The following is a 115343-nucleotide window of genomic DNA, read 5'->3' as shown; positions in this document are numbered from 1 at the left end:
CGATAGATCCACAAACGTTTCATCTATCATTGGTTAGCTCCTTGTAAACGGTGCGGTAGACACGACAAATTTAAATTATCAAAGTTTCAGTATTTATTGAAACTTCGTAAATAGTAACCTTGTATTCATTTTAGTCAATAGTTAAATAAGAAAATAAGGTGAAATCACTGCTCACCATTTCTACAGGTTAGAGATAAAGCTCTAAAGTTTCAAATGATTAATTACTTTAAAGAATAAGATATTCAGTTATTACTTAATGGGTAGCGATTACTTCATTTGAGGTATCAGCCTTTAGTATGCTGAACTTTGAAGTGATGTAGAGTGACCTAAATGATTAACCTTTGAGCGTTATTTCAATTTCTAGTATTTATTCAGCGCGTGACATTTATCCTGTTGCTAAAACACGGTAAACTAATTTTTATATGTGCCTTTGAGTTGCGAATTATCAACGAATGAAAGAACAAAAAACGCCGTTACGTATTGCCTTGGTGGCAGGGGAGTTATCGGGTGATATTTTAGGTGAAGGGCTGGTAAAAGCACTTAAAGTCCGTTTTCCAGATGCCATATTTGAAGGCATTGCAGGCCCACGTATGCAAGCGGCTGGCTGCAAAACACTATTTGATATGGATGAATTATCGGTTATGGGGCTCGTCGAAGTTTTAGGCCGCTTACCGCGTTTACTTAAAATTCGTAAACAGCTTGTACAGCATTTTATCGAGAACCCGCCTGATGTATTTATTGGTATTGATGCACCAGACTTTAACTTGCGTGTTGAAAAACCTTTAAAAGAGGCAGGTATTAAAACGGTTCAATATGTTAGTCCGTCGGTGTGGGCATGGCGTGAAAAACGTATTCACAAAATTAGTGCTGCAACTAACTTAGTGTTAGCACTGTTACCGTTCGAAAAAGCATTTTATGATAAGCATAATGTCCCTTGTACATTTGTTGGGCATACGCTTGCAGATGATATTGCGCTTGAACATGACCAAAATGATGCACGCCATCAGTTAGGTTTAGCTCAAATGGATAAGGTGCTTGCGTTATTACCAGGCAGTCGTGGCTCAGAGGTTGGCCTGTTAAGCGAAACTTATATTCAAACTGCTGCAAAGCTACAAGCTGCGAACCCTGAGCTGAAAATTGTGGTGCCGTTAGTTAATGAAAAACGAAAAGCTCAATTTTGCGATGTGTTGGAAAAAACAGCACCCACGTTAAAGTTAAAGTTACTAGACGGTAAATCAAACCTCGCTATGCAAGCGGCGGATGCTATTTTACTGGCATCAGGTACGGCAACACTTGAAGGCATGCTTTACAAAAAGCCCATGGTTGTTGGATATAAAATAAAGCCAATGAGTTATTGGATTTTCAAAACATTATTCACTTTCAATATTAAATATTTTTCATTGCCAAATTTATTGGCAGATGAAGAACTGGTACCTGAATATTTGCAAACAGAGTGTAATGTTGAGAACTTAGTTGCTGCATTAACCCCCATGTTAAATTCCGATAATGCAAAACTCAAAGCACGCTTTTTAGCTATTCACAAAGAAATTAGATTAAATGCCAATGAACAAGCTGCGGCTGCAGTTGCGGAGTTACTAAATGCAGATTGAACGACCCAATGTTAACTTTATTGCGGGTGTCGACGAAGTTGGCCGTGGTCCATTAGTCGGTGATGTAGTCACAGCCGCGGTTATTTTAGACCCTGCAAAACCTATTGCAGGCTTAACCGACTCAAAAAAGCTTTCCGATAAAAAGCGTCAATTGCTTGCAACCGAAATAAAAGAAAAAGCACTTTGCTATGCTGTTGGCCGTTGTAGCCCAAGTGAAATTGACGAATTAAATATTTTACATGCCACTATGCTGGCAATGAGTCGTGCTGTTGAAGGCTTGAGTGTAAAGCCTGAGTTTGTATTTATTGATGGTAATCGTGTGCCAACTCAATTAACGGTCCCCGCTCAAGCTGTTGTAAAAGGTGATAGTTTAGTTGCTGAAATTTCAGCAGCGTCCATTTTGGCTAAAGTTGCCCGCGATGATGAAATGATCGAGCTTGATAAACGTTATCCAGATTATGGTTTTGCAGGCCATAAGGGGTACCCGACGAAAGCACATTTTGCGGCACTTGAACAATACGGTGCAATTGCAGAACATCGTAAAAGCTTTAAACCTGTACAGCGCATTTTGGCGTTAAAAGGAGAGCAACGCTAATGCCAACGCCGCAATTTGTCCACTTACGTGTTCACTCCGACTTCTCAATGGTGGATGGTCTTGCTAAAACTAAACCAATAGTTGCAAAGGCTGAAGAGTTACAAATGCCTGCGCTGGCAATCACCGATCAAATGAACTTATGTGGTTTGGTGCGTTTTTATGGTGCTGCCCATGGCGCGGGTATTAAACCTATTGTTGGCGCTGATTTTTGGCTAAGAAGCCCTGAGTTTGAAGATGAACCATGTCGTATAACCATATTAGCGAAAGATAATGACGGCTATAAAAATCTCACATTATTGATTTCTAAGGCGTATCAACGCGGGCATTTATTTCATCGCCCAGTTATTGATCGTGAATGGTTAGTTGAACTAAAAGACGGCTTGATTATTCTCTCTGGCGCGAAAGACGGCGATTTAGGTAAAGCACTGCTTAAAGGTAATGCAGGGCTTATTGAGTCAGTAGTAAGCTTTTATAAACAGCATTTCAGCGATCATTACTACCTTGAATTAATTCGAACAGAGCGCCCATTAGAAGAAGATTATTTACACCTAGCCGTAGAGCTTGCCGCACAAGAGCAGTTACCTGTGGTGGCAACGAACGAAGTGGTGTTTTTAAAACCAGAAAACTTTGAAGCTCACGAAATTCGCGTAGCAATTCATGATGGTTACACGCTTGAAGATAAGCGCAGACCTAAACGCTTTTCAGATCAGCAATATCTAAAAACAGCGGAGCAAATGGCTGAGCTATTTAGTGATATTCCTGAAGCGTTGGAAAACACTGTGGAAATTGCCAAACGCTGTAATGTAACCGTGCAGCTCGGGACTTACTTCTTACCAGATTACCCAACCGGTTCGCTGAAAATTGAAGACTTCTTGGTTAAGGTCTCTGAAGATGGCCTTGAAGAGCGTTTACAGTTTTTATTCCCAGATGAGCAAGAGCGAAAAGAAAAACGTGGTGAGTATGACGAGCGTCTGAAAATAGAGCTCGACGTAATCAACCAAATGGGTTTCCCTGGTTACTTCTTGATCGTAATGGAGTTCATTCAGTGGAGTAAAGATAACAATATTCCGGTAGGTCCTGGGCGTGGTTCAGGTGCCGGCTCATTGGTGGCTTACGCGCTGAAAATTACCGACCTTGATCCGCTCGAATTTGACTTACTATTCGAACGTTTCTTGAACCCTGAACGTATTTCAATGCCCGATTTCGACGTTGATTTCTGTATGGATAGGCGCGATGAGGTAATAGATCACGTAGCGGCGCTTTATGGTCGTGACGCGGTATCTCAGATTATTACCTTTGGTACCATGGCTGCAAAAGCGGTTATCCGTGACGTAGGCCGTGTACTTGGTCACCCTTACGGCTTTGTTGATCGTATTTCGAAATTAGTACCGGGCGATCCGGGTATGACCTTGGCTAAAGCCTTTGATGTTGAGCCGCGGTTACAAGAAGCCTACGACGGTGATGAGGAAGTAAAAGAACTTATTGATATGTGTCGCATCCTTGAAGGGTGTACACGTAATGCCGGTAAGCACGCTGGTGGTGTTGTAATATCGCCAACAACGATTACTGATTTTGCCGCCCTTTATTGTGATGATGAGGGTAAATTCCCAGTCACTCAATTTGATAAAAACGACGTTGAGACGGCGGGTTTAGTTAAGTTTGACTTCTTAGGTCTAAGAACACTTACTATCTTGCAGTGGGCACTTGATATGACTAACGAGCGCCTCGCTCGTGAGGGTAAAGAGCCGGTTGATATCAACGCCATTCCACTTGATGATAAGCCAAGTATTGAGTTACTGCTACGCGCCGAAACGACCGCGGTATTCCAGTTAGAATCTCGTGGTATGAAAGATCTTATTCGTCGTCTAAAGCCCGACTGCTTCGAAGATATGATCGCACTGGTAGCACTGTTTCGCCCAGGTCCATTGCAATCAGGCATGGTAGATAACTTTATCGACCGTAAGCATGGTCGCGAAGAGTTATCTTATCCAGATGTGCAGTGGCAACACGATAGCTTGATACCGATTCTAGAACCGACCTACGGTATCATTCTTTATCAAGAGCAGGTAATGCAGATTGCGCAGGTACTGGCTGGCTATACACTAGGTGGCGCTGACATGCTGCGTCGTGCGATGGGTAAGAAAAAGCCAGAGGAGATGGCAAAGCAACGTTCAACCTTCGAAGAAGGAGCTGTTAATAACGGAGTTGACGGCGAACTTGCAATGAAAATCTTCGACTTGGTAGAGAAGTTCGCAGGTTACGGTTTCAACAAATCTCACTCTGCTGCATATGCTTTAGTGTCGTATCAAACGCTGTGGATGAAAACTCATTACCCAGCAGAGTTTATGGCTGCGGTAATGTCGGCGGATATGGATAACACCGATAAAATCGTTACCTTGGTTGATGAATGTGAAAACATGAAACTAACCTTGTTACCGCCTGATGTGAATGCGGGTGAGTACAAGTTTACGGTTAACCGACAAGGTGAGATTGTATACGGTATTGGCGCCATTAAAGGAGTAGGTGAAGCGCCTGTTGAAGCCATTTTAGAAGCGCGAAGTGAAGGTGGGGCTTTCAAAGACTTATTTGATTTTTGTGCGCGAGTAGATTTAAAACGCTTAAATAAACGCGTGGTTGAAAAACTTATTTATGCCGGTGCACTTGACCAATTAGGACCAGATAAAACCCAGCCAGGTCGTGCGACTTTATTAGCCAGCTTAAAAGATGCCATGCGAGCAGCGGATCAGCATCATAAGGCTGAGTCACTAGGGCAGGCCGATTTATTTGGGTTATTAGCCACAGAGCCTGATGAAGTTGAACAAGCATTTATAAAAGCAACAGGTTTAACTGATAACGAATGGCTTGATGGCGAAAAAGAAACATTGGGCCTTTATTTAACTGGTCATCCTATAAATCAGTATAGAAAAGAGCTAAGACACTACACATCGGGCCGTCTGGTTGACTTACAACCAACAAACCGCGATGTGCAGTCAACGGCTGCTGGCCTTGTTATTAATGCACGAACCCTTATTAATAAAAAAGGAAATCGGTGGGGTCTTGTAACTTTAGATGACAAGAGTGCCCGTATTGATGTACGCTTATTCCCAGAACAGTTTGAAATGTACCAAGATATGCTACAAGTTAATAATATCTTGGTGATATCTGGACAGGTCAGCTTTGATAACTTCTCCGGTGGCATTACAATGACCGCTAGAGACATATGCACCATTGCTCAAGCGCGAGAAAAACGTATTAAAGCGATTAAAATGACGTTGAATATGGTGCAAATCGAGGCGAACTTCTTCGATAATTTACAAAAAGTACTGGAACCTTATAAGTTTGGTACTTGTCCTATAAAAGTATTCTATCAACGTCCGGATGCGTTGGCTGAGATTACCTTAGGAACCGAATGGTGTGTTACGCCTAGTGATGACTTAATTCATAAGTTATCACTGATGGCGGCGCAAGATGTAGAACTAGAATTTAATTAATTAGGTAGTTTAGAGCATGAGCCTCAATTATCTTGATTTTGAGCTTCCAATCGCAGAATTAGAAGCAAAAATTGAAGAATTACAAAATGTAAGCCGCGCTGGCGAATTAGACCTTGGATTAGAAGAGGAAGTCAGTCGATTAAAAGAGAAAAGCGCTGAAATGAAAGAGAAAATTTTCTCTGAATTAGGTGCTTGGCAGGTTTCTCAGTTAGCCCGTCATCCGTTGCGTCCTTATACTCGTGATTACATCGAGCGCATTTTCACGGAATTTGACGAACTAGCAGGCGACCGTACTTTTGCTAACGACCCTGCTATTTTAGGTGGTGTTGCACGCTTTGAAGGTCAACCAGTCATGGTTATTGGCCAGCAAAAAGGGCGTGACACGGCTGAAAAAATCAAACGCAACTTTGGTATGCCAAAGCCTGAAGGTTACCGTAAAGCATTGCGCTTAATGGAAATGGCTGAGCGTTTCAAAATGCCAATCATGACTTTTATCGACACCCCTGGTGCGTACCCAGGAGTTGGTGCTGAAGAGCGTGGTCAAAGTGAAGCGATTGCACGTAACCTAAAAGTAATGGCGGCGTTAAAAGTACCAACCATCTGTACCGTAATCGGTGAAGGTGGTTCAGGTGGCGCATTAGCCATTGGTGTGGGCGACCGTGTAAACATGCTGCAATACAGTACTTACTCTGTAATTTCACCAGAAGGTTGTGCATCAATCCTTTGGAAAAGCGCAGATAAAGCACCATTAGCTGCAGAAGCAATGGGCGTAACTGCTGCACGTGTTAAAGAGCTTGATTTAATCAACAACGTTATTGATGAGCCACTAGGTGGCGCACACCGTAATTACGATGCGATGGCACGTAACCTTAAAAACCAACTTAAGCGTGACCTTGCTGACCTACAAGGCCTTTCACTTGATGAAATGCTTGATCAGCGTTACAAACGTTTAATGTCGTTTGGTTATTGCTAAACACAGCTTATAATCGAAAAAGCCGCTTTTTGCGGCTTTTTTTGTTTTATAATGCCTGTAACTACTAAGCTTGTATATTGATTGGTTTTTAATGCAAACATCAGATTTATATCATCATTTTTTAGCTCAATTACAGCCTTTACTGAATAATCAGCAAAGGCGCTTTAGTGTGGCTTTATCAGGTGGTGTTGATTCGGTTGTGTTATTACATTTAATGACGACTATGCGAAAACAGTATCCTGAACTTGAAATCGAAGCGGTGTATGTCAATCATGGTTTGAGTCAACATGCTGGTGAGTGGCAAAGGTTTTGCCAATCGCTATGTGAAGAGCTTGATGTAGCATTTAAAGCAGTGCACGTTGAAATTGTTGAGCGTTCGCGCACCTCACTTGAAGCACAAGCCCGAGAGGCAAGATACCAAGCACTTGATGAAAACTGTTTAGCAGGCAGTGTGTTACTGCTTGGTCAGCATTTAAATGATCAGCTTGAAACCTTTTTGTTGCGACTCAAACGTGGCTCAGGCTTGCAAGGCTTGGCATCAATGCAACAGCAGCGATTACTCGCGTCAGAACGGGTATGTTTTAGACCACTCATTAATATTACTCGTGAGCAAATTGAACAGTTTGCCGATGAATTTGCCATTACTCATATCACCGATGATTCAAATAGCGATGAGCGTTTTGATCGTAACTTTTTACGTCATCAAGTGATGCCGTTATTAACGATGCGCTTTCAAGGCTTTGAAAAAAGTGCAGCGCGTAGTATTCGGTTGCTACAGAAGCAACAGTCGCTACTCGATGAATACACTCAAAGAGACTTAGAACAGTGTCAAAATCTGCGCGGGGGCTTAAGTTGTGAGTCTGTTGCAAAGTTTAGTGAAGCTCGTCAAGCCAACCTTGTGCGTGCGTGGCTTAATCAATTTACTCACCAATTGCCTTCTGAAAATCAGCTACATCAAATTATTGAACAAGGCTTAACAGCAAAAGCCGATGCGCAGTTAAAAATTTGTTTGCAAAGCGGCGATGTTCGTCGACATCAGCAGCATTGGTACTTTGTGAAGGAGCAGGCAATACCTGAGGCGATGGAAATTGCTTTGCAGAGTATTGAACTGACAGATGGCCGAAAGCTAACAGTGAAACCGGGCAAGGGTATTAGAAAACCAAAGCCGAATGAGCAAGTAAGGATTGAATTTAATAAGCCACAAGCGCAAATAAAGCCTTTGCATAAACCAGGTTCAAATACCTTAAAGCATTGGTTTAAAGATGCCAAAGTAGCTCCTTGGTTACGTGCGCAAGTGCCGCTTATCTATTATAACGATGAGCTAGTTCAGGTGGTTGGCTATTTTGTTAGTGCTCAGCACAGTGCTGATGATGGAATTTTTTGGGAGATAGATGTATGAGTGAACAACCACATGCTGGTTTATCACTAGTTAATAAGGCACCGCTTGGATTTGTGTTGTCGGTGTTAGTTGCAGTAATTACGAGTTTAGTTTTCACACAGTTGACTTTAAATACGCTCTTTTATGCGCTAGTGGGCGGAGTCGTGTGCTCGTTATTGCTATTGGCTTATTGGTCAGGTAAAGGCGGTATTTTCTTTATTTTAGGCGTGCTTACACCACTGGTGTTAGTTGTGATATCGCCCCTTACTACGATGGCTGCATTACTTTATTTATTGAGTGGTTTCTTCTCTGGCTTTTGGTTGCTATTACTGGGCTATAAGCTGATGGTTAAAAAAGCCTAACGGGGGATGTTAGGCTTTCTTTTTAATTAGTAGGCTCTGGCACAATTTCTGCCTGCTGCTTTCGCCTTATAAAGACCTTTGTCAGCACGGGCAAATACTTCATTTTCGCAATCTTGGTTATTAGCAAGTGTAAAACCTATGCTAGATGTTACCTTGTATTGTGCCATTAAATCAGACTGAGCAACTAAGTGCATAATGCGATCGGCAATGACTTTGTTGGTTGTAAACTCAGGGTCATCGATAAGCAAAGCAAACTCATCACCACCAAAACGAAAGATTGAATCAGTGCCGCGTACACTTTTGCCCAGCACTTTAGAAAACTCTTGCAGTACATCATCGCCAATTTTGTGACCAAAATTATCGTTAACTTGTTTGAAGTTATCTAAATCCAGCAACATCAAGCTAAATGGGCGGTGCTGCCTGCGACAGCGCTCAAGCCTTTGTGCCAAGCTGTCATTAAATTGACTGCGATTATTGAGACCGGTTAAGGCATCTTTAGTTGCAAGTCGTAATACACGGTTATACATAACCGCATTACGTAATGGGTAAATAAGTGCGCCGTGCAGTTGTTGTAGTTTGCTTTTTATAGCTTGTCCCATAGGAAACTTACTAAAGTATATTAGCTGGCCAAGGCGCTCATTTTCGATATCTAAATCAAATGAATAAGGCGTCTGACTGGTATCGCTTTCTGCACTTTGGCAAACACCAAGGGAAGACTGAAATTGCAAACCTGATAAATTGATTAACTGTTTAGCATGCTCAGCAAAAATTGTAAGAATTTCCTCAATTGATAACGTTGTCTGTAATTTCGCTACAAGGCTATGCGCATTGTTTAATTCATTATTTCGGTAATATTCTGCCGAAAATGGCATGAATTCGCCACGTGCAGACACTCGCTGCGTCAAAATATGGACATTTTCCACGATAATTCTCCCCCCGGAGTGTTTAGATACTGTGAGTAAGCGAGATTTGTGCCATTTTTTTAAACTGGCTGAAAAACAAATGGTTGCTATATTTAAAGAAAGATATAGCTGGTCATCAAGTTGAAAGGAGTTTATTGCTTGCAAAACGTACTGATTCAAGTGTTTGGCTTGCTTGTTGCTGCCGTTGTGTTCGTTTGGTTCTTCAAACGAATTGGTTTACCTCCTATTCTTGCCTACTTGGCAACGGGCGTGTTGGCGGGCAGTCACGGTATTGGCTGGATGGCACAAAGTCATGAAATGCACTTTGTCGCAGAACTCGGTATTGTATTTTTGCTCTTTAGCCTTGGGCTTGAGTTTTCGATTCCACGCTTGATGGCAATGCGCAATATCGTATTTGGACTGGGATCATTGCAAGTCGTTGTCACTAGCGTTGTCTTTATCATTATTTTGCTATTGCTTGAGCATAGCCTGTTAAACAGCTTTACGATTGCAACACTTATGGCGCTATCTTCTACAGCCGTTGTGGTTAAGCTGTTAAAGGAGTCTGGTGAGCTGAATCAACGGCGCGGTCAGCTGGCTGTGGGTGTATTACTGTTTCAAGATATTGCCGTTGTGCCGTTGTTAATTGTTTACCCGCTTTTAGCGCAAAGTGGCTCAGATGCCATTGCCGGCGCACTGGCTTTTGCATTAACTAAGGGGGCATTTGTATGCGCTTTATTGTGGGCAATTGGGAAATGGATCTTACCTAAGGTATTCAGTGAGATAGCACTGGTTCGTACCGATGAGTTATTTGTTTTAACAACCTTATTGGTCGCGCTATTTGCAGCTGGCCTTACGTATTTATTTGGCCTTTCTATGGCACTGGGTGCATTTTTAGCAGGGATGATGCTAGGCGAGAGCCAGTATCGTCATCAATTAGAAGCTGATATTAGACCGTTTCGCGATATTTTAATGGGGCTATTTTTTGTTACGGTCGGCATGCAGCTTGATGTGTTATATGTGCTAAATAGTTGGTATTGGATTTTAGCCGTATTAGTTGGGCTGCTCTTTTTCAAAATTGCCGTATTAGCAATTTCAGCGCAAGTGATTGGTGAGCGTAAACAAGATGCCGTGGCTGCTGGTATTATGCTATGGCAAATGGGGGAGTTTGGTTTTGTATTAATCGCACTGGCATCGCAGCATTTGCTGATCAGCACAGAGCAAGCATCATTTCTTATTGCCGTGGGCGTCTTATCAATGGCACTCACTCCTTATTTGATAGAGAAAACTCCCGTACTTTTAAAGCGCTTTGGTTTACTTTCCCATGCAGGTCAGTACTGGCAACAGCCTGCAACAAGTAGTCCCCTTTATCATAATCATGTGGTGATTTGTGGTTTTTCGCGTGTAGGGCAAACTGTTGCTCGTTTTCTTAAGCCTGAGGCCATTGAGTACGTGGCTATTGAAAGTAACCCTATTTTATTGCAAGAAGCAAAAGCTGCGGGTGAACCGATTATTTTTGGTCATGTAAAACAAAAAGATATTTTAAAATCAGCAGGGGTAGAGCGAGCACGGCTTGTTATTATTACATTCGCAGACTTTGAACAAACGCAAGTCGTTGTTGATGCTATAAAACAAATAGCGCCCAAAGTAAAAATTTTAGTCCGAATGCGAGATGATTCTGAGCTGGAAACACTCAAAGAGTTAGGCGTTACAGAAGTTGTGCCAGAGACCCTAGAAGCGAGTTTAATGCTAGTCTCGCATGTGCTTTATATGTCTGGTGTACCCATGACACGAATTATTCGCAGAGTGAGTAAAGAGCGCCGTAACCGCTATCAATTTTTAAATGGCTTTTTTACAGGGGATAAGCTTGATAGCGAAGAAACCAGTTCTGATCGATTAGAATATTTACATGTTATTGCATTGCCTGAATATGCGTTTGCTGTGAATCAAAAAATCAGTGAGCTAAAGCTTGAACAGCGCCGAGTATCGGTTAGAGCGCTGCGCCGACAAGACAGGGAAATAGAAGCCCCATCATCGCAAACAGTATTAATGGCTGGCGATATTCTTGTTTTACAAGGTAAACCGCGTCGAGTAGAGCGTGTAGAGCATTACTTACTCGACGGAACAGAGTAATCAGTCAAGCTCTAGGAATTTACGAATTTCGGGTAGTTTATTGAGCCCGTCTTGGTAACCTATTTCAATCAGCTTTTGGGTATAGCGTTTTTCGAACAGTAAGTAACTGGTTAAACTCGATTGTGAGCGTTTTTTTACACCTATCATACGCAGTAGCACTTTAATCGCGATTGGCATATCGTCATAAAATTGTGCTGCAATCATATTAAAATTTTGTGAGGGGTTAATTATACAGGTATCAATCTGTTTAAGTTCTTGATGTTTGTCACGCGCAGGTAACAAGCCAAGTGTTCTGTTTATGCGTTCTAATCGCTCTAAATCAGATTGCAGCGTGTCGGTAAAAACACTATCAAGCAGGTGACCTGCAATATTTGAAAGCCCAGGGTAATGGGGTTGATACCCAGGTGGATGCATTTCTTTAGGTTCATCAACACCAATAATAAAGATTTTTTCAGCGCCTAAATGCACAGAAGGGCTCAATGGTGACAACTGATGTATAGACCCATCGCCAAAATAATGGTTATGTACATTAACACTTGGAAACACCATGGGAATAGCACTTGATGCCATTAAATGTTCTACATTAATACGCGCTGCTTGACCTTCGCGTTTCGCCCGTTGCCATGGTTTTTGCGTAAGCGATTGAAAAAAAGCCACAGAATCACCGGTTGTGTAACTTGACGCAGTAATAGACACAGCATCTAGGTAGTTTTTATGTAGGTTACGTTCTATGCGTGATAAATCTAAAATCTCGTTGAGGAGTTTTCTCAGCGGTTTATTATTTAGCAAGCTTGCTGGTGGGTGATTAATGTGTTCAGACTGGAAGCTCGTTAAAATATTGCGTGTTAGATGTAAAAACACGCTTAAAAAATCACTTTTGTACACTTGAGAGGTGGAAAAGTTTTTCCAGACCCATTCGAGCTTTTTACTCGCCAAATGGGCGCACGACGCATAACATGCAAGTGCGGCGGAATTAATTGCCCCCGCTGATGTCCCATTAATAATAGTAAAAGGTAATGGGGCAGTGCGAGGCATACTTTGTGTTATTGCTTTCAACACGCCGACTTGATAAGCGGCACGCGCGCCACCACCTGTTAATAATAAGGCGATTTTAGAGTGCTGTGTTTTTTTTAACTTACTGCTCATAGTTGCATTTAAATTGTTGTGCGTCTTTACTTTATTTATCAACTGTAAGTCTTTAAGCTAGAAGAAGCAAAGTTTACCTAATTGCTCACGTTATTTTGTCGAGTTTTATGTCTGTTTTTTAAAGGAGTCTGTATGTCAGAGCATTCGTCAGAGACCGAAGTACAAAAGCGTCCAGTTAATAACAACCTTATTTTTGGTGTTGTTATTTTAATTATTGTTGCCTGTGTTGCCGCGTATATTTTACTCCAACCAGACGATAAGCCGACGCAAACCGTAGAGGATATTGTAACTGAAGAAGTACCTATGGCGGAGTTTCAAGAGCCCGAACCAGAGCCTGAACCCGAACCAGTTGCAGAGCCAGAACCAGAGCCCGTTGTTGTTGAGCAGCCTGTAGCACGTGAAGAAGAGCCAGTGCCAGAGGTAGAACCATTACCTACATTAAACGAAAGCGATGAGGTGGTTGTTGCTCGCATGGACGAAGTACTGAGCGATCAGGTTATGAGTTTAATGGTGACCGATGACCTTATTCGTCGTGGTGTAGTGTATGTAGATAACATTGCAAAAGGCAAAGTAGCAGCTAGCCATGCACCTGTTGAACGTCCAAAAGAGTCATTTAAAGTTATTGAAGGTGATATTTTAACGATTGATCCGAACAGTTACGAGCGTTATACCCCTTATGTGAAACTATTTACTAGTTTAAGTGCTGCTCAGGCTATTCGCATTTATGATGAATATAAACCACTGATAAACGAAGCATACGCTGAGATTGGCTACGAAGGCGATGCCTTTAATCAAACTCTTGAAGAAGCGATTGACGTTTTACTTGATACACCAGAACCAAAAGGTGACATGCCATTAGTGCGCAACTCAGTGACTTATCAATATGCTTATTCAGAGTGGGAAAACCTCCCACAAGCACAAAAGCAGGTTTTACGTATGGGTCCTGAGAATATGAAAAAGGTAAAAGCGGCATTACGTAACATAAAAGCTGAACTAGAAAAGTAAGCTTTTAAACCATTAAATACAGTGCGATTGTACAGCAAGTATGCAATCGCACTTTCTTTTTCGAATACCCCTTGAATAACAGGCCAAAACTAGAGATAATCCCTCCCGCGCCAAACAAGGCCCTCAATGGTAGTCTTATTGGTCCTCTCGCAACACTAGCAGGTGAACCTGGTCAGGCCCGGAAGGGAGCAGCCACAGCGTGTGACGTGTGTGCCGAGATGTGGCTGGTAAGACTGCCACCCAAATTCTTTTTGGGTTGTCGTTTGAAGTATAAATTGACATATTTGTACTAAAAGATGGCATAAATTGGAAGTATATGATGGCATAGTCTATTATTTAACCAAACGGTTAGGTGGTTGACTCGCATGTACGAAAAAAAAATCAAAAACTCTCCGATTAATCATAATCATAAATTTGCTAGTCAAAAAAATAAATCGACCTGTTTAGTTCAATCCTCTTTAGAATTTGATGCGTGTTTCCATTTTGAATTTTCACCATCAATAGCCGCATTTGAAGCACAACCACTAGGCTACGAATATGAGTTTAATAACCGTATTTGCCCATACACGCCTGACTTCTTACTTACCCACACAGACGGCACGCAAAAATTTATAGAAGTAAAACCGCAAAGCAAAATTGCAGACGAAGACTTTCGTGCACGTTTTTTTGAAAAACAAGCTGTCGCTAAGCAGTGTGGGCGCGATTTAATACTGGTTACTGATAAGCAAATCCGTGTATACCCAACACTCAATAACTTAAAACTTTTGCATCGTTATTCTGGTTTTCAGTCCTTAACAGAGTTGCAAGTATCGGTGTTAGAACTTGTTCAGCAATACGAGTCTGTTAAGGTGGGTCAGTTAGTCAGCTTGTTAAAAGTAACTGCCGGTGAGCTGCTTGCTACAGTGCTACGCTTATTATCTTTAGGTCAGTTATTTGCTGACATAACTACAAATGAAATTTCAATAGAAACAGCAATTTGGTCTAACAATGTTTAATGATGGGCTGTTTGATGATGAATTTAACCAGCCATTGCCAAAAGTAGAGATCAAACTACCTCCAAAATACGCTAAAGATCTACAAGCTTTTCCTGAAAAAATAAAAATAGCTACTTTTGCTAAGTATAAATATATTCAATGGCTTGAGACTAATATTCAAGGTGGTTGGACACAAAAAAATCTTGAGACTTTATTGAAAGAAATGCCTGAAGTTGAGGGAGAAAAAAAGCCCAGTTGGAGAACTGCAGCACGTTGGTATAGCGCTTACATTAATGCGGATAAAAATATTATGTCGCTAATACCAAACCATCAAAAAAAAGGTAACAGGGAACGCAATACAGCCACCGATAAGTTTTTTGAAAAAGCACTTGAGCGTTACTTAGTAAAAGAAAAACCATCAGTGGCTTCGGCTTACAAGTTCTATAAGGACTTAGTTATTATTGAAAACGACAGTGTTGTTGGCTGTGATTTAAAGCCTTTAACATACAAAGCTTTTAAAAATAGAATAGATAACTTACCGCAGTACGATGTGATGGTTGCTCGTTATGGTAAGCGCCTTGCTGATATTGCTTTTAATAAAGTAGAAGGGCACAGACGGCCTACCAGAGTACTCGAAAAAGTTGAGATTGATCATACACCGCTCGATCTTATTTTATTAGATGATGAGCTACATATCCCACTTGGCCGACCAACACTCACTATGTTAGTAGATGTGTATAGTCATTGTATTGTTGGCTACTACTTTAGTTTCAGCGAACCCAGCTATGAAGCAGTAAGGCGAGCTATGATGAATGCCATGAAACCTAAAAGTGAAGTGGCAAAATTATACCCTGATACGGTAAATGAATGGAAGTGTGCTGGTAAAATTGAAACACTCGTTACTGATAATGGAAGAGAGTTTTGGGGTAACAATCTTGAGCTTGCCGTTTGCGAAATTGGAGTAAACATTCAATACAATCCAACAAAAAAACCTTGGCTTAAACCTTTTGTAGAACGTATGTTTGGCACTATTAACACTGAGTTATTAGATCCGATTCCAGGTAAAACTTTTTCTAATATTTTACAAAAACATGAATACAACCCTAAAAAAGATGCAATCATGCGTTTTACAACCTTTATGAAGTTATTTCATAAATGGGTAGTAGACGTTTACCATCAAGATGCTGACAGCCGCTTTAATTACGTACCGAGTCAGTTGTGGGAGCAAGGCTTTAAAACGTTACCACCAACAGTGCTTAGTAATAATGATATTCAGCACTTAGATGTTGTACTAAGTTTTTCATATCAACGCAAACTAAGTAAAGGTGGAATACAGTTAGAGAATTTAGACTACGACAGTACTGAACTTGCCAACTATAGAAAGCAATTTAGCCACAAGGTATCTCAAGAAGTTTTAATTAAATTAAACCCTGATGATATCTCTTATATATACGTTTACCTTGATAAATTAGAACACTACATCAAAGTGCCATGTAAAGATCAAGGCTATACTCAAGGCCTGAGTTTGCATCAACATAAAATAAATATACGTATTCATCGCGACTTTATTTCGAGCTCTATTGATAATGTTGGCTTAGCAAAAGCCCGTATGTTTATTCATAATAAAATACAAGAAGAAATTGCAGAGTTAAAGGCTGGACCAAAACACTCAAAAGTAAAAGGGGGTAAAGCGTTAGCTAAGCATCAAAATGTAAATAGTGAATCGCAGAAATCAATTGCTCAGAGCGAGCCAGTAGAACCCAAAAAGATTACACCTACAGAGCAAGCAACTGACAGCTGGGATGACTTTATCTCAGACCTTGATGGATTTTAATTATGCTGACCGACAAACAAAAAGAAAAGCTTAATGAATTTCGCGATGTATTTATTGAATACCCAATAATAACCACTGTATTTAACGACTTCGACAGATTAAGACTAGGTAATGGATTAGTGGGTGAAAAGCCCTGCATGCTTTTAAATGGCGATACAGGCACAGGTAAAACAGCACTAATAAAACAATATAAAGAACGTCATTTACCGCAATTTATTAATGGAGTGATGAATCACCCTGTATTAGTCAGTCGCATACCTAGCAATCCGACACTAGAATCTACTTTAGCCGAGCTTCTCAAAGACTTAGGGCAAGTAGGCAGCACTGAGCGTAAACTGCGAGTAAACGGTACGCGTTTAACGACATCATTAATAAAATGCCTAAAAACGTGTGGTACAGAGCTTATAATTATTGATGAGTTTCAAGAGCTAATTGAGCACAACCAAGGTATAAAGCGCCGTGAGATTGCTAATCGTTTAAAATACATTAACGACGAAGCGGGTGTATCAATTGTCTTGGTAGGTATGCCGTGGGTAGAAAAAATAGCAGACGAACCCCAGTGGTCATCGCGTTTATTAGTAAGGAGGCAGCTGCCTTATTTTAAATTATCAGAAAACCCAAAGCATTTTGTACAGTTAATAATTGGCCTAGCCAAACGTATGCCATTCACCGAAAAGCCAAATTTAAGTGAGCAAGCAACAGTGTTTGCTTTGTTCTCACTTTCAAAAGGCTGTTTTAGAACGTTAAAATACTTTTTAGATGATGCGGTACTTTATGCATTAATGGATAACGCGAAAACTCTCACAACCAAGCATTTGGTCAAAGCATTTGAAGTACTCTTTCCTGATGTACCAAACCTATTTACTTTGCCCGTTGCAGAAATTACAGCCAGTGAAGTTGAGCGCTATTCACTCTATAAACCTGACAGCGCCCAAGATGAAGATCCGTTTATAGCAACCAAGTTTACTGAGGGGATGCCTATTAGTCAGTTGTTGAGGAAGTGAGTGGATTCTAGTTTTGATATTAAATGTCAATGAGAAAGCGGCTGTTCGACCCTAGCTCGTTTCTGCCCCAAAACGTGTTTAGGCGAGTGACTCAAAAGAGCGAAAACCGGACATTTATCTTTTAAATAACCCCTGTATTTGTATACATACGTAATCAAGTTGCTCGCATAGTCAGGAAAACGACCAAATCGCGCATTTTTGTTCTTAGATAAAAACGAGCGATTGTAATTTTTAATAATACTGGTAATAAGTTAACGAGTTTGTTAAAGATATGTCATTCAGAAAAGTGAGCGACAGCGTGGTAGAAAAACGCGCGATTCGCTCGCTATAAACATGTTAGCATTCTCCGTAACTGTCAAGGATTGAGCCAAATTGGACGAATTAGAAAATATCATTGAAAAATACACGGATGATTATATTCAGGAGCACATTTACTCATTAGATAAACTCAATATTTTTGCTGCTGTATTTTACAAAGATGTGGCTGAAATATATGACTGTATAACAAGAGTAAGAAATGTTGAATTAAATCCATCAGGATACTCGCTAGATGACGCACCAATTATTGGCTTATTAATTAAAGTTTGGAAGTTACTTAAAGAAATAGTCGCTTACTATGAAAAAGATAATGCAGAAATAATAAGCATCCTAGAGCGTCCTTTGGTTGAGTCAGCTATTACTGCTAGTTATTTAATAAAATCAGACTCTAAAGTTATTGAAGACTATAGAAAGATTTCTTACAAAGGTCGTTTACGTATTCTACGCGAATTGAAAAGCGGAGATGTGTTTTTTGAAACAAAAGCAGGTAAAAGGCTACTTAAATCGGTTGAAGAAAAGCTTGAATTAGAAAACTTTGATGAGAATTCTTTCAAAGAGCAGAAAAAGAATGGCTGGAAACTCCAAGGGAAAAATTTCTTCGAAATTTTTAAACAAGTAGAAGACGAGAAATTATACACATCAACTTTCGGCATGATGTCAGAGTCTATTCATGCATCTTGGAACGATAGTCTCGATTGGTGCTTATACAGAAATGATGATAATACGTTTGATCCGTTTCCATTTTACCATCCACCTGATATACGTTTTTTAACAACAACTTTAATATTCTGCAACCGCCCATATAAATTGTGGTTAAACCATATAGGTATTACAGATAAGTATTTAATGGACATTCTCCAATGGGTAGAGAACATCAACTCTATACTCTATGTTCATTTTGATAAATTATATGGCAATGATCATGGCTAAAAGGGCGTTAACATTCACTGAGGTATCAAGCATTGTTTGAGCACGAAAAATTTAATCAATATTCATTTGAAGAAATTCCATTAGACCGAGATATTTATCTTATGGACGAAAAATTCCTTACTGAATATGAACAAATGATGACTAACTATTTGGATGATCCACAAAACAATGAATATGTACCTGTTGGGTACGTGAGTTTTGTAGCGGCAAGAAAGGTTCTAGCTAATTCAGTTGAGTTATCTTGGTATGCGAATGTTTCCGATCGTTTTCACGAAATCTCTATTATCTTAACTAAAGAAAACTTTGTATTCTGCGTCGGGTGTTGGGAATATGACGAAAAACCAATCGTCTTTGTCAACGGAGACTGGTTAAATAGCCTTTATGCTCGTTCTTTTTCTGTATTTGCTATGGTTGACGCCATTGGCGTAAAGCAGTATTTGGATGAAGATAAACTTACAACTGAAATGCTCAAATCTCTGAGAGATCGTATTGATGCACTAGCTAGCGATTACCCATCAATTTCATTTATTTCTTTTGCAGATAGTTTACTTTTAAAAAGTAATTGGTCAGTAGGTGCTCATGATAATGAAGTCTCATACAGTTATGCCCCAGAGCTCTTTATTAAACTATCCGCACAAATATCTACTATTTACCAAGAGTGCCTAGGCTTACCAACCTATTCAGTAATTACACAAGGGCAAAACTCTTACTATGATGACAATTTGCTTCATATTTCAGAGTCAAAAAATCATATATCTCTTAATAGCTTAGGTATTCCATTTGCTCAGTTAATGGATATAGAACATACTGCTCGCGCTAATATTCGTTCAAAAGAACACCTTCCAGCAGAAGTTTATATGGACTCTCAGTATTATAATTCTTTAAGTTTCAACTTCGAATTTGATAAGCGCAAGCAACCTAAAGCTTCTTATGCTACAAAAATGGTTAGCAAGGATTGTGAATATTACTTCAATTCTGCTGACGTAATTATGAAAAACTTGCGAATTGAATGCTAACAAGTTACTCAATAGGACACAAAACGCTTGGCTTGCGCTCATTCTTCGCTAATTTTAGCCAAGCATTTTTACGCCTATTATTGAGGCGTTAGGCAAGCTATGAATCCAGCAAAAGTTGATCGCAGCAAAACCACAAAGTTGACTGACCTCCCTAATATTGGCAAGGCCGGTGCTTCTGACTTGCAATTACTTGGCATTGTGAATCCAGAAGATCTTGTGGGTCGTGACCCATACCAAATGTACGAAAAACTCTGCAGTACGACAGGGCACAAGCATGACCCTTGTGTAATTGATGTGTTTATATCAATTACTCGTTTCATGAGCGGCGAGGAGGCTAAGCCTTGGTGGGCGTATACATCGGAGCGTAAAAATACTCTCGACCGAAAGTGAAGTCTGCATGCCTAACAAGTCAATGTTGTATGGCGCTGTCGCGCCCGGACTCGCTAACGCTCGCCGCAAATTGAGGCGTTACTGATTAAATACTCTAACGTGTTTTTGTCCAGAAATGCGCTAGAGTGATCTGCCTTTTTGGGGGGCGTTAAAGACAATTTTTGATTCTTACGCACATGCACTTTAATCTTGGATAAAAGTGATGGGAGGGACACTCAAACCAGATTACAGAGAAACAGGTTATTTACATAACCTCTCTTATTTATGAACTAACATAAAGATCCAATTGCTCACTAACTTCGTACTGAAGGCCAGTTGAAGTGATAATATGAGTCCTTAATCTGCCATATCTTTACTTTTAGTATCTACTGTCTAAACTATTGATTCTTAAAACTCAAATTTTGAGTTGACTCTTAAGGGAAACACCCCAAATGTGGTTTACAAATAAAAAATTGTTATCTGAAATTGCTTATCTGAAAGAGCAAACTGCCGAGTATGAAAATATTAAGCAGGAACTGAAAGAAGAGATGCTGTATTTTTTATTAAGTAAAAGTGGGCATATCTTAGAAGCAAATCATCGTTTTGCTGCGGCAATCGAAATTGAAGTTGAGGATCTAAAAGGGGCAAGCATTGAAAGCTTGATCTTAAAAAAGTCATTAAATAAACCTCATACACAAAAATTCTTGTCAGCACTTAAGAAAACTAACCATTGGCATGGTGCTTTACAGTTAAAAACGAAAACTGATAGAGAATTGTGGCTTAGAAGCATTGTTCAACCTGTAAATGAAGATATAGCTATTTTCTCATCTGAGCTCACTCGCACTATCTCTCATTCGAGAGAGAAAGAAGATATGCTTGCTGCTCTTAGTCGTTCATCTGCTGTAATCGAGTTTACTCTAGATGGAATAATTCTGAGTGCTAACGATAATTTTTTAAATGCAATGGGGTACTCTAAAAGCCAAATACTAGGTAAGCACCATAGTATCTTTTGCGATCCAGAAGAAGCAAATTCAAATTCTTACAAAGAGTTTTGGTCAGAGTTAAAGGGGGGGCGCTTTATCTCTGACCGCTTTAAAAGAATAGATAGTTATGGCAATGAAGTATGGCTTGAAGCTTCTTATAACCCTATTCATGATGAAAATGGAGATTTATATAAAGTTGCTAAGTTCGCGACTGTCATTACAGAACAAATGAGAAGAGAGCAAGCTATTTCAGAAACAGCTGGCATTGCTTACGATATCTCAAAACAAACTGACTCTGATGCAGAAAATGGTTTAGGTGTTGTAAAGCAAACTATCTCAACTATGAATGCGCTTTCTAAGAAACTTGAAACTGCGAGCGAAGGCATTAATAAACTTGATGTACAATCAGCAAAAGTCTCTCAATTGGTTGAAAGTATTAAAGGAATAGCAGATCAAACAAACTTATTAGCACTTAATGCTGCAATAGAGGCTGCAAGAGCGGGTGAGCAAGGACGTGGTTTTTCAGTTGTCGCAGACGAAGTAAGACAATTAGCATCAAGAACGAGTTTAGCTACAGAGCAAATAATTAGTGTGGTTGCAGAAAACAAAGTACTTACTCAGGACGCTGTAACCCAAATTGAATCTAGCCTAGTAGAAGCCAAAGATGCTTTGGATTTATCTAATAGTGCAGGTAATGTAATCGATGACATTCAAAAAGGCGCAAAAGAAGTCGTTGAGGCTGTAGGCCAATTTAAAACAAACCTTTAATTTAGCTATCACAACTTGAGAGAGACTGAACAATGTAACTAAATCAAGTCAGTCTCTCAGTTATAAATTTCTCTATCGAGTATGGCAAAGCGAGCAACAATGCTTACAACCATCAACATTTGAATATTTGGTTTTTGCTTTCTCTACTGCATCTTTGCAACTATGGAAGAAACCTAAATAAGTGCGGTCTGTTATCAAGTTGAAGTACGGGCATGACTCTGTATGTACCTCATGTTCACCTGTGTTTTGGGCGTTATCGTTAATGTAATAATGTTTCAAAATTCCTCCCTAAAATATCCATTTTGTTTTATTACATAGTTAATATGTATTACTTACACATTAATTAAAAACTAGCTAATGCTTTCAAAAATACCAGTTTAATATACAAAAAATAATATTTTAAGACTAATAAAAAAGTGTGTCGCAAATTTACTGTTTTAGCGTTATTGTAAGTAGGTACAAAGTATTGCGGGAAACTTAAATGGACAATTGCAGCGTTCTAATCATTGATGATGAAGAAATTAATACCTTACAGTTAGAGCATGCCCTAGAGGATGTTGGTAAGATTACAACTTCTAACAATAGCTCCGAGGCTATACAACTTATAGAAAAAATTAAGCCTGATATCTTAGTTCTTGACTTAGAAATGCCTACAGTCAGTGGTTTTGATATTTTAGAAGTCATACAGAAAAAGTCTACTCTGGCACATATTAGAACTGTTGTTATTACGTCTCACAGTGATCCTGCGATAGAAGAAAAAGCATTGTCTCTTGGCGCGATAGACTTTATTTCAAAACCCTTAAACCTCAGACTATGTCGAATTCGTATTGAAAATCATATAAAAATCAGGTCACAAGAAAAGATATTGCAACAGACTCAAGCAGAACTTTTTGCTGAAAAGGAACAGTTGAGAATCACTCTTGACTCGATTGCTGATGCTGTTATTTCTACTGATAAAAAGGCAAATATTGTGTATATGAACCCTGTAGCGCAAAGACTTACAGGGTGGTCACAAACAGCAGCGAAAGGTCGCCATATTGAAGAGGTGATGAAGTTAATCGATGCTACGACCAAAGCTTCATCAATTAACCCATTAGTCGTTGCATTAAATGAAAATAGACCTGTTGCTATGGCTTTAAATACGCAACTAATAAGTAAGCAAGGAATTGAACATCGAGTTGAAGACAGCGCAGCTCCTATCCTTGATAAAAACCATAATCAATGCGGCGCTGTTATGGTGTTTCAAGATGTAAGCGAAGCTTTAGCTATGTCTATGCAGATGACTTATTTATCTCATCATGATCAATTGACCTCACTACCAAATCGAGTGCTACTGCATGATAGACTCACGCAAGGCATAGCCAGAGCAGAATTTAATGACTCTAAATTAAGTTTAATGTTACTTGATTTAGATAAGTTCAAGTTTATTAATGATGCATTAGGCCATCACGTTGGTGATGAGATAATTGCCCATATTGGTCATAGTTTAGATTTATTTGCATGTAACGATATTACTGTCGCACGTGTTGGTGGGGATGAGTTTGCACTCGTTGTTCCTCATTCAGCTAACTCATTAAGCCTAGAGCCTCTTGTTAATCAAGTTCTCAATGTTATTAGCAAACCTTTCAGGTCTGGTGGTGAACAACATGTGCTTACAGCAAGTTTAGGTATAAGTGTGTATCCTGACGATGCTTCAAGCGTTGAAGAGATGCTTCGTCATGCAGACTCTGCAATGTATAAAGCAAAGAATGAATCTGCAAATAGTTACTTTTACTTTAGTGACGATTTACAGATTGAAATGAATAGGCGCCTTGAGGTTGGAAATAAGCTAAGAAAGGCATTAGAAGAAAATGATCTCGAAGTTCATTATCAACCTAAATATGATTTAAACACTGACACACTGATTGGTGTAGAAAGCTTAGTTCGTTTAAAAGATGGGCAAGGTGGCTTTATTTCTCCTGTTCACTTTATTGAATATGCAGAAGAAACGGGGCTTATTTTTCGCTTAGGAGAACAAGTTCTTGAAAAGAGCTGTATTGCAGCGAAAACTTGGCTTGATAAAGGTCTGCCTATTAAAGTAGCAGTAAATATATCTGCTAAACAATTCACAGATACTAAACTTGTAGATACTGTTGCCGAAATTCTTGAAAGAACCCAATTACCAAGTCGTTATTTAGAGTTAGAAGTGACAGAATCGGCCTTGATTGAAAACTTTGATTATACTGTAAGTCAATTAAAGCTTATATCTGGAATGGGAGTGAGTATTGCTCTTGACGACTTTGGTACTGGATACTCAAGCCTTTCATATTTAAGATTATTCCCATTAGATGTGCTGAAAATAGATCAGTCTTTTGTTCGTGATATGCTTGATGATGCTCAAGCATTTAATATTGTTACTACTATAATTGAATTAGCTCATTCACTAGGACTGCAAATTGTGGCTGAAGGGATTGAAACTTTAGAGCAAAAAGATCGACTGCAAGAGCTTGGTTGTCAAATTGGTCAAGGTTATTTACTAAGTAAGCCTTTGAATATCGACAAGGCTAACAAACTAATACAAAGTAGTAAGGTTGAAGGAATATTATGCCCTTAAGTTTAAAGCCCTTATCACAATGTAAAGTATTCATCGTTGACGATGATGAGATGGTAAGGCTAAGTTTAGGAGTTATTTTAGAAGATCATTTTTCCGTGGATGCATACTCTTCTGGTCAGGCTGTTTTAGAAGCCTGTGAGGATTTACTTCCAGATTTGATTTTACTAGATATTAATTTACCGGATATAAGTGGTCTGGATATTTGTAGGCGACTTAAGGCTAAAGCTACATTCGAAAATATCCCAATAATTTTCATCACTTCGACTTACGACACGGAATACCAAAATGCATGCTGGGAAGCTGGTGCTTCTGATTTTATTGGTAAACCCATCACAGCATCCACGTTGATACATCGTACAAAAAATCACTTAGAGAATAAGCTTCGATTAGAAAAACTAATAGAGCTTACCTATAAAGATCCATTGACAGGCTTATTTAATCGGCACTATTTAGACCTTGAAGTTGCTAATGTTTTTAAACAAACTTCAAGAGAGAAGAAACCGTTCAGTTTGCTAATGCTTGATCTAGATTTCTTTAAGTTATACAACGATCAATACGGGCACCCGCAAGGAGATGCTTGCCTGAAACTAATTGCTGATGTTATTGAGCGTTCTATTCAACGACCTCAAGATATAGCAATACGATATGGTGGGGAGGAGTTTCTTATCATACTACCATACACTGACTTCGAAGGTGTTAAATTCATATGTGATCGTATTACAGCAGAGCTTGAGGCGATTAATATCCCGCATGTTAAGTCTTTATGGGGCCGCGCGACAGTCAGTATCGGTGGGGTTATCTACGAGCACCAAAATAAGGTGAGCTTTGATGAGCTAATTAATTGCGCAGATAAAGCGCTTTATGCGGCTAAAAGTGATGGGCGAAACTGTTTTAGGCTTAGTTTTTGTGATTGATTTAGGCTTTTCTTACCGCTTTTTGTAGAAACCTCAGGAACATAGCCTATACTTTGGAGATTGTTAACTTACCAAGAAATACAATGGAACATTCCCAAAAGCGTCGAGATTTTCTAAAAACACTCGGTGTTGGTGCTGCGGCATCATCACTTGCGTTTAAAGCCCCCTATGTTTTTGCAAAGAACAAAGTAACCCTTCGTGTAATGGGAACACATGTTACGTTGCAAGAAGAGCTTAGACAGAGAGCAATGCGCGAGCTAGGTATAAACATCGAGTTTACGCCTATGGGGAGTGCCGCCGTTTTACAAAAAGCAGCAGCAGACCCTAGTTCTTTTGATTTGTTTGAGCAATGGTCTGACTCTATTAATATTTTGTGGCAAGCAGATGCAATTCAGCCAATCGAGGTTGATAGACTCGTTTATTGGGATGAAATAAACCCACTTACCAAGACTGGCAAAATTGTACCGGATGCAAAGTTAGGCGCAGGCGATTCACCAAACAAGCTGCTTTATGCACAGGCAGATGGTTCGTTAGGAGCAACACCATCCAAATTAATTAGCTTCATGCCATATGTACATAATGTCGATTCATTTGGCTATAACACGAATGTTATTGAAAAAGGTATCCCTTACGAAACAGAATCCTGGGCATGGTTATTAGATGAAAAGAATAAAGGGAAAGTAGCCTTAGTTAATGCACCAACAATAGGTATTTTTGACGCTGCTCTAGCTGCTCAAGCTAAAGGATTAATGAAATTTAATGATTTCGGCAATATGACTATTGCCGAGATTGACCAATTATTTACTATTTTATTTGAAAAGAAACGGCAAGGTCATTTTTCAGGTTTTTGGACGTCAGTACCGCAATCTGTTGATTTTATGAAAATGAACCGAGTGACCATTCAAAGTATGTTCTCACCAGGTGTCAGTGCGCTAAATGGGCAAGGCATTCCAGTAACTTATGCATCGCCAAAAGAAGGATACAGAGCATGGCATGGAGTTATGTGTTTATCAAAAAATACCCATGGGCATGTTAAAGATGCAGCGTATGAGTATATGAACTGGTGGTTATCCGGCTACCCAGGCGCATTTATAGCAAGGCAAGGATATTACATTTCTAACCCTAGCCGAAGCCAACCGCTTATGTCGAAACCTGAGTGGAACTATTGGTATGAAGGACAAGAAGCATCAACTGACTTGAAGGGAACAGATGGTAAAGTATCTGTTAAAGCTGGCGAAGTAAGGGATGGTGGCAGCTATATTAAACGCTTTTCAAACATCGCTGTTTGGAATACCGTGATGCCAAATTATGACTACAGTTTAGATAAGTGGTATGAACTACTTAATGCATAAGGAAGTAATTTGTTGAGCTTTTTTTCAAAATCTCTTGCTGCCAAAATGTCACTAGCGATGGCACTTGTCTTAATCGCCATGAGTGTTAGTTATTTGATTATGAATCAAAGGCTGAAAACCATCGAAGACTCTTTCAATGATATCGCTAGCATTAGTAATTATTCGGTAGATATTTTAAAAATCAATAAAGATATTGTTGAGATGCAAAGGGATATCTCAGTTTACGGAGCATCAGGTAGTGCCCCCGTTTTTAAAAAAATAATGGTAAATTTTGAAAGTATTGAAAGTCGATTAGCTGAAATTACTTTAAAAAATACTGTAGGAAGAACGAAAGCTCACATAAATGGAATGACGCAGCTAGTAAGTCGTTATGGTGATAATTTAAAAGTATTGAAACTTCGCTTTACACAACGAAATAACTTAATTGAAAAAGAGTTACCCCAAATTTATCTGAATGCAGTTTTACTTCTAGACGATTTGAAAACAAAGACGATTAATACAAATGATAAGTTGCTAATTGCCGAATACCTTAATCTTTGGCATGTGCTGCATCATGATGCAATTCAATTTTTAACAAAAAAAGAGTATGCCAAAAGAGCATCCGTTGAAAAAATACTGGATACGTTATCTGAAAATGGAGCTGATAATACTAAATTTGAAAAAATGCTCAATTTCGTAAGCCATTATCGGGTGGTTTTTTCAAAAAGTGTTCAAGCTAATCGAAACTATTTGAGCTTAGTTAATGTTGTTATGGCAGGCGATGCAATTGAATTTAGTACGCTTGCAAATAGCTTAAGGGAAGATTCGTTAACTCAACTAAAACAAATAAAACGGAATGCACAACAAGCGGTTACAATGACAGAGAGCATTTTAAATGTACTTGCTTTAATGGTTGTTATATACATTGTCGTTCTATCTTTATTTTTTCACCTGCAAATTACACGTGGGATAAAACGCTTAACAAATAGCTTCACACATTTCTTAGATGGAGATTTGGAAGCACCGATTTATGATTTAAAACGAAAGGATGAAATTGGTATTTTAGCCAAGGCGGCTAATAAGTTTAGAGAACTAAGTAAAGATCTATCTGAAGCGAAGCAAAGTGCTGAGCATACAACAAAAGTTAAGTCAGAGTTTCTAGCAAACATGAGCCATGAAATTAGAACACCTATGAATGGTATTTTAGGAATGGCTCGCCAGCTAAGCCGCACGACTCTCACACCAGAACAAAGCAAAATGCTACACCTCATACAGTCTTCTGGCGCTAGCTTATTAGTTATTATCAACGATATTCTTGATTTGAGTAAAATTGAGGCTTCAAAAATTGAGCTTGAGTCTGAACCAGTAGATTTAAGCTATCTTTTAGAGGAGCTTAAACACCTATTTCAGGAGCAAGCAGATAGTAAGAATATTCAGCTTTATATCTCTACAACTCCGGAAGTTGAAAAACTGGCTTTTTTGGCCGATGAAACGCGCTTAAAGCAGGTATTGATAAATTTACTGGGTAACGCTGTTAAGTTCACAGAGAGAGGAAGCGTTTCGTTAACTGTAAACATACAAGAGATTGGGCTTGATGAAGTAAAGCTTACGTTTAATGTATCAGACACAGGGATCGGGATTGCAAGTGAACACTTGAATACACTATTTGAAGCATTTTCTCAGGCAGATACTTCTATCACAAGGCGTTTTGGTGGTACAGGGTTGGGCCTCACTATATCAAACAAATTATTAGATTTGATGGAAGCACCTCTACAAGTCGAAAGTACACTAGGAGAAGGATCTCATTTTTATTTTTCTCTGTTAGCAAAGCGCACACTATCTTCAATGGACTTAGATCATAAAGATGCTTCATTAACTACACCTAAAGAAGATATAGATTTATCGAATATTAATGCGCTTGTTGTTGAAGATAATGACATTAATCAGATAGTGATTGAAGCGATGCTCAATGAATTTAATATTACCTCTATAAATATGGCAAACAATGGTCAGGAAGCTGTTGAACAATGTGAACTAGGTGTATTTGATATTATCTTTATGGATATGCAAATGCCAGTATTAGATGGTCCGCAAGCCACTGTAAAAATTAGAGAGTTTTCTGCTTTCAAACATACACCAATTATTGCTTTAACTGCTAATGTATTAAGTGCAGATAAGCAGCGCTGTTTTGATGCCGGAATGGATGATTATATCGCAAAGCCACTCGAGTATGACGCTTTGAGGTCTATCTTGCTAAAGTGGTGTAGAACAAATATTAAGCGGACATAGTATGGATATTTATAATAAAGGTGGTGCAAGTTTAGTTGGTTCGAAGGTATTTTTAACAATAGTTTCCTTTGTGTTTTTTATTTTTGCCTTATTTGCAGTTTATTTTTTTGAAGGACACGTTAAAAGTGATGTTTTAGGGTCAATTGATCAAGAGTTTACTGAGACACAAGAGCGCTTAAAAGAAATAGTAACTAGTTCAATTGCTGAGTCAAAATCAGATCTCCGCTTTTTATACTCAACTCCCCCTATATCGGGATTACCAAGAGCTGAATTTAATGATGGAATTGATCCATACGATGGTACTACATACAACCAGTGGAAAGAACGTCTAGAAACCATATTTATTGGCTTTATGGAAAATAACCTTGCAGTTGAGCAACTTCGTGTTATTGCTGTTACTGCCGAGGGTAGAGAGTTAATACGCGTGCAAAGAGTAGGCGCATCTGTAGAGGCTGTGCCTGACTACTCATTGCAGGCTAAAAGTGGTGAGCCATATTTTTTACCAAGCTCTCAACTTGAAACGAATCAAATTTACATGTCACCACTCACTTTAAATAAAGAATTTGGTGAAGTGGTTTTTCCTTACCAGCCAATGTTACGTTTTTCTATTCCCGTCTTTAGTGATAAAGGAAAGCGGTATGCATTTTTAATTATGAATGTAAATGCTAATGCACTCATTGATAATCTTAAACGAACCGTTTTTAACTACTCTGATTTAATTATTAGTAGCTCTGAAGGTGACTTTATTTACCATCCTGTAGAAGACTATCAATTTTCACGAGATTTAAACCCAGACCTAACGTGGGAAAAAGTTTATAGTCAGAAAGTTCAATATCAAGGGCTCTACACGGTAACATCAAAACTTAACCCTAACTTGCAGTTTTATGTACATTCTACAAAAGTGAAAACAAGACCTAGGAATAAATATGGATATATTAACTTTAATCTTTTAGTACCTGAAAAATACGTAGAAATGTTAGTTAATGAGAAACGTGAAATCACTTATGGCTTCCTAGCGGCTATTGGTGTTTTCACTTCCATATTACTTATAATGTTTTATAGAAATGCAACGAGGAGTCAGTTATTAGCGGAAGCTCGCAGAGAAGCATCTGCAATAGTTGATGGGTCAATCGATGCAATCGTTGGGTTAAATCTAGAGGGTGAGTTAACAAGTATAAATAATACAGCGGAGCGTTTGTTATCAATTTCTAAAGTGACAGCATTAGGGAAACCAGCAATAGACATTGAGTTTCTCTCAAAATTACCCACCCAGACCTACATTAATGATATACAAAGCTCAAAATCACAAATTAAAGATGAATTCTCCGAACAATTTGGCGAAACAACGTTTCATTTTGCGATATCTGTTAGTCCCGTATTTTCTGAACAAAGTACTTTAATTGGACTTGCTTTAATTATTAGAGATATAACAAAAGAAAAAGAAGCTGAAATAAAAGTAAAACGATTAAATACAGAGCTAGAAGCGAAAGTTAGAAAGCGTACTCAGGCACTTGCAGAGGCTAAAGATGATGCGATCAAGCATAGCGATATTAAAAGCGCATTTATATCGAACATAAGTCATGAGCTTCGAACTCCATTGAATGGGGTCATTGGCACTTTAAATATTTTAAAACGAGAAGAGTTGTCTGATAAATCACGAAACCTTGTTGAAATGATGGATCTAAGTGCATCAAATTTAAATCTATTAATTAATGACATACTTGATTTATCTAAGATTGAAGCAGGTAAACTGGATCTAAATCTTAAAACAATCAATCTACAACTACTAATTGAAAGACTAGTTGAATCAAGTGCTATTCGAGCCTTTGATAAAGGGTTAAATGTATATTTAGATACCAGTGACTTAAACTGTGAGAATATTAAAACAGATCCGCTCAGACTCAGCCAAATTTTAAATAACTTAATCAGTAACGCGATAAAATTTACTGACAAAGGCTATATAAAAGTCACTGTTAGTTCTGAGCGCATATCGGAAAAGTTATATGATTTAAAAGTGAATGTCCAAGATACGGGAATAGGGATAGCGCCTAGTACGCAAGGACAATTATTTGATGCGTTTCAGCAGGCAAGTACGGCAATATCAGAAAAGTTTGGGGGGAGCGGACTTGGCTTGTCTATTTGTAAACAATTATGTCAATTAATGGATGGAGACATTTCTGTCAGTTCAACTTTAAATCAGGGCAGTACTTTCACCTTCAATATTAAAGTTCGCTGCAATGGAGAGAACTTTCAAGTTACTGAAAAATGCTACGAGAATAAAGCTATTTTGGTGGCGAGCAGTAATCAGAATATTTGGGAAGTCTTGGATAAGACAATTAGTTTGCTAGGCGGTATTGTCAGCACATGCTCTATGGCAGAGCTTGGTGCACATAAAAACAAAGCTTTTGATTACGTGTTCTTAGACTATGAAGATGATACAACGAATAACATAGGTTCAATCATTGAAGTTTTAAGCGATTATAACCAAAGTGCTCAGTTTATAACACTTCATCAACCAGGAAATCCACTCCCTAAAGGTATTGCATCAAAAGTATCTCAAATCACCAAACCTATAACCCAAACAGAGCTGGTGCAAGTAGCTGGCTACGAAGTGCCAAAAAGTGAGCCATTATATCTACTTTCTGAAACCAATAGCTTTGAAGTTACAGATGATGTCACTGAGCAATTAAAAGATTGTACAATATTGATTGTCGACGATAACGAAATCAACATTGAAGTTGCTAAAGGCGCATTAGATGAGCTGCCTATAAATATTTTAACAGCAAGTAATGGACAAGATGCAATTGAACTTTTAAATCATTTCAACACAAATGAGAAGCAAATAAACTGCATACTGATGGATTGCCAAATGCCAATTTTAGATGGTTATCAAGTATGTGAAAAAATACGCACAGGAAAAGCAGGAGAGTCGTTTATTGATATTCCTATCATTGCAATGACCGCAAGCGCTATGGCTGGTGAAAAGGAAAAATGCTTAGCTGTGGGGATGAGTGATTATGTGAGTAAGCCAATTGAGGCAGTTAAAGTATTAGAAAAGGTCGTCAAATGGTCGTTATCAAGCTACGAGGGGCAATCTAAAGCAATTCCTCTTGCCGGAAATGAACTCAAAGAAGAAAAACTGTGGGACCGCGAACAAGCCCTTGTACGATTATTAAATAAAGAAGTCTTACTAAACAAAATTTGTGAAGTGTTTGTTGTAAAAGCACCTATTAAAGTGCAGCAACTAATAGAGCAACACAAACAGGGGAATAGTGAAGAAGTCCGTCAAATAGCGCATGCGTTAAAAGGGATGTGTGGTGAAATAAGCGCTAACAAATTAAGAGAGTTATTCTCTGATATTGAGGTGATAGCAGAGAAAGGTAGTTTGGATATAGGCACTCAGCTAGCCTCTGTTGAACAAATGATACCTAGGTTAGTAGAGGATGTTAAAAAAAGTACAACTTCTAACAAGTAAACTCAGCTTAAGCCTAAAAGAGGCGAGGTCTAATATCTAATAAGAGCGTTACCACCTTATGAAATTGTATTGAGCCGCCCGTTGGCTCTAACTCATTTTTGTCCAAAAAAGTGTTGAGCAAACACCTGATTTTCATCAATTGGTGACCTACCAGTATCTGCACATTAAGGCACAACTGATGTCGAGTTAATTTTTAAAACTCCAACACTAGTATGAAAATAACTATTTAAACTTACATGTTCTAGTAGTTGAAGTGGGAAAGTAAGTACGGACATTTTTGTATCTGTTTCAAAACTAAAATATCCTTAGTACACTTATGAGTTAGATACTAAGAGAATCTTAGCAAGATATAATTTATAGCTAAGGTTCACATGGAAACTCCAACACCTTCACGCCTAAAATCTGCAAGAAAGGCAGCAGGCCTTACTCAGCAACAGCTAGGTATGGCTTTAGGAATGGAGCCAAACACGGCTAGTGCTCGCATGAACCAATACGAAAAAGGCAAACATGCCCCTGATTTTTTAACTATGAAACGCATAGCTAAAGAGCTAGATGTGCCAGTAGCTTTCTTTTATTGTGAGGAAGACATCTTATCTGAGCTAATTTGTGCTTTGGGTAAGTTAAAAAAAGAAGAACAAATCAGAATTTTAAACTCACTTAATTCTGATAAAACTTAAGGTTTATTTGGACATGGAAGTAAAAGCTAATCTCATTTCAAAAATTGGAAAAAGTACAGAAGAGTCTTGGGTTTTAGAAGGTGTTAGGCAAATGACATTTTTTATCGGCCCAAATAACTCTGGTAAAAGTAGAGAGCTACGAAGCTTATTTAAAGATAATTACAGCAATTGGGTTTTCGATTTAGAGATACTTCCTGTTTCAGAATTATCAAAACAAATATCACAATATTTGCGTAGTAATAACTCGACAGGTTTTGACCTTTTTGGATTTATGAACAAAGGGAAACTATCTGATTTTTTAAAAGAAAACTTAAGTAAAGTTAATGATATTAATGGACTTATAGCTGATTCTTATAAAGGTAGTCTTTATAATCCTACTCGCTCGAGCTCTGTTGATGAAAGTGGCTTTTATAAAGCCATGTTGAACTTGATCCAAAATATAAGCAATGCAGAACAAATTGAAGACTTAATATCTTTGTACAAGCCCTCAAATTGGTCAAAAATTTATATTCCAACCCTCAGAGGCCTTCGACATGTTGCTGAGTTAGATATTTTTGAACAGAGGACCAAATTAGATTATTTCTCGAATATGAATCAGAATGAGTGTGAGGTTTTTACAGGTCATAACCTTTACAAAGACTTGACGGAACACTTACTTGGCTCTTTTGATAAAAGACAAAAAGTTCGAGACTATGAAAACTACCTTTCGGAAAACTTTTTTTTTGGCAGGGATATATCTTTGGTTCCGATGCTTGATAAGCATGTCGTATATGTCAAAGAAGGTGATGATGAAGACAGGCCAATTTATGATTTGGGTGACGGTATTCAATCAATAATATTATTGACCTATAAAGTTTTCATGGCTGAAAAACCAACAATATTTTTTATAGAAGAGCCAGAACATTTTCTGCATGCAGGTCTTCAAAGAACTCTGATTGAGACATTTGCAAAGCATAAAGAACACTTGTTTTTTATGACTACCCATTCAAATCACTTTCTAGACTTAGTTCAAGAACGTGATGATATTTCTATTCAACAAGTTTCAAGGGTAAACGGTGAGAGTATAGTACAAGCTTCATTAGATTATGGTGAGTTACTTAATGAGCTTGGTGTACGTGCATCGTCGGTACTCCTTGCTAATTGTTCAATATGGGTGGAGGGCGTTACTGATAAATTATACTTGCGAGCCTATCTAAATAAATACATCGAAGAGCTCGAAGATGAAGATAAGAAAAGTAAGCTGAAAAGTTATCATGAAAATCTTCATTTTGTTTTTACAGAGTACCAAGGCAGTAATATCACTCACTGGGATTTCAGTGATGATGTTGAAAACGATGGTAATGAAACTCCTGCTAAAAGACTCAACAGAAATATCTTATTAATTGCTGATGCAGATATCGAAGGAAAGGGTGAACGTGTTGAAAGCTTACGAAAAGCTTTGAGTGAGGCATTTTACTTACTCGAATATAAGGAAATTGAAAACTACATACCTTTTGATATTTTGATTGATACAGCTAAGGCTAGATGGGATACTTTTAAACTGAGAACTGGCAGTAATATCGACAGATTTGAAAATATGAAGGAAGAGTTATTCAAATCTAATAAGTATGGTATTGGTGAAGTACTAGAGCGCTATGTCGACAAAGCTGATGGACTTGAACGGAAATTCTATTCTGACAAATCAGGTACAATTAAAGACAAAGTTAAATTCTGTCATACTGCAATTTCACTAATGAATGAGTCTGATGATTGGAAGTTAACGCCAGAACTTACTTCGCTTTGTGAAACGGTTTGGGATTTTATCGAATCACACAATCAATAACTGCTTATGTGATTCGACCTTTTAGGTGTGAATGGGCAGATTCTGAAATATCACATCCGATAGCTTGTCGATTTAAGTTATTGGCTGCTACTAAAGTAGCTCCTGAGCCAAAAAAAGGATCGACGACGAGTTCATTTTCATTACTGCTTTGAGAGATAAGCGTTTCAATTAACTTAACTGGTTTTTCAGTAGGGTAGCCCCTATATACTCTTTTACAAGTGAGGATGTCTGGCACGCTTAGATCATTTAACTTACGCTTACCTTTCTCGAAAAAAAGAATATATTCGTGTCTAGCTCTGTAATGATAACCCATTCCAATAGTCACTTTATCCCAAATTATTGGCTTCCAAAACTTGAAACCTACGTTTTCAGCTATTGGCTTAATATAAAACATTGTTTCTTGATCGCAGAATAGATAAAAATGAGAACCTTTTTTAAGCACTCTGTAAATTTCAATTAGTAGTTCTTCAAAGCGACTATTTGGAAATATGTCGAACCATTGATTACTTGACGATTTACTTACTTTTAAGCGAGTGGTCGTTCCTATTTTTCGATGTTTTTCTAATGATTCGTAGGGTGGGTCGGTAATTAAAAGATCAACACTTTCGGTTGAAAGTGTTGATAACCAATTTACCGCATCATCTTTATGTACTTGCATTAAATCTCTTTAGCTAAAGTGTGCTACACAAACGGCCATTGTGAAAAGCTTTCGAAGCAACGCCCTTTTTTAATCTTCGACAATCACTGCAATAGCTTTGATATCCATCAGGGTTGCGAGCTGTTTTACGAGCAGGAGTAATTCCAAAAGAAGCCGGATATGGGTGGAATATATGTTCAGAACCATTAGCGTCAGAACAATGAGGGCATGATTTAAACTTTTGACCGGTTGATGAGTCTTTCTTTTGAACCATACCGCTATTTAAAGCTTTGCCACAGCAGTTACAAGCCATAAGAATCTCCTTATAAGTTAGCTTTGTATTTTTAAATTTGAGTTTTTATTATGTTACTGGCTATTAATACATCCTTTAGAAATGCCGTAACGCTCTCTACAGTATCAGATATTGTACTTTTGTGAAGTACGAATGATTTAACGATAATTATTTTTGACTATCTAATTTATTTAGCCTAAACCTAAACTAAGATTTTCTTAGTTTAGGTTGGCGATGCATTTTTTAGTTCAAACAAAACCTTACCCAGATGAGGCGCTTGAAAGCTATTTGCTAAGGCTTGCAAGGGATAACTCATACGATGGCTATAGTGAGCTTGCTGATATTTTGTGGCAATGGCTTGCAGAGCAAGATCATGATCTTGAAGGTGCGTTGCCGTTAGAGCTGAGTAAAGTTGATGTTTATCATGCTAGGCAAGCGAGCAGCTTTAGAATAAGAGCGCTCAGGTTAGTAGCCCAATTAGCAGATGTTAATGCTGGTGACATTCTTGAGCTTGCATGTCGGCGCAGCAACTTTAAATTTGGCAACCTAGCAGCAGTAAGCCGTAATGAACTGACTATTCCCCTTGAACTACTTCGCACTGATAACATACCTGTTTGTATTGAATGCTTGTATGAGTCTTCATATATTCCTTTTTATTGGCATTTAAAGCCCTATAAAGCGTGCCATAAGCATAAGACACAATTAGCCACACATTGTGGTGAATGCCATAACTTAATTTATTACAGAGCTTCTGAGGCGTTTCTAGAATGTAATTGCGGTTGTAAACTAACCAATAGTGAACAGTTAAACGATGCAGACTTTAAAATTGCAATTGCTCTTGCAGGTAATCACAGCCAAAAAATAGTCGGGTTAATATCGTGGTTTGCGAAAGTTAAACAACTTGATATAAGCGACGCTGACTTTAGTTGTACCTTTGTGGGGTATTTTAGTGCTTGGCCTGATGGGTTTACCACTGAATTAGATATACTTACAAACAATGCGCGGCTCAAACAACTTAACCCTTTTAATAAAACTAAGTTTAACTCTGTATATGGCGATTTACTTCGTGATTGTCAAATTGCAGCAACAAGTAACCGTAAAAACAAAGTACTTGATGAGATTATTAAATACTTTGTTGAATTAGTTGATAGTAACCCTAAAGCTAAACATCCAAATATTGCTGACTTACTGCTATGCACTTTTGATGCCGCAGTATTGTTAAACACCACAACAGAGCAAGTTTATAGGCTTCATCAAGAAGGCTTTTTAAGCTGTGCTTATCCACAAAAAAAGAACGAACAGCTCAGAGCTGATAGCTATGTATTTTATTTACGCCAAGTTATAGAGCTACAGCAAGCATTCGCAGCTGAAAAGCCTCAAACAAAAAAACAATTTATAGCGCCGTGGTAACTTATGAACTTACAAGATGCATTTGCAATTGAATCACTAAAAGAAAAAACCACAGCACTTAGAAAGTTATTTGCGCCATACACGCCTTGCATTGCGGTAGATGGCTTTGAAGAACAAGCGCTGACTGTGCTCATTAACCTAGTTTATAAACAAAGTGAAATTGATGATTTAACAAGTTTAAGAGCCGCTAAAAGTGTATTACGCGATGAAGTGTTACTGAGTAAGTGCATAAACGAAGTTAAATGGTTTCATACTCATAATTTAAAATATCCTGATATACGAGTAAGCCATCAACGTTTAATTAGTATGGTAGTAAGTGAAGATATTGCAGGTATTTGCAGTCGGTCATTACCGTTGAGTTTTGGTTGGTCGCACAACAGTGCTGAAATTAATCATGCAAAGCTATTTTTAACCTTATTTATTTGGCAAGGTAAAGTGACTTGTTTAGCAAAGTTATTAATTACTGAAGAGCCTGTCTGGATTGATTTTATCAGAGCATACGGTTTCACAAAAAAGGCGGTTTTAGACATAGCTGGTAAAATAAAACACCAATTGCCAGTAGCAGAGCTCCCGTTAGAAGTGAGCTCTTTTTCACTACAATTACAAATGCCATACCTGCAAAGCTACCTTGCGGTTACGCCTGTAGTAAGCCACGCAATGCTAGCTAAAATTCAGCAATTAACAACAGAGCGTAAATTAAACTCTGGTTTAGTTGAGCACTCAAGACCTGCCAATGTTGGCGACTTAGCAAGCTCAGTAGGTGGTAATTTAAGAGTGTTGCGCTACTTCCCTAAAACATATTCTAAGGCTATTAACCGCTCTAAAGTAGCCAATAATGATATTGAGAAAGCATTTAAAGTTCGTGCGCTATTAAGTAGTCAATTTCAACAGGCGCTTTTGGTATTGGTAGACATTAAGCAGTTTAATACATTGAGGCAAAAACGATTAGCGCGAGTAGCGGCTATTAGGCAAGTCCGTGTTAGTTTGCAGTTATGGCTTGATAACATTCTTGAAGCTAAAAATAACGCTCGAGAGCAATCTTACCCTGATTGGGCAAAGCATTATTTAGATCAGAGTATTACTAACTGTATTAGCCAATTTAGTAACATACTAAATGAAAGCCTTGGTAATTTAAGTAAGCTCAAACGCTTTGCATATCACCCTAATTTAATGGGGCTGTTTAAAACGCAGTTAAACTATGTGTTTACTCAGTGTGCAACTGAAGAAACATTAAATGATGAGCAAATAGTGTATGTACATTGCCAAGATATGCGAGTGTTTGATGCCGAGGCAATGGCTAACTCGTATATTCAAGGTATGCCGTCACTTACTGCTTTAAATGGGCTTGCTCATAACTTTGAGCGTAAGCTAAAAAATTTTATAGACCCTTCAATTAAGTGTATTGGTAGTGCCATTTACATTGAAAACTATCAATTACATACAGGTAAACCATTACCTGAGCCAAGCAAGTTAAAACAAGTTGCAGGGCGTAGTCATGTAATAAGATCAGGAATTATCGATAAACCTAAATGCGATATAACACTCGATTTAGTCTTTAGACTTTTTGTACCAAATATTGAGATGCTTAATAAATTAAACAGTCAACTTTTAAAGCCCGCACTACCATCTTCATTTGCAGGTGGAATTATGCATCCACCTTCGTTATACCAAAATATAGATTGGTGTCATGTGCATACTAAACCGAGTGAGCTGTTTAAAAAACTTAAAGCAAAATCGTCAAATGGCAGTTGGTTATATCCTTCAAAAAAAGTAGTTAAAAGTTTTGAACAATTAATTGATGCCCTTAACGATAACTTTAATCTAAGACCCGCTGCAATTGGCTTTGCTGCGCTTGAAGAACCCGTAAAGCGAGGTGGAGCATTACATGAGAACCATTGTTATGCTGAGCCCGTAATTGGGTTGTTAGAGTGTGTTAGCAATACGTCAGTTAAGTATGCAGGGGCTAAGCAGTTCTTTCATGACGCATTTTGGGTTATGGATGTTCAAAAAGAGTCTATGCTTATGAAAAAGTCTAAGTTTGAGTATGAATAATGCAATTACCTCGGCACTTAAGTTACTCGCGTTCGCTTTCACCCAGCAAAGCAGTGTTTTTTTATAAAACACCAGAGTCTGATTTTGAACCGCTACAAATAGAACAAAATAAATTAGTTGGGCAAAAATCAGGATTTGGCGATGCCTATCAAAAGCAAAATGTGGCTAAAAATTTAGCGCCACAAGATCTTGCTTTTGGAAACCCTCAAACAATTGATGTGTGCTACGTGCCTCCAACAGTAAAAGAGCTATTTTGTCGTTTTTCACTCAGGGTTGAGGCCAATAGTATTGAGCCTCATGTTTGTGATGATCCTAAAGTTATTTATTGGTTAAAACGTTTTTTTGAAACCTATAAAAAGCACAATGGCCTTAATGAAGTTGCTACCCGTTACGCTAAAAATATACTGATGGGAAACTGGCTTTGGCGTAACCGTCAATCACCGAATGTTGATATAGAAGTGCTTACTGAACATGCAGCCCCGATTGTTGTTGAAGGTATACAAAAGCTAAAGTGGCAGGGCAATTGGCAAAATAATCAAACAGCGCTAATAACATTATCAGAAGCTATTCAAGAAGGGCTTAGTAACCCTCAAAGCTACTGTTATTTAGATATAACCGCAAAAATTAAAAATGCATTTAGCCAAGAGGTTCACCCAAGTCAAAAGTTTGTAGATACTGTTGAACAGGGCATGTCATCTAAACAACTTGCATACACTCAAGTAGGCGATAAAAAAGCAGCAAGTTTAAACTCACAAAAAGTAGGGGCTGCGATTCAAACTATTGATGATTGGTATGAGGGAGGCTACAAACCTATACGCACTCATGAGTATGGCGCAGATAAGCAAATATTAGTTGCACACAGGACACCTAAGACCCATTCAGACTTTTATTCATTACTCCCGCGTATTGCTTTGCATATTAAGCACATGGAAAAGCATGGTTTAGGGCAAAGTGATGAATCAGACGCAATCCATTTTATTGCGGCAGTGCTGATTAAAGGTGGCTTGTTCCAAAGGAGTAAAGCTTGAAGCGCTATTATTTTACCATTACTTATTTACCCAAAAATTGTGATGTAAGTCTTCTTGCTGGGCGTTGTATTGGCATGTTGCATGGGTTTATGAGTTCACGTGAAATAAGTAATATTGGTGTGTGTTTTCCTAAATGGAATGAGCAAACGATAGGCAATCAAATAGCGTTTGTATCAACAGATAAAAAGCAATTAACTAATCTATCTCAGCAAAGCTATTTTGAGATGATGGCTCATGACAAGTTGTTTTATTTATCAAAAATACTTGATGTACCAACAGAGCAAAATGAGGTTATGTTTATTCGCAACCAATCAGTAGCTAAAGCTTTTGTTGGCGAAAAGCAAAGGCGGTTAAAACGCGCTAAAAAAAGAGCTGAAGCCAGAGGTGAGGTTTATAATCCTGAATATAAATTTGAGGCAAAAGACATAGGCCACTTTCATTCAATACCCGTATCAAGCAAAGGCAACGGGGAAAATTTTATACTTCACATACAAAAAATTGAAAAAGCTGAATCCTTAAAAAATCAGTTTAACAATTATGGTTTTGCTACAAATCAAACATTTCAAGGTACAGTTCCCTCTTTGAATACCCTTTTTTAATAGTTTTAAAACACCCTGTAATTTTCAATGAGTTATCAGGTTTATTAAGGTAAGGGTAAATAATTTAAATTCATTTAACGGTTTGGTATTTATAGAAATTTAAACTATTTTTAATAGTGAACTGCCGAATAGGTAGCTGGAAATTGACCTGACTTTACTTCTCTTCGGGTTACTGTGTGAACTGCCGAGTAGGTAGCTGAAAATGTAAAGCTATGGGTATAAGTCCTAAGCGAATTGTGAACTGCCGAGTAGGCAGCTGAAGTTAGGCCAGGAAGTAAACAACCACATCTTGTGACTTTTAACTGCCGAAAAGGCAGAGGCTAAATAAAAAGACCTCCAGCAAACGCTGGGGTCTTTTGTTCTAAAGCCGAATAATAATTTTAATCTTATTCACCCTTTTTGTGATCGTGTTTTTTAAGGCTAGGATGTTTACTTTTATTCTCTGGGGTAACACGTCTTCGCTTATCAGTTTTACCTGTAGAGTCAGCTTTAGGTTTTGGACCTGGTTTAATACTCATATTATTTCCCTAAGAGTGGTTTATTTTTAGTTTAGCTCATGGTTTAGACTTGTCTATCCAACGCTAATGCTTGCTACTGTAAGTTTTAAGGGATAGATTACTGAGAGTGAATATTTTAAATGGAATTAATAAGTTAGTTTATGTCTACAGTCTCTAAAGTTTTTTTACCTGTCGAGGGTAAAAGTTATTCCTCTAATGAAATTCTATCTATAGATGAAGCAGGTCTATTTAAGCTTAGACGCTTTCTAAGAGAGCCAGAAGGGCTTGGAAGTATACTATGTGCTACATGTTTTCAGCCTTTAATACTTGCCGGTACTTCATCGCAAAAACATCATTTTAAACACCCTATCGGTTCAGAAGATTGTCCTGTGAAAAGCACAACAAGCCTCACCGATAGTGAACTAAAGGCAATTAGTTACAATGGAATAAAAGAAAGTAAAAAACATAAAGACTATAAAGCGACTATATCAAATTTGCTTAAAAGCGAATTTGAGTATGAAAATATTCAAGTAGAACAAACTTATCGAGAGCAGTTTCAGACGGGACTAGCTAAAGCATGGCGAAGACCAGATATAAGTTTTTACTCTAACACGCACAACATGGATATAGCTATTGAGTTAGTGTTAGACCAAGTACCACTAGATGTTATTGTTGCGAGAGATCGATTTTTTAAAGAACAAGGTGCTACAGTCCTTTGGCTATTTCTACAAGACAAAAACAACTTCACCCGAAAAGACATATTTTATAACTCTAACGAAAACCTTTACGTATTTGACCTTGAATCAAAAATCACTAGCCGAGATCAAAGCAAGCTGTTTTTTAAGTGTTTTTATACACAATACGGAATCGATGATTTAGGCTTTCAGGTACAAGTTGTCAGTTCAGAGCAATCAAAATTAGTGAGTTTGAACGACTTACACTTTAACGAGAACAACCTTACCTATTTCGATGTTCAGCAGTCAGAAACTGATGCAAAAAACGAAGCAGATCAGATATATAAACTGCGCCAGCAAGAGAACGCAGATTACAGAAAAAGGTTAAATGAAAAAAGGAAAAGTAGATTAAGCGGTAACTCTTCTTATGCATCTGTTGCAGATAAATATATACAGCCAAGAATTATTCAACCTGGCTTGATGTCAAAGTTAAAGGCTAAAGGCATACAAATAAAATGCGCATGCGGAAATGATGATTTGACTAAATTTAGAAGTAAGGCATGTTTTGTTTACTGTAATTCATGTGGTTCAGAGGTAGGATATGATTAAACATATTTTAACGAATGGAATTGCTTCATGATTATTGAGTTGAAGCAGAAATTTTCTCAATATAAATTATTTTGGAAAATTCAAAGGCTGTATAAATTAATAAAATTCGAAGTTGCGAAGGGATATTATCTATTAAAGGAGTTTGCAGTAAAGTTTTCCAGCATGCTTGCTTTTATTTTTAACATGTTTAAAAACTCCTTACCTTATTTCGTTTTACCAATATCAATTGCACTCTTAACACAAAGTTTAGAAGCACCTTTAAGACCATTGTTTGTCAATAACGGATGGATAGTTTTAAAAGATACTGATTACTCAACTTTAGTGGCAACAGTTACAAGTATTAGTGGCCTTTTTATTGGTTTGTATTACACCGCTATTACTAGTATTAGTGGTGCAATCTACACAAAGCTACCTCAGAGCTTGCGTCAATTATTATTCAATGAAAGTATAGGCAAAAACTATCTAAGATATTTAGTATTTTTTACATTCTTAGGGATTCTTTTCCTAACCCAATATGTTTTAGGGTATAGAGTAAATCCTATCAATGTTCCTATTATCACCGTTTTAGCAGGTTTTGCTGTATTTGCTTTCTACCAACTTGGAGTGCGAGTTTTATCTTTATTCGAGCCAACCGAGCTTTCAACTGAAATCTTTAAAAACATTCACAAGTCTGTAAAAAATGTAATACCTGGAAACAATAACTGGAAAGTACCTGAGTTTCAAAAGCATGAACAAAGCAAAGTACAATCTTGGTTAGAGTCCATAGACGCATTAGCTACATTGTCATCTTCAGAAAGGCATCTATCAGGTAAGGTTTTTTTAAAGTTTGTTGATCAAATAACACGGTTTTTATGTTGGTATGAGTTTAATAAAGATAAAGTACCTAGAAACAGTGAATGGTTCGAGTCGAAGCTTGAACATCCTGATTGGTACAAAAGTAATGATTCAGTGACTAATCGAGCATTTCAATTTGGTCAAATCCTACAACCAAAAATAGTACGTGATTATAGGTGGTTGGAAAATGAGCTTTCAAAAGTTCTACTCACTTGTCTAAAAACCAATTTAAATTCTAAAAATTATGATTTTGCGCATGGAACATTAAATTATATTAAATTGTATGTTGAAGTAATCTCTAAGAAAGGGGATATAGCATGGTCGCTCAAAGTTATTGAAAAAACAGCTAGTATTGCTACAACACACATCAATCTAGTTTGTAAAAAAGATACTGATCAAAACGAAAACTTAACAATACTCTGTGATGAGATAGCAGGGTTACCAATCAATTCTTTTTTAGCATTCAGGCAAGGTTTAGAACTGAGAGATGGCATAAAAATTAGCGATTTTGTGAAGAAAAAGGAATGGAGAAGAAGTAACTTTATTTATGAAATACCGTTATCTGAAAATACTATCAAAAAACTTGAGTGGCTATCTGAAAGGTTAGTTTTCGAATATCAAATCGAAAATAAATACATAACACCTGATTGGTATATTTTAGGCGAAGTTAGTCGAGAGGAAGAACTATCTTTTATTAAAAACATAAACTTGTTCGCGAATGAAGTCGGTAAGTTATACCAAAGTTGGGTTGCAAATTTAATTTCAGCAAGAAGGTTTTGGCTAGCTTCTACCTGCATAATACGTGAAAAAGAGTTTTGGTCTAAGTTTAGCTATCAACGTTCTAAACTGAGTGACTATCAAAACTCTCTATTGGCTCATAAAAATAATGAAGCTCAATGGAGTAACTTTGAGCTGGATAATATATTTGATGTTGTGGAGAAGAGATTAAATACGATCCAAGACATAAATGAAGTAGTCTTAAAGGGGCTTCTGCCATATAGTCGGCCAGCTAGTCTTCCAGATTATCATGGTTTTTTACTTCATTCTTTAGGTGAAAGTGTTTTTGAAGCACTAATTAATAATGATTTGGGAAAAGTTGGAAAACTATACAGGACCTATGTTTGGGTTAGTTTTTATAAATTTTCTGAATTAATTTCAGAAAAATATAAACACACATGGCAGATAGAAAACCAATTTAGGATTGCATCCGCAGCATTAGTTGATTTATTTGATTTGACTGGATATGCCATAGTCATTAGTAAATTTAATAAAAATAAAAGATTAGAACTTTTTATTCAAAGTATTTGGGAGCAATATTTCAACCAAGAGCAGAGCCGTTTTTCGCAGGTACTTTCTACAGTAAATTACTTTGATAGTTTTCCAGGGATAGGTAATAGATGGGATCATAGATTTAATTGGAAAAACACAATAAACCTTAAATTAAGTAGTGAAATTGACACGAAAGAAATAGCAATGAGCAAACATTATTTTGATACAGAGAAAGTCAAATTACATAATGATCCTATCGTGAGGTTGTTTGCTCGTAATCCAAGAGATTTTAATAGAGAAGGAATTGATGCCTTTGTTACGACAATATTGATACCAAAGTTATCCTCTGAAGATGAAAGGCTAGTTAATGTTAGGCGTGATTTGAGAAACGATATTCTGCGAGAAAAAGAGAAATATGATAAATATATAAAGAGTGTATCTGATGCAGAATAACCAAAGAGCACAAAGACCTAAGTTCTTATCCAGAATTCTGGATGACAACAATGAATACGATTTTCGAGGCTCAACACATGTGTATATTCTAAGAGAGGAATTGCATGCAGGATTGCTTCCTTATGGAGGTAGATCAGTTTCCTATCCAAATTTTGCTGTTGAAATATCAGGTAACGATTTAGAGGAAGCAAAGTCAATTTTAAATGGCTTAAAGAATTATCCTGAAATTCATGTGACACAACTTGTATGTGATGTTGTAAACACTTTAGGTAATCAGCTTTCATATTCGGGGATTATAAGGCATGAAATAATAGAGTCAGAACATTACTCTTTAAGTCATATTCCGGAACAGTCACTTTATGATCTCAAATACTTTTTTGTACAAGTTGTACCTAAGGAACAAAGAGAAGCTAGTAGTAAAAGTTTTATATTTAAAAAGGCTAAATATGTATGGACGTTGACGTTACCAGAGAAAGTTTGTCATTGGAAAACTTATAGAAAGATTTTAAAGGGATTGGCTGAAAATACAAATATGTTACCTCCTTATGTTGAACTTGCCGGATTAGCTCAATCTTCCATTGATTTCAACTTTGAAAATTATAACAAGGAAACTTCCAAGTATATTTATAAAATTCTTAATGGTATTGGTGGTAATCAAAGAGAATCTAGGCCTGAATTGGTAACAGAATTTTACTTAGTTCATAGGATGCTTAGACTGAACCTAAGTAAAACTCTAATTAGAGAGCATATTATTGATGAGCTAAATTTACTTTTTTCAAGATTAAATTTAGATGCGAAAATAATTATTTCAGAATTACCGACAAGTAAGTGTGTTAGAAAGTTAATCAGTGATATTGAGTTAGATAAGAAAGGGCTTAATGAAGCACTTTCAATAATCAATATTTACTAGCCATAGGTAAAATTGGTACCTTTATGCCATTTAATGCTTCAATATTATGCCAACTTACACTTCACTTGTATCGTTTTAGCTTAATGAAATCGAATGTGGCTATGTCAACTTATACTTCAAACAACATGGGTTTAGTTTGAAGTATAAGTTGACATTTCTTCCAAAAGACAAATCAACCTATTTCCACTCAAAGCTAAACACTCTCTTATAAACCTTCCATAAATCTGTAAGCTAAGAATAGATCTACTTGTTTAATCAGCTTTTTATGTGCATGAAAATGCCAAGCTTACTCTGTGTTAATTACTGCGGTGCAGTATAAATAAGAAAAAGTTTCTTGGGTGATTAAAATGACGATATCATTAAAATTTTAAACGGCACTTTTCAAAGCATATGGCGAGAAAAAATATTCCGAACTATGTAACTCACCCAAGGTATGGCAGTGCTCCATTGGTTTCCAAAGATGAAGTGCCAGCATGCACAATAGACAGTGCACACTGGCATTACTCAAGCCTTAAATATTTTCCTGAAACGGCGATTTTTGCAGATACTTCTAAGCAGAATTTTGCTATTTACCCCCGCAAGATTTATGTAGATATCGAAGAAATGTGTGAAATATGTGGCAGGCCTTTTATCTTCTATGCACAAGAGCAGAAACATTGGTTTGAAGACTTAGGCTTTTGGATTGATGCACACTGCACTAGATGTGTTGAATGCAGAAAAAAAGATCAAGGCACTCGCCTTATGCACAAACGATATCAAGAACTTATCGTTTTAAAGGAGCGAACGAATCCACAGAGTAAAGAACTCAAGCAAATAGCAATAAAGCTTTATAAATTGGGGTATATACGAAATCCAAATAAGCTGAATATTGACATCGGAATCTAACGAGTTAAGTCACTAATTTGTCGTCTAGACCTAAGAGGTATGGAATCGAAAGTGGTGAGTTACCGCTAAACTCAATATTTTCAAATTAATAGAATTAGCTTTTTAAATTAGCATTAGGGGGGATAGTTATTATTTAGTGTGAATTGTATTATATTAACATTAAATTTAATGCAAATAGGAATTGTTCGTGATAGCATCTTTGTGCTATTTCAATAACAAGGGTTATTATGAATTTTTCTCTACTTCCTACAGCCACAGCGGTGAGCTTAGCGCTTCTGTCAAACAGTGCTTTTGCAGCAGAACAAACTAATAAAAAAGAAACAGACCTCATAGAAAAGATTACTGTAAATGGTAAGTACATCGTTAACGAAAATATCGATACAGCGACAGGCCTTGGTTTATCTATTCGTGAGACTCCACAGTCTGTAACGGTCTTTACTGCTGAGCGTATTCGAGATCAAGATTTAGACACGATTATTGACGCAGTTGATAATACGGTTGGTTTGTCATCTTCAAAAATGGATAACGTACGTAACACCATGCAATCACGCGGGTTTAATGTGTCTAACTATCAAATTGATGGTGTGCCTTTATCATGGAGTTTGGCAGGGGATTCTGGTGAAACGTCAGCGGATGTTGCGATTTATGAACGAGTAGAGTTTGTACGAGGCGCCACGGGTTTATTAACAGGGGCGGGCGACCCATCTGCATCAATTAATCTTGTTCGCAAACGCGCGCGTAACACCGACTTAACTGGTTATGTTGATGCTTCAATAGGAAGTTGGAATAAAAAAGAGTTAACCCTTGATATCGCGAATGGCTTAAATGATAGCGGTACAGTGCGCGGTCGGGTGGTTGCAAAAGTGGTTGATAGTGAATCATATATCGACTTATACGAAGAGAATAAAAATATCTTCTACGGTGTATTAGAGACTGACCTAACACCTGATACTACACTGCGTGTAGGGGCGAGTTACCAGAACAGTGATCCGCATGGTCCTGTGTGGGGCGCTTTACCTGCATACTATACAGACGGCACAGCAGCTGAGTGGGATGATTCTAAAACCACGGCCCTTGACTGGACTCGTTGGGAAACAACGCACAAAAACTATTTTGCAACCGTTGAGCATTTATTTTCGAATGGTTGGCAGTTAACAGCAAATTATAATCACTCAAAATATGATAAAGAAAGCCGCTTATTTTATGTTTCTGGTGCATTAGATAAAGACACAGGGGCAGGCTTAACAGGGCAACGTTATTTTGCGTTTGGCTCAACAGAGCAAGACAGTGTCGATGTGCAGCTTAAAGGTCAATACACTTTGTTTGAACAGAGTCATGACTTTGTGGTGGGTGCGCTTTACTCTAAGCAAACTGGTGAAACAAGTACTCGCGATCCCGATCCTATCATTGGTGGTAGCGCATGGGATGCGGTTCCTATTGATAACTTTTTTGATTTCCAAGGGGATGATATTACAGAACCTAATTGGACTGAAGAAGTGACACTACAAGATGATAACGACACAGTACAAAAAGGCTTTTACGCAGCTACCCGAGTTTCGTTAACTGATGCGTTTAAAGTGATTGCTGGTGGGCGTGTTTCGTCATGGGAGCGAGAGCGTTACTATTATGGCGATCAACAAGATTACGGCGATTCAGGTGTTTTTGTGCCTTACTTTGGCGCACTCTTTGATTTAAATGATCAGCACCGCATGTATGCCAGCTACACAGAAATTTTTCGTCCGCAAAATAGCTTAGATGCGAACGGCGAGTATTTAGATCCTGTTGATGGTAAAGCAAGTGAAATTGGCTTAAAGAGTGCTTATTTTGATGAGCGTTTGCAAACATCTTTGGCTATTTTTGATATTCAACAAGACAATTTAGCCACAGAAGACCCCAACTTTGTGCCAACAGCTGAACAAATGTCAGCATATTATGGCGCTGAAGGAACACAAAGTCGCGGCTTTGAGTTTGAAGTGATGGGGGAGCCTGTGGATGGTTGGAATATCTCAGCCGGCTACTCACAGTTTAAAGCTGAGGATGCCAATAACAACAAAGTAAATACAGATTCACCACGTAAGCAATTTAAGTTATTTACGACCTACCAATTTGTAAAACAATTACCTGCGCTTACAGTTGGTGGTGGTCTTAACTGGCAAAGCAAGTCGTATGCGCAAGGCACAACACGTAATGTAGAGCAAGATGCTTATACAATTGTAAACTTGATGGCACGTTATAATATTAATGAATCAATGGATTTACAGTTAAATGTTAATAATCTATTCGATAAGAAATACTATAACTACATGGCAGCAGGCTACTATGACCTTTACCGCTATGGTGCGCCACGTAATGCATCACTGAGCTTTAGCATAACTTTTAATTGATTGCTCGGGATAGGCTCATATCGAGTTGCAACTAAAGGTGCATTTGCACCTTTAGTTTTATGATTATCAGGGCTTCTTCGTTATTCTAGCTTTAAACAGCGACGAGCTGTTTCATTTTATGACAACTCATTTCCTTCTTTAATCTTATTGATCTTAAATAATACCCTTTTAAATAAACTGGCTTACTCTGTTGCCAAATTAAGTAACGAGCTACTCGCTTGTTTGAGGGATTTTAGATAAATGATTACGTTAGATGAGCAGCGTTTAACATCGTTAAAACGTGGTTTTCATATACCACCTAAGCCTGAACTGCTCGATGAAATTGCAAGTGAAATGGAATTAGACGATGCTTGCTTAGATAGAATTGCCAGCATGATCTCTAAAGATATTAGCCTCTCTGCTTTATTATTAAAAACCATCAACAGTCCTTTTTTTGGCTTACAAAGAACGATCAGTGATATAAAACAAGCGGCTATGTTTTTGGGTTTAGAGCAACTAAATCGCTTAGTTACACTCGCATTACTCAAGAACAACTTTGTTGGTGATGCCTACATCAGTTTAGAGCGATTCTGGGATGAGTCTGTTGAAGTGGCAAACGCTTGTGTTTGGCTTGGGCATAGTTACAAGTCGCTGATGCCAGTTGATGAGCTCTACTCGTTAGGTCTTTTCCACAATGTTGGCATTGCAGCAATGGCCCTAAAATACCGTGACTATATTGACGTATTACAACACGCAAATCATGCAAAAGAGCAAGTAATAACCGAGCTTGAACAAGCTCGTTATCAGTGCGACCATGCTGTTATAGGTTATTTTATTGCCACATCGTGGCACTTACCTAAGCCGTTATGTAATGTTATTTTGAACCATCATAATAGTCATTTTTTACAGCTAAGTGATAATGACCACCAGCGAATGGCCTTTGCTATTTTAAAATGTGCAGAAAGCATGATTGACTATGCCAGACACAGGCAACATTCAAGCGAGTGGCTAAAAATTAAAGAGCAGTGCTTTATCGAGTTAGGAGTTATTGAGCAGGAATACGCTGATCTTCTAGAAGATTACCTCGACAATTCAATGGCGAGTTAAAGTTAATAAAAACCTTCGATAAGCAAGCGGGTGGTGTTAATTCACTGCTCGCTTTTTTACATCTAAAGAAAGCATGCATTACTATACTTTCAAGCCATAGCAAGGCATCATAACTTTTTTCTAAGGAGAGGCTATAATGCTTAAACCTTTGTTTTCACTGGTTTTATGTACCAGTTCTGCGATGGCTGCAACAAGTCTGCCGGATAATCGCCATATTGTTGTTAAAGGTGAGGCTGTTGTGCGTACTGCCCCCGACAGGGCTGATATCACGTTAGAGTTTGAAGCTGTAAAAACCGAAAGCGTGCAGGCTAAGCAGCAAGTCGATGAGCAAGTAAATGAACTCCTTGCGGGCTTAAATAATTTCTCTATAGACGAAAAAAGTATCTCTGCGGGGCGAATTTTCGTAGAGCCGAACATGCGCTATGACGAAAACGATAGCCAAGTTAAAGATGGTTTTCGAGCCACGCGTAAGGTCAAAGTTAGCCTTAAAAAACTCTCCCTTTTGGACGGATTTTTAAATTTTGCGCTTAAAGTAGGCGTCAATCAAATCGAGCAAATTCAACTTTTATCAACCAAAGCCTCAGATTACGAGCAAGCCGCTCTTGATAAAGCAGTAGCGAATGCCAAACAGCAGGGAAGTAGCCTTGCTAGCGCATTCGAAGCGAAACTTGGTCGAGTGTATAGTATTCAATCGCAAGAGGTAAGTAGTCACTTCGGCTATGGTAGCAACACAAATATTGAACGAATTATGGTCGTGGGCTCACGTATTAATACAGTCCCAGAAGGTAAGTATTTACAAGAATCGATTACCTTCAGAGCAAGTCTCAATGTCGTGTTTGATTTGGTAGTAGAGTAATTGATGAGATTTTTAAAGCATGGCGTTTATCTATTTCTTTTGTTGATGGCATTCAGTAGTTTTGCCGCAACAAAGCACATAAATATCGTCAAACCTGTGGTTGCGGCGTTTAAGGCAGGTGATAAAGCCGCCATTGCTGGGCGGGTGCATTATCCACTGCAGCGTAAAGCGCCGCTGCAAGCAATTGAAAATGAGCAAAGGTTTATAGAAAACTTTGAGCAAATTTTTGATAAAGAATTTATTGAACAAATAGCTAGCTCAAACATTCGCCATGACTGGGAAATGATGGGCTGGCGCGGCATTATGTTTGATTCAGGCAAATTGTGGTTAGACTTTGATGGCTCTATTTGGGCTGTGCCTTATGAATCAGAGGCAGAAAAAACACGACGCGAAGCGCTGATTGATGAGCAAAAACAAGCGTTACACAAAAGCCTTCGTGAATTTACAAAGCCGATATTAACGTGGCAAACAAAAAAGCATTTAATTCGTATCGATGAACTGGCTGATAATCAGTACCGTTATGCAGCATGGGAAATTGATCAATCTATGCAAGATGAGCCAAGCCTTGTGATCACAGGGGGCACATTAAGTTTTGATGGCAGTGGGGGCAATCATTTTTATACCTTTACTAATAACGGCTATCGTTATGTATGTCATGTAATAGTGCTGGGTACTGAACAGTCACCACCAGGGGTTTTAGAGGTATTTAAAAATAACGTACAGATATTATCTGAGCCTGTTTTAAGTTTGTAAGGTATTTTTCTTATTTTGAACTACACTTACTTTTTCAAAGGAGTCTCTTTTAAAGGAGTAAGTTATGGGCACAAAATTTTGGGTATTAAGAGCCACTAAAGTTTTTACGCTGGTGGCTATTTTATTATTTATGGTAGAAATCTTGAAAGGCCATGAGCCATCAAGCGCATTGGCTTTTGCGTTACTTTGGTCTTTTATTGTTACAGCAATTTTTATCGCAACCCGTTTATACCATTCATCAAAAGGGCGCCATTGTTCACTGTGTAACGACACCCCAGATGATAAAAAAGCAAGTTAACTTAGGTTGTTAACAAATACGCCGCCCCATACCAATGTACAAATCGTTAGAGCAATCAGTACGGCTGCTGAGCCTAAGTCTTTAGCTAGGCCTGAGAGTGGATGAATTTCAAGGCCTATACGGTCTATTGTGGCTTCAATTGCTGTATTGACGACTTCAGCAAATATCACAAATAGCACAGAGACAAGCAGCATAACTTTCTCATAAAGACTAATTTGCCACACAAAAACCACGGCTATGGAAAGGGCCAACAGTATCAGCTCTTGCTTAAAAGCAGACTCATGTTTTGCTAACCACGAAAATGCACGTTGGGAATTTTTAAATGCTAGGCGAATACGTTTAATGCCGATGGGCTTGTTAGTGCTATCAAATTGCATAGTATGAAGTCTCTTTTACGTTAGCTTTGTGTTGAGCAAGTATTAAAGATATCTTGCTCTGGGTGGTATTCAGTGCTTTGTACATGGGTTAAGCCAAGTAGCGTGTCAAATATATTATCGTGAGAAAAAGCCTGATTACGCTGTTGTTCGATACATTGATTAAAATCGGTATCGGCCAGTTTGTTACTCCAAAACAGCATAGGCACTTGGGTTTGCTCTTTAGGCGCTAATGCGTATGGGAAGCCATGTAAGTACAAGCCTTTTTCACCTAATGATTCACCATGATCAGAGACATACAGCAGAGCTTTGTCATCCGCCTGACTGTTTTGCAGTAAATTAATAAGTTTACTCAGCACTAAGTCGGTATAAGCAATGGTATTGTCATAGGTGTTTGTCAGTTGCTCACTGCTACAATTTTGGATATCGCTCCGTGGGCAGTCAGGCAAAAATTTACTGTCTTTTTCTGGATAGCGGCGATAGTAGGTTGGCCCATGTGAACCAATCATATGTAGTACCACTAGTTGGTGCTTCGCATGACTCTTGGCAAGTTTGGCAGTTAACTCTGCAACCAGTACTTCATCAAAACAATAACGTCCGTCACAAAGTGGGTTTGTCTTTGTTGGTTCTATTGTCTGGGAGTTTACTCGCACGCAAACCCCTTTACAGCTGCTATTGTTATCAATCCACGTTACTTCGACACCACTTCGTTGAATAATATCTAGAGCATTTTCTTGGCTTTGCGCTATGCGCGAATCATAGTGATTGCGGTCCAAGCGCGAAAACATGCAAGGCACAGAAATGGCAGTCGCCGTGCCACATGAACTGACATCACTGAAATATTTAACGCCAAGCTTAGGGGTATATTGATTAGTCGGCTTGTTGTAACCTTGCAGCGAAAAGTTTGCTGCACGCGCTGTTTCACCTACCACCATAATTGTCAGTGAACTTTGTTGTTGTGCTATTAAGTGCGGTGTTTTATCTAATACTTTAAATGGTAAAGGAGGATAAAAATAATTGTCGCGCAGGTACTTATAGCCCGCAGTGTAAAATGCAAAAGGGGTAATATAGCTGGTTAGTTGACGATTATTACGTCCTACGGAGGCGTAATCTTTATAAAATGGGACGGCAATAACAGCTACAGCAATAAACGCTGTAACGTTAAGAAACGCAAAGCTTTTAAGGCGAACACGAAAGTTTCCGACAATATTAAAACGAGAAAATACGTAAGCAGGCAGTACACCAAGCACACTAATGAAGGCGACAACCTGTACATTGAGGTATGAAAATGCCTCCCCTGAATTTGTCTCTAAGATATTTTGCAGCATGCTTTTATCAAAGATAACACCGTAATTTAAGGTTGCATAAAACAACAATGATGAAACCACGATGCTTGTTAAAAGCACGGGTTTTACAAAGGTGATTAACGATAACCAACTTAATACCATTGCCGTCATTGCTAATAAGAAAAACGGTACGCTTGCTATAAATAACCAATCGACATGTTCAGGTTTGCTGGCTGCTTCAAGCATGTTAAATAAAAACAGGCCATTAAATGCAATAACCAAGTACAACGACACCAGCCAGACAAATTGGCTGTAGCTAACGTGCCATTTTTTAGCAAAGAGTTGTTTAATTTGCATGTTCATAATCATTCCTCATCGCTACGATTTATTTGGTAAGCGATACAACTGTTCGGTATACGCTAAATTGCTAAATAAGACGTGCGCCAAGGCTTTTTTGGCAAGTTCAAGGTTGCTGCCAGCTTTATCAACGGCAACTTGGGTTTTACTTGCAGGGTCATAGCGCCAATAACTCACTTTTTGATTTGGCATGAGTATTACGGCTTCACCATTTTCTACGTAAGCAAAGTTGTCGTAGTACTGCATCATGGCGCGCTCAACGGGGTAGTGTTTCGTTAAATCATAACCAAGCATCGGGGTTGCTTGCTCAACACCTAATAACGACAACAAAGTAACTGGTAAATCAATTTGGCTGACTAAGCGAGTATCGCGCTTTGCATTTATATCGCTATTTAGGATCACAGCAGGGATGTGGAAAGATTTAAGCGGCACGGGTTCAGAGCCAAACACGCGCACATCATGATCTGCAACCACTAAAAAAACGGTGTCTTGCCAGTAATCTTGCATTTTTGCCTTGGCGATGAATTTACCGAGTGCGTAGTCAGCATATTTAATTGCTAGATCGCGTTTGACGTTTTCTGGGTCGTGGTCTTCAGGTAGTGTTACTTTACCTTCTGGAATATCGAATGGGTCGTGGTTACTTGACGTAAACACCAAGCTGAAAAAAGGTTTGCCTGATTTATTTAACTCGCTCAGCTCGTTATCAGCTTGATTGAACAAGTCTTCGTCGCTTACTCCCCACGACGAAATAAACTCAGGGTTTTGCATGTCATTAATATCTACAATATCGCTAAAGCCATTCCCTAAGAAAAAGCTTTTCATATTATCGAAATGACTTTCACCGCCGTAAATAAACTGGGTGGTATAGCCTGTACGGGCTAATACATCAGCCAGCGAGAAAAAGTTACGCTGAGATTTAGAAAGTTTGACCACCGAGCGAGAAGGAGACGGGGGAAACCCAGTTGTAACCGCTTCAATACCTCGAACAGAGCGCGTGCCCGTTGCGTATAAGTTATCAAAGCTCCAGCCTTGTTGATAAAGCTTATCAAGCTCAGGAGTCACACCAATGCCACCCAGTTCACCAACAAAGCGAGCACCTAAGCTTTCCTCTAAAATAATCACTAAATTCTTTTGTTTGCCTGTGTTAAAAGGTGTGTTGTTGGCTAGAGTAGGGATACGCTGAGTTAAAAACTGCGGCTTGTAGGCTGCTTGCTTTACTGTTTGTAAAATCTCATTACGTGGCATGGTGCCGTATAAACTACTGGCATTTTTTTCATTGCCCATATTTTTAATAGCAAACGCAACACTGTAAGTTGAATTTAGGGCCAAGGAGTTAACCAGTGAGTCACTTGAAAAGTACACTAACGCAGGGTTTAAAGGGCGGTGGCTTACAGTGCCCCTTGCGCTAATTAAGCAAACGAATAAGGTGGTAACGAGTATCACCACTTGGCTAACCATTTTAACGTTTTGCTGTTTGCTAAATGCTGCATTGATATAGCGATATGCAATTACACAACTAAGCGTTGCAATAATTAAGGTGCTTATTATGGCAAGTGGGTGGCCATGTATTAACATAGAAAAGACTTCTTGAGGGTAATCAAGATATTCAACAAATAAGCGATTTGGTCGCACATCGTACTGAGTAATAAACGCGGGGGTCGAAGCCTCAACAACCACGATTAAAGTCACAACTACGCTGCTATAAAGAGTAAACGCACGGCGAAATAAATCAGTCTTACTGCGTAAAAATACATGAGCGAGTAACACTAAAACAGCCAAGGCTGACAAGTAGCCTAAGCTGCTCAAGTCGACTCTTAAGCCGCCAAATAAAACCGCAAGGCTGTCGCCATCAGCTAACCTTTGTTGTTGCCATACTAGCAAGCCCACTCTCGACAATATAAAAACTGACATAATGAGTAGCGTAAAACGAAATAGTGGCTTTAGAACGGATGTGATTGCTTGCATAGTTGTACTTATTTAATTGAAAAGTACCGCAATACTAGGAAGCAAAGCTTAAGAAATACTTATGGAAAACTTAATGTTTACTGGGTTAGCTAAAATTCAGTAAACCTTAAGTAAATCTTAAGTTTTACAGCGTAAGCTGCGCTTAGAATGTTTTATAAGAGAGAGCTATGAAGCTATTACTCATTGAAGATTCGGCGTCTTTGCGACGCAGTTTACGAATAGGTCTTGAAAACTTAGGTTTTACCATTGATGAAACAGGAGATGGTGCCGAAGGGCTCAGTATGGCTATGTCAGGAGAGTATGAATTGATTGTTCTTGACTTAATGCTGCCTAGTATTGATGGCATTACTTTATTGCAAACCATCAGAGCAAAGCAGCTTGATGTGCGAGTACTTATTTTATCGGCTAAACAAGAGCCAGAAGATAGAGTTAAAGGGCTGCTTACAGGCGCTGATGATTACTTAACAAAGCCTTTTTCGTTTGATGAATTACATGCACGGTTATTAAACTTAACGCGTCGTGGGCATTTGAAAGCAAAAAGTGATGTGATTTATATAAATAGTTTGGCGCTTAACTTGCAGCTTAAATTATTACAAGTGGGCGATACCGTCATCGACTTAACACCTAACGAGTATAAAATAGTCGAGTGCTTGTTTAGTAATCAAAATAAAGTCATCACTGCAGAAAAACTGAGTAGTTATATTGCAGGTCAATACGATTTAGTATCAAAGAACTCAATCGAAGCACATTTATCATCTGCCCGTAAAAAAGTAAGAGCGGCTGGTGGAGAACTTCCCATTCAAACTAAACGTGGTTTTGGTTACATAGTACAAGGTAAGTGATGAAATCAATTCGAAGTAAGCTGGTTGTCACTTTATCAATTGCTATTACTGGGCTTGTTTTAAGTATTTTATTAGCCACCGATATTGCTGTTGATAGTTGGATTGATAACGAATTCAATCGCGGCCTGCAGTCAAAAGCAGGGATGTTAATGACCTTGGTACACGAAGATGAGCAAGGACTGGCGTTTAACTTCTCAAGTGAATTTATGCCAGAGTTTGATGGTAAAGTTGAACCTGAATATTTTCAAATCTGGACAGAAGCAGGCGTATTTACACGCTCTAAAAGCCTTAATTTATTTAAAGTAAAGACCCTTACATTACAGAGTTTAGACGTTGGTGAATCGAAGATTATTGCTGCTAAACTGCCCGATGGCCGTGACGGTAGAATCATTTATACTCGCTTTTTTCCTCAGGCTGAATCGCATGTAAGAGCCGGTAACTACGAAAGTAATAAGTCTGCTGTGCAAATGCCTCTTACCCTAGCGTACGCAGCCTCATCAGAGGAAGTGGATTTTATTCTTTGGCTCATTGATATTATTTTTGTTGTCACGACCGTCACCGTCATTGTATTTATTCGACTTTTTGTCCGTAAGTCAGTTGATTCATCGCTTGCGCCATTAAATCAACTCAATAAAGATATTAGCCTACTCAGCATTGCCGATAAAAGTGCTCAAATTGTAATTAAAGAGCCTGTAAAAGAGTTGCAGCCTATTGTTGAGAGTCTTAATGCGTTCATACAAGAAAACAGGCAGCTTTATTTTCGTGAGAAACGGTTAACGTCAGATATTGCCCATGAACTTAAAACACCCATAGCAGAGTTAATTAATATGGCAGAAGTGGCCATTCGTTTTCCCAAAGAGCAACAACTCAATGAAGACTTGAAGCCGGAAGTGCTAAACATTGGCCAGCGTCTAAAAAGCATTGTTTCTAACTTGTTGCTACTGCATAAATACAGTGATCAGGTTTTGCCAAAAAATGAGGCGTGTGATTTAAATCAAGTGACTATGCGAGTGTTGGAAAACGGTGATAAATCGAGACTCGAATTTGAACTCGATAAAACCCTGCCGGCTCTAGTCAGTAATATATTTGCCCTTGAGTCTATTATTACCAACTTGGTGAATAATGCTAAGCAATATAGCCCTGAAGGTACGCATGTGTTGATTAAAACTAAAAGAAAAGGGCGCTTAATCATTTTAACTGTTAGAAATACGCTTGTAACGGCTTTAAGTAAAGAAGAAATGAGCCAGTTATTTCACCCTCTTTGGCAAAAAGACACCGCGCGAACGTCAAATGATAACTTTGGACTGGGGTTATCGATAGCAAATGCATTAACGAAAGCTATTGATGCAGAACTATTGGTTGAGCAAAGTGAGCAAACAATTACCTTTAGTTTGATATTAAAGTGAAATTTTGCAGCCTTCGTGTTTATGTGCAACACTGATTATGAACAACAATAAGGAATAAAAACTATGGGTAAAATAATTGGCATTGCACTTATCGTCATTGGTGTTGCACTTGCTGTGTGGGGATATAACGTATATGACTCTGCCAGTGCGCAAGTAAGTCGTACGCTAAGTGGTGATACACCGATTGAAGCGTGGTTAGGTATGGTAGGTGGTGCAATCTGTGCGGTTGTAGGCATATTAAAAGTTAAGTAATCAAACATTGAAATTAGCAAGCTAATACCTGATACTGTATGTATATACAGTTTTGGTGTTAGCTATGCAGAAACAATTACCAGCAAAATACTATTTAAGTCACTTTTTTGAACTTGCAGAGTTTATCCAAACTCAGTGTACATGCCTGTTAACGGCTAAGCAGCAGTTATTTCTATCAAGGTTAATTCAACTTGATGAGCAAAGCTTGTGTACCTTATTGCGCATTTACTCGCGTAAGCCTAGGCTTGTAGCAATATCTTCACTTAATTATGAAGAGATCCCCAATCTCCATGGTGCTATTTTTAAGCTTAAGCAACAAGCGCTGGTGGCACACCCCACAGGTGAAGATTTAGATTTAGTACTTGAACATTTAACTAAGCCGGAGTTGGTGACCCTTTTAGCGAATGATGAGCTAATGTCATCTACTGTTGTTTTTAAAAAGTCAGCAAGCAAAGGGGCATTAATTCAACTATGCAAAGATCACATCGATCGTACGAGTAACCAGTTAGAAACGCTTTTTAGTCAATTTGTGGTGAATAGCCGAAGCCAGTATTACGAGTACTTTGAGTTTTTATATAGTGGTCGCTTGAGTGGTGGTGATATAAACCACCAAAATCGCTTTGTGATGCGTGATTTAGGAATAGCCAAAGTACGTGGTGATGTCAGCGGAGCGCTGTCGCGTTTTCAAACCTTGGCTGAAGCACAAACACATTATCAATTAAACCAATTGCGCATGCAGTTTAAGCAAAGCGAGTCAGCAGCGCAGTATCAAAACTTAGCAAAGGCACTTTTAGCCATTAGCTGTGAGGATGAATTAGCCCAGAGTATCAAAAACAAATTACTTATTCGCTTATATAAGCAGCTGAAGGAGCATGACTTAGCGTTTGCATGTGAGTTACTCGAACACTGTGAAGGCAGCAGTGAAGCGCAAGAGCTAGCAATTCGCCAGCGCTATAAAGAGGGGGATAAAGAGTGGGTTGAGCAAAAGCTTGAGCAAATAATTCACGATCCACTTGATGATGGCATTTTGTATTTTGCTGAGGATTTCTTACAACGCAAATACAATAAACAACAACGCTCGCGTCTAACGCAAATGCTTGTTGATACAGAGCATCAAATAAACATTGATGACATTTATCGTGGTGACGTAGAGCAAGGAGTGAGCGAGCATTACCAGCAACAGGAATGCACTGTCTTTTTTAGTGAAAATAACCTTTGGTTGAGCTTATTTACACTGACATTTTGGCAAGAGCTTTTTATTGATACGCCACACCCACCATGCAACGAATTTGATATTTATCCCAAAGTTCTGCTTGCTGATAACTTTTACGACTCACAGCAAAAACAAATAGAACAAAAGTTAGCATTTTTAACATCAAGTGATGCTTGGTTTAAGCATGTGTGTAAAGCGGCAGGGCAGTTTTACGATACACCGACAGGTTTATTTCAATGGCACAGTGATATTTTAGAACCGTTAAAGTTGCTTATAAAATACAGCGAGTTACAAAGTTTAAAGTCACATGTTTTGCAAATGACAAAAACATTTAAGCAGCTAAAAGATGGTTACCCAGATTTAATGGTGCTCAAAGAGGGCGAGCTCACCTTTGAAGAAGTAAAAGCCCCAGGCGACAAACTCAGACGCAACCAACTTGTCAGTATTGATGTGTTAAAACAGCATGGCTTTACTGTGAATATTGTTGCGGTAAATTGGTTTAATGATCCGAATCGCATTTACAGCGTGGTTGATATAGAAACCACAGGTGGCTTACAAGGTAATAACAAAATTACGGAAATAGCCGTTGTGCAAGTGCAAGCCGGCGAGGTGATAAATCAATGGGCAAGCTTAATTAACCCTGAGCGCAGCATTCCACCGTTTATTACTAAACTTACCGGTATCAATGCTGCCATGGTTCGTGATGCCCCACGCTTTGAGGAGATAGCTGCTACACTGCGCTCACTATTAAAAGGCAGTGTGTTTGTTGCTCACAATGTTAATTTTGACTATGGCTTTATTCGTAAAGAATACGCTGCACTTGGGCAAGGCTTTAAAATGCCCAAGCTATGTACTGTTGTTGAATCACGAAGAGCATTTCCAAAGCTCAAGTCTTATTCGCTCGGTAACTTAGCGGCTCATTTTGAACTGAATTTAACTAACCACCATAGAGCATTAGCTGATGCAACTGCCACAGCCGAGCTGTTAAATTTGATTCAACAAACACAATCAAAAAAGGCGAGTTAAACTCGCCTTTTAAACTTAATCTGTCCCCATCCAAAATAAGGTTATTCGTATTCGATAGGGTCGGTAACGTTATTTAATGCAAAAGCTTCTAAACGCTCTTGGCAGGCACCACATTTGCCACAAGCTTTGTCACGGCCGTTATAACATGTCCACGTTTGGCTATAATCAAGACCCATTTTTAAACCGTCTGTCAAAATATCGATTTTGGTATTATTTAAATACGGGCTGAAAATTTCCACAGCGTCATAGTTGGCAATACGGCAAACATCATCCATTTTTTGTACGAACTCTGGACGACAGTCAGGGTAAATTGCATGGTCACCTGAATGCGCGCCGTAATAGACTTTGCTTGCTTTTAAAGACACCGCATAACCCACTGCAAGTGAAAGTAAGATCATATTACGGTTAGGCACAATTGTGCTCTTCATGCTTTCTTCTTCGTAGTGACCTTCTGGTACTTCGATATCATCAGTTAAAGATGAGCCACCAATTAACTGGTTAATAGCTGAAATATCAACAATCTTGTGAGAAACACCTAAATTTTCACACACTTGAGCAGCTACTTTAAGCTCTTTAACATGACGCTGGCCGTAGTCGAACGACAGGGCATATACTTCATGGCCTTGTTGCAGGGCTTTATTTAATACGGTAAATGAGTCCATACCGCCGGAATAAATCACAACTACTTTTTGCGTCATATCTGTTTTGCTCTTACTTTTGATAGAGGTTTACTTCAGGGCGCGATATACTACACGGCTCGGGCCTAAATAACAATTTTTGCGCGTGTTTTTGGTTTTTTGATGGTATATATTTTATACCGTTGCGTCGTAAGTGAGATGTCTTTTGTACAAAATTAACGAAGTGTTTGAAACAATTCAAGGTGAAGCAAGTTTTACAGGCACACCTTCAATCTTTTTACGTTTACAAGGCTGCCCAGTGGGTTGTGCTTGGTGTGATACAAAGCAAACATGGGATGTTGATAATGTATATAAAGTGTCCTTAGATGACACGGTTGAGAAAAAAGCCGACTCAGATCATTGGGCAGAAGCAACGGCTGAGCAAGTTTTCGCATTATTTAAAGAGCGTGGTTATAACGCAAAACATGTGGTGATCACAGGTGGTGAGCCTTGCATGTACGACTTAAACCCAGTGTGTGAATTATTACACGCAAATGGCTATTCGACTCAAATTGAAACCAGCGGTACATTTGAAGTGCTAGCACCCGAGCAAACATGGGTTACTGTATCACCAAAAATTAATATGCGCGGCGGTTACACAGTACTGCGCAGCGCCATGCAACGTGCAGACGAAATTAAACACCCAGTTGCGATGCAAAAGCACATTGAAGAACTTGAAGACTTATTCTTGAAAACAGGTGTGAACCCACGTTTAGTGTACCTGCAACCAATTAGCCAAAAAACCTCAGCGACCAAACTGGCTATTGAGACCTGTATCGCTAAAAACTGGCGCCTATCAGTGCAAGTGCACAAGTATTTGGGAATTAGTTAGTTTATTACTCTGTAGAACAAAAAAGCGTTGCCCATTGGCAACGCTTTTATATTTCATACTCAGTTCAATTATTAGTTCTGAGCTAAATAATCAAGCACGACTTGATGATGGTCTTTAGTTTTAAACTTATCAAATACGTGTTTGATTTTACCGTCTTGGCCTACAAGGAAGCTAATTCGGTGAATACCCTCATACTCTTTACCCATAAACTTCTTGTAACCCCAAATACCAAATGCATCAGCAATTGCGTGATCTTCGTCGGCTAATAAATCAAAGTTAAGCTCTTTTTTGGTTTCAAAGTTCTTTAAACGTTTAATAGGGTCGGGGCTAATACCAACAACACGTGTATTGAATTTAGCAAGCTCAGCTTTTTCATCACGTAAGTTTTCAGCTTGTACTGTACATCCTGGGGTTGATGCCTTTGGATAGAAGTAAACAAGCACTTGCTGCTCTTTTAATAGCTCAGCGAGTACGACTGTTTCATCGTTTTGGTTTTGTAAACTAAAAGCTGGGGCTGTATCACCTGCTTGAAGAGGATTAATTTTGTTCATGCTTAGCTCCTTAGCGAATGCGTCTGAAAATATAGTCTACGTTCAAACTACGAGAAAGATCTTCAAAACTAACTTTAAATTTATCAATATCAACTTCTACTGGAATATTAAACTCTAGCTCACAACGCATTTTCACATCTTCATCTTCATCAAATGTATCTGATTTTAATGAGCAAATACTGATATTGTTATCAGCAAAAAAGCGTGTCACTTTACTGAGTGTTCCTGGTGTGTCGATACCTGTGTATTCGAGTGTATAACCTGCACAAAACTCGCTTGCTACATGGCTTGCTGTGCGCTTCATCATGGTTAATAAGCCTAGCTCCATCCCTTTAGTTGGCAGTGTATGTTCAATTCGGCTAATGGCTGACATGTCACCAGCTAATAACATGATGAAGGTAAATTCGTTGCCTAAAATAGCAATTCGACTGTCGATTATATTGCAATGACAATCACTCACTAATTGAGTTAGTTCGCTAACGATACCGGGTCTATCTTCACCGATCGCAGTGAGCACTATCTGATGATTCGTAAAAGCAGTCATGGAATTTTAAGTACCTAGTAATTAATAAATACCAACGGATATAAGCCAGAATAAGCTTTGATCTCACGTGAGTTTAATACCGCACGGCGGCGAAGTTTAACATAATTAACCTAATAGAGGATAGCGGTGATTAATTAAGCCATTAATAAAGTGCGCTCTTTCTTGTTTTTAGGGGCATCTGAAAGTACCATAGTTAAAATTTTGCAAGGCGATAAGCAAACATAGTGGTTACGCGCTAACCCATATTATTAGGGTTTTTTGCATAAAAACAAAAAATGTAAAGTCAAAAGTGATTTTACAGTGAACCAAATCGGCATTACCCACTCATACATTTGTTAAAAAAATTAAGGGTTTGCTAAGGAGAAATATCTGTGCAGTATTGGATCTCAAAGGCGCTTGCAGTAAGCGTAATGGTTAGTTTAACAGGGTGCGGTGTTTTTACCGACGAGGCACATCATAAACGTAATTATCGTGCTAACGAACCGGTTAAAGCGCCTGAAGGACTTGCGCAGCCAGCTCAAGATCTGACTTATAAAATGGATGTTGCTCAATATGACAACGATCCTGAAGCAAAAAATTATCGTCCACCCGCACAAGTTATCACTATTGCTCAAGGTAGCTGGGTAGAAGAAGGTGATAAAGATGCACGCGTTTACTTTGATAAAAACGATGGCATTGTTGATTTAGACGAGTTTATTTGGGACTCAATTAACGCTGTATTACATGAAGAAAATGCCAGCGCAACAAAGGAAGATAAGTTGCTTGGCAAGATAGAAACGGGTTGGTATAGCATCATAAAACCAGAAGATGTTTGGTTTTGGGAAGACGAAGCGGATGTTTCACAACAGCGATTCTTGTTTACAATTGAAGAAAAGTCTCACCAGCGCACGGCATCATTAAGCAGCAAATTGATTGATTTTAAAAGTGATTCGCAAGAACTGACACCACTTTTAAAGCAACAGCTTGAAGTGCGAGCACTTAATCAAGTGATTGCTGAGTTTGATTACCGTTATCGCCAGCTTGAAGTCGAAATGCGTAAGCAACAAGGTATTATTTCTCTTGAGATGGGTTTTGATAACAAAGGCAATGCTGCATTAGTGACTGAACAAGATTACTTTGTGGTGTTCGACCGTTTTTCTGGCTTCTTAGAGCGTTTATCTTTCACTATAGTTGAAATTGACCAAGAAAGAGGTTTGATTACGGCTGATTATAAGAAGCCTGAGTCAAGCGTTTGGGATTCAATTTGGGGTGAAGAATTAGCAGAGCTACCAATCGAGGATGGCCAATACCAAATACTTGTAAGCCGCACAAATGAAGGTGGTACGAGTTTGACATGGATGGACTCTGAAGGGACTACATTAGAGCCAGGTACAATGAATGACCTACAACAAGCACTAGAAAATGCGCTGCGCCAGCGCGGTATCAATATTTAATAATTATAAAAGTTAAAACCACCACAGAAAGAGCCTTACCGCTCTTTTTGTGGTTTTTACAGGTTGAAAATATGTCTAACTTAAACACTGCAAATCGCAGTAACTTGCGAACTTTGTTTACCTTTTTCGTTCCTTCACTTATCGGTGTCTTTTTGTTTATGACGCCAGTGCCTATAGGTGAAGCAATGACTATTCCTATTGCTGTAATGGCAAAGGGAGTTCAGCAATGGATAGCACCATTCGCATTAGGTTTAATAACCACCATTGTATGTATAACGGGTGTGCTTTCTTTAACTATTAAACTATTTCAGCCTAAAGTGCTTTTAAAGGTGTTTGTAATCAAGCATTTGTTTGATGTGAGTTGGCTGTGGCTCAGTGTGCGTCTATTCGGAATGGTGTTCATTCTACTGACCTATACCCAGTATGGGCCCGAAATGATTACTTCTAAAAATACGGGAGCTCTAGTTCTAAATGATCTACTTCCTGTGTTGTTTTCTGTGTTTATATTGGCAGGATTGTTACTTCCTTTGTTATTAAATTTTGGTCTGTTAGAGCTTGTCGGCACGTTATTGACGAAAGTGATGCGACCATTATTTGGCGTGCCAGGACGCAGTGCGGTTAATTGTGTAGCATCTTGGCTAGGCGATGGTAGCGTGGGGATTTTGATGACCGCACGCCAATATGAAGATAAACATTACACTCAACGTGAAGCGGCGATTATCGGCACCACCTTTTCTGCCGTATCAATCACTTTTTGTTTAGTTGTTATTGGCCAAGTTAAATTAGAGCATTTATTTGCCCCGTTCTATTTGACTGTGTGTTTAGCAGGTTTTGTTGCTGCACTTATCGTGCCTCGCTTGCCGCCTTTGCGTTTTAAGAAAGATTTATATGTTGATGGTACTCAACCTGATGAGCATGCAGAAGCAGTGCCAGAAGGAAAAACACTGATAACTCACTCGCTTGATGTTGCACTTGCAAAGGCAAGAACAGCACCTGGTTTCGTTGGTACTTTAAAAGAGGGGATTCATAATGCCCTTGATATGGTGTTTGCTGTGTTACCTGTGGTGATGGCAGTAGGTACATTTGCGCTTATTATTGCGGAATATACGCCAATTTTTGAGTATATGGGTAAACCATTTGTGCCATTTTTAGAGTTATTGCAAGTGCCAGAGGCAGAAGCCGCTGCACAGACTATCATGGTGGGGTTTGCTGATATGTTTATTCCGTCTATTTTAGCCGCGGGTAGTATTGAAAGTGATGTAACGCGTTTCATTATTGCGGCAATGAGTGTGACACAATTAATCTATATGTCTGAAGTAGGTGCCTTACTACTAGGTAGCAAAATTCCTGTGAATATCGTTGAGCTGTTCTTAATATTTATTTTAAGAACCTTAGTGACACTGCCTGTTATCGTTTTAATGGCTCATTGGTTAGTCTGATTGAGTCTTTAGGTATTATTATAAAGCCCTGATAGTTAATCAGGGCTTTTTTGATCTTTATCATCATCGTTTTGTGGTTTTTTAAAGTCCATTTTTGCAGCGCGTCTTAGTAACGCTAGATTACCAATTACAACGCCGAAAACCGCAACAACAATTGCAATTTTTTGCCATGTTTCCATACTCAAACTCAACTAGTCAATTTTGATCAATATTAGCACTTAAAAGCGTCGAGCATAAGATAGAGATATAAAATCAAGGCCAGGGTTCGGGCTTTTGAATCCTGCATTAGAATAATGTAAGTACCTTAATGCTAAACTAGTATCATTACCTAAGTCTGCGACGAGTCCTAATCTATCTTCAAATTGATAGTGAGTGCTAACGTTCTTACCTGCAAAATGGGTGTCATCTAATATAGAGACGCCAATCCCGAACTCCACTGAAACAGGAATATTTTTAACACTAAAAATAGGATATTGAATAACAGGAGACATGGCTAAAACAAGGTTGGTTTGATGATTGTTTTCTTTGCCATACTGCCAAATATTAAAGCTCGATTCGAAGTAGAGGCGTGCATGTTGAAAAGGAAGTTTCTCTTGGGGAATATGATATTGATAGGCGAGTTTAACCCCTTTAACATCCCCTTCACCTTGAATATAGTCAATGGCATAACCATGACTTGAACTTGCAAAAGCAGGCGTTGTTAAAGTAGCGGCAATAGCAAATGTTAGCGCTTTTAAAATGTGTGTAGTTTTCATATAGGGACTTCTCATAGTTACTATGAGCAAGTAGATAAGGGTGACTACGGGCCCTTTTCAATGTGCAAAAATACACAGTACTTGTGCATTTGCTTAATTTTTTCAGCAATTAACTGAAAACTAAAATAAAAATCTATTGGTGCGATTTTGGCATTAAAACGTTGTCGGATTGTTTCTTTTTATTTGGGGCTAATATCGGTATATTGGCTCAAATTTTCAACGGTAAATACATATGATGACTAAATTAATGAACGCCTTTTTACTTGTTACCGCGCTATTTGCTTCAAACGTATTTGCTAGCCAACTGAATTCTCCAAAACAATTGTTAGAGTCAGTGACAGCAGATTTATTTGTAGACATTGCAAGTGTAAATGCTAAAGGTGATGCAAGCTCACAAGCGATGGCTGACATTGTTGAGAAACGTTTATTACCGCATATGGATATTAAGTTTGTCTCATATAAGTTACTAGGAAAGCACATTAAAGGCTTACGCCGTGAACAAGCGGTTAGCTTTATTTCAGCGGTTGAGCACTACTTAACAATTACTTATGCTGGCGCGTTAATGAAATATACAGGCCAAAAAGTTATCTTTGATCAAGCCCAATTAGTAGATGGTGACTACGCGACCGTTAAAACACAAATTGTGGATGAAAATGCGCCAACAATAGACCTTCATTTTAAGCTACGCCAAGGTAAAAATAAGCAATGGAAGGTGTACGATATCGTTGCTGAAGGGATTTCTTTACTGAGTGCTAAGCAAAAAGAGGTTTTGCAACGTATTAGCCAAGTTGGCATTGACGAAGTTACTCAAGAATTAGCCAGTAAATAGGCTTAGACCTAGACTTACATTCAAGGCATATGTTAGTAAGTCTAGGTTTATTTAGTCTCCAACCAAGCAGTCAGTATATCCATGTGCTGCTGCTTTTCTATTTTCTTTAAAAATCACTGACTTTACGCTAGCACCTGTTAACCTCTGTGGTAGAATTAAGGCACTTTTCTTCTTACCTTAGTATCATTAGATACTGTTTTTATTGGTCGTGATATTAAGCGCAGTGTCAGTTAAATTTTGGCATAATTTGCAGCTTAATAAGACATCTAATAATGTGCAGCGGAGTTGTGTTTTTTTAATGGAAAATGTACTGATTTGGCCAAAGGAATACCCGTTACTGATCAAAGGATTAGTTGAACAAAATGGGGCCTATATTTTAGATGCTTTAGAAGCTTGGCCTGCATGCCATTCTACCAATGAAGACGATGGTGTATGCACCACTGTATTACCTCCTATTTATTATCTCTCTTGGCTTACACCTCTTGAGCCATTTGAGGAGTGTTATTTTCAGCATATTTCTGAGTTTGATGAAGCTGCGCAGCATTATATTAATGCGATGAAGTCGCACTTTTATGAAAATGATTACACCCCTGAAACGCTTGTATTGATGCTTTGCCAACGTTTAGAACAGTATGCGAGTGCATTTGCGCAATCTGCGGTTAAAACCCCAATTACACTCATTCGCCAATTATTTAACCGCCGCTATTTTACTGTTATTGAACATGTTTTAAGTCAAGGTGCGAAAATGTCCGCGGACGATGTATTAGTTCTTTGGACGGAAGTTGATTTCAGAGAGCGTTTCAGTGGTTTTATACCTGATTCAGTCACTGATCTTGAACAGTTAACAGAGCTTGCCGCAGAAAAAGTCGCCCTAGGTGAAGATTATTTCACGTTATTAAAATTAGTCTCGCCAGATGTCGATTCAGCTTCGCTTCTTGAACAAGCATTGTTAGCTCATTTAAGCCATGAGAATGCTAAGCAAACAATGGCGAAACGCTTTATTGAGCAAGGAGCAACGGGCACTTTAGCAGATGACAACGGCAAAACAGCATTTATGTGGGCTACAGAGAAGGGCTATGTCAATGTTGTTGAGACTTTACTGGAGCATCAAGATAAAACGATTCAAGATATAAAAGGCAATACGGCATTACATTATGCCGTGTTTGCTGAGAATGAACCATTATTGGTCTTACTCCTCAAACAAGGCTTTGATTATCGCGTACGCAATAACGATGGTTTAAGCTGTTATCGTCTCGCGGTGAGTATAAAAGCAGATAGTCTTGTAAAATGTCTTGAGCGTGAATTTGGCATTAAAGAACTATCACCTGAGGGGCAATTTGATCGTGTTAAGAAAGTGCACTTACTCCACGCAATTGTTACCTTGTTGCTGCCAATGCAGTTATTCTTCTTTTTTGACGACAGTATTGCAATAAAAAGTGAATTAACACTGAGCTTTACTTTGGTGGCTATTTTGTGTTTCTTTTTTGCAACTAGTTTAAAGCGTTGTGCGCTTTATCCACATTTACGTCACCCTTGGGGCTTATTCTTACTGAGGTTATTCTCATTGTTTAGCTTGATTGCTCAAGTGGGCTTAGCCAGTATCGTTGCGTTAGCAACTTTATCCGAACTGGTTTAAATAAAAACGGCAACTTATAGTTGCCGTTTTTATTTGTAACTGTGTTAAACACATAGTGTGATTATTTGTCGTGCTCGTGGGCTGCTTTTTCCTCAGCAAGCTCTTCTTTGAGTTTACGTATTTTTAACCCTAACTCCTGCCCACGATGGCGTGCATAATATGTGCAACCAATAAACATTAGGCTAGCAAAAGTTAACTCTAACAGCACCCAAATGAGCTGATCTTGGGCGACCCACAGTAGTGTAAAGCCATGAATAAAATAGAACATGACAATAAAATTAGCCCACGCATATGTGTAGGGTTTGTCTTGAATAATCCCTTTTAATGGTAGGAGTAATGGCACTATATAAACAACAAATATAAAGGCATTACTATGGCCTTCCCTAGGAGCAATTAGAAATAACCAAATAGGCATTAAAATTAATAAGCCAATGTAACCTGTTAATGCAAATCGCTGAAAACGTTTTGTAATCGGTTTTTTGGCAATAGGGGGGTTTACTTCTGAGTTTGTGCTCATTGTAGTTTACTCGCAATCTGCGCCAAACGTTTTCCAACACTGTGGCAAATTTTCATTTCATCTTTACTGAGAACATTACTATTGTTAGTGCCAGCAACATGTGTTGCACCGTATGGGGTTCCGCCTGTCTCTGTGCTCAGTAATTCGGGCACATCATATGGAACGCCTAGTAACATCATGCCATGGTGTAATAAAGGTAATGATAAGTTAAGTAAGGTTGCTTCGTTACCACCATGCATACTGCTTGATGACGAAAAAACGCAGGCTGGTTTATCGATCAGTTGTCCTTTTAGCCACAGATCACTGGTGGTTTCCCAGAAGCTTTTCGCTTGCGATGCCATCATACCAAAACGGGTAGGGGTGCCAAAGGCGAGACCATCACAATGAATAAGGTCGTCTTTGCTTATGACAATATCGTGAGCTTGGCGTTTAACAAAGGTGCGCAGTAAGGCTGTTACACCTTGCTGTTCAATTGACTCTGCAATTTCGTGGGCCATGGCTTCTACAGAGCCATGACTTGAGTGGTATAACACAACAATGTTAAGTGACATTAAAGTACGCTTAATACGTTTTCAGGTGGACGACCAAGCGCAGCTTTATTATTGTGCTCTACAATAGGACGCTCGATTAATTTAGGGTTTGCCGCCATCGCCGCAATTAGCTTGCCTTCGTCTTGTTCGTTTTTAAGCTCAAGCTCTTTGTAGATGTCTTCTTTTGTGCGCATTAATTCACGTGCAGAGGTGAAGCCAAGTTGCGTTACTAACGTGGCAATCTGTTGCTCATCAAGAGGTGTTTTTAAATACTCAACCACATTAGGTTGGACGTTATTACTTTCTAAAAGGGCAAGCGTTTCACGTGATTTTGAACAACGCGGATTATGATAAATAGTCACAGACATGGAGTGTTCTCTAATTTAATAATTTAGCTTATTTTAGGGTAAGCAAGGCGAGACTTAAAGTCTCGCTAGCTCTTTTTGTAGTTGACGATATTGTGTAAGCAATGCTTTTAAACGTTGCTGCTTCACTAGCTCTTCTGGCTCGACGAAATTTAATGCTTTTTGAATTTCGTCAGCAGCTTTTAAGTAGGCACCATATTGCGCCAAAACATCAGCATGTGCTTCATGATACGCCGCTAAGTTTTTTTGCTTTTTATAAACGTTAGCAATCAATTCTTTACCTAAATTATGGTCAGGCTTAGCAAGTAAAAAAGTCTTTAAAACTTGCTCCGCAACATCGTATTGCTCAGCCTCAATAGCCGCATTTGCATAGTTGAGGGTTATAACTTGATTATTTGGTCTATCAATATTTAATTTTGCTAAATAGTCTACGGCTTCATCAGCTTTGCCTTGCGCAATAAGCAGATCAGTGTGGGTATCGATATAAAATAAGTTTTTAGGATCTTTTTTGCGTAATGGCTCAAGTACACTGGCAGCTTCGTCGAGTTTTTTCTGATCTAATAAGCTAATCCCTAAACCATATTTTAGAGCAGTATCGCCATACGCGGTGTTTTCACGCATTAATTTTCGAAAGAGGTCCTCAGCAGCTTCAGACTTTTGATAATAGCGAGCAATAACACGACTTTTTGCTAAATTGAATTCTAAGCTATCTGAGAAATGCTTTTTAGGGTATTGCTCAGCTCTTAAGCGTACATCAGAGACACGGCTTTCGGGTAATGGGTGAGTAAGCAAAAAAGCAGGGGGCTTGTATTTGTAACGGATTTGCGCAGCTAGTTTAGTTAAAAACTCGCTTGATTGGCGTGGATCAAAGCCGGCATTGTTAAGGGTCTGCATGCCAATGCGGTCAGCTTCTTGCTCTGCAGCACGACTGTGAGTGAGTTGGCTAAATGCGGCTTGTGTTTGGTTTGCCGAAATAATCGCAATACCTGCATCAGGTGAGACAACCGTTGCCAGAATACCAGCAATCATACCTGCAATTGTTAAAGCGCTATTGTCTTGTTGTTGTTGGAGTCGACGCGCTAAATGACGTTGTGTTACGTGCGCTATCTCATGGCCCAACACTGACGCAAATTGGCTTTCGTTATCAGCTTGCGCAATAAGTCCAGTGTGAACACCAACATGGCCACCATAGAATGCAAATGCATTAATCTCAGAGTTATTAATCCAGAAAAAAGAAAACGGAAAACGTACATCGTTGGCATTTGCAACTAAGCGACGACCTAAAGTTGTGAGATACTCGTCAAGTACAGGATCATTAACAACAGGTGATGATCCTCGAATTTGCATCATCATTACTTCACCAATTGCTTGCTCTTTTTCAATCGGAAGTGCTTGCAGTGCCGAGGTGCCTAAATCGGGAAGTTTAAAATTTGTTTGTGCCTTTAACGGCTCACTGTGCAAAACCACGAGTGTGAGTAACGCACTGCACAGTGTTATAAAGGCTGATTTAAATCGCATTTTATTCCTTTTTGATCTGCTCACCAAGCATGATTTTAGCAAGGTCTATTTCGTCGCTACATGCACGGCTATCTTTTTCACATAATTGATAGAAATCTTTTATTGTGACTCCACCTAGCTTAACAACGTTCAACTCTCGTTGTAAAAAAGTTATGATTTTATGCACAACCTTATGCGCGTGAAGAATAAGGGCTTTGTCGGCTTTATCGCCACGCTCAAAATAAAAGGCAATAAATTTGTGTAGCTGATTTATGCGAATAAGGTTTTTCATTGTGATCGGGTCCCATACCTTAAACTCCATAAAGCGGTTACCTTTGACATATTGATCAACAAGTGAATCTTTGGCATATGGCGAAGCCCATAACTCAAAACCACGCTCAGTAAAGCTTTGATGTAACGCTATTCTAGGTTTGTTTTCGCAAACAATTTCACCTAAATTGGTTACGTGCCCATCAAGTGTATCAAGATTCCAATTGCTTGTATCAATAAGGCGCTTCACTGCATTATCAAAACCATGGTTTAAAATCCCCTCAGATTCACTCACAGAGGATGCAACCATGTGATAAAACGGAGGTAGCTCCCCCCAGTTAATCTGCTTTTTATACCAATTTATTTCTTTAAGAGTTGGATTAGCAGGTAATTGCGCTTTATTATGCGTGCCAGGCATTAGGTTTCCTTTACTACCAGTTATTAAATAAGGATAAACTATTGTTTTGCGTGTTTTAAGAAAAAAATGAATTTAGATTCATTCTATTGATCTGATTTTGGTATATGCATAGGGCTTATACCAATTGTTCATAGTTATTACGGGATAGTCTCGTTATGTTGAGATGTGATTTGAGGCCGTTTAAGTGCCCGCAACAATTTGTTCAGTTTAAATTAGGACTAAAAAAGGCACAATTAGCGAAACAAACAGTCATTTTTGCATTTGATGTTGCCCATTCAAATCATGATATGCTGCGTTTTTTAGATAAACATCATTATCAATATAGACTTGACCTAAATTTAGGCGAATTAACAGTGGAGCCTGTTTGTGTTTGAATACGTTAAAGCTTGGTACGAAAATAAGTTTTCTGATCCTCACTCAGTGACGCTGTTATTACTTTTAATAGCAACAGTTGCACTGTTTTATTTCTTTGGTTCATTAATTGTTCCTGTACTCGTAGCATTGGTGATTGCATATTTGCTTGATTGGCCTGTTGTGCATTTAGAAAAGTTCGGCTTAAAACGTTTTACGGCCACTGTGCTGGTGATGCTGGTGTTTAGTGGTTTAATGTTGATGATCATTATTGGTATGGGCCCTGTTTTATGGCAGCAAACAAGTAATTTAGTGCAAGAAGCCCCGTACATGGTCGAGCAAGGAAAGGCCTTCTTAATGCATTTACCTGATGACTACCCCAATTTGATTACAACAGATCAAGTTAAGTCTATTGTCAGTAGTGTAGAGACCAAGGTGATTGAATTTGGCCAAGTTGTTTTATCTGCCTCGCTTACTTCTTTAAAAGATGTGGCGGCATGGTTGATCTATCTTATTTTAGTACCACTGCTAGTTTTCTTTATGCTTAAAGATAAACAAGATCTTATCAAAAGTGCTGAGCGTTTAATCCCTAAGCAACGTCGTTTAATCCTGCAAGTATGGCAAGAGATGAATCAGCAGATTATGAATTATATTCGTGGAAAAGTGTTCGAAATTCTAATTGTAGGTACGGCCTCCTTTATTGCTTTTGCTGTGCTTGATTTACGCTACGCGGCATTACTCAGTGTATTAGTTGGTCTATCGGTGCTTATTCCGTTTGTGGGCGCTGCATTGGTAACCATTCCTGTGGCGGCTGTGGCCTTGTTTCAATTTGGATTAGAGACCCAATTTTGGACCATATTGATAATCTATGGCATTATTCAAGCGCTCGATGGCAATGTGCTGGTCCCTTTATTGTTCTCTGAAGCCGTTGACTTAAACCCTGTGTTTATCATTGTTGCAGTGCTGTTCTTTGGTGGGCTTTGGGGGTTTTGGGGAGTATTCTTTGCTATTCCTTTAGCATCACTTGTTAAAGCTCTGATAAATGCTTGGTCGAGCAAGCAAGAGAATTTGATCGAAAGCCAATAGCGCAGCCAATTCTTTAGCATTAAAAAGTATAGAAAACGCACTTTACTGCTTAATTGATTATTACTCTTATACACGGTAAAAATGTAAAATACGTTATAAGATATATCTTTTAGTAATATGGTGCGTTTAATGGCTAACTTTTTTTTCTCCGATGATATAAATCAGCAAATCTATTTAGATGCAAATGCAACGACACCTGTACTTCCTGAAATTGCTGATGTTGTCTCTCATACAATGCAAGTTTGCTTTGGAAATCCGTCAAGTTCTCACATTACTGGTATTCAAGCTAAGCATTTGTTGGAACAGACTCGCCGTAAAGCCCGTGATGTAATTGGGGCGACTGATGGCGACATTTTGTTTACTTCAGGTGCAACAGAAGGTATTCAGACGGCTGTCGTATCGACTTTAATTGCCGCAAAACATCATAAAATAGATAACCCTGTATTGCTCTATGGTGCAACAGAGCATAAAGCAGTTCCTAATACGCTTAAGCACTGGAATACAGTGCTAGATATCAATGCTGAAGTTCTTGCTATCCCCGTTGATAAAAATGGCATTTTAGATCATGAATTTATTGCTAGTCATGCCTCGCGCGCGTTAATGATTTGCACTATGGCAGTGAATAATGAAACCGGTGTGTTCCAAGACCTAACAGCAATTGAAAAAGTGATCCGCAGTAAAAATACGGATGTTGCTTGGATGGTAGATTGTGTACAAGCACTAGGAAAAACGGATTTATCACTCAGTAAAACGACAATTGATTACGCACCATTCTCAGGTCACAAGCTATATGCACCAAAAGGGATAGGTGTTTTGTATATTCGCAAGGGCAGTGCATATACGCCATTTATTGCTGGAGGTGGCCAAGAAAGTGGCATGCGCTCAGGCACAGAAAACTTACCAGGTATTGCAGGATTAAATAAACTTTTTTCATTGTTGTTAGATAAAGAAGACGATGTTTTTAAACCTATTGAGCTGCTAGATGCTTATCGTAAGCAGTTACATGCAGCATTAGTGGATACTTTTGGTGACATTACATTTAACCATCGCTTTTCATGCTCAGTACCCACAACACTAAACTTTGCAGTTAATGAGTTAACAAGCAAAGAGGTGATGGATTTATTTGATGCCGCGGGTATTCGTGTCAGTGGTGGGTCTGCATGTAGCTCGGGAGCGAATCGTAGTTTTGTTCTTGATTCTATGGGTGCATCTGATTGGCAAAGTGAGAATGCCATTCGTATGTCGTTTGGTCCAGCAGCAAGCCAGCAAGAAATTGATTATGCATGCGAGAAAATTCGTTCATTAAAACCGATTCTTGAAGCAAACTGTTTAGTTGTTTCAGACAGTACAACACCCCAACATGAGGTGTGTGCGATTGGTCTAACTCAATTAAGACATCAAGCTGCGTGCTGCTGGTTATATGTTGATAGTAACAAGCATGCGGTGATTATCGATCCTATTATTGAACTTATTCCGCGTTTAGCAAAAATGGTTGCGACACAAGGATTAACAGTTCTCGCTATTTTAGACACCCATCAACATCAAGAACGACTTTCTGCACGATGTTTATTAAGTAAAGAATTGGCTGAACACTGTATTGCTGGTGAAGTCGATGAACTAGGCTGGCCGATTAAGGCGGAACAGATTGAACTAACCGATATGTGTTTGAGCAAAGTTGCAACACCAGGGCACAGCCAAGACAGTGTTAGTTATTTGCTCAAAGATAACAAAACTAAGGCCATTAGTTATTGTTTTTGTGGAGACTTAATTTTACCCGGTGGGTTAGGTAATACTTCACTTGAAGGTGGTGATGCCGCTCAGATGGCTCAGTCATTAAAGTATATTGCAAATACCATAGATGATAAAACAGTGATTTGCTCTGGCCATGATTATCAGCAGTGCTTTGCAATGGATTGGCATGCACAGCAGGCGACAAATCCGCTATTAAGCCGGTTGCTCAATGAGCAGATTTCTGACGCCGAGTTTATTGAACTAAAGCAACAAAACGATCAGCAAAAACAAGCTGTAAATCATAGCTTGTGCGGCTATGTAGATACATTAGAAAGCCCGCCCACGAAGCAGTTAACATCAACAGAAGCAAAAGCAATGCTTTGCCAAAAGGACACCTATCTAATCGATACGCGCGAGCCTTATGAGCATAGTGTGGTTGATATCGCAGAGCAGTTTAAGATTGATGATTCTCACGTTATTAATATTCCACTTAGCCGCATGGCTAATGAGATTATGCAGGGGCATCTAAATAAATGTAATTGTTATATCTTAATATGTCGTAGTGGGAATCGCTCAAAACAAGCTGCTAAGAACCTATCTCAGTTAGGTTTTGAGAATGTCTATAACCTTGATGGTGGGTTAGCTTTATTGTAGCGAACAATACCAACTTCCAATAATACTTAATCATTTAATTAAGCAAGTTGGTATAAGAAAGCCGCATGTTAATGCGGCTTTTTCGTAACAGTATTGAATCGTTAGGTTTTTGGCCCTGAACTTTCACGAACAACTAATGACGGGGTAAATGTCGTGATGATCTCTTTGTCTTGGTTCCGTGCTCCTCGTGTCTTTCTAAATAATAGGCGAGCAGCGTGCTGAGATATAACATCATTGGCTTGATGAGCTGTTGTCAGCTTTGGCCATGTTTGACGCGAGAAAGGCGAGTCTTCGAATCCTGTAATAGACAATTGCTCAGGGATTTCAATTCCCATTAAACGTGAAGCAAATAAAGCACCAGCTGCCATTTCATCGTTTCCGCCTAAAAGAGCCGTTATTTGTAGCGGGTTATCGGTTCCCAAGAGTGCTTTCGCACCTTCAACACCTGACTCGAACGAATATTGGCCTTCGTAGATTAACTCATCATTTAGGGCAATATTGTGATCTTTTAATGCTGCTTGATACCCTTCTAAACGTTCAGTTGTTGATTTATGCTCTTTGTCACCACATAAAAAGCCAATATGAGTATGGCCTAGTGATAATAGGTGAGAGGTAATTTCGTAAGCGGCCTCGTAGTCATTAACAAAGATGCAGGTATCTTGCTCTTCATCAGTAGGACGGCCAGATAACACACGAACATAATGAATCCCCATTTCATCGAGCATATCAATAATACTACTTTGTTCAGATAAAGGAGGGGTCAAGACTAAACCAGCCAAGCGAGAACGCTTAATCATGGTTTTAAAATCATCTTCCATGTTGCTGTCTAGGTAATTACATGGATGGATAACCAGCTCGTAGCCTTCTTCCTTGCAGCGTGATAAAACACCATTTTGCATATCGATAACATAATATGCATTAGGGTTGTCATAGACTAAGCCTACAGTGAAAGAAGATGTTCCGGCAAGGTTACGAGCTGCTAAGTTCGGTTGGTAGTTAAGCGTATTAACAGCGTCCATGACGATATCGTAGGTTTTTTTTCTAACCGATGGCTCTTTATTTATGACTCGCGACACGGTTTTCATGGAAACCCCCGCAAGCTTAGCTACATCATTTATTGTTACTTTCATACTGTTACTTTATAGTTAGTTTAAATTGTATTATAATAATACTGAAAGATGGTTAGCCCATGCACTTTAATTCTTAATAAATACATTAATATTTAATATAAGTTGTTTAGTGTATCGAATGTTCAAACAAATTAGCAGTAAAATAATTGAGATAATTTTTATGATACCGGTGTCAAAAGAGAAAAATTGCGCTATTATCTCGACTATAAAATGTAAAAGTAGGACATTGACAGCGTTGTCATTTTAACTTAGTGTTAACCAACTTCGTGTTTTTAATTGCTGTCTTTATTCATTTTAATTAAAAAGATAGTTACATATCAAATTGTTGCAAGTTTTTTAGGGGATTTCATTTATGAGCAACCGTTCGCAGTTAGCTAGTTGGCAAGCATTGAGTGACAGTGCAAAAAAGATGAAACAAATTCATCTTAAAGATTTATTCGCCAATGACAGCTCGCGCTTCGAGCAGTTTTCCGCTCAAATCCCAGGCGTTTTATTTGATTATTCAAAGCAACATATAGATAAAACAGTATTTGAGCAGCTAATTGCACTAGCGAATGAATGTGATATCAGCTCATGGCGTGAAAAAATGTTCATCGGTGAAAAAATTAATATCACCGAAGATCGCGCCGTACTTCACACTGCACTTCGTAACCGCGCTAATTCGCCCGTTATGGTTGATGGCGACAATGTAACGAATGACGTGAACAACGAACTTGCTAAAATGAAGCAGTTCGTTAATAAGGTTCGCAGTGGCGAGTGGTTAGGTTATACCGGTAAGGCCGTAAAAGATGTTGTGGCGATTGGTGTTGGTGGCTCAAACTTAGGCCCACAAATGGCCACTGAGGCACTTGCAGCCTATGCCGATGACACATTGAAAGTGCATTATGTTTCAAATGTTGATGGCGTACAGATTGCCTCTGTATTAAAAGAGTTAAATGCTGAAACAACGCTTTTTGTTATTTCATCAAAAACATTTACAACATCTGAAACCATGACCAATGCAAAGTCAGCGGTTGAATGGTTTTTACAATCGGCGCAAGCACAAGAGCACATTGCCAAACATTTTGTAGCTGTGAGCACTAATTTAGAAAAAACAGCTGCGTTTGGAATTGCAGATGAAAACGTATTCACAATGTGGGATTGGGTCGGTGGTCGCTTTTCGCTATGGAGTGCGATAGGATTACCAATCGCATTGTATTTAGGCTTCGAAGCGTTTGAAGAGATCCTTGAAGGTGCGTTTGAAGTTGATGAACATTTCAAGACGGCTAAATTTGAACAAAACGTACCGCTATTAATGGCGCTATTAAGTGTCTGGAATACAAGCTTTTTAGGTCATACATCGCAAGCAATATTGCCGTACGACCAAGCATTGCATATGTTACCTGCTTACTTACAGCAAGGTGAAATGGAAAGCAACGGTAAACATGTAAACTTTGCTGGCGAAACAGTACCTTATACGACAGTACCTATTATTTGGGGTATGACTGGTATAAATGGTCAGCACGCATTTTATCAATGCTTGCACCAAGGCAATGTAATTGTGCCCGCTGATTTTATTGCGTCTATTGAGCCGCAAGTGAATGTTGGCAAGCATCATGATATTTTATTATCAAACTTTTTTGCTCAAACAGAAGCCATGATGGCAGGCGTTGATGCAGAGCAAGTAACGGCTGATTTAACCGCGAAAGGTAAATCGGAAGCCGAAATTGCAGAATTACTGAATCATAAGATTCACCAAGGCAACCGCCCAACCACGTCAATGCTACTGGACAAAGTGGATGCAAAAACAGTGGGTCGTTTAATTGCACTTTATGAGCACAAGATCTTCTGCCAAGGGATTATCTTAGAGATTTGCTCATTCGACCAATGGGGTGTTGAACTAGGTAAAGGACTTGCCTCTAAAATTGAAGCTGAACTATTTGATGACGCAGTGAGTCACCCACACGATAGCTCAACCAATGGACTGATCGCTTACTATAAAGCACATCGTAAGCAGTAAAAGATTCGCAGCATTAGCTGTAAACCAAATACCTTTGAACGGGTAGCGCTGGAGTTCTTAGGGCCTGTATTTTTGTGAGAGGATTTACAGAGCCCCTAAGACTCATTTACTTCAGCCAAAATAAGAACAATGAGTAAGCTACTTACATAAATTCAATAGGCTTTGTTAAGTGTTTTTAAACATCGCCAATCATCCAAACAACAATTCGCATTGCCACACTGCATGAAGTGAAGACATGGCATTGCCAATGTAGAGAGTGATATATGCTAAATCCATTTGATATCGTAATTTTTGGGGGCGGTGGCGATCTTGCGTTACGCAAATTACTACCTGCAATGTATCGCGCTTATCAAGAAGGCAACCTGCCTCAAGGTTCTCGCATTCTCCCTACGGTACGTGACCAAAGTAAGCGAGAAGAGTACATCGAAACAGCAGATAAAGCGTTACAAGAGTTTCTTGGCAAGGGTGAATATAACGCCAAAGACTGGAAAGCGTTTTCTGCTTACTTAGTGCCTGTTGTGACTAATGTTACAGAAGCGGATGCTGATTGGGATAAGTTAAAAGACATTTTAGATGAGCATGAAGCGGACAAGTCTCGTGTATTTTACCTGTCATTACCGCCAGCAGTGTACGGTAGTTGTTGTGAGATTTTATCATCGAAAGGCCTGATCACAAATACGTCGCGCGTGGTTGTTGAAAAGCCGATTGGTTACTGTGGAAAATCCGCAGAAGAAATTAATGCAAAAATTGCCGAGTATTTTACTGAGGAACAGATTTTCCGAATCGACCATTACCTTGGTAAAGAGACGGTACAAAACTTAATGGCACTGCGTTTTTCAAACTCATTGTTTGAAAATCTTTGGGATGCTAAGTCGATTGATAATATCCAAATCAGTCTATCAGAGACAGTGGGCCTTGAAAGCCGTGCTGGCTTTTACGATAAAGCGGGTGCACTTCGTGATATGGTGCAAAACCACTTATTACAGCTGCTTTGTCTTGTTGCAATGGAGTCGCCAAACAAATTAACAGCCAATAGTATTCGCACAGAAAAACTAAAAGTGCTTGAATCACTGCGTCCGCTTGTTGCGGAAGACGTTGATGCAAATATTGTTCGAGGCCAATATGTACCTGGTAATTTAGATGGCAAAATCGTGCCAGGCTACTTAGAAGAATTAAACGAGGGCGCAAGTAAAACAGAAACATTTGTTGCTATTCGTGCACACATTGATAACTGGCGTTGGGCAGGTGTTCCTTTCTATCTTCGTACTGGTAAACGTATGAAAAAGCGTTGTGCTGAAATTGTTGTTGAGTATAAAAAAGTTTCTCACAATGTATACAGCGATAACGTTGGCAATATTGAGCCAAACCGCTTAGTGATCCGCCTGCAACCAGAAGAAACAATTCAATTAACGCTTATGTCAAAGCGTCTTGATAATTTAGAAATGCAGTTAGAGCCTGTGACAATGAATATTGAGTTGTCTCAAGCATACAGTAATGGTTTCCATTCTGATGCATACAAACGTTTAATGCTTGATGCGGCTGCTAATAACCCTTCACTATTTATCCACCGCGATGAAGTTCGCCAAGCTTGGAAGTGGATTGATCCAATTATCGAACGTTGGCAAGAAAAAGGCGCTCCCTCGTTATACCGTGCAGGTAGCTGGGGTCCCGAAGATGCTGATGAATTACTAGATGAAAATAACCATGTATGGTTTAACACTGGCGATAAGGCGTAAATACGATGGCAACAATTGTTGAAAAATTCTTTGCGACTAAAGATGAGTTAACAGCTGAGCTTTCTTCAAGTTTAGAGCAAAGTTTAGTATCAGGCATTAAACAAGATGGCCGTGCAGTATTAATGGTATCTGGTGGTTCGTCACCGGCACCTGCGTATGAACACTTATCTAACCTTGAGCTTGATTGGGCAAATATTGATGTTGCTATGGTTGATGAGCGTTGGGTTGATGCATCACATGAAAAAAGTAATGAAGCATTTATTAAAAGCACGTTATTACAAAACCAAGGCGCGGCAGCTAACTTCATTACGATGAAAAATAGCGCAGCGACTGCAAAAAAGGGCGTTGCTGAATGTGAAGCAGCATACCAATCTTTAAAGCGTCCTTTTGATGTAACAATTTTAGGTATGGGGCCAGATGGCCATACTGCTTCTCTTTTTCCACATGCTGAAGGTTTAGAGCATGGTTTAGCTACAAATGATTTAGTTTGCGCTATTAATGCTATTGAAAGTGATGTTACAGGTAAGATAACTGAGCGTATGACATTAACACTTGCTGCCATTGCTGATTCTAAAGTGGTCAAGTTATTAATCAGTGGCGAAGAAAAGCTTGAAGTGTATAAACAAGCAAAGCAGGGCGGGGCTGTTGCAGACATGCCTTTACGCGCTGTTTTGAATCACCCAACAATTAATATTGAAGTTTATTGGGCTCCATAATTACTTGTTTTAAAAACATTAAACGAAAGCGAGCTTGAGGCTCGCTTTTTTATTTAAATAAGGAACAAAAAGCATTAGACATTAAATAATATGCTCGTTATAATTTAAAAATGACAACGCTGTCATTAGTATTGATTTTTATTCTCAATCCCCTTGACGCTTTCTGCCCTGAAAAAGTTAAATAAAATTTATCAATGTTGGCGTGGTTATAAAAATACACCTTAATTCAAAACTAATTGATTGTTAGTTAAGCCTTTTTTTATAACTTTTGGTTATGGCTAATAATTAACCTCTGGAAAGTAAAGCTTACAAAAATTGCTTAAAATAGGTGCTTTGTACCTAAAAACTCTCAACTATGCTTTTCATATACTTTAAATCTCATGTTATATTTGCGCCGTTTAAATGTAACAATTCTTAAATGCTCAATATTAAATTTCATTAATTTCAATATCTTAATTATTTTGTTGTAAATTTTTTGCACAAAACAGCCAAAAAGATGTAGCACAAATGTAATTTAGAGTGTATGGTTTGTTACTAGATGACAGCGTTGTCATCATCACTGGGCAGAAGTGATATAAAACCAACAAAATGATTCAAGGGGAATCCTGTGTTAGCTAAAAATTTTAAGAAGAGCTTATTAGCAGTTAATATCGGTCTTGTAATGAGTGCCGGATTCACTGGTGCTGCCTATGCAGCAGATGAAACAAAAGTTCAAGAGGACGTTGAAGTTATTGAAGTTCGCGGTATTCGCCGTTCACTTGAAGCGTCAATGAATACTAAACGCTTTGCTGACAGCGTTGTCGATGCTGTTTCTGCAGAAGATGTAGGTAAGTTTCCTGATGGTGACGTAGGTGAAGCGCTTGGCCGTATTTCGGGCGTTGCAGTTAACCGTCAGTTTGGTCAAGGCCAGCAAGTATCGATCCGTGGTGCATCTAGCCAACTTACACGTACTCTTTTAAACGGTCAAACAGTGGCATCAACTGGTTGGTACGACCAACAGTCTATCGACCGTAGCTTTAACTACACTCTATTACCACCTGAGCTTGTAGGTGAAATCCAGGTTTATAAATCGTCACAAGCTGACATCGTTGAAGGTGGTGTAGGTGGTACTGTTATTGTTAATACACGCAAACCACTAGACCTTGATGCTGGTACGACTTTCTTAAGTGCTAAAGCAGATTACGGTACTATTTCTGAAGAAACTGACCCGCAAATTTCAGGTTTATTTAGCTGGAAAAATGATGAAGAAACATTCGGTGTTCTAGGTTCAGTTTCATGGGCAGAAACGAACTATCAACGTAATGGTATTGAGTCACTAATTGGCTGGGGTGACATTGTTCCTACCACTTTCCAACAAGAGCGTGAGCGTACAGCATTAAATGCTACATTCCAGTATCGCCCAACTGAAAATCTAGAATTAGGCTTGAATATCATGAGCCTAGAGTTAGATGCAAACAACGCAAATACCTCAAACTTCGTGATGTTCCCTGATGATAAAGATGCAGCGTGTGAGCAAACGAATGCATCAGGAACGTGTACTTTCTACCGTCGTACTGGCGAAGGTGCAAATCCAGGTTGGGTACAAACATGGGCGCGTATTGCGAGCATGACATCAGATACAGCTGATTTTAGCCTTAAATATGAAGGTGAAAACTTCACATTAAAAGGTCGTTTCGGTACTACTGAATCAGAAGGTGGTACAGACTTAACAGCGAACTACGGTAACTTCATTGGTTTACCCTCTGATTATGCGGGTACGTATGATGCAACTGGCGAAGTAATTAAAATTGATATCAATAACAAATACTTTGAACCATCAGATTTTACAGGTCCACTTTCTCCAGCTGGTTGGTCACTTAAGAAACAGCCTAATACAGATGAAGAAACATACGCACAGTTAGATCTTACCTTCCCAGTAGATTTTGGTGCGATTACAGCTATCAAAACAGGTTTCCGCTGGGCTGATCACGAAGTTAAACAAGAAACTTACTCAACGACACTAACAGATGTATTACCTACAGGTGATGGTGAAACATACTTCTCAGGTACTATGTCTTCAGGTGCAGGTTTTACTCTACCTGAGCCAGACTTTGATAGAATGATTACAGATGCTCGTGCCGCAATTGTAAGCTTTGATAACGACTCAGATGTGTATCGTTCAGGCTATGGTACAATTGAAGAAGAAAACTTTGCTGTGTATGCAATGGCAGAATTCTCTGCAGAATCTATTCGTGGTAACTTTGGCTTACGCTATATTTCTACAGATGCTGAATCTGACTACTATGGCTTTGCCAACGGTACTTATGAAAGCACATTAAGCACAGATAAAGCGAGCTACAACGATATTTTACCAAGCATTAACATTGCTTTTGATATCGCTGAAGATGTGATTCTACGTACTTCTGCAGCACAGGTTATTGCACGTCCTAACTATACCGATATGTTCTCTGCGTCTTCATTTGCAGGTTATTCAGATGGCACAGCAGGTAACGAAGTATTAACAAAAGGTAATGTGGGTCTTAACCCATTCAAAGCAACTCAGGCCGATTTAGGCATCGAGTGGTACTTTGATGGTGATGGCATGGTAAGTGCGACGTACTTCTTTAAAGACATCACTTCATTTGTTACATCTAGTCAAATCTTAAACCAACAGATTGGTGTCTTTGACCCTGATACGCAAGGTGATAACTGGACTCTTTCAACTAAGTTGAATGCAACAGGCGGTCAAATTGAAGGTATCGAGCTACAAATTCAAGATGGTTTTGACAGCGGTTTTGGTTACTCAGTTAACTATACGTTTGTAGATGCACCGTCTGAGGCTGAAAATTACCCAGATCAAATTCCTCTATTCTCTGATTCATCTGAGCATACAGTAAACTTAGTTGGTTACTATGAAACAGATACTTACTCAGCGCGTTTAGCTTATAACTGGCGTTCAGAGTACATGATTCGTGAGCTTCCTGGTTTCTATGGTAACCGTGAGCACCAATCATACGGTACATTAGATTTCAGCGCGAACTACAGTGTAACTGAGAATATTGATGTAACATTTGAAGCTGTTAACTTAACTGAAGAAGACAGCATTCAAATTGGTGTTGCACCAAGCGATGCTGAAGTGGTTCCAGAGCTTCGTAATGGCTACCCAGCATGGAGCTTTGAAGGTGAAGCACGCTACAAGCTAGGTGTTACGCTTCGTTTCTAATTTTAATTAGATAACGAATCTATTAAAGCCCAGTTTGTACTGGGCTTTTTTGTGAGTAAATGAAAGCGAGTTAATAATGATAAAGAAAATCGCAATTGTTGGTGGCGGAACCGCAGGCTGGTTAGCTGCTAATCATTTAGGGCAGTCTCTGCAAGGAAGTAACATTGAGATTACTTTAATAGAATCACCGACTATTCCTACAATCGGTGTTGGCGAAGGTACAGTGCCTTCAATGCGTAACTCATTACAAAAGTTTGGTATTAGCGAAAGCGATTTTATTAATGAATGTGATGTGACATTTAAGCAATCAATTAAGTTTGTTAATTGGTTGGATAAAACAAAACATGGCAGTAATTTTTATCATCATTTGTTTGATCATCCTCATATTTTCGGTGAGCAACTAACAGATGCTTGGCTTGTTTCAAATGAGTCGTCTGACTATGCTTCGTTTGTTTCAAAGCAGCACTTATGTTGTGAAAAAAACTTAGCACCCAAGACGATTACTACCCCAGAATTTATGGGTGTTAATGGCTATGCTTATCATTTTGATGCCAAAAAATTTGCTGCATTTTTAAGTCGTCACGCAGAGCAATCTTTTTCTGTAAAACATCATTTTGCAGATATAAAAGATGTTGTAGTAGATGATGCAGGCTACATAACACACTTAGTTGATGAACATGATGTGGCAATGGCATTTGACTTTGTTATTGATTGCACCGGTTTTTCTGCAGCAATTCTTGGCAACAAGCTGGGAGTTGAGTTCTTAGATAAGTCAGATTGCCTACTAACAGACACTGCGATCACTCTACAAGTTCCTACCTCGCCAGATGATGAAATTCCTCCCTATACAATTGCAACCGCGCACCAAGCAGGCTGGATTTGGGATATTGCCCTCACACAGCGAAGAGGTGTTGGTTTTGTGTATTCATCTAAATATATGACTGAACAACAAGCGTTAGACAAATTACACAAATATTTAGGTGAAAAGTTTAACCATCTAACTCCCAGAAAAATCCCTATGAAAGTAGGGCGAAGGGAAAAAATGTGGCATAAAAACTGTGTCGCCATTGGTCTATCGCAAGGATTTGTAGAACCACTCGAAGCCACTGCAATTTTAATCGCTGACTTTTCTGCAAACCTACTAGCAAAGCGTTTTCCTCGCTGTAAAGCGGATATTGCATTAGTGATTGATGACTACAATCGCCATGTTAATTACGTGTGGGAGCAGACGTTTGACTTTATAAAAATGCATTACTGTATTTCAGACAGAACTGATTCTGAGTTCTGGATTGATAACCGTAAAGATGAGCAACTATCTCCGCAATTGAAAAATAACTTAGCGCGTTGGCAAAGATTTGCGCCAAATAGAGAAGACTTTGCAAGTAAATTTGATTTGTTCGACCTTGAGAATTACTTGTATGTATTGTTTGGCATGCGTTACCTTCCTGCATCAGACACACTAAATACTGTGCGCGGTTTTGAGCAATTAACGTCGTTAAAGCAACAGCGAGTTAATCAGTTGTTAGGTGAGCTTCCAACACACAGAGCGCTGCTCGAGAAAATTAAAAAGTTTGGAATGCAAAAACAGTAAACAGCAAATAAGTGGCTTTTAATTAACAAGCCACTTATTCAATTCTAAAAAACGATGAAATAGAGAGTCGACTATTTTTAATATCTTGGCTATATGGTAGGTTGTTTTTTAAGGCCGCACTATGAAGCAGGTTGCTTTTATAAAGTACCACACGGTTTGGTTTTGCCTCTATATCAATAATTTTTTCAAATAGCTCAGTACTTTCATCTAAATAGCCTTGATGTGTACTTTCATGTTGTTGTACGTTTTTGATTATATCGTGGACGATATTTTGATTTTCAGCGGTAATTTTAATTGTATTTGTTGGTTTGTATTTATAAATACCTGTACCACCCCATTCTTTACTCGATAAATAATGTACAGCAGCATAGGTTTTATCATCTGTTGAATCAATATGTGGCATGCGCTGCATGACATGTAATTCATTAGCAGATTGCGTTACAACCGAGAGCTTACATTTATGCAAATAGAGATTGTTATTTCCAGAATCTATAACACCTTCCGTTATTAAGCTTTGCAGTAGTTGTTCAAACACTCGGTAATAAGGGGCTGGCATTTCGTCGCGTTTACCAGGGTACAAGGTGCCATCTGTGCCGATAGGTTGAAAGTATGCGACGTTTGATGCGAAATGATAAACACCTTGAAGATGGCTTAAAAAATCATCAATAATAATGATGTTTTCATCAATACTTTCAATATTGATTACCTGCACTTTATAGTTTTTATTTAATTGATAACTTTCCATTTAAATGCTCAGTAAATTCCTCATCATTAATGAATATACTAACAAAAATAATTAGTTAGAGGCGAGGGGATTTTGCCTTAGTTTACCGCTTTTCTAGGCTATTTTTTAACCGTTGTTGAGTAATTATTTGTGTTAAAAAATAATGTACAATCTGCCACAAAATTTTCACTTCCTTTTTGTGTCTAAAACCGATAGGCTTTGGGCACTAACAGCAAAACATATATAAAATTATAATGGAGCAGTATCATGGCGGAGCAACAAGTACAGCCTTTACATAACGAAAAACATGCCAACACTAAAATTCAAAACGGCATCCATGTCGAGTTCATGAAATCTCAGCATTTAGTTCCTGTGGTTGCCCACGAATTTGCACGTATCGCAAATGAATTTCCAATGGCTTTTGTTAAAAACAATGAATCAGGTCAATTCCAAGCTGTTGCGATCTTTGGTTTAGAGCCAGGCGAAAACTTATTTATCGAAGATGACAAGTGGACAGCCGCTTTCGCACCTATGGCGATGACACGTTATCCTCTTGGTCTAGTAAAACACCCTGAGGGAGACCAATTTGGTATCGTTATTGACGAAGCAAGCCCACTTGTAAGTGAAGAAACGGGTAATGCACTTTTCGAAAATGGTGAAGAGACTGAATACCTTAAACGTCGTAAAGAAGCACTTGTTTCTTTCATCGAGTTTTCTCAAGTAACAGACGCATTCACTAAGTTCTTAGCTGATAAAGAGCTTTTAGTTGCGCAAACATTAACTGTAGATATCAAAGGTGAGAAAAAGGACATCAGTGGTATTTACCTTGTAGATGAGAAAAAGCTAAACGCATTAAGCGATGAAGAGTTCCTTGAGCTTCGTAAGCGTGGCTATTTAGCGCCTATCTACTCATTCTTAACGTCTACTCATCAAGTAGCACGTCTGGCACGTTTAAAAGCTGCTAAAGCATAATTTTAAACAGCTAAAGAAAAGCGCCATTTGGCGCTTTTTTTATTTCTTTCATCGGGTAATACTTGAAAATTGCCGATGAATTATTCACATTGGGCTTATCACCAAAATAAATATAAGTGCCCATTATGTTAAAAACATTACTCACCTCAGCCATTGCGCTTAGCGCATTGTCACTCAGTGTTCCAACTTACAGCGCAGAGCAGCCGTTTGCTATTGCCATTCATGGTGGTGCTGGCACCATAGAAAAAAGCCGCTTTACAGCAGAACAAGAAAAAGCCTATCGGGCAAAATTAAAAGAGGCAGTAGAAACTGGCTACACAGTGCTAGAGAAGGGCGGTGAGAGCTTAGATGCAATTACAGCAGCTATCAATGTACTTGAAAACTCGCCATTTTTTAATGCTGGTCGTGGTGCTGTGTATACCTATGATGGCGCGCATGAATTAGATGCTTCGATAATGGATGGCCGTAATCGACAAGCTGGCGCAGTTGCAGGCATTAAACACATTGAAAACCCAATCAACCTTGCTCGTTTAGTGATGGAAAAGTCAGTGCACGTGATGCTGAGCGGTCAAGGGGCTGAAGACTTTGCAAAAACGCAAGGTGTTCCTTTGGTTGAAAATAATCTGTTTGATACAGAAAGTCGCTATGAAGCACTTTTAAAAGCTAAAGAAAAACTAGATAAGCAACAAGTAACCAGTAAAGATTATCAAGCAGCACATCAAGCCTTGCCAGTTAATTATAAAATGGGCACCGTCGGTGCCGTTGCGCTTGATAAAAACGGCAATATCGCCGCAGGCACTTCAACCGGTGGCATGACGGCGAAACGCTTTGGCCGCGTTGGTGATGCACCAGTAATTGGTGCAGGTACCTTTGCTGAAAACGAGTCATGTGCAGTATCGGCGACAGGGCATGGTGAGTACTTTATTCGTTACAATGTGGCTGCTGACATTTGCGCGCGTGTAAAATACCAAGGTAAAACGATAGTTGAAGCGGGTAACGAGGTAATCCACGATGTTTTAATGCCTGTTGGCGGTACTGGTGGCGTGATCATCATTGATGCTAAAGGCAATATCAGCTTACCGTTTAATACTGCGGGTATGTATCGTGCGAGTAAATCAAATACATCACCAACGTATGTGGGTATTTTTAAAGACGAATAATTAATCTTCAGACAATAAAAAACCGAGTTCAACTCGGTTTTTTATTGTCATCAAAGTTATTGGCGATTAATTTTCACTTGAAAGGGTGTTTCATCTTGATTCGTTGAGCGATAAGGGTTGATGTCTAAACCACCTCGGCGTGTATAGCGGGCATACACTTCAAGCTCTTCAAGGTTTAATTGCTGCATTAAATCACAGTAAATACGCTCTACACACTGCTCATGGAACTCGTTATGAGTACGAAACGAAATCAAATATTTTAATAAGGCTTCATGGCAGATTGTTTGACCTTTGTAGCGAATAATCACGCTTGCCCAATCTGGCTGTGAGGTAATTAAACAGTTCGATTTTAGCAAGTGGCTGTGTAGTGTTTCTGAGATAACGTCATCGCCACTGTGACGAAGCGAGCTTGAGTCGATATCATAACTGGTGATTTCGATATCAAGATCATCAATACACTCGCCTGGTAACGCGGTAAATGGCAAGCAGTTATAATCGTCAGCTTTATATAAAGTGACGACGACAGGCGCATTCACGGCGGCAGATAAATCGCTAGTAAGAGCTTGCTGTACGTCTTCAATAGCTGCAAAGCGTGTCTGGTTAAAACTATTCAGATACAGCTTGAATGATTTTGACTCAATGATGTGACTGCTTTGACAAGGAAACACAAATGTCGCTACAGCAACCATTGGTTTACCCTTATTATTGAGCCACGATAACTCATAGCCAGTCCAAATATCTTGCCCTTTGAATGGTAAGTTATTTTCGCTAACACCTAACGCGTCACGATTAAGTTTACGGGCAATAGGAAACAATAAGTTAGGTGTGTAGGTGTCTATATACTCAGTTGATTTACCAAGCACACTGTCTTTTAATTCGGGAGAGTTGCTGTAATCTGTCATCTTTACACTTTTGTGGTTACAATGGCGACATTATACCCAAAGCTAATGAGTTTCGCAGTATGTCCGTTTCTTTAAAACTAGAAAAACTACACCAAGCATTTAGTGAAAAATGCCTAGAGCGCACGGGAAGGTTACCTGTTATTGAGCATGATGAAGCATGGCCTAGCCCGTGTGAGCAAGGTGATGTTGATGAGCAAGGCCTTATTCAATGGCGAGCAGCACCGCAACAGCCCAAGGGATCTTTAAATGATTTAGCAAATGCTTTAGCGCTTAATTTTCCTGAAGAGCTGAGTGTGTTATTTGGCCACCTGTATGCAGGAAACTTGCTAGTTCGCATCGACGATCATCATATTGAGTTGCTGCAAGCATGGAATGAAGACGATTTTAGCCGTTTGCAGCAGAATATTACTGGCCATGTACTCATGAAACGTAAGTTAAAGCAGCCAGAAACGGTGTTTATGGGTCTTACAGAGCAAGATGACTTACTTATTACTGTACTGGTTGAAAGCGGGGAGGTTTGCTTAGAGTATGTGGGTAAAAAGCCACATCATGTACTAGCAAACAGCATCAGTGAGTTTTTAGATAAAGTAACGGTGTAAACTTAATAAGTAAAAAGGGGCGATTGCCCCTTTCATGTATCTGGTTATTGCCTTTATTAAGTTATTGAAAGTCCCAAGAGATATTCGAAACAATGCCACAAGGCTCGCAACGAAAATCAAATAAGCCAAACCATGGTTCGGGCAGCCTCCAATCTCCATTACAGCTAGGGCAACGACGTTCAAGCTCTGATTCTTTATCGACGCCGCCAACGCGATACAAATAGTAATAAACTGGCTTCTTTGTTAGATAGCTAATACGCTTAGTGATATCTCGCCCACGGCGGTATAAATCACTGTTGATACTGGTTAGTTCCTCAAGAGCAGGAAACTCACAACGGGTTGCACCATTGATCTGAATTTGATCGCATGCTTGCCAGTCTTCTTGCCATTTTATCAGTGTTTTGTAATCACCATTGGCAATCGCAGGAATACGAAATAACGGCACAGGTAAAAAGTCATCACCACAATAAACAGGACTACAGGTATGCACGTAGGTGGTGTATAAAATATAGCACGACGGATCATCACACATATCTGCGCCATTTGAGTGAATGTCTTGGCCAATCACTTTAACTTTTGGAGCAAGTAAGCCCGCAGTGTGCAATTGCTCAATACTGTGTTTTACAAATGGGCTGTTATTAAGAGGATGCATTGCATCTTCGGTTGGGCACATCACGCGGGTGATAAAAAATCCATCTTTTAGAACAGTAGGAAATTCATCACCAATAATCTGGCCGTTAAAACGAAGCGCATTGACTAAGCGGTTTATTGCCTGCTCGGCAAGCTCTAAGGTGGTATCTTGGTAGCAATCAAAAGTCAGATCGACAACAAACATTATTTTTTCTCAAGCAGTGCTAATAACCTATCTAATTTTGCTTCAATACGATCCAATTGACTTTCTTTTGGTGTACTTAGTTTCTCATTTGATGGGTTATTAATGAAATTTTTTATTGAATCCGGATTGTTTTTATATTGGCTTACAGCTGCAATGATCACTGGCATCGGCATAGGTTCTGCTAGCTTACTTTTTGTTAGGGCAACTGTTGGGGTTTTACCTTCATCAAGAAGGGTTTTAATTGCATCAAATACAACGGCATTCATTTTTGTATAAACTCTTTAATAAAGACTAAAAAGCACCGTAGCATATGGGCCACAGTGCGCGTGTATGGTAGCAATAATAGAGGTGGAGTGAAATTAATTTCCTTATTTACACGCTAAAACTAGGTATATTAGTGTGTAAATAAGGAGCGAAAGCTACTGGCGTAACCTTGCGTCTAATTCGTCAATCACCTCGCTCCATGCACCATCTTCAGCTAATGACTCGGCTAGAAAATGTTGCTGTGCTTCATCCCAAAACGGAGCTTCCTGTAACAAAGTTGTATCTGACAATTGATGTGAGGCTATAAAAGCGTCTATTTCGCTCTCTTTACATGGTAAACCAAGTTGTGCAAAGAGGGTTGAAATATCATGTTTTGTCGTATCCATAGTTCTGCTCCTTGTGTATGGTGATAATTTATTACTGCTTAAAATTAATAATGGAGAATGTCAGTTTAACTTACGCTGAATTTGTTTTTAGCTTTGCTTAGGTATATATATAGTCTAGTGGTAAAAATAATAAAGCCAAATAAAGGATGAGTATGACAACGATAGCCGAACACGACACATTCAGTGTGCAATACCTCAGTGCTGAAGATATCAGTATAGCTGCAAGTCTTATTTACCAAGCTTATTATGATGACCCTGTGTTAAAGAATGTACTTGGATACCAACCAGATAACCCCACTAAATACGAAAGTAAGCTCAGAGCCCTTGTGCGTGAAGAACTAGCCAGCTTTTGGCAAGAAAAGCAGCCGTTAATTGGATTGTACTCTCAAAAAAGATTGAAAGCCGTTGCGTGTGTTTTTGACTCAAACAGTGAACTTCAAGCCGAACGTTACTGGCACTGGCGCTTGAAATTAATGCTTAGTGCAGGGTATTTGCAAACCAATCAATTGATTGAAAAAGAGCGCACAATACGAGAAGCATTATCGCAAAAAGCACCTTATTTATTTTTAGCCTTTATTGCCGTGGACCCGCACTTTCAGGGGCAGGGCCTTGGGCGATATTTACTAAGAGGGCTTGATGATTTATTACAAAGCAGTCCTAATACATCGGGTCTTGCTGTATTTGTGACACGCCCAGAACAGCGCGAGTTTTTTACCTCAGAGAGCTTTGAAGTATTTAAGTCACTAAGCTTTAATCAGGTTAATGGTGACCTTATGTTTAAGAGCGCAAAATAACCAACGGACGTTTTGGAAATTGCAATGTGAGATTTATCTCACATTGCTGTAAGTATTATCAGAATAAACACTCAAATTTTGTACCCAATTTTACTTATCTTAATGTTTTTAAAAGAATTCTCTTTTCTTACTTTAATATGAACGCAAAAAAATTGCTTTTTGTACCTATCCTGATTTCCTTATTCCTCTAAACTTAATCATGTCAAGACGACACAGGTTCAATGAGTGAACTGATGCCAAGGATTAGGACGCTGGCAATTTAGCAAAGAGGCTTAGCAGGAAGCAAAAGGACAATTTAAAAGGGAAGCAAGGACGAATAAGGAAACTGCTAGGATGCAGTACAATCGCGGAGCGGTTGAAAAGGATTGAACAAAGGATTATTTAGCAGGAAGCTAAAGGAGCGTTTGGAAAACGAAGTGGATAGCCATTGATGGCAAGAGGACGGCACTGGGATGTGTTAAATGCGACATGATGTTGCATGGTGGGTGTATCTGGATGTATACCCGTTCAGGGGATAGAAAAAAACGGCAGCTTCGGCAAGAGTAGGGACACTTTATCATGGAAGTAGCAAGATTGGGGCGTGGCTAGTAGCTACGCCTTAGTTCTTTCTGGGCTTTGCATTTTTCGCAATCAAAATTACTGCGTTTAGACGCAGCTTAAATTTTGTGCGGTGGTATCACTACACTCTTAAGCAATTCATTTTCCATGATCAAAACGCCTTGATACACGCTTTGCCCATCACTTGAAAACTCAAAAATAAACTCACTTTTAATACCCGGTTTACCACTTTTTAAAATGCCAAGTCGGCGTTTATTGCAAGCAACACTCATCAATTGCACATTTAACTGCTCAATTTGTCTTTGTGCATGAAGGTTAGCTGCTTCGGCTACTTTTCTGTTTAACCAAAAAAAGTAGATAATGCTGCCAATGATGATGAGTGTCCACAAGCCTGCCATTTACGAAAATAACCTTCCAATTGCTCGAGCGAGTGTTTCGCTGCGATTTTCCTGTCTTAATAAACCTAGTAAGTGAGGGCGAATACTCGGAATTGCAACTAAATCGGTGAAAATACTCACAAACAGTTGTTCAATTTCAGTGTGGTGTGCACAGCAATCCATAAATACATGTAAGCGTTCAGGGTCTTCTAATGTACTAAAGCAACGCCCTGCAATTGTTAATAGTACATCTGACTGGGTGTTCATATCAGAGCGCAATACAGCATCAACAAGTTGCGCTGTTAAACCTTGCGCTGGTGTTTTTGATAAACTTCTGAGAGCTGCCACAAGGGCGATGTCGTCTTTATGCTCTATGGCGTTTAACCCATAGGCTAACAATTGCTCTGCAAATACGGGTTCGATTGCAGCATGTTCAAGCATAGCACTGAGCGGCTGTAATACTTCGACAGGTAATTGCCCCCAAGCGGCTTGTAGGTTCGCTAAGTTGTTGTCGTTATCTAAACGCATCGCAAAATCAGCAATGCCCTGTACTGCAACACTTTGCCAATTATCAAACCCCAGTTTGCCTGAAAAATAAAGCTGAGCATATTCGTAGTACTGTGAAGCACTTTGTTTAAGTAAACACTTAACCTGTGCATTAAATGCCGCTAGCTTGTTGGCGTTTGGCGTAAATACATACGGATTGTTATCAAGTTTGCCTTCAGCATTTTCACCGGTAATTTCTGTACCAAGTGCTTCAATTACCATATTTGCGAAATGGTCGCGGCTTGCGCTTACTAGGCGGCTTTGCTCATCGAGTGGGAATTTTAAAAACCATACATAAGGTTCTTTAGACGCTTTTACATCCCAAAATTGAATAGCAAGCCAAGCATGACCAGCAAGCGGGTATGGGTAAGGGATTTTTGTCTCTTCAATGGCGAGAAATTGTTTTTTGTCTAATTTCGTGATGTGTCTGCCAATATCGAAGGCACGCCAAGTGGTACCTGCTGCATCCAGAAGTTGCCCTAAAGTGGCGATCTGCTCAGTCATAAAATCTCAATTACCGTAATTAATCTATATCAGGGGCGAATTATACGCCATACCATGGCGCCTTGGAACAGGGTATACTAGGGTCTGTTTACCTTCCCTAAGTAAAAAGGTATTAAGAGTTTTACAATGCATCAACAGACTTTGGCGCTGCTGCGCGAATTAGAATCCACATTACAACGCTATTCACTTTGGCAAACAACACCAATTGACCCAAGTGCGCTCAATTCTAGAGTACCGTTTTGCCACGACACTATGGCTTTTGAGCAATGGCTGCAATTTGTTTTTCTTGAAAAAATGCATACCTTAATTGCACATGCTCAGCCTTTACCCCGTAATTTTGCAATTGCGCCTATGGCTGAAATGATGCTGGCACAACACAGTGGCGGAAATGATGTGATTAGCGTTTTACAAAAACTCGATCAACTTTTGAGTGATGACTAAGATGCAAGAGATTGATAAGCCACAATTTGATGAGTTAACGATTCTGTACCGCGATGAAAATTACATTGCGATTGATAAACCGTCCGGTTTATTGGTTCACCGTTCGTTTTTAGACAAACACGAAACTCAATTTGCGATGCAAATGCTGCGTGACCAAATTGGTCAACACGTATTTCCTGTACATCGATTAGATAGACCAACGTCAGGTGTGTTACTGTTTGCGTTAAGTTCAGAAGCAGCCCGTGACATGAATCAGTTATTTATTGATGGGCAAATTGAAAAACGTTATTTAGCGTTAGTAAGGGGCTTTTTAAACGAATCAATCTTCTTAGATAAACCTTTAAAAGAAGAGCTTGATAAAATTGCCGATAAGTTTGCAGATCAAGATAAAGCGCCGCAAGAAGCACAAACGCAATTTCATTGCCTGCACCAAGCAAGCTTGCCTATTCCAATTGGTAAGTACCCAACAGTTCGTTACTCGCTGGTGGAATGTTTTCCTAAAACTGGCCGCAAACATCAAATTCGTCGTCATTTAAAACATTTATCATTGCCAATTATTGGCGATGTAAATCATGGTGATAATCAGCATAATCAATTTTTTAGAGAACATTTTCAGCTTCGTCGTTTAATGTTATTTGCCTCTGAATTAAAGTTTGTGCACCCTTATAGCAAGCAACCAATAACAATTAAAGCGCCATTAGGCGATGCAATGTTAACGATTTGCCAGCAACTTGGCTGGCCAACAGAAGAAAAGGATTATTATGGCAACCATTAGTATTTTTGTCGGCAGTGTCTACGGCGGTGCCGAGCGTTTAAGCGAACAAGTTATTGAAGTTATCGAAAAGTCAGAGCATCAAGCGCAATTAGTTGAAAATGGCACGGTTGATGACATGCTGGCAGCGTCACATATTTTAGTGATCACATCAACGACGGGTCAGGGCGATATTCCTGATAACTTAGTCGCTTTATACAGCCAACTGAATGATCAATTCCCACTGTTAACAGGCAAGCAATACGGCATTATTGCTATGGGTGACCGTAGCTATGGCGATACGTTTTGTGGCGCAGGTCGCAGTTTTGATGAGCTGTTTCGTGATTTACAGGCAAAACCTGTTGGTCATCGTTTAGAAATTGATGCATGTGAAGACTTTGAACCTTGGCCTGTTACTGAGCCATGGTTAAATGAGTGGCTGACAAAAATTAGTTAGTGCCTCTTATTAGCGAGTGTCTCTTATAAGTGCTGATTGAATAAGCAATTGGCACTTTTCCCTTGGTTTTTCGAGTACAGAATCTGTGACCTTGGTGATATACTAGCGCATCATTTTATGAGGCTGTTATGATTTCAAAAAACCAACTGAAACTAATTCGTGCATTAGGTCAAAAGAAATACCGTAAGCAATATAACCAGTACCTTGTTCAAGGCGAAAAAAATGTACTTGAATTACTAAACAGTGGTTTAAGTATTGCTCATATTTTTGCGACTCCTGCATTTATAACAGCGCACCAATCTGCGCTTGCAGCCCATCAAGTCATTGAAGCAGACGAAGACAGCCTAACTAAAGCCAGTACGCTCGTTAGTAACAACGCAGCAATTGCTGTTGTTGATATGCCAAGTCAGCAAGCATTACCTACATCGGGGCTTATTTTAGCCCTAGATGGCGTGTCGGATCCGGGTAATTTAGGCACGATTATTCGTGTTGCTGATTGGTATGGTATTAAGCATATTGTTACCAGCACAGACAGTGCGGATGCTTATAACCCGAAAACTATCAGCGCAACCATGGGTTCATTTGCTCGTGTGAGTGTCTCTCAAACTGACTTAACTAATTACTTACCTAGCTTAAACCTTCCTGTGTATGGTGCATTTTTAGAAGGTGAAAACATTCACAAAACCGCTCTCAAGCAAGATGCCGTATTACTAATGGGCAGTGAATCGCATGGTATACGTACTGATTGCGAAAGCTTAGTTACTGATAAAATCACTATTCCGGCTTATGGCCAAGCAGAATCGCTTAATGTAGCAATGGCAACGGGTATAATTTTAGATAATTTTAAGCGCCACGCTTAACCTTTTACCCTAAAATGGGTTAAATTGAAGAATAACAATAAAAATCGGTAAAACAATTAGATGCGTTTAAGCACCATAAAATTAGCGGGTTTCAAATCGTTTGTTGAACCCACTAAGATCCCATTCCCTGATCAGATGACATGTGTTGTCGGCCCGAACGGCTGTGGCAAATCAAATGTCATTGATGCAGTGCGTTGGGTGCTAGGTGAAAGCTCAGCTAAAAACTTACGTGGCGATGCCATGACCGATGTTATTTTTAACGGCTCAACTAATCGAAAACCTATTTCACAAGCCTCTGTTGAGTTGGTGTTTGATAACACCAGTGGCCATTTACCGAATACCTTTGCTGATCGAAACCAAGTGGCGATCAAGCGCTTAGTGACCCGAGATGGTCAATCAATTTATTTTCTAAATGGCAGTAAATGCCGCAAACGTGATATTACCGATATCTTTTTAGGCACAGGTCTTGGCCCGCGCAGCTATGCGATTATTGAGCAGGGCATGATCTCGCGTTTAATTGAGAGTAAACCGGCGGATTTACGTGTTTTTTTAGAAGAAGCTGCGGGGGTTTCGAAATACAAAGAGCGTCGTCGTGAAACGCAAACCCGCATTAAAAGCACCCGCGAAAACCTTGAGCGGTTGCTTGATGTAAGGCAAGAGTTGCAAACACAGCTCGATAAGCTTGCAGTGCAATCAGTCGATGCAAAAAAATACCGAGAATTAAAAGCCACTGAGCGCACCTTAAAAGGGCAAATTGCGGTTTTAAAGTGGCAGAAGTTACACCAACAACAAATCGATAAAGCTGAGCAAATCAACAAACTTAAAGAGCAAATTCAGTTCTTTAGAGAAGCGCATTCTGGCCATGATGATGTTTTAGCAAGCCTTGAAAATCAGGTGCAACTTGAGCAGCAAAAACTGCAAGACGCTCAGCAGGCTCAGCATCAAACTCATACTGAGTTAACCCGCAAAGAGCAGCAACAGATCAGTTTAAAGCAGCAACAGCAAACACTTAGCCAAAACCTTATCAAACAGCAACAATTGCAGTTACAAAATAAAGAGCTGCAAGAAGAGCAACACGCTTCTGCCGCCATTTTACAAGAGCAGCTACAAGAAGCGATTGAGCAAAGTTTGTTGTGCGCTGAGCAAGTTACAGAGGTTGAAGAACAAGTCGCTTTTAGGCAGCAACAAACACAAAGTGCTAATGAGCAATATCAAAGCACCTTACAGAAAAACCAAGCTCATAGCAGTGATATTACTATCGCCAAGAGTCAACAGGCTCACTTTGCGCAGACTGTTGCGCAACTTGAATCTCAACAAGCACAACTCACTGCTGAAATTAGTGAGCTTGAAGCCACCCCAGTTGCAGCGCAAATTGCTGAGCAACAACAGCAAATTCAAACACTGACGAAGGAGCTTGCGCAGCAACAAAGTGCGCTAAATAAGCTCACTCAAAATCTAGAACACGCGGATAAAGAGCAACAGCACTTAGAGCAGGATTTAAAGCGGGTTCAACAGCACAGTAATGAAAATAGAGCCAGCATTGCGGCACTTAATTCTTTGTTATCAGAGCAAAGCAACAGCGAGAGTGTCTCTTTATTAGCACAGTTAAAAGTGGCTTCTGGCTTTGAGCCGCTAGTTGAGCAAGCCCTACTTGGCCTTGAGCACTTAAAGGTTAGTCAGCATAAAGAGCCTAACAGTGTTTGGCCTGTAACTAATAGTGCTGAGTTACCAAAAGAGTCATTAGCAAATTACATCGAATCGGGTGCTTTCCCTGATTTATTAGCACGGTTTGCATTTCAGTCCCGTTTTGATGACGCTATTTTATCGGATCCATATTGGCTGGCAGTGATTGATGAACAAGGCTGTATGCATGGTCGTAACTTTCATACTGATGCCAATAAAGACGCTGACAATTCTTTGCTTTTAAAGCATGCTCAGCTCAGTGATGCACAGCAGTTAGATGAAGAGCTCAACGAGCAATTAGAAACTAAGCAGCAATTGCTAAATGAGCATTTGGAACGTAAGAAAACACTTATCGCCGACAAAGAGCAATACAGAGAACGAATTCACCAAGCGGCTCAGCAGATTGCATCGGCCAGTACTCGACGAGATATGTTGCTAGAGCAGCAAACGCAGTGGCAAAACCAGCTTGTTAAGTTACAACAGCGTCAAACGTTACTGGCTGAGCAAAAGCAAAATGCCGACGAACAGCAACAAACTCAGCAGTGTTTACTTGAACAATTGTTAGAACAGCAATTAGAACTTGAAACACAGTTAGAGCAAGCAAAACACCAACAAGCTGAGGCAAATAACCGCTATCGCCAAGTGGCTTCTCTGCTAGAGCAATATAAAACGCAGGCACATCAAGCAAATTTGGCCGAACAAAAAGCTCGCAGTGAGTGTCAACTGAGTGAAACTAAATTACAACACGCTAATGCAGCGCAAAATGCTGCCAGTGAAGCCGTATTAGAACTCAACGAGCAGCTAGAAGAGTTAGTGATACCGCTTGAAGAGGTAGCAGAGCAAATTATGCTATTGCTTGAAAAGCATCAACAAAGTGACGTTGAGCTGAAAAACTTGCAAGCGGCATTGAGTCAAGCTAAAAAGGAGCTTGCTGATAAGCAAACAGCGCTGAAATCATCGCAATCTGAGTTGGTAACGTTACAAGAGCAGCTGCAAGCATTGGCACTGGATGAACAAAGTTTAATCGTTAAAGCGCAAGCGGCTTTAGAGCCACTTGAAGAACTGCAACAAAATTTAAAAACAGTACTTGAAGAACTGCCTGACAAAGCCAATTTAAATAGCATGCAAACTTTGCTTACAAAAACCACGCAAGCGTTAAATGAGCTTGGCGCGGTGAACTTAGCGGCAATTGATGAGTTTGAGCAGGCTAAACAGCGCAGCGATTATTTAAATCAGCAACTTGATGATTTAACGCAAGCATTAAATACCCTTGAAGGGGCGATTCAAAAAATCGACCGAGAAACAAAAAATCGTTTCAAGGCGACCTTTGAACAAGTAAATACAGACTTTGGGGAGTTGTTCCCGAAAGTGTTTGGTGGCGGTAGTGCTTACCTTGAATTGACCAGTGATGATCTACTTGAAAGTGGGGTAAGCATCATGGCAAGGCCTCCAGGCAAGAAAAATTCGACAATTCACCTGCTTAGTGGTGGAGAAAAAGCGCTGACCGCATTATCATTGGTGTTTTCAATATTCAGGCTCAATCCAGCTCCATTCTGTATGCTAGATGAAGTGGATGCGCCATTGGATGATGCGAACGTGGGTCGTTTTTGCCGTTTGGTAGAAGAGATGTCACAATCGGTGCAATTTATTTATATCAGTCATAATAAGATTGCCATGGAAATGGCAGGTAGATTGACGGGTGTAACTATGGCTGAACCCGGTGTTTCGCGGATGGTTGCTGTAGATATTGAACAAGCAGTGCAAATGGCACATGCATAAATTTAGTTAGGCAGATCAAATAATAAAGGTGAGGGGATGGCCGAAGAATTAAGATGGGCTTTAATCGTAATCAGTGTGTTTGTGATTGGTGGTTTATTAATACACGGACTTTGGTCTGTACGGAAAAAAGACAATCCAGAGGTTACGCAACAAGATCGGGTAGAACCTAACGAAACGACGCAAAGTGTAGCGGATAAACCTGAGCCTGTTGTGCAAGAACGCGATGAACCTGAATTTGGTGATTTAAGCTTTAGTGCTGAGACTGAGTCACGCGAACTTGAGCCTGAAATGGAGCAGCAACCAGTCGTAGAAGAGCAGCCATTAGAGGCTGAATCCGTTACTGATGAGCCGCAGCAAGAAGTGCAACCAACAGACTTTATTATTGTTCACTTGCAAATGCCTGAAGGTTTATCGATGGAAGGCAGCCAATTGCTACCTGCTGTTAATATGCTTGGCTTCAAATATTCAGAAGAAGGCTTCTTTAATCGTCACTTAGACCCTGCGGGTACGGGGCCTGTGTTGTTCCGATTAGTGAATATGTATAACCCTGGTACATTCGATATTGATAATATGGAACAATTTAGTACCGCAGGGGTAAGTTTATTTATGACCTTACCTTGTGAAGGGGACGGCTTGAGTGCCTTTAATATGTTACACAGTGCGGCAAAGAAACTTGCCGATGAATTTGGTGCAACTATTTTAAATAGCAACCGTGAAGAAATGACGGTTGACAGTGTGAGGGAATATGTTGAGAAAGTAAGAAGCTTTTCAGCATAATAGTCGTTGCACATTTATTGTATTTTAGGCCACTTGGCGATGACTCGTTTAAGTGGCTTTTTTATGTAGATTTTTGAGGTTTTCATGTCCAGCCCTATCTTTGAGCAAATTACTCAATTACGTGCCCAGTTAGAAGAGCATAACCATAATTACTATGTGCTGGATGCACCCAGTATTCCTGATGCAGAATACGACCGTTTGATGCGAGAGCTAAATGCGCTTGAGCAAGCGAATCCAGAATTTCAAAGTCCTGATTCACCTACTCAGAAGGTGGGTGGTACAGCACTTGATAAATTTGAGCAAGTAACGCACCGAGTACCTATGTTGTCACTTGATAACGCGTTTTCTGAAGAAGAATTTGCAGCCTTTAATCGCCGAATTAAAGAACGTGTTATGAATCATAATGAGCTGACATTTTGTTGTGAGCCAAAACTTGATGGTTTAGCCGTATCAATTATTTATCGCAATGGCGTGCTTGTCCAAGCAGCCACTCGCGGCGATGGCATGGTCGGTGAAAATATTACCCAGAACGTAAAAACGATTCGAAACGTGCCGCTTAAGTTACGTGGTGATGATATACCTGCAGAGCTTGAGGTTCGCGGTGAAGTATTTATGGATACCGCTGGGTTTATAAAGCTTAATACTGAAGCTCAAAAGCGTGGTGAAAAAGTATTTGTTAACCCACGTAATGCTGCGGCAGGAAGCTTACGCCAACTAGATTCTAAAGTAACAGCAAAACGCCCATTAATGTTCTATGCCTACAGCACAGGTTTGGTTGCTGATGGTCAGTTACCGGAAGATCATTACCAACAACTTGCTAAGTTGACGGATTGGGGCTTACCACTTTGCCCTGAAACAAAGCTGGTTGAAGGTCAACAGGCCGCGCTCGACTATTATCAAGATATTTTAGTTCGTCGCGAACACTTAAAATACGAAATTGACGGCGTGGTGATCAAAGTAAACGATAAAAAACTACAAGAGCGTTTAGGCTTTGTTGCACGTGCACCACGCTGGGCAATTGCGTTTAAATTTCCTGCCCAAGAAGAAGTAACTAAACTGCTCGATGTTGAGTTTCAAGTAGGCCGTACCGGTGCAATTACCCCAGTTGCTCGTTTGGAGCCCGTTTTTGTCGGCGGCGTCACTGTGTCTAACGCAACCTTACATAACGGTGACGAAATTGCCCGATTGGGCGTTAAAATTGGCGACACCGTGATTATTCGCCGTGCAGGTGATGTTATTCCACAAATAACGCAGGTTGTACTTGAGCGCCGCCCTGACGATGCCAAAGAGATTGAATTTCCAGCTACTTGCCCAATTTGTGATTCGCATGTGAAGCGCATTGAAGGCGAAGCGGTAGCTCGCTGTACGGGGGGTTTAGTTTGCCAAGCGCAGCGTAAGCAAGCAATTAAGCATTTTGCGTCACGTAAAGCGCTTGATGTCGATGGCTTAGGTGACAAAATTGTTGACCAGTTAGTTGACCGTGAACTGATTAAAACGCCTGCTGATTTATTTATCCTTAAGCAGGGTCATTTTGAATCACTTGAGCGTATGGGACCTAAGTCTGCTAAGAATTTAGTCAACGCATTGCAAGACGCTAAGCAAACAACGTTAGCCAAGTTTCTATATTCATTAGGTATTCGCGAAGTGGGTGAGGCGACGGCACAAAACTTAGCAAACCACTTTTTAACCCTAGAAAAAATAACTCAAGCAAGCGTTGATGCATTGACTGAAGTCAGTGATGTTGGTGAGATTGTTGCTAAACATGTACGTGGTTTCTTCAGTGAAGAGCATAACATGGACGTTGTTAATGCACTTATAGAGCAGGGCATTCATTGGCCTGCGTTGAGTGCTCCAAGTGAAGATGCGCAGCCATTAGCAGGGCTGACTTATGTTCTAACAGGTACGCTAAGTGAGCTTAACCGTAATGACGCAAAAGCGCGTTTACAGGCATTAGGTGCAAAAGTATCGGGAAGTGTCTCAGCAAAAACAGATGCGTTAATTGCTGGTGAGAAAGCCGGTTCTAAACTGACTAAAGCACAAGACTTAGGAATTGATATTTTAACTGAAGCCGACTTAATCGCATTACTAGGTGAACACAATGGATAGTTTTTTACAGGCAATGTCGTCGCTTGCATTAACTCTAGGTCATTGGTTGCAGCCTCACTTATATAATATTTCGTTATTGTTAGTGGTTTGTTTTTTATCTCTCTATGCGGACGATATCATTAAAATAACAAAGCGTTTTGTGGCACGTCGTCACTTCATTATACGTATTCTGTGTTTTGTGTTAGTCACTGGGTTCGGTATGGGGTTATTGGTTGTATTTATTACCCCTTACTTGAGCAAGCTGCTTATGCTGTTGGGTGTAAAATGGTTGGCTTTGACACTCACAGCTGCCTTTTTAGTATTGGGTATTATCGCTGATAGGAAGAATCAACTGTAATGCGTTATGGGCCTGAATATTGGGATAAATACGGAGCATATAGAACGCCTATAGCTTTTCATTTATCTCTATTAGTACTTTTACGCAGTTACTTTATTTGGCTTATGGCGGCGCTGAGTCGCCGCCCTGATTTAGATATTATGTCGTTATTTTTTAACAGTAAGTCTGATTTCTTTTTTTCTATCGGTATTGCCGCCATTGCTTTATTACCTGCTGTTATATTTTGTTTAAGACGACCACAAGACAACCCTGATAGCGCAAAGCGACTGGCGAGCATATGGCGTTTTATGCGTTGGCCATTAATTTTATGTGCAATCATTGATTTAGGCTGGCTTACATATCAAGCAGCGCATAGTCATTATCAATTTTCATTGTTTCTAGCGTGTCAAATGGTAATTGTATTATGGGTGTTGTTGTACTTACTGAAAAGTCGTTACCTCAGCGTATTTTTTAATGATTGGCCTGATCCAATTATTAAAAAAGGAGAATAAAATGCTTCGTGTTAATAAGCTATTAGCTAAAGTTTCAGTGGCAATTGCGCTCGTTTTACTGCTTTTATGGCTTGTCACACCACTGTGGCATAGTGCTGTTTTTTCATTGTTTGTTATTTTTTGGTGTGTGATTACAAGCTCTGCTTTATACCGAGTTACTCCTTTATTTAAAAACAGAAACCCAGTTGAAGAGTTAATTAAGCGAGATGTTAATCAGCTTGCTTTAATAAGCCTAGCAGGGTTATTTGATTTTAAACGTAAAGCCGAATTTGTGTTAATAGGGCAAATCAAAACAATCAGTGTCGGTGAGGGCAGTATTGTTATCGAAGACATTAATTCACAACGGTTGCATGCGGTACTGAGTGTCTCTAAAGCTGAGATAATTTCACACCTTCATATCATTTTATCAGCGCGTGAACGGCAGAAAATTACAATAACATCTTAAGGCTTGCCGAGCCTTAGCTTTTTGATGTAGTGTCTTGGCATACTTTAAATAGTGAGGAGGCCTTATGTTAACTTGGCAAGATATTTTAGCGTTCGCACAAACTGGTAATCCCACTCCGCCGCGCAGAGTCGAAAAGAGCTCCTCTGAGTGGCAGTCACAGTTAGATGAGCATACTTTTTATGTTACGCGTTTAAAAGGAACAGAGCGCCCACATAGCTCCGATTCATGTACTTTATTCGAACCTGGCAAATACGCTTGTGTATGCTGTGGTAATTTGCTGTTTGACGCAGATGAAAAGTTTGACAGTGGCACTGGTTGGCCTTCATTTACGCAACCAAGCAGCATAGAAAGTATTGCCTATATTGCGGATAACAGCCACGCAATGCAACGTATTGAAGCGATTTGTAATGTGTGCGATGCGCATTTAGGTCATGTTTTTCCTGATGGCCCAGCACCGAGCGGTCTACGTTATTGTATGAATGCTGTTGCCATGAAAAAATGCGACTAATCCAAGTACTGTGCAATAATAAAAATAAGGTGCTCTCGGTATATTGGTTTACTGATTATATAGTCAGTTAGAATATTCGATTGTGCCTTTTCATCTTTTAACGAGGATGCAGTTACTGCGATAATTGGAATGTGTTTAAAACGGTCGTCACTTCGAATTAACTGACATGCTTCAAGTCCACCCATTACCGGCATTTTTAAATCCATGATTATCAAGTCCGGTTGCTGTTGTTCTATTTTTTTAAGCGCGTCTTCTCCATTTATCGCGGTATCGATAGTAAAACTCCAACGTGATAAAAATGACTCTAAATAATCTCTGTTGTAGGGGATATCGTCGACAATTAAAATACGCGCAGGATTAAAGTGGTAGCTGGAGAGAGCAGGGTAGTTGCGATGCTCTACCTCAGCCATTGATTCTGCAAGCTCAATATTAGGAATTGATACAATAAATTCACTGCCTTTATCTTTTTCGCTTAGCACCGATAAATCGCCACCCATTAGTTTAATAAAACGCAGTGAAATTGCTAATCCAAGGCCTGTTCCGCCGAACTCTGAACTGCGCTGCCCCTGCACTTGTTCAAAGTCATTAAAGATTAAATCTTGCTGATCTTTAGGAATACCTTTACCCGTGTCTTTAACATGAATAGCAATATCTATATGACTTTCATCATCATGAGGCTTAAAATCGAAATACACATCTACACGCCCTTGTGAGGTAAACTTTATTGCATTACTGATTAAGTTTGTCAGTACTTGGCGTACTTTATTGCTATCAAGTAATACCGGTGTTTTGAAGCCCTGGTGAGCTGTCACTTTGAAGTCGAGATCTTTTTGGGCACTTAATTGCAAAAACATCATGTTTAATTCATGACAGATAGTCGGGATCTCGACGCGATCTATATCAAGTTGCATTTTTCCAGCGTCAATTTTTGACAAATCAAGAATATCATTAAGTACATTGAGTAATGAACTACCTGAAATTGATATTGCTTCTAGGTAGCGACGCTTATTTTTGTCTGTTTCGCTATCTTGCAGTAACTGGCTAAACCCAAGCACCGCGTTGAGTGGTGTTCTTAACTCATGTGACATGTTTGCTAAAAAGCGACTTTTGGCTTGATTAGATTGTTCAGCTTGCTCCTTCGCATCAATATACTCTTGTGTGCGCTTAGCGATGGTTTCTTCTAATTGACTATGCTGTTCATGCATGCTGTTGATTTGCTGTCTTACCGCTGCTCGCATCATCTTAAAGCCACTTGCGAGGGTACCAATTTCATCTTGGCTTTTAATATTGATAGGGCAGTTTAAATCACCTGTGGTTACAGCATGAGAAAACTCTACAAGTTGTTCTACAGGTTGTAAGATAATTCGCCTGATGATGATATAGGCAATGATCATTGCGGCGAGTAGGTAAATTGCAAATAAAGAGATTGCGTTACTAATGATTGATTTTGTTTTTAGAGCCAAGTCTTTGTCTGAAAAAGTCACAATAACGTAACCTATATTTTCACCTTGATGGTTATCAATGGGGACTGCGACGGCATATTGTTGATCTAAAGACGCAATGGTATTTTGATTTGGATTAAGTTGCTTAAGTATTATTTGGTTTGTTTCTAGCGTATCAATTTTAGATGTGTCAGGATGCGCTGCAATAAAGTTATTCTGATCAATAAAATATATAGTTTCTAGGTCATCGAATGTATTGTTTTTTAAGATGTTCTTTAACGTGATCCCCTGAATTTTTAAAACCCAACTGCCAATGGTGTTATCGGTTGTTAAATTGTCGATTTCTGACAGCATAGGTGAAACGATCGCATCGGCTTTCTCACTCATGTTTAGTAACGTCTGTTCTTTTAATTCAACTACATGCATAGAAGTGCTCACCCCCAAAATTAGGGTGATGGTAAAACCTATAATCATCAAAATTTTATGAGCAATACTGACCCTCATTGTTGAACCGCTCTATTTGACGTTAACTGCTTCATATCGACGTTAATTTTAGTATGGGTGGTTTTTATTGATTCTTTAATATCTGCACCATAAAAGATTTGACTAAATGTATATGAAATGACTTTTCCGATAACCGGAAATTCAACCATGCCCGCTTGTAAGCGATCTGGTGTGGCGTGATCAAATACCCATAGCATAGCGTTATTAAAGCCAGGTTTATTGACAAGAGTGAACAGTTTTTCTTGCCATACTTTTTTTCGCGGAGGTGAGCCGCCAGTACTTAATAATGAAGCGGTTTGTTCACTTGTCGCCCATTGAATGAATAACCACGCAGCTGTTTTATTATTTGAATGAGCATTAATTGTAAACGCCCAAGCCCAAGGAGAGGTTTCTCGTGCAACAGGGCCAGCTGGTAATGGGGCCGCTTCCCATTTATTCCAAATATCGGATTCTTCCGCTGTATCAATTTCATTATAGAAATGTGAGGCTAAAAAAGCGGATGCGAGCTTTCCTTGCTTAAACTGGTTTCGCAACTCATAAAAATGTAAAAGCCGGCTATTGTCTGGTGTGCCATAGCCAGTTACTAAATTGCGATACATCTTTAAGGCATCTTCTGTTTCAGGGCTATCAAACTCAGATTCCCCATGTTCATTAATAACCTGTGCACCGTAAGCGCGCATAATGGGTAAAATAGTCCATGTGTTTAACCCTGCACCAGGCAAGGTGCGAGAGGCAAATGCGTGCATGCCCTTTAATTGCGGGTCAGTATCAATAGCGCGTTGTAATGCTACTTTTGTTTTTAATAGTTCTGCATACGTATCGGGGACTTTAAGATTGAAACGCGTAAATAAGTCTTTTCGATAAAAATAGATTGGCGCAGAAAAATCAAAAGGAAGTGAATACAATGCGCCATTAATGCGACAGAGCGCAAGACTTCGTTCACTAATATCCTCTAATTGATACCAACTTTTATCGGTAATGAGTGGATTTTCTAAATAAGGTGCTAAGGGCTCAATCCAGCCATTACTTTGTGCCTCACCTAAAAAAGTAATTCCCATTGGGTGAACATCATATAAACCAAGTCCTTCACTTAAATCTTGGTGGCGTCTAATACGCATTTGAGATTGTTCAAGTGGGTGAAAGCCGACAGAAATACCAGTTAGCTTCTCGAATAGAGGAATATATGGCTTTAAAGCCATAAAAGCAGGCTGCTCATCAGCTAATATATTTATATGGCTACCAGCTTCACTTTGCCAATTGATCTTTGCTTGTTGCCAGTGTTGCAGCTCTGATGAGGCACTCGTATTAATACCGCCCAGTAAAATGATTAAAAAAAGAAAGTGTTTTAAATACGTTTTCAAAAGAAGCCCCAGTAAATCAGTTTTTAATCAGTAAGCTGTAGGTTCATTTTTGCTGCACGGGCTTTTATTTTTTCAAAACGCGCGGCTTGCTCATCTTCAAGCGTGTGCTTACTCAACAAGCGGTAGCATTTTTTGGCAAGTACAAGGTTGAAGGATTGACCTTGTCCATTGTTATCAAATAAACACTGTAATAGATTTAGCGCAATGCTGGCATTTTTAGGCATGACTCTAAAAGCTTGTGTAAATGCTTCGAGTGCAACATTGAGCTGACCTTTATTAAAATGCGAAACAGCGTGATTGTTTAACTCTTTTGGACCCATTTTGATGTCGCGACGCTCTGTTTGTTGCTGTTGAATATAGCGTACATAAACAGGATCGCTGACAGATGGGTGTCGCTCGCAATGAGTAATTATTTGATTAAAAAGCATTTGCGCTTTGTTATGAAAGCCAAGTTCGTGAAAAGCTTTTGCTTTATCAAGTGCTCCGTCGACAGAGCGAATTTGCGTATCACTTTCATCAAGCTGTTCAATTAGTGCTTTTGCTTTTTGATGTTCATCTTTTAAGTAGTGTAATCGTGCATTTAAAACATCAATTTGAGTTTGGTTATTACTGTTCGGAAACTGCTGTTTTAAATCATTTAAATATTGATTAGTTTGCCTTGAGATACGATTAACTTGATCGCTTTGATCTGTGGTAAGCGCAAAGTCGATGCCTGCGCGTGCGGCATTTAAATAAATATCAGGGTGATCATGAATAGAGTGTTTTGCGTAATTGGCAATGTCTTTTTGTGTTAGGTAATTTTTCTCATAATCATGATTAAGTAAGGAAACGTGACTGAGTGCTTTTTGGCGAGAAATATTACGGGGAGCAATATTAACAGCCTGACTGAAGAAAGCTTGAGCCTCGTCAAATTGGTTTAGTTTAACCTCTAAGCGACCAAGCAAATCAAGTGCGACTAAGCGAGTTTCATTGCGTTGTAACATCGTTTTGAGCATACGCTGAGCGAGAATATGTTCGTTATTCGCGATAAGCGCTTCAACTAAGCCAACTTTAGCCCATGTAAATTTTTGAATATTGAGTACTGACTTGAAGAAAGCTTTTGCATCTTCATTACGCTTTAAGCGGAGTAGGGCATTACCCTTTAACCGTAACAGAATAGCACTATAAGTATTACTCTTATTTTGTAATAGCTCGTCTATGTGCTTAATTGCTTTAGAGTCGTTATCGTCATCAATTAGTTGGTACACACGCTGTAAATGGTATTTACGCATGAGTACTTTTTCGATACGGTTTTTGAGTTCATAAATTGTGTATGGTTTAACAAGAAAGTCATCGGGCTGTAGTTCTAATACACTATGAACTAATGAGCCGCTTGTCTCTGCTGAGATAAAAATAAACCCAGTTGAACTTTTAATATAACGTTTTACTTTTAGCTCTTCATAGAGCTGATAACCATCTTGGTGTTTGCTTAAATTAAATGAGCAAACAATTAAATCAAACTGTTCAACTTGGCATTGCTCCTTGGCAGCTATTGCGTGTTCAGCAAAGCGAAGTTGACGAAAACCTAACCCTTCAAGAGATTGTTTCATGTAGCTTTGAGCTAGCGGCTGCTCTTCCACTATTAATATTTTAGCTTTCGAAAAAATCTTTGTAGGCATTCGACTTGCGACCGAGTGATATTAAAGGTGACTATAATAAACAGTCTAGCTGCTGACAAGGCAATTTGAAGGTTTAGTATAATTAGGACTGATAATTCATGCTAAATAATGGCTTAATTGAGTATTTAAATTTCAGGTATTGAAAAGCTGTTAAATATTTATATGTGTTAGGTCTTACTGGACTTAAACCATTGAGCCTGTGTTTTGTAAAGAGTGGCGATGCTTTTGAAGCTAGAGATAAAAATGAAGTCTTTAAAGAAAGTATTTATATGTGGTGGGTCTTACTGGACTTAAACCATCGAGCCTGTGCTTTGTAAAGAGTGGCGATGCTTTTTTAATTTAGAAACAAAACAAGAAAGTATTAAATGAAGTGTTATATGTGGTGGGTCGTACTGGACTTTAACTATCGAGCCTGTGCTTTGTAAAGAGTGGCGATGCTTTTTTAATTTAGAAATAAAAAAAGAAAGTATTAAATGAAGTGTTATATGTGGTGGGTCGTACTGGACTTGAACCAGTGACCCTCGCCTTGTAAGGGCGATGCTCTCCCAACTGAGCTAACGACCCACATAGAAATTTTTGAAGATTAAATGGTTGGTCTTACTGAACTTAACCACCGAGCCTTTTCGTTGTAAAGAGTTGCGATGCTCTTTTCTTTAAAAAGTAATGGTGGGTCGTACTGGACTTTAACTATCGAGCCTGTGCTTTGTAAAGAGTGGCGATGCTTTTTTAATTTAGAAATAAAAAAAGAAAGTATTAAATGAAGTGTTATATGTGGTGGGTCGTACTGGACTTGAACCAGTGACCCTCGCCTTGTAAGGGCGATGCTCTCCCAACTGAGCTAACGACCCACATATAAATTTTTGAAGATTAAATGGTGGGTCGTACTGGACTTGAACCAGTGACCCTCGCCTTGTAAGGGCGATGCTCTCCCAACTGAGCTAACGACCCATATAATCTTTTTCTTCGCATTCCATTATTTGATAATGGTGGGGTTTACTGAACTTAACCACCGAGCCTTTCCGTTGTAAAGAGTTGCGATGCTCTTTTCTTCAAAAAGTAAATGGTGGGTCGTACTGGACTTGAACCAGTGACCCTCGCCTTGTAAGGGCGATGCTCTCCCAACTGAGCTAACGACCCGCGAAGATTAATCTAAATGAGAACACCACTAAATATATTTAATGGTGGGTCGTACTGGACTTGAACCAGTGACCCTCGCCTTGTAAGGGCGATGCTCTCCCAACTGAGCTAACGACCCATTTAGATTTTTTGTAATATGAAACACCATTTTTAAAATGGTGGGTCGTACTGGACTTGAACCAGTGACCCTCGCCTTGTAAGGGCGATGCTCTCCCAACTGAGCTAACGACCCATATTACATACAGCATATTTTCTTAATGAAAGGACCACCTAAACTTTCTTTGTAAAGTGAAAGTAAATGGTGGGTCGTACTGGACTTGAACCAGTGACCCTCGCCTTGTAAGGGCGATGCTCTCCCAACTGAGCTAACGACCCATTAAGAATTTAGATATGAACACCATTAGTGAATAATGGTGGGTCGTACTGGACTTGAACCAGTGACCCTCGCCTTGTAAGGGCGATGCTCTCCCAACTGAGCTAACGACCCATATCTAAAACAACTCATTGCTGCGTTGTTGTGGGGCGCTATTATAGATAGAGTTGTAAATGTGTCAACACTTGAATGAGTAAAAATGTGTTAGGTGCAGCTTTTATAAACAATCACATGGGCTTTGTGTGTGTTTTGATGAACAATTGCACAGTTTTAGTTATTTATTAGATGATAAGTAAGCTATAAAAGGCTCAATTTTATATTTCACTTTTTATATATATGAAAAGATCGCTCGGTTATAGCTAGTTTGCCCAAATTACAAATAAATAGTAGGGGCTCGGAAACCAGATAATCTAGGCTGCATTAAAAGTGTTAAGCAGCCCAGTAGGGCAGAGTGCTATTTTAACGGCTATATTTTCTTAATCTTATTTTGCATATAAATGTATACCTTTTATAACTGCGTACACTGACGAGTAAGAGCATCGACAATGCAAACTCACGCATTGATCATGAAAAGGTATCGATATTTGTCAAAGTGTTTAAAATATCTTCTCGATGGACTGTTATTTAGTCAGCTTGTTGAAATTTAAATCATTTAAATAAACATCGATAAAAAACTGTTGACTTTATTTGGGGGGCTGCATAGAATGCGCCCCGCACTCAGCGATACACAGCCAAGGTTAATTGGTAGTGTATATGCAAGTCGGGGCTATAGCTCAGCTGGGAGAGCGCTTCGCTGGCAGCGAAGAGGTCTGCGGTTCGATCCCGCATAGCTCCACCAGATTTGCATAGTGTTTGTCCTAGGGTTGCAGTTTTCTGCGTCCCCATCGTCTAGAGGCCTAGGACACCGCCCTTTCACGGCGGTAACAGGGGTTCGAATCCCCTTGGGGACGCCACTTACTCTAAGTAAGTGAGCAATTGCCAGTAAATAAATATGTTAGTCTCGAGTACTTGCATGTTATTTTAGTAACCTTAACTCCGATATGAGTCAAACTATCATTTAATGTCCTAGTGACACATTATGTGTCCCCATCGTCTAGAGGCCTAGGACACCGCCCTTTCACGGCGGTAACAGGGGTTCGAATCCCCTTGGGGACGCCACTTATTTAAGTAGTTTATGTGTAGTGGGGCGGTGACACCGCGCAATCTATGCACGACGTTATCAAGAGTACGAATCTCTTGGGGGCGCCACTTACTTTAAGTGCTGTGTTATTAAAAGCTCGTCTGAATCGAGTTTAACTATTCAGTTGTCCTAGTGACACATTTTGTGTCCCCATCGTCTAGAGGCCTAGGACACCGCCCTTTCACGGCGGTAACAGGGGTTCGAATCCCCTTGGGGACGCCACTTACTAAAAGTGTTGTGTTATTAAAAGCTCGTCTGGATCGAGTCTAACTATTCAGTTGTCCTAGTGACACAGAAACTTTCTGTTTAAGCTAAGGCCATTCGCCTCGCAGGCTCGGTCTCCTCTTACGCAGAAATAGCAAATCAGTGATTTGCAAACCAATTTCTGCGTCCCCATCGTCTAGAGGCCTAGGACACCGCCCTTTCACGGCGGTAACAGGGGTTCGAATCCCCTTGGGGACGCCACTTATTCAAGTAGGTTATGTGTAGTGGGGCGGTGAACACCGCGCAATCTATGCACGACGTTATCAAGAGTACGAATCTCTTGGGGACGCCACTTACTTTAAGTGCTGTGTTATTAAAAGCTCGTCTGAATCGAGTCTAACTATTCAGTTGTCCTAGTGACACAGAAACTTTCTGTTTAAGCTAAGGCCATTCGCCTCGCAGGCTCGGTCTCATCTTACGCAGAAATAGCAAATCAGTGATTTGCAAACCAATTTCTGCGTCCCCATCGTCTAGAGGCCTAGGACACCGCCCTTTCACGGCGGTAACAGGGGTTCGAATCCCCTTGGGGACGCCACTTAT

Annotated in this window: 97 protein-coding genes, 14 tRNA genes and 1 other RNA gene (1 of these 112 cut by a window edge); 73 read left to right on the top strand and 39 right to left on the bottom strand. The window is 39.3% G+C overall.

Annotation, left to right across the window (positions count from 1 at the left end; genetic code table 11):
* Positions 1-30, bottom strand: the start of a protein-coding gene (locus L3V41_RS01295) for a cytochrome ubiquinol oxidase subunit I (RefSeq protein ID WP_062569889.1). It extends 1548 nt beyond the left edge of the window; 30 of the gene's 1578 nt are visible here — the first part of the coding sequence; it begins with the start codon at positions 28-30; its stop codon lies off the left edge, out of view.
* Between the two features lie 422 nt (positions 31-452).
* Here L3V41_RS01295 and lpxB point away from each other — a divergent pair, with 422 nt between their 5' ends.
* The 6 genes from lpxB to L3V41_RS01265 all read left to right on the top strand — a co-directional run bounded on the left by lpxB (position 453) and on the right by L3V41_RS01265 (position 8409).
* Positions 453-1610, top strand: coding sequence for a lipid-A-disaccharide synthase (gene lpxB, locus L3V41_RS01290; RefSeq protein WP_237127057.1), 1158 nt, complete (start codon positions 453-455; stop codon positions 1608-1610).
* On the top strand, positions 1600-2205 hold the full coding sequence (gene rnhB / locus L3V41_RS01285; protein ID WP_237127056.1) for a ribonuclease HII: 606 nt from the start codon (positions 1600-1602) through the stop codon (positions 2203-2205). The genes lpxB and rnhB overlap by 11 nt, the downstream gene beginning before the upstream one ends.
* Positions 2205-5696, top strand: a complete 3492-nt coding sequence (gene dnaE / locus L3V41_RS01280) for a DNA polymerase III subunit alpha (RefSeq protein WP_237114259.1) — start codon at positions 2205-2207, stop codon at positions 5694-5696. Before rnhB ends, dnaE begins: the two co-directional genes overlap by 1 nt.
* A gap of 16 nt (positions 5697-5712) precedes the next feature.
* Positions 5713-6669, top strand: coding sequence for an acetyl-CoA carboxylase carboxyl transferase subunit alpha (gene accA, locus L3V41_RS01275; RefSeq protein WP_054553102.1), 957 nt, complete (start codon positions 5713-5715; stop codon positions 6667-6669).
* A 91-nt stretch (positions 6670-6760) separates the two neighbouring features.
* Positions 6761-8068: a tRNA lysidine(34) synthetase TilS gene (gene tilS, locus L3V41_RS01270; protein WP_237127055.1), complete on the top strand. Its 1308-nt coding sequence runs from the start codon at positions 6761-6763 to the stop codon at positions 8066-8068.
* Entirely contained in the window at positions 8065-8409 is a 345-nt protein-coding gene (locus L3V41_RS01265) for a hypothetical protein (RefSeq protein WP_237127054.1), read from the top strand. Before tilS ends, L3V41_RS01265 begins: the two co-directional genes overlap by 4 nt.
* 26 nt (positions 8410-8435) lie before the next feature.
* On the opposite strand, the gene L3V41_RS01260 is transcribed toward L3V41_RS01265, so the two are convergent.
* Positions 8436-9332: a GGDEF domain-containing protein gene (locus tag L3V41_RS01260; RefSeq protein ID WP_062569895.1), complete on the bottom strand. Its 897-nt coding sequence runs from the start codon at positions 9330-9332 to the stop codon at positions 8436-8438.
* Positions 9333-9470: 138 nt separating this feature from the next.
* On the opposite strand from L3V41_RS01260, the gene L3V41_RS01255 reads away from it, so the two are divergent.
* Positions 9471-11444, top strand: coding sequence for a monovalent cation:proton antiporter family protein (locus L3V41_RS01255; protein WP_193987553.1), 1974 nt, complete (start codon positions 9471-9473; stop codon positions 11442-11444).
* On the opposite strand, the gene L3V41_RS01250 is transcribed toward L3V41_RS01255, so the two are convergent.
* Entirely contained in the window at positions 11445-12590 is a 1146-nt protein-coding gene (locus L3V41_RS01250) for a patatin-like phospholipase family protein (RefSeq protein ID WP_062569897.1), read from the bottom strand. It abuts the gene before it with no gap.
* A gap of 132 nt (positions 12591-12722) precedes the next feature.
* Here L3V41_RS01250 and L3V41_RS01245 point away from each other — a divergent pair, with 132 nt between their 5' ends.
* The 9 genes from L3V41_RS01245 (at position 12723) to L3V41_RS01205 (ending at position 21791) form a co-directional block, all read left to right on the top strand.
* Positions 12723-13595: a DUF3014 domain-containing protein gene (locus L3V41_RS01245; protein ID WP_237127053.1), complete on the top strand. Its 873-nt coding sequence runs from the start codon at positions 12723-12725 to the stop codon at positions 13593-13595.
* Positions 13596-13731: 136 nt separating this feature from the next.
* Positions 13732-13828: signal recognition particle sRNA small type (ffs, locus tag L3V41_RS01240), an RNA gene on the top strand.
* 132 nt (positions 13829-13960) lie between these two features.
* Positions 13961-14590: a Tn7 transposase TnsA N-terminal domain-containing protein gene (locus L3V41_RS01235; protein ID WP_237127052.1), complete on the top strand. Its 630-nt coding sequence runs from the start codon at positions 13961-13963 to the stop codon at positions 14588-14590.
* Positions 14583-16403, top strand: a complete 1821-nt coding sequence (locus tag L3V41_RS01230; RefSeq protein WP_237127051.1) for a Mu transposase C-terminal domain-containing protein — start codon at positions 14583-14585, stop codon at positions 16401-16403. The genes L3V41_RS01235 and L3V41_RS01230 overlap by 8 nt, the downstream gene beginning before the upstream one ends.
* A 2-nt stretch (positions 16404-16405) precedes the next feature.
* Positions 16406-17407, top strand: coding sequence for a TniB family NTP-binding protein (locus L3V41_RS01225; protein ID WP_237127050.1), 1002 nt, complete (start codon positions 16406-16408; stop codon positions 17405-17407).
* A gap of 372 nt (positions 17408-17779) precedes the next feature.
* Positions 17780-18655 (top strand): DUF5677 domain-containing protein, encoded by an 876-nt coding sequence (locus L3V41_RS01220; RefSeq protein WP_237127049.1) that lies wholly within the window; start codon positions 17780-17782, stop codon positions 18653-18655.
* Positions 18656-18687: 32 nt separating this feature from the next.
* Complete coding sequence (locus tag L3V41_RS01215) at positions 18688-19671, top strand: hypothetical protein (protein WP_237127048.1); 984 nt, start codon at positions 18688-18690, stop codon at positions 19669-19671.
* A 99-nt stretch (positions 19672-19770) separates the two neighbouring features.
* Complete coding sequence (locus L3V41_RS01210; RefSeq protein ID WP_237127047.1) at positions 19771-20061, top strand: helix-hairpin-helix domain-containing protein; 291 nt, start codon at positions 19771-19773, stop codon at positions 20059-20061.
* Positions 20062-20492: 431 nt separating this feature from the next.
* Complete coding sequence (locus L3V41_RS01205) at positions 20493-21791, top strand: PAS domain-containing methyl-accepting chemotaxis protein (protein WP_237127046.1); 1299 nt, start codon at positions 20493-20495, stop codon at positions 21789-21791.
* 72 nt (positions 21792-21863) lie between these two features.
* Here the strand turns inward: L3V41_RS01205 and L3V41_RS01200 are convergent, their stop codons facing one another.
* Positions 21864-22070 carry a hypothetical protein gene (locus tag L3V41_RS01200; protein ID WP_082874020.1) on the bottom strand — a complete coding sequence of 69 codons (207 nt, stop codon included), beginning with the start codon at positions 22068-22070 and terminating at the stop codon, positions 21864-21866.
* Between the two features lie 202 nt (positions 22071-22272).
* Between L3V41_RS01200 and L3V41_RS01195 the strand changes: the two genes are divergently transcribed.
* From L3V41_RS01195 to L3V41_RS01165, 7 genes are all read left to right on the top strand, one after another.
* Positions 22273-24384 carry an EAL domain-containing protein gene (locus L3V41_RS01195; protein ID WP_237127045.1) on the top strand — a complete coding sequence of 704 codons (2112 nt, stop codon included), beginning with the start codon at positions 22273-22275 and terminating at the stop codon, positions 24382-24384.
* Positions 24375-25298, top strand: a complete 924-nt coding sequence (locus L3V41_RS01190; protein WP_237127044.1) for a diguanylate cyclase — start codon at positions 24375-24377, stop codon at positions 25296-25298. The genes L3V41_RS01195 and L3V41_RS01190 overlap by 10 nt, the downstream gene beginning before the upstream one ends.
* Before the next feature lie 203 nt (positions 25299-25501).
* Positions 25502-26650: an extracellular solute-binding protein gene (locus tag L3V41_RS01185; protein WP_237127267.1), complete on the top strand. Its 1149-nt coding sequence runs from the start codon at positions 25502-25504 to the stop codon at positions 26648-26650.
* 12 nt (positions 26651-26662) lie between these two features.
* On the top strand, positions 26663-28918 hold the full coding sequence (locus tag L3V41_RS01180; protein WP_182396436.1) for an ATP-binding protein: 2256 nt from the start codon (positions 26663-26665) through the stop codon (positions 28916-28918).
* Between the two features lies 1 nt (position 28919).
* Positions 28920-32393 carry an ATP-binding protein gene (locus tag L3V41_RS01175; protein WP_237127043.1) on the top strand — a complete coding sequence of 1158 codons (3474 nt, stop codon included), beginning with the start codon at positions 28920-28922 and terminating at the stop codon, positions 32391-32393.
* 371 nt (positions 32394-32764) lie between these two features.
* Entirely contained in the window at positions 32765-33070 is a 306-nt protein-coding gene (locus tag L3V41_RS01170; RefSeq protein WP_237127042.1) for a helix-turn-helix transcriptional regulator, read from the top strand.
* A 13-nt stretch (positions 33071-33083) separates the two neighbouring features.
* Positions 33084-34892 carry an ATP-binding protein gene (locus L3V41_RS01165; protein ID WP_237127041.1) on the top strand — a complete coding sequence of 603 codons (1809 nt, stop codon included), beginning with the start codon at positions 33084-33086 and terminating at the stop codon, positions 34890-34892.
* A gap of 4 nt (positions 34893-34896) precedes the next feature.
* Here L3V41_RS01165 and L3V41_RS01160 read toward each other — a convergent pair whose 3' ends face one another.
* Both L3V41_RS01160 and L3V41_RS01155 read right to left on the bottom strand, forming a co-directional pair.
* Positions 34897-35550, bottom strand: coding sequence for a site-specific DNA-methyltransferase (locus L3V41_RS01160; protein ID WP_237127040.1), 654 nt, complete (start codon positions 35548-35550; stop codon positions 34897-34899).
* Between the two features lie 13 nt (positions 35551-35563).
* Complete coding sequence (locus tag L3V41_RS01155; protein WP_237127039.1) at positions 35564-35842, bottom strand: hypothetical protein; 279 nt, start codon at positions 35840-35842, stop codon at positions 35564-35566.
* A 213-nt stretch (positions 35843-36055) separates the two neighbouring features.
* Here L3V41_RS01155 and L3V41_RS01150 point away from each other — a divergent pair, with 213 nt between their 5' ends.
* The 4 genes from L3V41_RS01150 to cas6f are packed head-to-tail and all read left to right on the top strand — an operon-like array spanning position 36056 to position 40910.
* The gene (locus tag L3V41_RS01150; RefSeq protein WP_237127038.1) at positions 36056-37231 is read left to right on the top strand and encodes a TniQ family protein; all 1176 of its coding nucleotides are present in this window, start codon (positions 36056-36058) and stop codon (positions 37229-37231) included.
* Between the two features lie 3 nt (positions 37232-37234).
* Positions 37235-39283, top strand: a complete 2049-nt coding sequence (locus tag L3V41_RS01145) for a type I-F CRISPR-associated protein Csy2 (protein WP_237127037.1) — start codon at positions 37235-37237, stop codon at positions 39281-39283.
* Positions 39283-40311, top strand: coding sequence for a type I-F CRISPR-associated protein Csy3 (csy3, locus tag L3V41_RS01140; protein ID WP_237127036.1), 1029 nt, complete (start codon positions 39283-39285; stop codon positions 40309-40311). Before L3V41_RS01145 ends, csy3 begins: the two co-directional genes overlap by 1 nt.
* The gene (cas6f, locus tag L3V41_RS01135) at positions 40308-40910 is read left to right on the top strand and encodes a type I-F CRISPR-associated endoribonuclease Cas6/Csy4 (protein WP_237127035.1); all 603 of its coding nucleotides are present in this window, start codon (positions 40308-40310) and stop codon (positions 40908-40910) included. Before csy3 ends, cas6f begins: the two co-directional genes overlap by 4 nt.
* Before the next feature lie 386 nt (positions 40911-41296).
* On the opposite strand, the gene L3V41_RS19910 is transcribed toward cas6f, so the two are convergent.
* Entirely contained in the window at positions 41297-41428 is a 132-nt protein-coding gene (locus L3V41_RS19910; protein WP_267135521.1) for a hypothetical protein, read from the bottom strand.
* A 140-nt stretch (positions 41429-41568) separates the two neighbouring features.
* Here L3V41_RS19910 and L3V41_RS01130 point away from each other — a divergent pair, with 140 nt between their 5' ends.
* From L3V41_RS01130 to L3V41_RS01090, 9 genes are all read left to right on the top strand, one after another.
* Complete coding sequence (locus tag L3V41_RS01130; RefSeq protein ID WP_237127034.1) at positions 41569-42690, top strand: competence protein CoiA; 1122 nt, start codon at positions 41569-41571, stop codon at positions 42688-42690.
* Between the two features lie 27 nt (positions 42691-42717).
* Positions 42718-45246, top strand: a complete 2529-nt coding sequence (locus L3V41_RS01125) for a hypothetical protein (protein WP_237127033.1) — start codon at positions 42718-42720, stop codon at positions 45244-45246.
* Entirely contained in the window at positions 45236-46156 is a 921-nt protein-coding gene (locus L3V41_RS01120) for a hypothetical protein (RefSeq protein ID WP_237127032.1), read from the top strand. The genes L3V41_RS01125 and L3V41_RS01120 overlap by 11 nt, the downstream gene beginning before the upstream one ends.
* Before the next feature lie 390 nt (positions 46157-46546).
* Positions 46547-47041 carry a zinc-ribbon domain-containing protein gene (locus L3V41_RS01115; RefSeq protein WP_237127031.1) on the top strand — a complete coding sequence of 165 codons (495 nt, stop codon included), beginning with the start codon at positions 46547-46549 and terminating at the stop codon, positions 47039-47041.
* A gap of 227 nt (positions 47042-47268) precedes the next feature.
* Entirely contained in the window at positions 47269-49425 is a 2157-nt protein-coding gene (locus tag L3V41_RS01110) for a TonB-dependent siderophore receptor (protein WP_237127030.1), read from the top strand.
* 240 nt (positions 49426-49665) lie between these two features.
* Entirely contained in the window at positions 49666-50511 is an 846-nt protein-coding gene (locus L3V41_RS01105; RefSeq protein ID WP_237127029.1) for an HDOD domain-containing protein, read from the top strand.
* A gap of 136 nt (positions 50512-50647) precedes the next feature.
* Complete coding sequence (locus L3V41_RS01100; protein WP_237127028.1) at positions 50648-51367, top strand: SIMPL domain-containing protein; 720 nt, start codon at positions 50648-50650, stop codon at positions 51365-51367.
* Between the two features lie 3 nt (positions 51368-51370).
* Positions 51371-52120, top strand: a complete 750-nt coding sequence (locus tag L3V41_RS01095; RefSeq protein ID WP_237127027.1) for a hypothetical protein — start codon at positions 51371-51373, stop codon at positions 52118-52120.
* A gap of 64 nt (positions 52121-52184) precedes the next feature.
* A complete protein-coding gene (locus L3V41_RS01090) occupies positions 52185-52418 on the top strand; it encodes a hypothetical protein (RefSeq protein ID WP_062569916.1) in 234 nt (77 codons plus the stop codon).
* On the opposite strand, the gene L3V41_RS01085 is transcribed toward L3V41_RS01090, so the two are convergent.
* From L3V41_RS01085 to L3V41_RS01075, 3 genes are read right to left on the bottom strand one after another with little or no spacing between them, the layout of a single operon-like run.
* Positions 52415-52795, bottom strand: coding sequence for a diacylglycerol kinase (locus tag L3V41_RS01085; protein ID WP_062569917.1), 381 nt, complete (start codon positions 52793-52795; stop codon positions 52415-52417). The genes L3V41_RS01090 and L3V41_RS01085 overlap by 4 nt on opposite strands.
* A 20-nt stretch (positions 52796-52815) precedes the next feature.
* The gene (locus L3V41_RS01080) at positions 52816-54441 is read right to left on the bottom strand and encodes a phosphoethanolamine--lipid A transferase (RefSeq protein ID WP_237127026.1); all 1626 of its coding nucleotides are present in this window, start codon (positions 54439-54441) and stop codon (positions 52816-52818) included.
* Between the two features lie 15 nt (positions 54442-54456).
* Positions 54457-56400 carry an LTA synthase family protein gene (locus L3V41_RS01075; protein ID WP_237127025.1) on the bottom strand — a complete coding sequence of 648 codons (1944 nt, stop codon included), beginning with the start codon at positions 56398-56400 and terminating at the stop codon, positions 54457-54459.
* 167 nt (positions 56401-56567) lie between these two features.
* Between L3V41_RS01075 and L3V41_RS01070 the strand changes: the two genes are divergently transcribed.
* The 4 genes from L3V41_RS01070 (at position 56568) to L3V41_RS01055 (ending at position 61139) form a co-directional block, all read left to right on the top strand.
* Positions 56568-57242: a response regulator transcription factor gene (locus tag L3V41_RS01070; RefSeq protein ID WP_062569919.1), complete on the top strand. Its 675-nt coding sequence runs from the start codon at positions 56568-56570 to the stop codon at positions 57240-57242.
* Positions 57242-58648, top strand: coding sequence for an ATP-binding protein (locus L3V41_RS01065; RefSeq protein ID WP_237127024.1), 1407 nt, complete (start codon positions 57242-57244; stop codon positions 58646-58648). Before L3V41_RS01070 ends, L3V41_RS01065 begins: the two co-directional genes overlap by 1 nt.
* Positions 58649-58711: 63 nt before the next feature.
* Positions 58712-58900, top strand: a complete 189-nt coding sequence (locus L3V41_RS01060; RefSeq protein WP_062569921.1) for a DUF3185 family protein — start codon at positions 58712-58714, stop codon at positions 58898-58900.
* A gap of 64 nt (positions 58901-58964) precedes the next feature.
* Entirely contained in the window at positions 58965-61139 is a 2175-nt protein-coding gene (locus tag L3V41_RS01055) for an exonuclease domain-containing protein (protein WP_237127023.1), read from the top strand.
* A gap of 41 nt (positions 61140-61180) precedes the next feature.
* On the opposite strand, the gene queC is transcribed toward L3V41_RS01055, so the two are convergent.
* Entirely contained in the window at positions 61181-61861 is a 681-nt protein-coding gene (gene queC / locus L3V41_RS01050) for a 7-cyano-7-deazaguanine synthase QueC (protein ID WP_228074481.1), read from the bottom strand.
* A 121-nt stretch (positions 61862-61982) separates the two neighbouring features.
* Between queC and queE the strand changes: the two genes are divergently transcribed.
* The gene (queE, locus tag L3V41_RS01045; RefSeq protein ID WP_237127022.1) at positions 61983-62648 is read left to right on the top strand and encodes a 7-carboxy-7-deazaguanine synthase QueE; all 666 of its coding nucleotides are present in this window, start codon (positions 61983-61985) and stop codon (positions 62646-62648) included.
* 71 nt (positions 62649-62719) lie between these two features.
* On the opposite strand, the gene bcp is transcribed toward queE, so the two are convergent.
* Both bcp and L3V41_RS01035 read right to left on the bottom strand, forming a co-directional pair.
* Positions 62720-63199: a thioredoxin-dependent thiol peroxidase gene (gene bcp / locus L3V41_RS01040; protein ID WP_062569924.1), complete on the bottom strand. Its 480-nt coding sequence runs from the start codon at positions 63197-63199 to the stop codon at positions 62720-62722.
* A 10-nt stretch (positions 63200-63209) separates the two neighbouring features.
* Positions 63210-63743, bottom strand: a complete 534-nt coding sequence (locus tag L3V41_RS01035) for an ACT domain-containing protein (protein WP_062569925.1) — start codon at positions 63741-63743, stop codon at positions 63210-63212.
* 371 nt (positions 63744-64114) lie between these two features.
* Here L3V41_RS01035 and bamC point away from each other — a divergent pair, with 371 nt between their 5' ends.
* Both bamC and L3V41_RS01025 read left to right on the top strand, forming a co-directional pair.
* Positions 64115-65176 carry an outer membrane protein assembly factor BamC gene (gene bamC, locus L3V41_RS01030; RefSeq protein ID WP_237114247.1) on the top strand — a complete coding sequence of 354 codons (1062 nt, stop codon included), beginning with the start codon at positions 64115-64117 and terminating at the stop codon, positions 65174-65176.
* A gap of 71 nt (positions 65177-65247) precedes the next feature.
* Positions 65248-66615: a YjiH family protein gene (locus L3V41_RS01025; RefSeq protein ID WP_193987545.1), complete on the top strand. Its 1368-nt coding sequence runs from the start codon at positions 65248-65250 to the stop codon at positions 66613-66615.
* A 35-nt stretch (positions 66616-66650) separates the two neighbouring features.
* On the opposite strand, the gene L3V41_RS01020 is transcribed toward L3V41_RS01025, so the two are convergent.
* Both L3V41_RS01020 and L3V41_RS01015 read right to left on the bottom strand, forming a co-directional pair.
* Positions 66651-66794: a DUF2897 family protein gene (locus L3V41_RS01020; RefSeq protein WP_193987544.1), complete on the bottom strand. Its 144-nt coding sequence runs from the start codon at positions 66792-66794 to the stop codon at positions 66651-66653.
* A gap of 39 nt (positions 66795-66833) precedes the next feature.
* A complete protein-coding gene (locus L3V41_RS01015; RefSeq protein ID WP_193987543.1) occupies positions 66834-67370 on the bottom strand; it encodes an acyloxyacyl hydrolase in 537 nt (178 codons plus the stop codon).
* 235 nt (positions 67371-67605) lie between these two features.
* Here L3V41_RS01015 and L3V41_RS01010 point away from each other — a divergent pair, with 235 nt between their 5' ends.
* Positions 67606-68199 carry an ABC transporter substrate-binding protein gene (locus tag L3V41_RS01010; RefSeq protein ID WP_193988973.1) on the top strand — a complete coding sequence of 198 codons (594 nt, stop codon included), beginning with the start codon at positions 67606-67608 and terminating at the stop codon, positions 68197-68199.
* Positions 68200-68497: 298 nt separating this feature from the next.
* Positions 68498-69835: an ankyrin repeat domain-containing protein gene (locus L3V41_RS01005; RefSeq protein ID WP_237114245.1), complete on the top strand. Its 1338-nt coding sequence runs from the start codon at positions 68498-68500 to the stop codon at positions 69833-69835.
* Positions 69836-69896: 61 nt separating this feature from the next.
* Here the strand turns inward: L3V41_RS01005 and L3V41_RS01000 are convergent, their stop codons facing one another.
* From L3V41_RS01000 to L3V41_RS00980, 5 genes are read right to left on the bottom strand one after another with little or no spacing between them, the layout of a single operon-like run.
* Positions 69897-70352: a DUF2069 domain-containing protein gene (locus tag L3V41_RS01000; RefSeq protein WP_062569931.1), complete on the bottom strand. Its 456-nt coding sequence runs from the start codon at positions 70350-70352 to the stop codon at positions 69897-69899.
* Complete coding sequence (gene wrbA / locus L3V41_RS00995) at positions 70349-70903, bottom strand: NAD(P)H:quinone oxidoreductase (RefSeq protein ID WP_193987542.1); 555 nt, start codon at positions 70901-70903, stop codon at positions 70349-70351. The genes L3V41_RS01000 and wrbA overlap by 4 nt, the downstream gene beginning before the upstream one ends.
* Positions 70903-71250, bottom strand: coding sequence for an arsenate reductase (glutaredoxin) (gene arsC / locus L3V41_RS00990; RefSeq protein WP_062569933.1), 348 nt, complete (start codon positions 71248-71250; stop codon positions 70903-70905). The genes wrbA and arsC overlap by 1 nt, the downstream gene beginning before the upstream one ends.
* A gap of 54 nt (positions 71251-71304) precedes the next feature.
* Entirely contained in the window at positions 71305-72765 is a 1461-nt protein-coding gene (locus L3V41_RS00985) for a M48 family metalloprotease (protein WP_062569934.1), read from the bottom strand.
* A 1-nt stretch (position 72766) separates the two neighbouring features.
* The gene (locus tag L3V41_RS00980; RefSeq protein WP_193987541.1) at positions 72767-73432 is read right to left on the bottom strand and encodes a hypothetical protein; all 666 of its coding nucleotides are present in this window, start codon (positions 73430-73432) and stop codon (positions 72767-72769) included.
* A 366-nt stretch (positions 73433-73798) separates the two neighbouring features.
* On the opposite strand from L3V41_RS00980, the gene L3V41_RS00975 reads away from it, so the two are divergent.
* Both L3V41_RS00975 and L3V41_RS00970 read left to right on the top strand, forming a co-directional pair.
* Complete coding sequence (locus tag L3V41_RS00975) at positions 73799-74869, top strand: AI-2E family transporter (protein ID WP_062569937.1); 1071 nt, start codon at positions 73799-73801, stop codon at positions 74867-74869.
* 129 nt (positions 74870-74998) lie between these two features.
* Positions 74999-77254 (top strand): aminotransferase class V-fold PLP-dependent enzyme, encoded by a 2256-nt coding sequence (locus tag L3V41_RS00970; protein WP_062569938.1) that lies wholly within the window; start codon positions 74999-75001, stop codon positions 77252-77254.
* A gap of 101 nt (positions 77255-77355) precedes the next feature.
* On the opposite strand, the gene L3V41_RS00965 is transcribed toward L3V41_RS00970, so the two are convergent.
* Positions 77356-78384, bottom strand: a complete 1029-nt coding sequence (locus L3V41_RS00965; RefSeq protein WP_062569939.1) for a LacI family DNA-binding transcriptional regulator — start codon at positions 78382-78384, stop codon at positions 77356-77358.
* 352 nt (positions 78385-78736) lie between these two features.
* Between L3V41_RS00965 and pgi the strand changes: the two genes are divergently transcribed.
* The 5 genes from pgi to L3V41_RS00940 all read left to right on the top strand — a co-directional run bounded on the left by pgi (position 78737) and on the right by L3V41_RS00940 (position 87628).
* Positions 78737-80383 (top strand): glucose-6-phosphate isomerase, encoded by a 1647-nt coding sequence (pgi, locus tag L3V41_RS00960; RefSeq protein WP_237114243.1) that lies wholly within the window; start codon positions 78737-78739, stop codon positions 80381-80383.
* A gap of 263 nt (positions 80384-80646) precedes the next feature.
* Entirely contained in the window at positions 80647-82119 is a 1473-nt protein-coding gene (zwf, locus tag L3V41_RS00955) for a glucose-6-phosphate dehydrogenase (RefSeq protein WP_237127021.1), read from the top strand.
* A gap of 5 nt (positions 82120-82124) precedes the next feature.
* A complete protein-coding gene (pgl, locus tag L3V41_RS00950; RefSeq protein WP_062569942.1) occupies positions 82125-82835 on the top strand; it encodes a 6-phosphogluconolactonase in 711 nt (236 codons plus the stop codon).
* Between the two features lie 607 nt (positions 82836-83442).
* On the top strand, positions 83443-86037 hold the full coding sequence (locus tag L3V41_RS00945) for a TonB-dependent receptor (protein WP_157066218.1): 2595 nt from the start codon (positions 83443-83445) through the stop codon (positions 86035-86037).
* A gap of 73 nt (positions 86038-86110) precedes the next feature.
* Positions 86111-87628, top strand: a complete 1518-nt coding sequence (locus L3V41_RS00940; RefSeq protein WP_237127266.1) for a tryptophan halogenase family protein — start codon at positions 86111-86113, stop codon at positions 87626-87628.
* Positions 87629-87662: 34 nt separating this feature from the next.
* On the opposite strand, the gene L3V41_RS00935 is transcribed toward L3V41_RS00940, so the two are convergent.
* Positions 87663-88373, bottom strand: a complete 711-nt coding sequence (locus tag L3V41_RS00935; protein WP_062569944.1) for a DUF6445 family protein — start codon at positions 88371-88373, stop codon at positions 87663-87665.
* A gap of 246 nt (positions 88374-88619) precedes the next feature.
* Between L3V41_RS00935 and L3V41_RS00930 the strand changes: the two genes are divergently transcribed.
* Entirely contained in the window at positions 88620-89324 is a 705-nt protein-coding gene (locus L3V41_RS00930) for a SapC family protein (RefSeq protein WP_062569945.1), read from the top strand.
* Positions 89325-89449: 125 nt separating this feature from the next.
* Entirely contained in the window at positions 89450-90484 is a 1035-nt protein-coding gene (locus tag L3V41_RS00925; RefSeq protein WP_062569946.1) for an isoaspartyl peptidase/L-asparaginase, read from the top strand.
* Positions 90485-90540: 56 nt separating this feature from the next.
* Here the strand turns inward: L3V41_RS00925 and queF are convergent, their stop codons facing one another.
* The gene (queF, locus tag L3V41_RS00920) at positions 90541-91386 is read right to left on the bottom strand and encodes an NADPH-dependent 7-cyano-7-deazaguanine reductase QueF (RefSeq protein WP_062569947.1); all 846 of its coding nucleotides are present in this window, start codon (positions 91384-91386) and stop codon (positions 90541-90543) included.
* 59 nt (positions 91387-91445) lie between these two features.
* Here queF and syd point away from each other — a divergent pair, with 59 nt between their 5' ends.
* The gene (syd, locus tag L3V41_RS00915; RefSeq protein WP_062569948.1) at positions 91446-91985 is read left to right on the top strand and encodes a SecY-interacting protein; all 540 of its coding nucleotides are present in this window, start codon (positions 91446-91448) and stop codon (positions 91983-91985) included.
* Between the two features lie 61 nt (positions 91986-92046).
* Here syd and L3V41_RS00910 read toward each other — a convergent pair whose 3' ends face one another.
* The 3 genes from L3V41_RS00910 to L3V41_RS00900 all read right to left on the bottom strand — a co-directional run bounded on the left by L3V41_RS00910 (position 92047) and on the right by L3V41_RS00900 (position 93470).
* Positions 92047-92820: a Zn-ribbon-containing protein gene (locus L3V41_RS00910; protein ID WP_062569949.1), complete on the bottom strand. Its 774-nt coding sequence runs from the start codon at positions 92818-92820 to the stop codon at positions 92047-92049.
* A complete protein-coding gene (locus tag L3V41_RS00905) occupies positions 92820-93086 on the bottom strand; it encodes a hypothetical protein (protein WP_062569950.1) in 267 nt (88 codons plus the stop codon). The genes L3V41_RS00910 and L3V41_RS00905 overlap by 1 nt, the downstream gene beginning before the upstream one ends.
* Positions 93087-93239: 153 nt before the next feature.
* Positions 93240-93470, bottom strand: a complete 231-nt coding sequence (locus L3V41_RS00900; RefSeq protein WP_062569951.1) for a DUF2789 domain-containing protein — start codon at positions 93468-93470, stop codon at positions 93240-93242.
* Between the two features lie 152 nt (positions 93471-93622).
* On the opposite strand from L3V41_RS00900, the gene L3V41_RS00895 reads away from it, so the two are divergent.
* Positions 93623-94264 (top strand): GNAT family N-acetyltransferase, encoded by a 642-nt coding sequence (locus L3V41_RS00895; RefSeq protein WP_062569952.1) that lies wholly within the window; start codon positions 93623-93625, stop codon positions 94262-94264.
* A 656-nt stretch (positions 94265-94920) separates the two neighbouring features.
* On the opposite strand, the gene L3V41_RS00890 is transcribed toward L3V41_RS00895, so the two are convergent.
* Together L3V41_RS00890 and L3V41_RS00885 are read right to left on the bottom strand one after the other, a co-directional pair.
* The gene (locus L3V41_RS00890) at positions 94921-95220 is read right to left on the bottom strand and encodes a DUF3301 domain-containing protein (protein ID WP_062569953.1); all 300 of its coding nucleotides are present in this window, start codon (positions 95218-95220) and stop codon (positions 94921-94923) included.
* Positions 95221-96249, bottom strand: coding sequence for a DUF3549 family protein (locus tag L3V41_RS00885; RefSeq protein WP_237127020.1), 1029 nt, complete (start codon positions 96247-96249; stop codon positions 95221-95223).
* Between the two features lie 126 nt (positions 96250-96375).
* Here L3V41_RS00885 and L3V41_RS00880 point away from each other — a divergent pair, with 126 nt between their 5' ends.
* From L3V41_RS00880 to msrB, 11 genes are all read left to right on the top strand, one after another.
* Entirely contained in the window at positions 96376-96690 is a 315-nt protein-coding gene (locus tag L3V41_RS00880; protein ID WP_237127019.1) for a YqcC family protein, read from the top strand.
* 1 nt (position 96691) lies between these two features.
* On the top strand, positions 96692-97465 hold the full coding sequence (gene truC / locus L3V41_RS00875; protein ID WP_062569956.1) for a tRNA pseudouridine(65) synthase TruC: 774 nt from the start codon (positions 96692-96694) through the stop codon (positions 97463-97465).
* A complete protein-coding gene (locus L3V41_RS00870; protein WP_237127018.1) occupies positions 97452-97898 on the top strand; it encodes a flavodoxin in 447 nt (148 codons plus the stop codon). Before truC ends, L3V41_RS00870 begins: the two co-directional genes overlap by 14 nt.
* A 128-nt stretch (positions 97899-98026) precedes the next feature.
* Positions 98027-98758 carry an RNA methyltransferase gene (locus tag L3V41_RS00865; protein ID WP_062569958.1) on the top strand — a complete coding sequence of 244 codons (732 nt, stop codon included), beginning with the start codon at positions 98027-98029 and terminating at the stop codon, positions 98756-98758.
* 60 nt (positions 98759-98818) lie between these two features.
* Entirely contained in the window at positions 98819-102220 is a 3402-nt protein-coding gene (locus L3V41_RS00860) for an AAA family ATPase (RefSeq protein WP_237127017.1), read from the top strand.
* A gap of 36 nt (positions 102221-102256) precedes the next feature.
* Positions 102257-102997 (top strand): cell division protein ZipA, encoded by a 741-nt coding sequence (zipA, locus tag L3V41_RS00855; RefSeq protein WP_237114236.1) that lies wholly within the window; start codon positions 102257-102259, stop codon positions 102995-102997.
* Positions 102998-103081: 84 nt separating this feature from the next.
* Positions 103082-105103 (top strand): NAD-dependent DNA ligase LigA, encoded by a 2022-nt coding sequence (gene ligA, locus L3V41_RS00850; RefSeq protein ID WP_237127016.1) that lies wholly within the window; start codon positions 103082-103084, stop codon positions 105101-105103.
* Complete coding sequence (locus L3V41_RS00845) at positions 105096-105440, top strand: DUF3392 family protein (RefSeq protein ID WP_062569962.1); 345 nt, start codon at positions 105096-105098, stop codon at positions 105438-105440. Before ligA ends, L3V41_RS00845 begins: the two co-directional genes overlap by 8 nt.
* Positions 105440-105931, top strand: a complete 492-nt coding sequence (locus tag L3V41_RS00840; protein WP_062569963.1) for a DUF2919 domain-containing protein — start codon at positions 105440-105442, stop codon at positions 105929-105931. The genes L3V41_RS00845 and L3V41_RS00840 overlap by 1 nt, the downstream gene beginning before the upstream one ends.
* Position 105932: 1 nt before the next feature.
* A complete protein-coding gene (locus L3V41_RS00835; protein ID WP_237127015.1) occupies positions 105933-106376 on the top strand; it encodes a hypothetical protein in 444 nt (147 codons plus the stop codon).
* A 64-nt stretch (positions 106377-106440) separates the two neighbouring features.
* Entirely contained in the window at positions 106441-106884 is a 444-nt protein-coding gene (gene msrB, locus L3V41_RS00830) for a peptide-methionine (R)-S-oxide reductase MsrB (protein WP_062569965.1), read from the top strand.
* Here msrB and L3V41_RS00825 read toward each other — a convergent pair.
* From L3V41_RS00825 to L3V41_RS00775, 11 genes are all read right to left on the bottom strand, one after another.
* Entirely contained in the window at positions 106881-108752 is a 1872-nt protein-coding gene (locus L3V41_RS00825; RefSeq protein WP_237127014.1) for an ATP-binding protein, read from the bottom strand. The two genes, msrB and L3V41_RS00825, sit on opposite strands and share 4 nt — an antisense overlap.
* Positions 108753-108826: 74 nt before the next feature.
* The gene (locus tag L3V41_RS00820; protein WP_062569967.1) at positions 108827-110191 is read right to left on the bottom strand and encodes a sugar ABC transporter substrate-binding protein; all 1365 of its coding nucleotides are present in this window, start codon (positions 110189-110191) and stop codon (positions 108827-108829) included.
* A 23-nt stretch (positions 110192-110214) separates the two neighbouring features.
* A complete protein-coding gene (locus tag L3V41_RS00815; protein ID WP_062569968.1) occupies positions 110215-111849 on the bottom strand; it encodes a tetratricopeptide repeat-containing response regulator in 1635 nt (544 codons plus the stop codon).
* A gap of 488 nt (positions 111850-112337) precedes the next feature.
* Positions 112338-112413: transfer RNA gene (locus L3V41_RS00810), tRNA-Val, on the bottom strand.
* 208 nt (positions 112414-112621) lie between these two features.
* Positions 112622-112697: transfer RNA gene (locus L3V41_RS00805), tRNA-Val, on the bottom strand.
* A 24-nt stretch (positions 112698-112721) separates the two neighbouring features.
* Positions 112722-112797 (bottom strand) — tRNA-Val (locus L3V41_RS00800).
* Between the two features lie 113 nt (positions 112798-112910).
* A tRNA-Val gene (locus L3V41_RS00795) sits at positions 112911-112986 on the bottom strand.
* A gap of 42 nt (positions 112987-113028) precedes the next feature.
* Positions 113029-113104 (bottom strand) — tRNA-Val (locus L3V41_RS00790).
* Between the two features lie 38 nt (positions 113105-113142).
* Positions 113143-113218, bottom strand: a tRNA-Val gene (locus tag L3V41_RS00785).
* Between the two features lie 67 nt (positions 113219-113285).
* Positions 113286-113361: transfer RNA gene (locus L3V41_RS00780), tRNA-Val, on the bottom strand.
* 36 nt (positions 113362-113397) lie between these two features.
* Positions 113398-113473, bottom strand: a tRNA-Val gene (locus tag L3V41_RS00775).
* A gap of 648 nt (positions 113474-114121) precedes the next feature.
* Here L3V41_RS00775 and L3V41_RS00770 point away from each other — a divergent pair.
* From L3V41_RS00770 to L3V41_RS00745, 6 genes are all read left to right on the top strand, one after another.
* Positions 114122-114197, top strand: a tRNA-Ala gene (locus tag L3V41_RS00770).
* A gap of 39 nt (positions 114198-114236) precedes the next feature.
* A tRNA-Glu gene (locus L3V41_RS00765) sits at positions 114237-114312 on the top strand.
* A gap of 129 nt (positions 114313-114441) precedes the next feature.
* Positions 114442-114517, top strand: a tRNA-Glu gene (locus tag L3V41_RS00760).
* Positions 114518-114685: 168 nt separating this feature from the next.
* Positions 114686-114761, top strand: a tRNA-Glu gene (locus L3V41_RS00755).
* Between the two features lie 167 nt (positions 114762-114928).
* Positions 114929-115004: transfer RNA gene (locus tag L3V41_RS00750), tRNA-Glu, on the top strand.
* Between the two features lie 258 nt (positions 115005-115262).
* A tRNA-Glu gene (locus tag L3V41_RS00745) sits at positions 115263-115338 on the top strand.
* The last annotated feature ends 5 nt before the right edge of the window (positions 115339-115343 follow it).

Source organism: Pseudoalteromonas sp. L21, assembly GCF_021728035.1.
GTDB classification, from domain to species: Bacteria; Pseudomonadota; Gammaproteobacteria; order Enterobacterales; family Alteromonadaceae; genus Pseudoalteromonas; species Pseudoalteromonas arabiensis.
Note: the sequence above shows the minus strand (reverse complement) of the source record. Positions and strands in the feature narration are given on the sequence as shown.

Bases quoted from the DNA above. Each gene is read 5' to 3' on its own strand.
- L3V41_RS00980 (WP_193987541.1), bottom strand. From the start codon at position 73,432: ATGCCTGGCACGCATAATAAAGCGCAATTACCTGCTAATCCAACTCTT.
- L3V41_RS01060 (WP_062569921.1), top strand. From the start codon at position 58,712: ATGGGTAAAATAATTGGCATTGCACTTATCGTCATTGGTGTTGCACTT.
- L3V41_RS01100 (WP_237127028.1), top strand. From the start codon at position 50,648: ATGCTTAAACCTTTGTTTTCACTGGTTTTATGTACCAGTTCTGCGATG.
- L3V41_RS00925 (WP_062569946.1), top strand. From the start codon at position 89,450: ATGTTAAAAACATTACTCACCTCAGCCATTGCGCTTAGCGCATTGTCA.
- L3V41_RS00860 (WP_237127017.1), top strand. From the start codon at position 98,819: ATGCGTTTAAGCACCATAAAATTAGCGGGTTTCAAATCGTTTGTTGAA.
- L3V41_RS00880 (WP_237127019.1), top strand. From the start codon at position 96,376: ATGCATCAACAGACTTTGGCGCTGCTGCGCGAATTAGAATCCACATTA.
- L3V41_RS01160 (WP_237127040.1), bottom strand. From the start codon at position 35,550: ATGCAAGTACATAAAGATGATGCGGTAAATTGGTTATCAACACTTTCA.
- pgl (WP_062569942.1), top strand. From the start codon at position 82,125: ATGGCAACAATTGTTGAAAAATTCTTTGCGACTAAAGATGAGTTAACA.
- L3V41_RS00870 (WP_237127018.1), top strand. From the start codon at position 97,452: ATGGCAACCATTAGTATTTTTGTCGGCAGTGTCTACGGCGGTGCCGAG.
- L3V41_RS01000 (WP_062569931.1), bottom strand. From the start codon at position 70,352: ATGAGCACAAACTCAGAAGTAAACCCCCCTATTGCCAAAAAACCGATT.
- queF (WP_062569947.1), bottom strand. From the start codon at position 91,386: ATGACAGATTACAGCAACTCTCCCGAATTAAAAGACAGTGTGCTTGGT.
- L3V41_RS01105 (WP_237127029.1), top strand. From the start codon at position 49,666: ATGATTACGTTAGATGAGCAGCGTTTAACATCGTTAAAACGTGGTTTT.
- dnaE (WP_237114259.1), top strand. From the start codon at position 2,205: ATGCCAACGCCGCAATTTGTCCACTTACGTGTTCACTCCGACTTCTCA.
- L3V41_RS00930 (WP_062569945.1), top strand. From the start codon at position 88,620: ATGGCGGAGCAACAAGTACAGCCTTTACATAACGAAAAACATGCCAAC.
- L3V41_RS01210 (WP_237127047.1), top strand. From the start codon at position 19,771: ATGAATCCAGCAAAAGTTGATCGCAGCAAAACCACAAAGTTGACTGAC.
- L3V41_RS01145 (WP_237127037.1), top strand. From the start codon at position 37,235: ATGAACTTACAAGATGCATTTGCAATTGAATCACTAAAAGAAAAAACC.
- L3V41_RS01055 (WP_237127023.1), top strand. From the start codon at position 58,965: ATGCAGAAACAATTACCAGCAAAATACTATTTAAGTCACTTTTTTGAA.
- L3V41_RS01065 (WP_237127024.1), top strand. From the start codon at position 57,242: ATGAAATCAATTCGAAGTAAGCTGGTTGTCACTTTATCAATTGCTATT.
- L3V41_RS00935 (WP_062569944.1), bottom strand. From the start codon at position 88,373: ATGGAAAGTTATCAATTAAATAAAAACTATAAAGTGCAGGTAATCAAT.
- L3V41_RS01025 (WP_193987545.1), top strand. From the start codon at position 65,248: ATGTCTAACTTAAACACTGCAAATCGCAGTAACTTGCGAACTTTGTTT.
- L3V41_RS01010 (WP_193988973.1), top strand. From the start codon at position 67,606: ATGACTAAATTAATGAACGCCTTTTTACTTGTTACCGCGCTATTTGCT.
- syd (WP_062569948.1), top strand. From the start codon at position 91,446: ATGTCCGTTTCTTTAAAACTAGAAAAACTACACCAAGCATTTAGTGAA.
- L3V41_RS00895 (WP_062569952.1), top strand. From the start codon at position 93,623: ATGACAACGATAGCCGAACACGACACATTCAGTGTGCAATACCTCAGT.
- L3V41_RS01035 (WP_062569925.1), bottom strand. From the start codon at position 63,743: ATGACTGCTTTTACGAATCATCAGATAGTGCTCACTGCGATCGGTGAA.
- L3V41_RS01125 (WP_237127033.1), top strand. From the start codon at position 42,718: ATGATTATTGAGTTGAAGCAGAAATTTTCTCAATATAAATTATTTTGG.
- L3V41_RS01265 (WP_237127054.1), top strand. From the start codon at position 8,065: ATGAGTGAACAACCACATGCTGGTTTATCACTAGTTAATAAGGCACCG.
- L3V41_RS01070 (WP_062569919.1), top strand. From the start codon at position 56,568: ATGAAGCTATTACTCATTGAAGATTCGGCGTCTTTGCGACGCAGTTTA.
- tilS (WP_237127055.1), top strand. From the start codon at position 6,761: ATGCAAACATCAGATTTATATCATCATTTTTTAGCTCAATTACAGCCT.
- L3V41_RS01165 (WP_237127041.1), top strand. From the start codon at position 33,084: ATGGAAGTAAAAGCTAATCTCATTTCAAAAATTGGAAAAAGTACAGAA.
- L3V41_RS00900 (WP_062569951.1), bottom strand. From the start codon at position 93,470: ATGGATACGACAAAACATGATATTTCAACCCTCTTTGCACAACTTGGT.
- L3V41_RS00965 (WP_062569939.1), bottom strand. From the start codon at position 78,384: ATGAAAGTAACAATAAATGATGTAGCTAAGCTTGCGGGGGTTTCCATG.
- L3V41_RS01120 (WP_237127032.1), top strand. From the start codon at position 45,236: ATGCAGAATAACCAAAGAGCACAAAGACCTAAGTTCTTATCCAGAATT.
- L3V41_RS00815 (WP_062569968.1), bottom strand. From the start codon at position 111,849: ATGCCTACAAAGATTTTTTCGAAAGCTAAAATATTAATAGTGGAAGAG.
- ligA (WP_237127016.1), top strand. From the start codon at position 103,082: ATGTCCAGCCCTATCTTTGAGCAAATTACTCAATTACGTGCCCAGTTA.
- bcp (WP_062569924.1), bottom strand. From the start codon at position 63,199: ATGAACAAAATTAATCCTCTTCAAGCAGGTGATACAGCCCCAGCTTTT.
- rnhB (WP_237127056.1), top strand. From the start codon at position 1,600: ATGCAGATTGAACGACCCAATGTTAACTTTATTGCGGGTGTCGACGAA.
- L3V41_RS01005 (WP_237114245.1), top strand. From the start codon at position 68,498: ATGGAAAATGTACTGATTTGGCCAAAGGAATACCCGTTACTGATCAAA.
- L3V41_RS00970 (WP_062569938.1), top strand. From the start codon at position 74,999: ATGGCTAACTTTTTTTTCTCCGATGATATAAATCAGCAAATCTATTTA.
- L3V41_RS01190 (WP_237127044.1), top strand. From the start codon at position 24,375: ATGCCCTTAAGTTTAAAGCCCTTATCACAATGTAAAGTATTCATCGTT.
- L3V41_RS01130 (WP_237127034.1), top strand. From the start codon at position 41,569: ATGTCTACAGTCTCTAAAGTTTTTTTACCTGTCGAGGGTAAAAGTTAT.
- pgi (WP_237114243.1), top strand. From the start codon at position 78,737: ATGAGCAACCGTTCGCAGTTAGCTAGTTGGCAAGCATTGAGTGACAGT.
- lpxB (WP_237127057.1), top strand. From the start codon at position 453: ATGAAAGAACAAAAAACGCCGTTACGTATTGCCTTGGTGGCAGGGGAG.
- L3V41_RS01075 (WP_237127025.1), bottom strand. From the start codon at position 56,400: ATGCAAGCAATCACATCCGTTCTAAAGCCACTATTTCGTTTTACGCTA.
- L3V41_RS01155 (WP_237127039.1), bottom strand. From the start codon at position 35,842: ATGGCTTGTAACTGCTGTGGCAAAGCTTTAAATAGCGGTATGGTTCAA.
- L3V41_RS19910 (WP_267135521.1), bottom strand. From the start codon at position 41,428: ATGAGTATTAAACCAGGTCCAAAACCTAAAGCTGACTCTACAGGTAAA.
- L3V41_RS00865 (WP_062569958.1), top strand. From the start codon at position 98,027: ATGATTTCAAAAAACCAACTGAAACTAATTCGTGCATTAGGTCAAAAG.
- L3V41_RS01195 (WP_237127045.1), top strand. From the start codon at position 22,273: ATGGACAATTGCAGCGTTCTAATCATTGATGATGAAGAAATTAATACC.
- L3V41_RS01095 (WP_237127027.1), top strand. From the start codon at position 51,371: ATGAGATTTTTAAAGCATGGCGTTTATCTATTTCTTTTGTTGATGGCA.
- zwf (WP_237127021.1), top strand. From the start codon at position 80,647: ATGCTAAATCCATTTGATATCGTAATTTTTGGGGGCGGTGGCGATCTT.
- L3V41_RS00890 (WP_062569953.1), bottom strand. From the start codon at position 95,220: ATGGCAGGCTTGTGGACACTCATCATCATTGGCAGCATTATCTACTTT.
- L3V41_RS01090 (WP_062569916.1), top strand. From the start codon at position 52,185: ATGGGCACAAAATTTTGGGTATTAAGAGCCACTAAAGTTTTTACGCTG.
- L3V41_RS00910 (WP_062569949.1), bottom strand. From the start codon at position 92,820: ATGTTTGTTGTCGATCTGACTTTTGATTGCTACCAAGATACCACCTTA.
- L3V41_RS01205 (WP_237127046.1), top strand. From the start codon at position 20,493: ATGTGGTTTACAAATAAAAAATTGTTATCTGAAATTGCTTATCTGAAA.
- L3V41_RS01110 (WP_237127030.1), top strand. From the start codon at position 47,269: ATGAATTTTTCTCTACTTCCTACAGCCACAGCGGTGAGCTTAGCGCTT.
- L3V41_RS01085 (WP_062569917.1), bottom strand. From the start codon at position 52,795: ATGCAATTTGATAGCACTAACAAGCCCATCGGCATTAAACGTATTCGC.
- csy3 (WP_237127036.1), top strand. From the start codon at position 39,283: ATGCAATTACCTCGGCACTTAAGTTACTCGCGTTCGCTTTCACCCAGC.
- L3V41_RS00835 (WP_237127015.1), top strand. From the start codon at position 105,933: ATGCTTCGTGTTAATAAGCTATTAGCTAAAGTTTCAGTGGCAATTGCG.
- L3V41_RS01185 (WP_237127267.1), top strand. From the start codon at position 25,502: ATGGGAACACATGTTACGTTGCAAGAAGAGCTTAGACAGAGAGCAATG.
- L3V41_RS01235 (WP_237127052.1), top strand. From the start codon at position 13,961: ATGTACGAAAAAAAAATCAAAAACTCTCCGATTAATCATAATCATAAA.
- truC (WP_062569956.1), top strand. From the start codon at position 96,692: ATGCAAGAGATTGATAAGCCACAATTTGATGAGTTAACGATTCTGTAC.
- L3V41_RS01020 (WP_193987544.1), bottom strand. From the start codon at position 66,794: ATGGAAACATGGCAAAAAATTGCAATTGTTGTTGCGGTTTTCGGCGTT.
- msrB (WP_062569965.1), top strand. From the start codon at position 106,441: ATGTTAACTTGGCAAGATATTTTAGCGTTCGCACAAACTGGTAATCCC.
- L3V41_RS00840 (WP_062569963.1), top strand. From the start codon at position 105,440: ATGCGTTATGGGCCTGAATATTGGGATAAATACGGAGCATATAGAACG.
- L3V41_RS00985 (WP_062569934.1), bottom strand. From the start codon at position 72,765: ATGCGATTTAAATCAGCCTTTATAACACTGTGCAGTGCGTTACTCACA.
- wrbA (WP_193987542.1), bottom strand. From the start codon at position 70,903: ATGTCACTTAACATTGTTGTGTTATACCACTCAAGTCATGGCTCTGTA.
- accA (WP_054553102.1), top strand. From the start codon at position 5,713: ATGAGCCTCAATTATCTTGATTTTGAGCTTCCAATCGCAGAATTAGAA.
- L3V41_RS01170 (WP_237127042.1), top strand. From the start codon at position 32,765: ATGGAAACTCCAACACCTTCACGCCTAAAATCTGCAAGAAAGGCAGCA.
- L3V41_RS01250 (WP_062569897.1), bottom strand. From the start codon at position 12,590: ATGAGCAGTAAGTTAAAAAAAACACAGCACTCTAAAATCGCCTTATTA.
- L3V41_RS01150 (WP_237127038.1), top strand. From the start codon at position 36,056: ATGCATTTTTTAGTTCAAACAAAACCTTACCCAGATGAGGCGCTTGAA.
- L3V41_RS01175 (WP_237127043.1), top strand. From the start codon at position 28,920: ATGGATATTTATAATAAAGGTGGTGCAAGTTTAGTTGGTTCGAAGGTA.
- arsC (WP_062569933.1), bottom strand. From the start codon at position 71,250: ATGTCTGTGACTATTTATCATAATCCGCGTTGTTCAAAATCACGTGAA.
- zipA (WP_237114236.1), top strand. From the start codon at position 102,257: ATGGCCGAAGAATTAAGATGGGCTTTAATCGTAATCAGTGTGTTTGTG.
- L3V41_RS00845 (WP_062569962.1), top strand. From the start codon at position 105,096: ATGGATAGTTTTTTACAGGCAATGTCGTCGCTTGCATTAACTCTAGGT.
- L3V41_RS01230 (WP_237127051.1), top strand. From the start codon at position 14,583: ATGTTTAATGATGGGCTGTTTGATGATGAATTTAACCAGCCATTGCCA.
- L3V41_RS00825 (WP_237127014.1), bottom strand. From the start codon at position 108,752: ATGCATGTAGTTGAATTAAAAGAACAGACGTTACTAAACATGAGTGAG.
- L3V41_RS01015 (WP_193987543.1), bottom strand. From the start codon at position 67,370: ATGAAAACTACACACATTTTAAAAGCGCTAACATTTGCTATTGCCGCT.
- L3V41_RS01080 (WP_237127026.1), bottom strand. From the start codon at position 54,441: ATGAACATGCAAATTAAACAACTCTTTGCTAAAAAATGGCACGTTAGC.
- L3V41_RS01245 (WP_237127053.1), top strand. From the start codon at position 12,723: ATGTCAGAGCATTCGTCAGAGACCGAAGTACAAAAGCGTCCAGTTAAT.
- L3V41_RS00885 (WP_237127020.1), bottom strand. From the start codon at position 96,249: ATGACTGAGCAGATCGCCACTTTAGGGCAACTTCTGGATGCAGCAGGT.
- L3V41_RS01115 (WP_237127031.1), top strand. From the start codon at position 46,547: ATGGCGAGAAAAAATATTCCGAACTATGTAACTCACCCAAGGTATGGC.
- L3V41_RS00905 (WP_062569950.1), bottom strand. From the start codon at position 93,086: ATGAATGCCGTTGTATTTGATGCAATTAAAACCCTTCTTGATGAAGGT.
- L3V41_RS01225 (WP_237127050.1), top strand. From the start codon at position 16,406: ATGCTGACCGACAAACAAAAAGAAAAGCTTAATGAATTTCGCGATGTA.